Here is a 112,096-nt window from a genome sequence, read left to right on the forward strand (position 1 = left end):
GCCGAGTCGGGGCTCGCCGTGGCGGAACTCCTCTCGCTCCTCGCCCAGCACGACGTCGACCACGGTGAAGGGGCCCGGCAGTTGGAGTCGTCACCGCCGCACGCGCGCCGCCCGGGTTCCGGCGGGTGACCTGCGGCGTCCGCGGAACCGGCTGTGGGCGCCGCCCTGGCGCGCTCCCGGGACCGGCCACCCGGCGGGTCCCCTCGCCGGACGGCCGGTGGCGGGCTCACTGCCGAACCCTCCCGGGAGCGGTTGGGCGGCGGGCCGCCACTTCACAGGTACCGGGATCGATCCGGTCCAAACGACCCCACGGTGGGCCGCACGCCCCCACACCGGACCTGAGCAGCCTGCGACCCCTCTGACCTGCGGCGGATCCGTTCCGTGGGCCGAATCGTCATGCCGGGCGCCGGTTAAGCTGGGGAACATGGCCTACGAGATTCCGGTGACGCAAGCCCGAGCAGAGCTCGCCGACCTGATCAACCGCGTCGTGTACGGCGGCGAGCGGGTGGTCGTCACCCGTCACGGCAAGCCACTCGTGGCCCTTGTCTCCGCCGCCGACCTGGAACGACTCGAGGCGTTGCCGGAGGGCGAAGAGGAGCAGGTGGTCAGCTCCGTCTCGTCGCTGCGCGCCACGTCGTCCCCGGCGCCCGGCGCGGGGGAGCGGCAGCGCTTCGGCATCGCCGCCGAGCACCGCGGCCCCGACACGGCGTAGCCGTACGGCAATTGAGCACGTGAGCATGTGAACACAGGAATGGCCGTACGCCCCCGTCCGCTACAGCAGGGGCGTACGGCTGTCTCCGTGTGCCGCCGGGTCAGGCGGCCGGCGCCGCTTCCCGCGGCTTCGGAGCCTCCTCGCGCGCCCCGGCGGCGGGGCGGCGGCGGAGCGCGCCGAGCAGCACGGCCGTCAGGCCGAGCAGGGCCCAGAGGGCGAGGGTGAGGAGCGGGCCCGCGACGCGCGCACCGTCGAAGAAGGACACCGAGCGCAACAGGGTGCCTCCGGCGCCCGGCGGCAGCAACTGGCCGAGGAATCCGACCGGTTCGGGCAGCAGCTGGGGCGCCGACGTCACGCCGGAGAACGGGTTGCCGAGGAGCACCATCGTCAGCGCGCCGACCCCGATGCCCGCCGGACCGAGGAGCGCGGCGCACCCGGCGACGGTGGCGCCCACCGCGAGCGTCGAGAGCCCCAACACCCCGGCTTCCGCCCACCAGTTGCCGGTCAGGATGCCGAGCCAGCTGTGTGTCAGGGCGGCGGCGACCACGCCGATCATGGCGGCAGCCGAGACGAGTGAGGCCAGCGCGCGTATGCCGCGCAGGCCGAGCATCGACACCAGTGCGCCGGCCGCGACTCCCGCGATGGCCATCGGCAGGATGCTCGCGCCGAGGGCAGCGCCTCGCGGGTCGGCCGCGGGCGCTGCCACCACATCGGTGGTCGGCACCTCGGCTCCCTGCGGGGCCTGAGCGGTCACCGCCTGCTCCAGTAGCTGGGCGACCACGGGGCTCGCCGCCGTCGCGGTCAGCAGCTTCGTTCCCTGTGGCGTGACGACGACCGCTCCGTACACGGCCCGGTCCGCGATGGCGTCGAGGGCCGCGGCCTCGTCGGCGTAGCGATGAACCTCGAACGCGCCCTCGCGCTCCTTCAGTTGCGTCTGGAGGGGAGCCGTCGCCGCGGCGGGTCCCGCGACGCCGAGCGGCAGGTCGCGCGGGGCGGTCCGCGCGGCGGGCCAGGCGAAGGCCCACAGGGCGAGGGCCACGATGGCGGAGACCAGGATGGCCACCGCCACCATGCGGCGGCCCTGCCGGGGCGAGGTGGTGACCGACGTGGACATGATCTGTGCTCCTTGGGGTGGTCGACTGGGTGGCCGGGAGAGCGTTCGACTCGGGGTGGCCGAAGAGCGTTCACTTCAAAAAGAAGGATCGTTCGTTTTACGTGATGTCCTCACTGTGCTGCCGAGTGCCGAGCTTGTCAAGAATGAATGTTCGTTTTAGTTTTGCCCGCATGGCCCGCGTATCCCAGGAGCACCTCGACGCACGCCGCCGCCAGATCCTCGACGGCGCCGCCCTCTGCTTCGCCCGTAATGGCTTCCATGCCACTTCCATGCAGGATGTGCTCAAGGAGGTCGGCCTCTCGGCCGGAGCGGTCTACCGCTACTTCCGGGGCAAGGAAGAGCTGATCGGGGCGATCGTCGGCGAGGTCCTGGAGTGGATTCAGGCCACGTTCGAAGCCGCGGCCAAGGAGACCCCGCCACCTCCGCCGGACGTGTTGGTGGGCCGCGCGCTGACCCAGGTGCTCGGGCGCGGGGCCGGCGCCCAGGAGGGGCAGGCCTCGTACTTCCCGCGCCTGATCGTGCAGGTGTGGGCGGAGACCCTGCGCAACGAGGAGCTCGCGGCGGTGATGCGCGAGGGGTACGCGAAAGTGCGCGTGGCGTGGGTGAAGATCGTCGAGGGCTATCAGGCGGCGGGAATGATGCGGGACGACGTCCAGGCCGACCATGTCGCGCGGGTGATGGTCGCCGCGGCCCAGGGCTTCGCCGCGCAGCTGGCGCTGTTCGACGAGGTTCCGGTCGAGGCGCTGCAGGACGGCCTGCGCGGACTGATGAGTATGGGGCAGCCCAGCTGATGGTCATGGAGCGGTCAAGCGCTGGTTAACCTCGTTGAAACTCCTCCCAACTAGCCTGCCATGCCACGCCACCAGGGGATTTCGTAACAGGGGTGCGCAAGATCAAGCGCACTGTCTGTGTGTTACATCTATATCCGTCGCGGTGGCCGCGGCAGCCGGATCCCGCACGGTCCGGAGCGAGGACTGTGAGGTGGGACGCGTGCAACTGACCCCGCACGAGCAGGAGAGACTGCTCATCCATGTGGCCGCGGACGTGGCCGAGAAGCGAAGGGCGCGGGGACTGCTGCTCAACCACCCCGAGGCGATCGCGCTCATCACGTCCCACATCCTCGAAGGGGCCCGGGACGGCCGCACCGTCTCCGAACTCATGTCGTCGGGGCGCAAGGTGCTCACGCGTGACGACGTCATGAGCGGCATCCCGGAGATGATCCACGACGTCCAGGTCGAGGCCACCTTCCCGGACGGAACCAAGCTCGTCACCGTCCACGACCCGATCGTCTGACGGGGGCCGGCCGCATGAGTCCCACGCATCCCGTGGTCCCCGGCGAGATCCTCTTCGCCGACGAGCCGGTCGCCTACAACGTAGGCCGTGAAGTCACCGCCCTCACCGTCCTCAACGCCGCCGACCGTCCCGTCCAGGTCGGCTCCCACTACCACTTCGCCGAGGCCAACCCCGGTCTCGATTTCGACCGCGGGGCCGCACACGGCAAGCGGCTCAACATCGCCGCCGGCACCGCCGTGCGCTTCGAGCCCGGAATCCCCGTCGACGTCGAACTCGTCCCCCTGGCCGGTCTGCGCATCGTGCCCGGACTGCGCGGCGAGACCGGAGGTCCTCTCGATGCCTGAGCTGTCCCGCGCCGCGTACGCCGACCTGTTCGGTCCCACCACGGGTGACCGGATCCGGCTCGCCGACACCGACCTCCTCGTCGAGATCGAGGAGGACCGCTCCGGCGGCCCCGGGCGCTCCGGCGACGAGTCCGTCTTCGGCGGCGGAAAGGTCATCCGCGAATCGATGGGGCAGTCGCGCACCACGCGCGCGGAAGGAGCCCCCGACACCGTCATCACCGGCGCCGTGATCATCGACCACTGGGGCGTCGTCAAGGCCGACATCGGCATACGCGACGGCCGCGTCACCGGCATCGGCAAGTCCGGCAACCCGGACACGATGGACGGTGTGCACCCCGATCTCGTGATCGGCCCGGAGACCGAGGTCATCTCCGGCAACGGCAAGATCCTCACCGCCGGCGGCATCGACACCCACATCCACTTCATCTCGCCGACCATCGTCGACGAGGCGCTCGCCTCCGGGGTCACCACCCTCATCGGCGGCGGCACCGGACCCGCCGAAGGCAGCAAGGCGACCACGATCACGCCCGGCTCCTGGCACCTGGCCCGGATGTTCGCCGCGATGGACTCCAGCCCCGTCAACATCGGCTTCCTCGGCAAGGGCAACACCGTCTCCACCGAGTCCATGCACGCCCAACTGCGAGCCGGAGCCGTCAGTTTCAAGATCCACGAGGACTGGGGCGCGACCCCCGCCACCATCGACGCCTGCCTGAACGTCTGTGAGGACACCGGCGCCCAGCTCGCCGTCCACACCGACACCCTGAACGAAGCGGGCTTCATCGACGCCACGTTCGCCGCCGTCGCGGGCCGCACCCTGCACGCCTTCCACGTCGAGGGCGCGGGCGGCGGACACGCCCCCGACATGATCACGGCGGTGTCGCTGCCGAACATGCTGCCCAGCTCCACCAACCCGACCCGGCCGCACACCGTCAACACCGTCGAGGAACACCTCGACATGCTGATGGTCTGTCACCACCTCAACCCCGCGGTCCCCGAGGACCTCGCCTTCGCCGAGTCGCGCATCCGGCCCACCACCATCGGGGCCGAGGACATCCTGCACGACCTCGGCGCCATCTCGATCATGTCGTCGGACTCGCAGGCCATGGGGCGCATCGGCGAGGTCGTCATGCGGACCTGGCAGACCGCGCACGTGATGAAGCGGCGGCGCGGTTTCCTGCCGGGGGACACCCGCGCCGACAACAGGCGCGCACGTCGCTATGTCGCCAAGTACACGATCAACGCGGCCGTCGCGCAGGGCGTCGACCACGAGATCGGCTCGGTCGAGAGCGGCAAGCTCGCCGACCTGGTGCTGTGGGATCCGAAGTTCTTCGGCGTCAAACCCCAACTGGTCATCAAGGGCGGCCAGATCGCCTACGCGCAGATGGGCGACGCCAACGCCTCCATCCCCACGCCGCAGCCGGTCCTGCCGCGGCCCATGTTCGGTGCGCACGGCAAGGCTCCGGGGCTCAACTCGCTCAACTTCGTGACCCGGTCGGCGCTGGACGACGGGCTGCCGGAACGGCTCGGCCTGGCCAAGGAGTTCACCGCGATCCGCTCCACCCGCGGGCGCACGAAGGCGGACATGCGGGAGAACGACGCCCTGCCGAGGGTGGAGGTCGCGCCCGACAGTTTCGCCGTCACCATCGACGGTGAGCTCGTCGAGCCATCACCCGCAGCCGAACTGCCGCTCGCCCAGCGGTATTTCCTCTTCTGATGGCGGTCGACCACCATGTCTAGCGCCGCACTTCTCGTCCTGGCCGACGGCCGCTTCCCCGCGGGAGGGCACGCACACTCCGGCGGGGCCGAGGAGGCCGTCAAGGCGGGCCGGATCACCGGCGCCGCGAACCTGGCGGAATTCTGCCGGGGGCGGCTGCACACGACGGGTCTCGTCTCCGCCTCGCTGGCGGCGGCCGCCGCACTCGGGCTCGATCCGCTGGACCTCGACGAGGCCGCCGACGCGCGGACACCGTCGGCCGCGCTGCGGGTCGCGGGACGGCGGCTCGGGCGGCAGATGATGCGGGCCGCGCGAGCCGCGTGGCCCGACCCCGCCCTTGACCAGCTGGCCGCCGCCCGGCCCAAGGGGGCGCACCAGCCCGTCGTGCTCGGTCTCGCCGCGCGGGCGGCGGGACTCGGCCCCGTGGACGCCGCGTACTGCTCCGCGTACGAGTGCGTCAGCGGGCCCGCGACGGCGACCGTGCGGTTGCTGAGCCTGGACCCGTTCGACGCGACCGGGGTTCTCGCGCGTCTTGCGCCCGAGCTCGATCTCGTCGCCCGGGCCGCGGCGGAGGCGGGCCGCGCGGCCCTGGCGGAAGGAGTCGACGCATTGCCCGCGGCATCAGCTCCGCTGCTGGAGGTCGGGGCCGAGGCGCATGCGGCCTGGCCGGCGCGGCTGTTCGCGTCGTAGGGGCGGTTCTTCTCCCCGCACCCACCCCTTCCCGAAGCTGGGGCTCCGCCCCAGACCCCGCTCCTCAAACGCCGGAGGGGCTGTCCATCCGTGAACCACTGGAGTCGCACCATGCACCTCGACCACTCCCACGACGAGTCCACCGCCGTGAGCGCCGACGCCCACCGTCCCGACGGGCGCCGCCGCGCCCTGCGGATCGGGCTCGGCGGGCCCGTCGGGTCCGGCAAGACCGCCACCGTCGCCGCGCTCTGCAAGGAGCTGCGGGCCGAGCTCTCCCTCGCCGTCGTCACGAACGACATCTACACCCGCGAGGACGCCGAGTTCCTGCTGCGCGAGGCCGTGCTCCCGCCCGAGCGGATCACCGCCGTGGAGACCGGCGCGTGCCCGCACACCGCGATCCGCGACGACATCTCCGCCAACCTGGAGGCGGTGGAGGACCTGGAGGACGAAGTCGGGCCGCTCGACCTGATCCTCGTCGAGTCCGGCGGTGACAACCTCACCGCCACCTTCTCCAAGGGCCTCGTCGACGCCCAGATCTTCGTCATCGACGTCGCGGGCGGCGACGACATCCCGCGCAAGGGCGGGCCCGGCGTCAGCACCGCCGACCTCCTGGTCGTCAACAAGACCGACCTCGCCCCGCACGTCGGCTCCGACCTCGCCCGCATGGCCGCCGACGCCAAGGCCCAGCGCGCCGAACTGCCCGTCATCTTCCAGTCGTTGAGGTCGGATGAGGGCGTCGGGCCCGTCGCCGCCTGGGTGCGCGCCCAGTACGCCGCCTGGACCGCGTCCGCATGAGCACGCAGACCGTCCCCGCGTCGGGTGTCCGCGGCACCGCCCGCATCACCGCACGCGGCGACGGGCGGGGCGGCACCGTCCTGCCCGTGCTCGACGGGGAGGGCCAGCTCGCCCCGCGCCGCACCCGGTCGGCGGGCAAGGGCGCCCATGTCACGCTCGTCGGGGCGATGAGCGGCCCCCTCGGGGGCGACCACCTCTCGGTCGAGGCCGCCGCCCACGACGGGGCCAGGCTGCACATCGGCTCGGCCGCCGCCACCCTTGCCCTGCCGGGCCAGTCGAAGGCGCCGGCGCGCTACGACGTGCGGATCACGGTCGGCGACGACGCGGAACTGTCGTGGCTGCCGGAGCAGTTGATCTCCGTACGGGACAGTGATCTGCGGGTGTCCACCCGGGCCGAACTCGCCGGGAGCGCGCGCCTCGTGCTGCGGGAGGAGCAGGTGCTCGGGCGCACCGGTGAAGAAGCGGGACGGCTCACCAGCCGCCTCACCGTGCGCCGGGCGGGGCGGCTCCTCCTCGATCAGGAGCTCTCCTGCGGGCCCGGCGCGCCCGGCGGGTGGGACGGTCCCGCTGTCGTGGCGGGGCATCGCGCGATCGGGCAACTCGTCGTCGTACGGCCGGAGTCCGAGCAGGAACGGCCAGAGCCCGCGCTTCTCGGTGACGGGGTCGCGCTCACTCCGCTCGCAGGACCCGCCGTGCTCGTCACCGCCGTCGCCCCCGACGCGCTGCGGGTCCGCCGCGCTCTCGACGGGGCGTTGCGCACACTCACGTGAACAGGGGCATAACCGCTCAGCGGAGTTCCCAGCACCGTCTATCGGATTGGTAAAGAAACCCCTGCCCGGTCTGTCGCACTGAACCCGATGACCGACAGGATCCTCCTACTGTTCGAAAATCGACAGGTAAATCGACAGGGGGAGGAACCAGTTGAGACGCACCACAGCATTCGGCGCCGCGGGCACGCTCATCACGGGCTCGCTCATAGCGGGCGCGATCATGGCGCCCGTCGCCAATGCCGACGCTCGCGGAGGCAGCGGCAGCGCTGACGCCCGCCAGCGCACCAGCGCGGAGGCACGCGGTGTCGCGCTCGCGGCGCAGCGTGCGGCCAAGGCGGGCATCGACTGGCAGGCGTGCCCCGCGGACTGGGGTCTGGAGAAGGCCGTCACGTGCGGCTGGGTGACCGTTCCGGTCGATTACGCCAAGCCCAACGGCAAGAAGATCAAGCTCGCCGTGGACCACATCGGCAACACCGGGACGAAGAAGGAGCGCCAGGGCGCGCTCGTCTACAACCCCGGCGGCCCCGGCGGTTCCGGGCTCCGCTTCCCCAACCGCGTGGCCACCAAGGCCAAGCTGTGGGAGAAGACGGCCAAGGCCTACGACTTCGTGGGCTTCGACCCGCGCGGCGTCGGCCACTCGGCGCCCATCTCCTGCGTGGACCCGCAGGAGTTCGTCAAGGCCCCCAAGCTCGACCCGGTCCCGGACTCCGAGGCGGACAAGCGCGCCCAGCGCAAGCTCGCCGCCGAGTACGCGGACGGCTGCGCCGAGCGCAGCGGCGACATGCTGCCGCACATGACGACGCCGAACACCGCGCGTGACCTGGACGTCATCCGGGCCGCGCTCGGCGAGAAGAAGCTGAACTTCCTCGGCGTCTCGTACGGCACCTACCTCGGCGCGGTCTACGGGACGCTGTTCCCGTCGCACGTGCGCCGCATGGTCGTCGACTCGGTGGTCAACCCCTCGAAGAAGAAGATCTGGTACGAGGCCAACCTCGACCAGGACGTCGCCTTCGAGATCCGCCTCAAGGACTGGATGAAGTGGGTCGCCAAGCACGACGCCACCTTCCACCTCGGGGACACCGCGGGGAAGGTCGCCAAGAACTGGGACAAGCTCCGTGCCGCCGCGAAGAAGGAGCCCCTGGGCGGAGTGGTCGGCCCCGCCGAGCTCATCGCCTACTTCCAGAGTGCTCCGTACTACGACTCCGCCTGGGTGGAGATCGCGACGAACTTCGGCAAGTACGTCGCCGGTGACGCCAAGCCGCTGATCGAGGCCGCGAGCCCCGACCTGTCGGACACCGCGGGCAACATCGCGTCGGAGAACGGCAACGCCGTCTACACGGCCGTCGAGTGCGCGGACGCCAAGTGGCCCACCAGCTGGAAGAAGTGGGACCGCGACAACACCCGCATCCACCGTGACAACCCGTTCATGACGTGGTCCAACGCCTGGATGAACCTGCCCTGCGCCACCTGGTCGAGCAAGCAGCACGAGCCGGTCGAGGTCAAGACCGGCAAGGGCCTGCCGCCCGTCCTCATCGCGCAGTCGACCCGCGACGCGGCCACCCCCTACGAGGGCGCCGTCGAGCTGCACAAGCGGTTCAAGGGCTCGCGTCTGATCACGGAGAAGGACGCCGGCTCGCACGGCATCACGAACCTGGTCAACCCGTGCCTCAACGACCGTGTCGACACCTACCTGCTGACCGGCAAGGTGGGCGGCAAGGACGTGACGTGCGCCCCGCACGCCACCCCCAAGCCGTGACGGCCCGCCACTAGGCAGCCGCCGGGCAACTGAGCAAGGGGCGGCCGGTAACCCCGGCCGCCCCTTCGCCATGCCGCCTCCCGCGCCGCGAAGTGCCCCTCAACTCAGCGGCAGCCGGGGGAACTTCCGCCTGCTCGCCGCGGCGGCGCGTTCGGCCTCCTCCGCCTTCACGACCGCGGCGTACTTGTCCACGTACTCCTGGCCCGAGAGTCCGAGGATCGCGTACATGATCTCGTCCGTGACCGCGCGCAGGACCGCCTTCTCGTTCTCCATGCCCGCGTAGCGCGAGAAGTCCAGCGGTGTGCCGAAGCGGATGGACACACGGCGGAAGTTCGGTACCTTCTGGCCCGGCGGCTGGGCCTCGAAGGTGCCGATCATCGCGCACGGAATGACCGGTACCTGTCCCTTGAGCGCCATCGCGGCGACGCCGACCTTCCCCTTGTAGAGGCGCCCGTCGTGCGAGCGTGTGCCCTCCGGGTAGATGCCGAGCAACTCACCCTTGCTCAGCACCCCGAGGCCCTCGCGGATCGCCGCACGGCCCGCCTCCTTGCCCGAACGGTCCACCGGGATCTGCCCGGCGCTGCGGAAGAAGCCGGCGGTCAGGCGGCCCTTGATGCCGGGTCCCGTGAAGTACTCGGCCTTCGCCAGGAAAGTGATCCGCCGCTTGATGATGGCGGGCATCAGAAAGTGGTCCGAGAACGAGAGGTGGTTGCCCGCCACGATCGCCGCACCCGATTCCGGTACATGTTCAAGACCCTCGATGCGCGGCCGGAACATGAGCCGCAGCAGCGGCCCCAGGACGACGTACTTGAGCAGGTAGTAGAACACCCGTTGCTCCTTGACGTAGGTGGACCGGCCTGGGTGCTGCGTCGTCGCAGGTCACGGGTCCTCGCGCAGCGGTCAGTTTAGGTGCGCCGCCCCGACGGGAGAAGGGACCGAGGCCGGGCGGCCTGGATCACTTCGGGGACCGGCGCGCCCGGCCGGTGGGACGCCCATCCGGGTGCCGCGCCGGACTCGTCCGGGTGACCGCCCGGCGTGTCGCCCGCGCGGGCGGCGGGTGCGGGGGTGGCCTGGCCTCGCTCCGACGCAGTACGTCACCGTCACAGGAGGTCCCCATGAGGTCTCGTCCCCCGTCCTGCCTGCGCCCGGCCGTGGCCACCGCCGCCGCGCTGATCTCCCTCGCCGTGGCCGCGCCCGCCCACGCGGCCGGTGAAGCGGTCCCCGAGCGGTCGAGCGGCGTCTTCCTCACCGTCACCGGGCAGGACAACGCCTGGGTCCGCGGCGTGCTGCTCGACTGCGTGACCCAGCGGCCCGCGCACCATCCGCACGCGGCGGAGGCCTGCGCGGCGATCGACAAGGCGGACGGCGACTTCGAGGCGCTGCCCGCGAAGTCGGGCATCTGCACCAAGCAGTACGCCCCGGTCACCGTGAGCGCGACGGGGCTCCACCGCGGCAAGCCCATCAGCTGGCAGAAGAAGTACGGCAACGCCTGCGAGATGGAGTACTCGACGGGCGTGGTCTTCCGCTTCTGACGGGCGCCTGCGACACTCCCCGAGGCGGCCGCCCCCGCACCTTTCCTCAAGCTCGCGCGGCCCCTCAGGGGGTGCTGCGCGAGAGCACCATCGCCAGCGTGAGCATCCCGACGACGACCCAGCCGAACCACAGCCAGCCGTTGCTCCCGAGCGCGACCGTGTACGCGGTCACCGCGACCAAGCCTCCGATGGTGAATACACCCATCGTCTTCGTAGAATCAGGCATCGCCCTGCCTCCTCCCGGCAGCCCCGACGCCTCGACGCCGGAACCGCGGCCTGAGACCATCCTCACCCGCGAAGACCCTTTGCCGCTAGCGCCCGCGCGCGGCCAGTGATGCCAGATAGGCGTTGTACGCCTCCAGCTCCTTGTCACCGTCGCGGTCGGCGGCCCGGTCCGTACGCCGTGCCTGGCGCTGGTCGGAGCGGTACCACTGGAAGAGCAGCGCGAGCAGCACGAGGACCGATGGCACCTCACTGAAGGCCCACGCGATGCCGCCCGCGGCGGTCTGATCAGCGAGTGCGTCGATGCCCAGGGAGGAGGGCGGGTTCTTGTACGTACCGACCATCGGCTCAGAAGCCATCATCAGCGCGATGCCGAAGAACGCGTGGAAGGGCATGCCCGCGAAGAGCTCCAGCATCCGCATGATGTAGCCGGGGCGGTGCGGGCCCGGGTCCACGCCCATGATCGGCCAGAAGAAGACCAGGCCGACGGCGAGGAAGTGCACCATCATCCCGATGTGGCCCGGCTTGGACCCCATCAGGGTGTCGAAGAGCGGGGTGAAGTACAGCGCGTACAGGCTCGCGATGAACAGCGGGATCGTGAACGCGGGATGCGTGATGATCCGCATGTAGCGGCTCTGCAGGACCCACAGCAGCCACTCGCGGGGCCCCTTGCTGCCGCGGGCCGCGACCGGCAGCGCGCGCAGGGCGAGGGTGATCGGCGCGCCCATCAGGATCAGGATCGGCGACAGCATGCTGATGATCATGTGCTGGACCATGTGCACGCTGAACATGACCATGCCGTAGTCGTTCAGCTTGGTGCACATCACGAGCAGGATGGTCAGCACGCCCGCCACGAAGGAGATCGTGCGGCCCACCTGCCACTTGTCACCGCGTCGCACGAGCCGGACCACGCCCCAGCCGTAGAGCGCGAGGGCCACCAGGCAGCTGATGAGGAAGAAGGGGTCGGCCGAGAGTTCGAGCCCGCGCCCCAGCGTGAACGGCGGCAGATCCATGTTCATGCCGTGCCCGCTGTGATCCATCCACTGGCTCCTGATTCGTGCGGTTGTGCGCTGTGTGTCCGCACCAGACTAGAACGGCCCCCGGACGCCGAAGCGTCCGGGGGCCGTTCCGTCACCGCCGGGCTCTACAACACGCACTCCGCCTCGGCGTACCGCTCGTCCGGCACCGTCTTCAGCGTCTCGACGGCCTCGGCGAGCGGGACCATCGTGATGTCCGTGCCGCGCAGCGCCGTCATCTTGCCGAACTCGCCGCGGTGCACGGCCTCCACGGCGTGCCAGCCGAAGCGGGTGGCGAGGACACGGTCGTACGCGGTGGGGGTGCCGCCGCGCTGGACGTGCCCGAGGATCACCGGGCGCGCCTCCTTGCCCAGGCGCTGCTCCAGTTCGATGGAGAGCTGGCGGGCGATGCCGGCGAACCGCTCGTGGCCGTACATGTCCTTGATGCCCTCGTCGAAGTCCATCGAGCCCTCACGGGGCTTGGCGCCCTCCGCGGCCACGACGATCGCGAACTTCTTGCCCGCGGAGAACCGTTCGCCGACCTTCCGCGTCAGTTCCTCGATGTCGAAGGGGCGCTCCGGCACGACGATCGCGTGCGCGCCCGCGGCCATGCCCGAGTGCAGCGCGATCCAGCCGGTGTGCCGGCCCATGACCTCGACGATCAGGACCCGCTGGTGCGACTCGGCGGTCGTCTTGAGCCGGTCCAGGGCTTCGGTCGCCACGCCGACGGCGGTGTCGAAGCCGAACGTCACGTCGGTGACCGCGATGTCGTTGTCGATCGTCTTGGGCACCCCGACGATCGGCAGACCGGCGTCCGAAAGGAGCCGGGCCGCCTTCAGCGTGCCTTCGCCGCCGATCGGGATGACCGCGTCCAGGCCCAGGTCGGCGAGGTGGCCCTTGGCCCGCTCGACGCCGCCGCGCAGCTGCGCGGGCTGGACACGCGAGGAGCCGAGAATCGTTCCGCCACGCGCCAGGATGCCGCCCACCGCGTCCAGGTCGAGCTTGCGGTAGTCGCATTCCAGCAGACCGCGCCAGCCGTCGTGGAAGCCGATGACCTCGTCGCCGTGGTCGACGACGGCACGGTGCACGACCGAGCGGATGACGGCGTTGAGACCGGGGCAGTCGCCGCCGGACGTGAGGACACCAATGCGCATAGCCCGCCAACGTCTTTCATAAAGAGGGGCCCTGTGTGCTGCGTGGGCCGGAGTCCGGACCACGTCGTCCGGCGGGAACCCCGCCACCCTATAGGCGACAGGGGGCGGGGCCGCACCGGGCGTCCGACTGCTGGACTGTGCCGCTCACCTGTGCGGCGGGAGCCTCAGGCGGGCTGCTGAGCCGCGTTCATGCGCTCGGCGCGCAGCGCCTCGTACCACCGGTCGTCCGTCGGCGGCAGCGCGTTCACGTCGAGGGCCAGCTTCAGGAGCAGGTCCGCGATCAGCGGGTTGCGGGCCAGGACGGGACCGTGCATGTACGTGCCGAAGACGGTGCCGTTGTACGCGCCCTCGGTGCCGTCGCCCGTGCCGTTGCCCCGGCCGAGCGAGACGCGGGCGAACGGCCGCGCGGACGGGCCGATGTGCGTGATGCCCTGGTGGTTCTCGAAGCCCGTCAGCGGGGGCAGGCCCAGCTGCGGGTCGATGTCGCCGAGGACGTCGCCGACGCAGCGGTCGCCCTCGCCGCGGGTGGAGATCACGTCGAGCAGGCCGAGGCCCGGCTCGCGCTGGCCGAGGTCGTTGATGAACTCCTGGCCCAGGATCTGGTAGCCCGCGCAGACCGAGAAGACGATCGCGCCGTTGCCCACGGCGCGCTGCAGTCCGCCGTCGCGGCGAAGGCGCTCGGCCGCCAGGCGCTGCGGGCGGTCCTCACCGCCGCCGATCAGGTAGATGTCGCCGGAGGTGGGCACCGGCTGGTCGCTGCGCACGTCGTAACGCTCGACCTGGAGGCCGCGCTGGTGGGCGCGGCGCTCCACGACCAGGGCGTTGCCCTGGTCTCCGTACGTGCTGAGCAGGTCGGGGTAGACCCACACCAGCCGCAGGCTGTTGTCGCTCATGCTCATTCGTCCCTACGAGGGTCTAGAGGGTCCGGTGGGGTCAGTTGCCGACGCGGCGGCGCAGATCCTGGAACGCGGTGTAGTTCGCGATCGTCTCGATCCGTCCGGGCGGCGCCAGCTGCACGGCCTCGTCGAGGGACTCGCAGACCCGGAAGTCCAGGCCCGCGACCTCAAGACGCACGGCGAGGTCCAGCTTGCGGTCGCCGAGCACGAAGATCGGGTGGCCCGCGAGACGGGTGTAGTCGACGTCCCACAGCCAGGAGGTGTCGGTGCCGTCGGCGCCACGGGCGTTGACGGAGAGCACCACCGGGGTGGGCGGCGGGTCGATCAGCGAGAACGTCTCGAGCCAGCCCGCGGGGTTCTTCGCGAGCAGCAGGCGCAGATCGCGGCCCTGGAACTGCACGACGTCATAGCGTCCGGCGACGGCCTGCACCTGGTACATCCGCTCCAGGGCGACCTGCGGCGGCACGCCGAAGACGGCGGCGACGGCGGCCGACGTGGTGGCGTTGGCCTTGTTCGCGCGGCCCGGCAGCTGGAGGTGGATCGGCCAGGCCGAGCCGTGCGGGTCGAGGACGTGGTCGCCGGAGAGCACCCAGCTGGGCGCGGGACGGCGGAAACCGCACTCGCCGCAGAACCAGTCGTCGCCGGGGCGCTGCATCACACCGCCGCAGGAGGGGCACGACCAGGCGTCGTCCTTCCACTCCTGTCCTGCGGCCACCCACACGACGTTCGGAGAGGAGGACGCGGCCCAGACGACCAGCGGGTCGTCCGCGTTCGCGATCACGACCGCCTTGGAGCCGGCCAGACCCTCGCGCCAGTTCTCCGCCATCATGCGGGTCTCGGCGGCGCGGTCCAGCTGGTCGCGCGAGAGGTTCAGGAGCGCGATCGCCTTCGGCTCCACGTCACGGGCGACACCGGCGAGGTACTTCTCGTCGACCTCGATCACGCCGAACCTGGCGTCCGAGCCGCCCGCGAGGGCCGATGTGATGCCCGCCGGCATGTTCGCGCCCAGGGCGTTCGACACCACGGGCCCGCTGGCGCGCAGCGCCTCCGCGAGCAGCCGGGTCGTGGTCGTCTTGCCGTTCGTGGCGGAGACGAGCACCACGTCCAGGTGCGTGGCGAGACGCCCGAGCAGGTCGGGGTCGAGCTTGAGTGAGACGCGGCCGCCGATCACCGATCCGCTGCCGCGGCCCGCCGCGCGCGACACCGCCGCGGCCGCCTTGCCCGCCGTCACGGCCAGCTTGGCCCGCGGCGACAGCGGGTCCGTGTTGCCTGCCATCAGTTCTGGATCCTCCTTGCGTACGGCGCCGCGCCTGCCCCCGGCAACGCGATGAACCTCAGCCTATCGAGATCCATTGTCAAGGCCGAACCGCGGCACCACCCCGACCCCGGGGCTCTGCAAGGACCGTACCCTTGCGGCCATGCGAAGCGGCTCGATCCCGGGCGCCTCAGGGCGCGTACGACCCCTGACCCTGCTCGGTGACCCCGTGCTGCACACGGCCTGCGAGGAGGTCACCGACTTCGGCCCCGAACTGGCCCGGCTCATCGAGGACATGTACGCCACGATGTACGCCGCCCAGGGGGTGGGCCTCGCCGCCAACCAGATCGGCGTGAACCGGCGGGCGTTCGTGTACGACTGCCCCGACGACGACGATGTGCGCCATCTGGGGCACGTGGTGAATCCGCGCCTCGTGGTGGCGGACGGGGTCAGTGTGCGCGGCCCCGAGGGCTGTCTGTCGCTGCCGGGCCTCGAAGCGGGCACCCCGCGCTTCGACCACGCCGTGGTGGAGGGCGTCACCATGCTCGGCGAGCCGGTGCGGGTCCGCGGGACGGGCTGGTTCGCGCGCTGCCTGCAGCACGAGTGCGACCACGTGGAGGGCGGCGTCTACACCGATCACCTCGCGGGCTGGCGGCGGCGCAGGGTTCTGCGGGCCGCCGCCAGGGCGTCCTGGAGCAGCTGACTTCCGGCGGTCGGCCGGTTCTGAGCGGGTTTCAGAACCCGGGGCCGCCGACGCGGTCGCCCGCCGCGGCGAGCCGCCCCCACAGCAGGTCGGCCAGGCTGCTGACCAACTCCGCGCGCGGGCACGGCCGTTCGCCGAGCCACCAGTCGCCTGCCGCGTGCATCATGCCGACGATGCCGTGCCCCCACACGCGCGCGAGCTGCGCGCTGCCGGGACCGAGGTCGACCCGCTCCTCTATGACCTGGGCGAGCTCCTCGCCCATGCGGCGAAGGACGGGTGCGGAGTGCAGGCCCACGTCGAAGCCCTGGTCGCCGGGGGCCGCGGCGTCCGAGGGGTGCATGAGGAAGCGGTAGACCTGCGGGCGGGCCTCGATCGCCGCGAGGTAGGTGTCCAGGGTCTGTTCGACCCGCTCCCGGCGCTCGGCCGGGGCGTCCAGGGCGGCGCGCAGCGCTTCGAGGAGCGCGTCGGTGTGCCGCTTGGCGAGCGCGGCGTACAGTCCGCCCTTGTCGCCGAAGTGCCGGTACAGGATGGGCTTGGTGATGCCGGCCTCCGCGGCGATGGCGTTCATCGAGGCTCCGGGGCCGTCGCGCAGCACCACCCGGTCGGCGGCCTCCAGCAACTCGCGCCGCCGGCGCTCGGCAGACCGCTGCTGATCGGTCTGCTGTGTGGTGGTCTCCATAGCGTTTCTCTCCCCGCCCGTGCGATTGCGTGACGCACGCGCAACGTAACACCCCGGGCGTGGCGCCGATCGAACGGGCGGCCGGGAGTTGACATCGGCTACCGGCCGGTAACAGACTCCAGTTACCGCAAGTAACGTACGTCTTCACCGCAGGTCCTGGAGGGGTCATGGCCGAGTTCACCATGGAGCTCAACGACGAACAGAAGGAGGTCAGGGACTGGCTCCACGGGTTCGCCGCTGACGTGATCCGTCCCGCGGCCGCCGAGTGGGACGAGCGCGAGGAGACGCCGTGGCCGATCATCCAGGAGGCCTCGAAGCTCGGGATCTACTCCCTCGACTTCTACGCCCAGCAGTTCTTCGACCCCTCCGGCCTCGGCATTCCGATGGCCACCGAGGAGCTCTTCTGGGGTGACGCGGGCATCGGCCTGTCCATCATGGGCACGGGCCTCGCCGCGGTCGGCGTTCTCGCCAACGGCACCGAGGAGCAGATCGGCACCTGGATCCCGCAGATGTACGGCGACGTGAACGACGTCAAGGTCGCCGCCTTCTGCTCCTCCGAGCCCGACGCGGGCTCCGACGTGGCGGCGATGCGCACCCGCGCCGTCTACGACGAGGCCAAGGACGAGTGGGTCCTCAACGGCACCAAGACCTGGGCGACCAACGGCGGCATAGCCAACGTCCACGTCGTCGTCGCGGTCGTCGACGCCGAGCTCGGCTCCAAGGGCCACGCCTCCTTCATCGTCCCGCCGAGCACCCCCGGCCTCTCCCAGGGCCAGAAGTTCAAGAAGCACGGCATCCGCGCCTCGCACACCGCCGAGGTCGTCCTGGAGGACGTCCGCGTCCCCGGCCACTGCCTGCTCGGCGGCAAGGAGAAGCTCGACGAGCGCCTCGCCCGCGCCCGTGAGCGCGCCAAGGCCGGCGGTGAGCGCGTGAAGAACGCCGCGATGGCCACCTTCGAGGCGTCCCGCCCGGCGGTCGGCGCCATGGCCGTGGGCACGGCGCGCGCCGCGTACGAAGAGGCCCTCGAGTACGCCAAGACGCGTACGCAGTTCGGTCGCCCGATCATCGACAACCAGGGCATCGCCTTCCAGCTCGCCGACATGCGTACGCAGATCGACGCGGCGCGTCTGCTCGTCTGGCGTGCCTCGTGGATGGCGAGCACGGGCAAGAAGTTCGAGTCGGCCGAGGGCTCCATGTCCAAGCTGTACGCGAGCGAGGTCGCCAAGAAGGTCACCGCGCAGGCGCTGCAGATCCTCGGCGGCAACGGCTTCACGCGGGAGTACCCGGTGGAGCGCATGCACCGCGACGCGGCGATCTACACGATCTTCGAGGGGACGAGCGAGATCCAGCGCCTGGTGATCGCGCGCACGCTGTCGGGGATGCCGATCCGGTAGGCATCGAGTCGCCGTCGGCGACCGAAGAGTGGTTCGGGAGATGGACAGGCAAGTTTGCAAGTTTGCCTGTCTGTCTCCTACGGTCGTTTCATGACCGGTAAGCCTGAGGACGCGACCCCCGAGCAGGTCGCCGCAGATCTCACGGCCGTCATCGGACGCGTCGTGCGACGGCTGCGGACGGCGTCACCCGGGGTCGGGCTCAGCGCGTCGCAGCGCACCGTCCTCGCCCTCCTGGACCGGGAGGGTCCCGCCACCACGGCCGCTCTGGCCCGTGCGGAGCTCGTGCGGCCGCAGTCGATGCGGATGACGGTGGGCGCCCTGGAGAGCATGGAGCTGATCGAGCGCGCCCCCGATCCGAACGACGGGCGGCAGTCCGTCGTCTCCGTGACGGACAAGGGCCGCCGCACCCTCGCGGACGCGCGCGCCGCCAAGCACGGATGGCTTTCGGGTGCCATCGCCGACGGCCTCGACGCCGACGAGCGGCGCCAACTGGCCGACGCGGCTCAGCTGTTGGAGCGGCTGGTGCAGCAGTGAGCGCGCGGTCCACCGCACGTACCGGGCCGAGGCCCGACGCCGCCGCCGACGGTCAACTCCCCGGTCACACCCACGCATAGAGAGATCCGAGCCATGACTGCCACCACACTCGACCCCACCACGGCCCTCGTCCTGGTCGACCTCCAGAAGGGCATCACCGCCCTGCCCACGGCGCACCCGTCCGCGGAGATCGTCGAGCGGTCCGCCCGCCTCGCCGACGCCTTCCGCGAGCGTGGCCTGCCCGTCGTCCTGGTCCGGGTCACCGGCGGCGCCCCCGGGCGCACCGAAGGCCCGGTCCGCGGCGGTGAAGCGCCCGCCGACTGGGCCGACCTGGTCCCCGAACTCGGCCGCCGGGACAGCGACATCGTCGTCACCAAGCAGCAGTGGGGCGCCTTCTACGGCACCGACCTCGACCTCCAGCTGCGCCGCCGCGGTGTCACGCAGGTCGTCGTCGCCGGTATCGCGACGAGTATCGGCGTCGAGTCGACGGCCCGCGCGGCGCACGAGCACGGTTACCACGTCACGGTCGCCGTCGACGCCGTGACCGACATGGACGCCGACGCGCACCGCAACAGCGTCGAGAAGATTTTCCCGAGGCTCGGCGAGACGGACACGGCGGAGGCGATCGCGAAGCTGCTGTGAGCGGCGCTACGGCCTGTACTACGGCTTGTACACATACGGCGTCGTGACGCTCAGCGGCACGAAGCCGAGGCGTCGCAGGATCGGGCGGCTGTCGTCGGTGGCGTCCACCTGGAGGTAGCGGTATCCGCGCTCGGCGGCGATGCGGGCACGGTGGGCGACCAGGGCGCGGTAGATGCCCTTGCCCCGCCACCGCGGGGCGGTGCCGCCGCCCCAGAGTCCTGCGAAGTCCGTGCCGGCGCAGAACTCCGTCCGGGCCGAGCTGACCGGCTCGTCGCCCGCCATCGCGACCACCGCCGCGACGGCCTCCGGGGTCTCGGTCAGCTGGGTGAGGACGCGCCTGGCGAGGCGTTCGCCGAGTCCCGAGCTGCCCTCGCCGAACGCCACGTCGTGGGCGTCCGCCATGAGCCGTACGCCGCGCGCGTCGGTCACCGGCAACAGACGTACCCCTTCGGGCAGTTCGGGCTCCGAGGGCAGGTCGGCGACCTCGGCCACCATCACGGTCTCCGGCGGCTCGGGAACGAAGCCGGCCGCCCGCAGCCGGTCGGCGAGGTCGGCGGGGCGGTCGTGGGAGTGCAGCTTCCACTCGAACTCGCGGCCCAGAGACGTGAAGTGCCGCACCTGCTCGGCGATGACGGCGTCCGCCGTTGCGGCGTCGACGTCCGCCCAGTGGACGCCGTTCCAGTCGTGCGCGGCGCCGGTCTGCCGGACGACGGCCCCGTCACGTTCGACGCGAGCGCCGGGGCTGTCCGGCTGCGCGCCGCGCCGGAGCTGCTCGTCGTAGGCGGCCAGTACCGCTTGATGATCCATGCGGGTACTCCAGCAGCGGCGATGAGGGGCGGCAACCGAATTAGGGGCGGGTCACTCCTGCCATCGACAGCGCAGGGCTGCGGTGGCGAAGCCGGGGCCGAAGGCGACCATGACGCCGCGGGCGCCGTCGGCGGGGGGAGCGGCGTGGGTACGCTCGAGCACCCTCAGGACGCTGACGCCACCGAGGTTGCCCTCGTCGGCGAGGGTGTCGGTGGAGTGGCGGGAATCGTGCGGGGTCAGCCCGAGGGCGGTGGCGGTGTCGGAGATGATGCGGGGGCTGCCGGGGTGGATGACGGCGAAGTCAGGCGTCTCTGTCGGGCCGTACCACTGTGTGAAGTGGGGCAAGACCTCTGCGGCCGCGCTGAGAGCCTTCTTGCTGGAGTCGAAGTGGATTCCGTCCACGTCGATGCGACCGCGCTGCCGATCGAGGCTGTCGGCCAGGACGTACTCGAAGGTGTCGTCGATCACGAGTCCCGGCCCGAGTGGGCTGTCCGTGACCACGGCCGCAGCCGCCGAGTCCCCGAACAGGGCCTTGTAGATCATCGATTCGATGCTGGTGTCGGAGTGCTGGTAGATGGCGGACAGTACCTCCGCGCCCACCACGAGGATCTTGCTTCCGGGGCGTGCGGCGACCAGTTCCGCGGCACGGATGAGGGCGTGGGTCCCCCCGGGGCAGGCCACAGTTGTCAGCGCTATGCGGCGCACCGTAGGGCGCAGGCCGAGACGTTCGATGAGGTTGACGTCGAGATTCGGAATCGCCCAACTCGTGGTGTGCGTGGTGACGATCGCGTCGATGTCCGTGGCGGTCGTTCCGGCCGCGTCGAGGGCCGCGATGGCGGCGCGCTCGGCCATGGCGAGAGCATCGTTGAACGCCACGCGAGCACGTTCTCCCATGTCGGCCGAGCCGGAGACCGTGGGCGAGTCCAGAGGCCGGGTGAAGTGACGGGTGCGCACTCCGCAGTTGCCGATGACACGGAGGATCGCCCGGAGCCGGGGGTGGCCACCGTGATGGGCGATTATGTCGTCGGCTATCTCGGAGGTAGTGACTTTGTGTTCACCCAGAACTGTCGTGGGTCTGGAGACATGGACGGGCACGAGGCGACTCCCACGGGGGCTTGGTCGGATGTGGGGAATGGGCCACAACGTACTTCATGGTACTTCCGGCGTCCCCCCTCCGAACCGCGGAGGCAACAGACTTGATCTGCCGTCAGTGCGCGCGCAGCATGGGCGCGCGCGTGTGGCCACGCTGTGCACCTGCATGGAACACGAGGATCATGAGGCGAGCTCCGGGCGCGGTCAAGGGCTGCGCAGCGCACATGGTGACCCAGCCCGGGCCCTGTTCGGCGTGGAGCAGCGGACGCTCGTCGCCGTCCGGGTGAGGATAGGGATTCCCGGCATCGTAGGGAGCGGCGGTCTCTGGATCGGCGAGGACTTCCTTTTCTATCTGGCGCAGAGTGCCGTCCTCCGGACGCGACGCGAGGGCGCCCCGCAGCTGCGGCAGAACCATGGGCGCCCAGGCGTTGTGCCAGTCCAGCAGAGTCCGGCGGCCGACGGGGTCGAGAACCATCCATCGCATGATGTTGCCGGGAACATCACGGCCGGGGAACATGGCAGTGAGTGCGTCGTTATAGGCGAGCATGTCCCACGAGGCATCTGTGACGTACGCCATGTGCCGGACACCGTCAACCGCCTCCTGCCACACTCCGGGCACTTCCTTCCCGGAGGACGGATGAAGGGGCCCCGGCGGCTCCTGCAGCAGCGCGTACCGACACAGCGACACCCACTCCTGCTCATTGAGCCCGAACAGCTGCGCCACATCCCGCAACAGCGAGGCGGGCGGGTTGGGGTAACTGCCTGACTCCAGGCGGTGGTACGTCCCGATGGCCCGGTGCAGGAGCTGGTCCACCTGGTGCTGGGAGAGGCCCCGGGCGCGGCGGCCCTGGCCTGTGGGGCGGCTGAAGCCGTGCGACTCGGGGGCGATGAGGGCGCGTCGTTCGCGGAGCAGAGCGCGGAGCGCCGTCTTGTTCATGGTGGGTAATCCCTCTTGGTGCACGCCGAGTTGAGCATCAGCAGTCTAAATATTCCCACCAGATTTGGTAGTAAAGATTGCCCGAAGAAAAACGATCAGTCGATGTTGCATCATGGTCGCAGCGGGACCGCCGACCTGCTAGTTCCATCGTCGGCGGGCACGCGGACACAACTGTGGGGCATCTTGACCGAGGAGCTCGAAATTGGCTGAAATTCCTCGGTGTTGGATACCCCCTAGGCCCATTGGGCCGCTGCGGGACGAGTATGGATCGGTTGTTCGTATTCCGATGTGTGTGGTCGGAAACGTCGCACTCGGGACGTACGGCGCATGACTTCCCGAATCGGTTCCTGGGTCCACTGGCTGCGGCCGGTGCCGTCACTCGCCATTACGTAGCGGCCACGGTACCGGCCGCCCGCGGTTGCCCCCGGGCGGTTCCCCCGGTGAGAGCGTCAGCCGGCGGGAAGCTGCTCCTCGGCGCGCGCCAGAATCTCCGTCACGCGCAGCCCGAACCGCACGTCGCAGGCGTGCGGCCGGCCGGATCGCGCCGACTCGACAAGCGCGTCGACCGCCGCGCGGAACGCGTCGAGCGCGCCGCCTCCCGACGGCATCAGCGCGATCCCCGCCTCGCCGCGCAGCTCCACCGTCGACCCCGAAGCCTTCGCGGGTGTGCTCAGGCTCAGCGTCGCGGTGCTCGAAGCGCCGCCGCTGTGCCGCAGGATCAGATGGACCAGGTCCGCGAGGCCGGCCGCCGCCTTCACTTCGGTCACATCGCCGAGCACCGGCAGCAGGACGGAGAGGGCGTGCGGGCCGACGTCCCACAGGCCGCCCCGCTGCGCCCGCCACGGCGAGGAGAACGGGCTGGAGCCGTCCGCCGCGTAGAACGAGCTGTACCAGTCCGCGCGTCCGGCGAACCAGCCCTCCGTCGCCGCCTGCTCCGTCACCCACGTCGCCGTCGGCTCGGCGAAGCGCAGCGTGCAGAAGACCACGGACGCCACCTGGGCCGCCTCGGCGGCCGCCGCGAGGTCGCGCGCGGCGGTCACCGTCGTGGCCACCGGCTTGTCCAGGAGCAGATGGCAGCCCGCCGCCGCGGCCCGTGCGGCGAGCGGCGCCTGCACGTCCGGCGGTACGGCGAACGCCACGGCGTCGCTCGCGGCGAACAGTTCGTCCACGTCCGCGTAGGCGGTGGTCGCGTGCGCGGATGCCAGCGAGGCTGCCGCGTCGGGCCGCCGGCCCCATACACCGGTCAGCTCCACGTCGGGGTGCGCCGCGAGCGCCGGGGCGTGCGTGGACGAAGCCCAGGGGCCCGTGCCGACCAGCCCCATTCGCAGTCTCTTCATGGTCGGCATTATGGCTGACTCCATACCGCCGGCGATGACGACGCCCAGTTCCCGCAGGGCAGTTGGCCGTTCTTCGCCCGTGTGCCCACGCCGCACATGGCTTGATCTCGGGATCGAACTCGTCGGTAAGGAAAGCCCATTCACCCGCTATGGCGAATTCCGCTTCACTTCGCTTTGTCTCCGTTCGCTTCTCCGGACTTTCGTGCCCGCGCTGGAGTGATCAGCAAGTTCGCCCCGATATCTTCTGTAGCCTCCGCAGAGAGCGTGGGCATATGCGCCCGCCGTGCAGGCTTTCCTCACGCCCCCAGGGGCGCCGTCCGGCGCCCCGCCGACCCGCGAAACGGAAGAGCTCGTATGAACGACGCGACGGAACGTCCTGTACTGGCACGCGAGTTGGGAATGGAGCCGCACCCGGAAGGCGGCTGGTTCGTCGAGACCTGGGCCTCGGGCCACTCCTTCACGCCCACCGGTTACCCCGGCACGCGTACGGCGGCCACCGCCATCTACTTCCTGCTCTGCCCGGGCGAGGAGTCACGCTGGCACGTGGTGCGCTCCGACGAGATCTGGCTGTGGCACCGCGGCGGCCCCCTGGACCTGCGCCTCGGGGGCGACGGCGCGCTCCCGAAGGAGGGCGCTGCCCCCATGCGCCTCGGGCCGGGCATCGAGCACGGTGAGCGCCCGCAGATCCTGGTGCCCGGGGGTGTGTGGCAGGCGGCGCGCCCCACCGGCGGTGAGCCGGTCCTGGTCAGCTGCGTCGTCGCGCCCGGTTTCGACTACGCGGACTTCCGGCTCGCGGACTGAAGCGGCGGCGTCGCGGACATCTCCCGCCGGGCGTGCACGGTCGTGGCCGTCGAGCGCTTCCCCCGGTGTACGACCGCGACCGCCGCGAGCCCGACCGCGAGACCCGACGCCGTCTGTATGCCGAAGGGTTCGCCGAACATCAGCGCTCCCCACAGGGCCGTCACCGGCGCCATCAGGAACATCAGGGTGTTGACCTGAGTGACCCCCGAGCGCCGCAGGATCAGCCAGTAGAGTCCGTACCAGCCGAAGGTGGAGAGCGTCACCAGCCAGCTGATCGCCACCCAGAACGACGCCTCCATCGGCGGCGTCGCGGCTCCCGCGCCCACGGCGAGCGCCGTGAAGATGACCGCGCTGGTCACGCAGTGGGCCAGGATCCTCGCCGTGTTCGACGCCTCGCGCGACTGGGCCGAAGCGCACAGCGGCAAGGGCTGCAGCATGGTCAACGCGCACGCCGAGATCAGTGACCCCGCGCACCCCGCGTACCGGGTCATCACCGGCCAGAAGGCCTGGATGCTCGCCCTGTTCACCGGCCTCGCCCGCGAGATCGCGCCCCGGCGGGCGGCGAAGCTGGGGCGGACGCTCATGCTGCTGCACGAGGGCGCCCTGGTCGCACACGGCCTGCGCATCTTTCCGGACGCGATCGAACACGCCCGTGACGAGGCGGCGACGCTCCTGCGTGCCGCTCGCGATGCCGCCGCTGCCGCTGATGAAAAGCGCAGGTGACAGGCCCTTTGGGGAAGTCTTTGCCGTTGGCCGGAATGTGTCGTTCCGTGTTGGCGGCTCATTGACCGCGCGCAGTTACGGGGAGCACGCTGACCATATAGCTGCCCTTTACACCTAGTGGGATCTACACCTAGATCCGCACCTAGTTCCTCGGGTGGTGGCGCACAGGCAGCGTGAAGCAGGAGGTAGCGCATGTGTGGCATTACTGGCTGGGTCTCTTTCGACCGTGACCTGCGATCCGCGTCCGGCACGCTGGACGCGATGACCGAGACGATGTCCTGCCGCGGCCCCGACGACCGCGGCACCTGGATCGAGGGCCCGGCCGGACTCGGGCACCGCAGGCTCGCGATCATCGACCTGCCGGGCGGGCGCCAGCCCATGACCGTGCGGACACCGCACGGCACCGTCGCCCTCGTCTACTCGGGAGAGACGTACAACTACACCGAACTGCGTCGCGAACTGGCCGGGCGCGGACATGAGTTCACCACCGAATCCGACACCGAGGTCGTCCTGCGCGGCTACCTGGAGTGGGGCGAGGCGGTCGCCGAACGGCTCAACGGCATGTACGCCTTCGCGGTGTGGGACGGCAGGCACGACAAGCTCGTCATGATCCGCGACCGCATGGGCATCAAGCCCTTCTACTACTACGAGACCCCGGACGGCGTCCTGTTCGGCTCCGAACCCAAGGCGATCCTCGCCAACCCGCTGGCCCGCGCCCGGGTGACCACCGACGGACTGCGGGAGCTGTTCACCTTCGTCAAGACGCCCGGACACGCCGTGTGGGACGGCATGAACGAGGTCGAGCCCGGCACTGTCGTGACGGTCGACCGCTCCGGCCTGCGCCGCCACGTCTACTGGCAGCTGCAGACCCGGCCGCACCCCGACGGCCGCGACGAGTCCGTCGCCAAGGTGCGCGAACTCCTCGACGACATCGTGCGCCGCCAGCTCGTCTCCGACGTGCCGCGCTGCACCCTGCTCTCCGGCGGTCTCGACTCCTCGGCGATGACCGCGCTCGCCGCACGTCAACTCGGCGAGGTGGGCGAGACCGTACGCAGCTTCGCCGTGGACTTCGTCGGCCAGAGCGAGAACTTCGTCGCCGACGCGCTGCGCTCCACCCCCGACACGCCCTACGTGCACGACGTGGCCAAGGCCGCGGGCACCGATCACCGCGACATCGTCCTGGACTCGCACGCCCTGGCCGACCCCGAGGTCCGGGCCAGGATGATCCGCGCCCGCGACCTGCCCATGGGCTTCGGCGACATGGACGCCTCCCTCTACCTCCTCTTCCGGGCCATCCGCGAGCACTCGACGGTCGCGCTGTCGGGGGAGTCCGCGGACGAGGTCTTCGGCGGCTACCTCCAGTTCTTCGACGAGGAGGCACGCTCGGCCGACACCTTCCCCTGGCTGGTGAAGTTCGCCGAGCAGTTCGGCGACGACGCCGACGTCCTGCGCCCTGACCTGACCGCCGCCCTCGACCTGCCCGCGTACATCCAGGGCAGCTACGACACGGCCGTCGCCGGAATCCAACGCCTCGCCGGCGAGAGTGACTTCGAGTTCCGGATGCGGAAGATCTGCCACCTTCATCTGACCCGCTTCGTACGCGTCCTGCTCGATCGCAAGGACCGCGCGAGCATGGCGGTCGGCCTCGAGGTGCGGGTGCCGTTCTGTGATCACCGTCTTGTCGAGTACGTCTACAACGCCCCCTGGTCCCTGAAATCCTTCGACGGCAGGGAGAAGAGCCTGCTGCGGGAGGCGACCGCGGACGTCCTGCCGCGCTCCGTGTACGACCGCGTGAAGAGCCCCTATCCCTCCACGCAGGACCCCAAGTACGCCATCGCGCTCCAGGGGCACGTCAAGGATCTGCTCGCCGAGTCCGCCCACCCGGTCTTCGACCTCGTCGACCGGGACCGGGTGACGCGGGCGGCGGAGCGCGACGTACCCCAGATCACGCAGGCGTCCCGGCGTGGCCTCGAACGCACGCTGGACCTGGCGCTCTGGCTCGAGATGTACAAGCCGGAGATCTCCCTGGACTGATCCGGGGAGGACCCGGCTCTCACTGCCCCGAGCAGCTGCGGACCGTCGGCTGAGGTGGCACCCGTTCCTCGGGGGCGGGCTCCACCGCGGCCGCCGTGGTCGCGAGGGTGTCGAGGAAGCGCTGGAGCGCGGGCGCGCCGTCCGGGCCGACGCTGCGGCGGATCGGCGGCACGGTCACCGGAGCGTCGGAGCCGCGCCGGGCCCCGGCGTTCGGGCAGGGGAGATCCGTGGCGTCGACGGTCGCGGCCCGGCGTATGAACTCATCGACCGTAAGGCCGAGTTGGTCCGCGTTCCGCTGGACCGCTGCGTACTCGTCGGGTGTGAACAAGACCTGCACAGGCTTGGCACCGTCCATGAACGCATGATGCCGTCCTGGGGGTGTGCCGCGCGGTGCGGTTGGCATATTCACGCTCGAAGGCGTGAAACGGACCGGACTCGACATGAACGGTCGGAAAGAGAGGTAGGCCCCGACCGGACGGGGGAATCGCGATCGGGACCTACGTACTGTTCAACGGTGAACCAACCACCGATGTTCCCAGGTGGCAGCCCCACGGCTGTGAGCTGCGTTACGTGCCGGGAGGGTACTCACGTCGACGAAAGGCGGGCCGCGCGCATCTGCAGGTAGCGCGTCTCGGGGACGCTCAGGGTGCGCTTGGCCGCCAGCTGGTAGGCGGCGCGGGCCGCGTCCGTCTCGCCCGCCCGTTCCAGGAGATGGGCGCGCACGGCATCGAGCCGGTGGTGGCCCGCCAGCCGGTCCTCGAGCGTCGCGACCTCGTCGAGCCCGGCGCGTGGCCCGTGGACCATCGCGAAGGCCACGGCCCGGCTGAGTTCGGCCATGGGTTCGGGAGCACGCCGTACGAGGATGTCGTACAGGGCCAGGATCTGCGGCCAGTCGGTGTCGTCGGCGCGCGTGGCCTCGTCGTGCAGCGCGGCGATCGCCGCCTGCAACTGGTAGACGCCCGCCGGGCCTTGGGACAGGGCCTTCTCGACCAGCGCGGAGCCTTCCTCGATCGCGCGGCGGTCCCAGCGTGAGCGGTCCTGCTCGTCGAGCGGGATCAGTTCCCCGTGCGGTCCGGTCCGGGCCGCGCTGCGGGCCTCGGTGAGCAGCATGAGCGCGAGCAGTCCGGTCACCGCGCCGTCACCGGGCAGCAGCGTACGCACGGAACGGGTGAGCCGGATCGCTTCGCGCGCCAGGTCAGAGCGGTGCAGGGCGCTGCCGGACGTCGCCGTGTATCCCTCGTTGAAGATGAGGTAGAGCACCTGGAGCACCACCGCGAGCCGCTGATCGCGGTCCTCCGGGCCCGGCTGCCGGAACGGCACCCCCTTGACCTTCGCCTTCGCCCTGCTGATGCGCTGCGCCATCGTCGCCTCGGGAACGAGATGCGCACGCGCGATCTCGGCCGTGGTCAGGCCGCCGACCGCGCGCAGCGTGAGCGCGACCTGCGCGGCCGGGCTCAGCGCCGGATGACAGCACAGGAAGAGCAGGGTCAGGGTGTCGTCGTCGGAGGGCGCGCGGCTCTCGCCCGGCGCGGGCGCCGTGAGGGCGTCCCGGGGCGACAGCTGGGCGGCCTCCTCCTCACGTCTGCGCCGCGCCTCGTCACTGCGCAGCTGATCCATCAGCCGCCGCGACGCGACCCTGATCAGCCAGCCGCGCGGATTCTCCGGAACACCCTGCTCGGGCCATTGCCGGGCCGCGGCGAGCAGAGCCTCCTGCACGGCGTCCTCGGCCTCGCCGAAGTGCCCGTACCTGCGTACGAGCGCGCCGAGGACCTGCGGCGCGTGGAGGCGCAGCAGGTCCTCGACCACGGCGGTGCCGTTCAGCACGCCTCGTCGGGGCCGCTCATGATGGGGCGGATCACGACGGGGTAGTTCGGCGCGCCCTCGGGAACGGGGCACTGCTGGATGCGGTTGGCGATCTCCGTGACGCGGTCCAGGCTCGCGCAGTCGAGAACCCAGTACCCGGCGAGGACCTCCTTCGTCTCGCCGTAGGGGCCGTCCGTGATGACCGGCCGGCCGTCCTTGTCCACGTCGACAAGACGGGTCTGCGCGGGCTCGGCGAGGCCCTGCCCGTCGACGATCTCGCCGGACTCGGCCAGGTCGTCGTTGAGCGCGCCCATGAAGGCGAACATCGCCTGCAGGTCCTTCTCGCTCCACGCCGGGCTGGTCGAGTTGCCCTTGCCGCTCTGCGCCTCGTAGTCCGCCTGCGTTCCCTGAACCATCACCAGGTACTTCATGATGTCGCTCCTCGGCTGTGCGGTGTGGTCACCCCTTGTGGGCAACTCTCACAGGGGACGTCGGAGCGGACGACCCGTTCTCGACATTACGCCGGAACAATTTTCACGCCCTGTCGAAGCGACGTACGGTCCGACCATGACGACGTACGGTCCGACCATGACGACGTACGCACAGCGAGCCGACCAGTTCCGCGCCCTGCACCGCACCGGCGAGCCCCTGCTGCTGCCCAACGCCTGGGACCACGCCTCGGCGGCGGCGCTCGCCCACGGCGGCTTCCCGGCGATCGGCACCACCAGCCTGGGGGTGGCGGCAGCCGTCGGCAAGGCGGACGCCACGGGCGGCACACGGGAGGAGACCCTGCGTCTCGCCCACGGCCTGGCCCGGCTGCCCGCGCTCATCACCGTGGACATCGAGGGCGGCTTCAGCGACCGGCCCGGGGAGGTGGCGGCGCTCGCGGCGGAGCTCGTCGGGGCGGGAGTGGTGGGCGTGAACATCGAGGACGGCCGCCCGGACGGGACGCTGACCGACACGGCCCTGCAGTGCGAGCTGATCCGGGCCGTCAAGGAGAGCGCCCCCGACCTGTTCGTCAACGCGCGCACCGACACGTACTGGCTGCGCGCCGGGGGAGCGGGCGAGACCGAGCGCCGGGCCGCTGACTACCAGCTGGCGGGCGCCGACGGTGTGTTCGTGCCCGGCCTCCAGGACGAGAAGGTCATCGGGGGGCTGGTCGACGGGCTGGCCGACGCCCCGCTGAACATCCTCTTCGCGCCGGGCGCCCTGACGTACAGGCGCCTCGCGGAGCTCGGCGTGCGCCGGGTGAGCAGCGGCTCGCTGCTGTTCCGCGCCGCGCTGCACGGAGCCGTCGAGGCGGCGCGCTCGATCGCCCGCGGGGGCGCGGTGCCGGAGGACCTGCCCTCGTACGCGGACGCCCAGGCGCTCTCGGCGGCTTACGGCGATGGCGTGTAGGGCGGCGTCGGGGGCGGGTCGTCCTTGTCGCGCTTCTTCTCGTCCCCGTGCCCCGGCCACCACGCCGCGTGCCCGATGAGGGCCGTCAGCGCGGGCGTGAAGATCATCGCCATGACGAAGGCGGCGATGAGGATGCCGAAGGAGAGGGAGAAGCCCATCTGGGAGAGCGTCGAGTTGCCCGCGAGCATCAGCGTCGCGAACGTGCCCGCGAGGATCACGCCCGCCGAGCCGATCGTCGGGCCCGAGTGCCGCACCGCCGTGCCCGCCGCGTCGTGCGGGCCGCGGCCCGCGCGGGCCTCCTCGCGCAGCCGCGACACCATCAGGATGTTGTAGTCCGTGCCGAGGGCGACCACGAACAGATACATGATCACGGGCAGCATGAACATCAACCCGGGCTGACTGCCGACCTGTTGGAACAGCAGCGAGGTCGCGCCCAGGGTCGCGCCGAAGCCGAGCGCGACCGACAGCATCAGGTACCAGGGAGCCACCAGGCTCCGCAGGAGCAGGCCGAGGATGACCATGATGGCGAGCGCGGCCACCGGGAAGACCACCGAGTAGTCGCGGTCCACGGCCTTGTTGATGTCCACGTACACCGCCGTCGTCCCGCCGACGAGCGCCTCGGTGCCGGCCGGCGCGTCCTCGTGGGCGATCGGCCGCAGGCGGTCCTTGACGGTCTCCAGGGCCGTGTCGGACGCGGGCGGGACCGAGAGCACCACGGAGTACGACGCCGTCGCGCCGTCCGGGCTCAGACGGGGAGCGGTGACTTCGCCCACGCCGCTTACCTCGTCCAACTGGCCTCGGAATGCGGCCGTCTGGGCTTTCGGGAGCGGCCCGTCGTCCGTCGAGGTGAGGTAGACGAAGGTCGGGTCGGTGGTGCCCGCGGGGAAGCCCTTCTGGAGGTTCTTCAGGGCGACCATCGACTCCTTGTCCTTGGGCAGCGAGGAGCCCGCCAGGTCGAAGTTGGCCTTGTAGCCGAGCGCGCCGAGGGTGAGCGCGCCCATGAACAGCGCCGACACCAGGGCCCAGACGGCGGGCTTACGGGCGATGGACGCGCCGAGGCGCGCGAAGCCGGTGCCCTGCGGCTCCCGCTGCCACGACTTCGAGGGCCAGAACACCTTCGTGCCGAGCAGCGAGACGACGGCGGGGACCAGCGTGAGCCCGGCGAGCAGCGTCACGAAGACCGCGATGGCCAGAGCGGGGCCCATGGACCGCAGCATGCCGAGCGAGGAGAGCGTGAGGGCGGCGAACGCCACGATGACGGCGCCCGCGGCCGAGGTGATCGCCTCACCGACCCGCTCGACGGCATGCACCATGCCGCCCTTGGGATCCTCGCCGGCCCGCAGGGCCTCTCGGTAGCGGAAGAGCAGGAACAGGATGTAGTCCGTGCCGACGCCGAACAGGACGACGGTGAGCAGTTCCTGGATGGAGGAGTCGGCCTTCATGTCGAAGGCCTTGTTGGCGGAGGCGATCAGGCCCGTCGCCATCGGCGAGATGAGGCCGATCAGGACCACGGGGAGCAGCGCGATGATCGGGCTCCGGAAGATCACCAGAAGCAGCACGATGATGATCACGATGGTGCCGACCCCGACGAGGATCCCGGCCCGCTCCGACGCGTCGCTCTCGTCGAGCGCCTGGGCGGCGGAGCCGGTGATCCCGGCCGAGAGGTCCGTGCCCTTCAGCTCGGGCTTGAGGTCCGAGCGCAGATCCTCGACCGCGTCCTGCTGAGCGGTGTCCTCGGGGTTGGTGATCTTCGGCATCGCGACGACCGACGTCTGCACGAGCTTGTTGGGGGAGACCGCGCCGGGCACGACCGCCTGCACCTGGGGGATCTTCTTGGCCTGCAGATCCTTGGAGACGCGGGTGACGTCCGCGGAGTCGGCCGCCGTCAGCTTTCCGCCGTCGGAGCGCTGGAAGACGATGATCGCGCCGACGTTCTGCTGTTTGGGGAACTCCGCTTCCTGCACGTCCGCCGCGCGAATGGACTCGTAGTGGTCCGGGAGGAAGCTCGCCTCGTCGCTGCTGGAGGTGAGTTTGGGCGCCAGGGAGATCACGGCACCGGCCACCACGACCCACGCCAGGATGATCCACCACGGGCGACGGACCACGAATCGGCCCAGGCCAGAGAACATCGGCTGCTGCCTCTCGTCGCCCCCGAGGCGTAACGATGCGTCCTGACCAAGGATCTTCCGGACCGGGCGGCCCCGCCACCTGAGCCGTTCGGCGCAAGGGCGGGAGCGCGCCCGGAGCCCGCGAGGGCCGCGCGCGACGTCAGAAGTTGATCATGTGCCCGGCCAGGCCGTGCACCGCTTCCTTGACCGCCTCGCCGAGCGTCGGGTGCGCGTGCACGTTGCGGGAGACCTCGTGCACGGTCAGGTCCCACTGCTGGGCCAGGGTCAGCTCGGGCAGGAGCTCGGTGACGTCCGGGCCGATCAGATGGGCGCCGATGATCTCGCCGTACCGCGCATCGCTGATGATCTTCACGAAGCCGACGGTGTCGCCGAGGCCGTGCGCCTTGCCGTTCGCCATGAACGGGAACTTGGCGACCTTGACGTCGAAGCCCTTCTCCTTGGCCTGCGCCTCGGTCCAGCCGAAGCTGGCGATCTGCGGCTGGGAGTAGGTGGCGCGCGGGATCATCGGGTAGTCGAGCTCCATCGTCTCGGCGCCCGCGAGGGTCTCGGCGGCCACGACGCCCATCGCCTCGGCGGTGTGCGCGAGCATCAGCTTCGCGGTGACATCACCGATGGCGTAGATGTGCGGCACGTTCGTCCGCCCGCGCCCGTCGATGTCGATGGCGCCGCGCTCGGTCAGCGCCACGCCCGCCGCCTCCAGACCGAAGCCCGTCACGTTCGGCGCGAAGCCGATGGCCTGGAGGACCTTGTCCGCCTCCAGGACCTCCTGCTTGCCGTCCTTGCCCGTCACCGTGACCTTGACCTTGGCGCCGGACTCGTCGATCGACTCGACGCGGGTCGAGGTCTTCACGTCGATGCCGAGCTTGCGGTACTGCTTGGCAAGCTCCGTGGAGACGTCCGCGTCCTCCAGGGGCGCGACACGGTCCAGGAACTCGACGATCGTGACCTTCACGCCGTAGTTGTGCAGGACGTAGGCGAACTCGATGCCGATGGCGCCCGCGCCCGCGATCACGATGGACTCCGGCACGGAGTCGGCGAGGATCTGCTCCTCGTACGTCACGACCCGCTCGGAACGCCGCGTGCCGGGCAGCAGCTTCGGCGTCGCGCCCGTGGCGATGATGCAGTTCTCGAACGTGATCGTGTCCGTGGAGCCGTCCGACTTGGCGACCTGGAGCGTGTTCGCGTCGAGGAAGGTGCCCCGGCCGTCGAACTCGGTGATCTTGTTCTTCTTCATCAGGAAGTGGACGCCCTTGACGCGGCCGTCCGCGACCGTGCGGCTGCGGTTGAACGCCTCGCCGTAGTCGAAGGACACGTTCCCGTCGACCTTGATGCCGTACGTCTTCTGCTCGTGCGTGAACAGATGGGCCAGCTCCGCGTTGCGCAGCAGCGCCTTGGTCGGGATGCAGCCGACGTTCAGGCAGACACCTCCCCAGTACTTCTCCTCGACGACCGCGACCCGCTTGCCCAGCTGGGCGGCGCGGATGGCGGCCACATAGCCGCCGGGTCCTGCTCCGAGCACGACGACGTCGAAGCGGTCTTCCATGGGGAGGTCCTCTCTGGTGGTACGTGTCCGGTGACACGTATCCGGTGGTGGGTGACTCGCGCACGTCCGATCATGCGTCATCCGGCCGTCTCGCGGGCGGTGGGGTGTCCGATGTCATGCCGCCCGCCCTGCCCCGTTTCCCCAACCACCCCTGAGGGTGTGCCCGTTGGTGATCCGTCCCAGGTTCACCCGGTCGTGAGTCACGGGATGGTGCGCGTACGAGGGTTTGCTCCGCGAGGCATAGCCATACACAATGGCCGCATGATCCAGCACCTGACCGCCGCCGCGAGGACCTTCCAGGTTCCGTGGCGCTGTGGGTGCGAGCGATCGGGTCGCTAGCTGCCCGGGGATTCGTCTCCAGCCGTCCGGAGTTTCCTCTCCGTGACGCCGCCCGCTCACTCACAACTGAAGGATCACCATGGCCGTGGTTTCCCCTGCCGTCTCTCCTGCCGCCCCCGCCTCTCCCACGCTGCGTGACGCCCGCGTACCCGCCGACGGCATGTACGAAGGCCGCCGCACCCTGCGCCGCGTCCCCGAGGGCTGGGAAGAGCGCCCGTACGAACTGATCGACGTCGTCCCCCAGGGGCGCCTCATCGGCGCCGAGATCCGTGGTGTCGACCTCGCTCGGCCGCTCACGCCCGCCCTGCGCGAGGAACTCAACCGCGCCCTCCTGGAGTGGAAGGTGCTCTTCTTCCGGGGCGCCGGAATCACCTCCGAGCAGCAGCGCGCCTTCGCCCTCAACTGGGGCGAGTTGGAGACCAACCCGCTGCTGGCGCGCGGCTCGGCCGAGGACGTCGTGCGGTTCGACAAGGGCGGCAGCGCGACACCCACGTACGAGAACGTCTGGCACGCCGACGTCACCTTCCGCGAACGCCCCGCGCTCGGCGCCGTCCTGCAGCTGCGCGAGGTGCCGCCGGTGGGCGGCGACACGATGTGGGCGGACATGGCGGCCGCGTACGACAACCTCCCCGACGAGGTGAAGGCCCGCATCGAGGACGCCCACGCGGTGCACGACTTCATACCCGGCTTCGTCCGTTTCTACGGACCCGAGAAGCTGATCCCGCTCCAGGAGCAGTTCCCTCCCGTCACGCACCCCGTCGTGCGCAGGCACCCGGAGACCGGGCGGAAGATGCTCTTCGTGAACACGTCCTTCACCACGCACATCGTGGGCATGGAGCGGGCCGAGAGCGACCGGCTCCTGAGCTACCTGGTGCGGCAGGCGCAGGTCCCGGAGTACCAGGTGCGGTTCCACTGGCAGGCGGGTGACGTCGCCTTCTGGGACAACCGCTCCACCCAGCACTACGCGGTCGACGACTACGCCCCGCACCGCCGCGTGGCCGAACGCGTCGCGATCGCGGGCGACCGCCCGTACTGACCCACTTCCTCGGAAGGAACCCGATTCCTGATGTCAGCCGCAGCGCGCTTCCCGTTGACGCCCGAGCCCATCCACGTCCCCGACGCGGTGCTCGACGACCTCAGGGCGCGGCTGCGGCTGACGAGGTGGCCCGACGACGTCGGCAACGACGACGGGTACTACGGCGTCCGCCGCGGCTACCTCCAGGAGTTGGCCGAGTACTGGCTCCACCACTACGACTGGCGCAAGGCCGAAGCGGCGATCAACTCCTACGAGCACTACCGGGTGCGGGTCGACGGCGTGCCCGTGCATTTCATGCGCAGGCCCGGCGTCGGCCCCGCCCCCACCCCGCTGATCCTCACGCACGGCTGGCCCTGGACCTTCTGGCACTGGTCCAAGGTCGTGGACCCGCTCGCCGACCCCGCCGCGTACGGCGGCGATCCGGCCGACGCGTTCGACGTCATCGTCCCTTCCCTGCCGGGCTTCGGCTTCTCCACACCGCTGCCGGACCACCCCGACATGAACTTCTGGAAGGTCGCCGACCTCTGGCACACCCTGATGACCGAGACGCTCGGCCACCGGAAGTACGCCGCAGGGGGGTGTGACATCGGCGCTCTCATCGCGGGTCAGCTCGGTCACAAGTACGCGGCCGAACTGCACGGCATCCACATCGGTTCCGGTCAAAAGCTCACCATGTTCAACGGCGACCGGGGCTGGGACCTCAGCGGCGGACAGCCGATCCCCGAGGGCCTGCCCGAACCCGCGCACCGCCAACTCCTCTCCCTGGAACGGCGTTTCGCCGCCCACCTGGCCGTACACGTCCTCGGACCCAGCACCCTGTCCTACGGTCTCAGCGACTCACCGGTCGGCCTGCTCGCCTGGATCCTGGAGCGCTGGGAGAAATGGAGCGACAGCCACGGCGACGTGGAGAGCGTCTTCTCGAAGGACGACCTGCTCACCCACGCCATGATCTTCTGGGTGAACAACACCATCGGCACGTCCGTGCGCTATTACGCCAACGCCAACCGCTACCCCTGGACGCCCTCGCACGACCGGCAGCCGGTCATCGAGGCGCCCACCGGCATCACCTTCGTCGCCCATGAGAACCCGCCCGGTGTCACCACCACCGAGCAGCGCGTCGAGAGCTGGCTCGCCGGTGACCGGGCCGAGTGGTACCGGCACGTGAACCTCACCGCGCACGCGAGCGGCGGTCACTTCATCCCGTGGGAGATTCCCGAGGCCTGGGTGGACGACCTGCGCCGCACGTTCCGCGGCCGACGCTGAGGCGTCCCGCGCGCGTCACCGCCGCCTCGCGTCAATCAATCCCCCAGTGAGCGCAGCCACTTGACCTCGCCGTCCCGCCACTCGTCCGTGGGGGCGAGCCCCGCGGCGGTGGCCACGGCCGCCGATGCCCGGTGGTCCGGATGGACGTGGGCGGTGATGCCTCGCACCGCCGGTCGCCCGGCCAGCCAGCCAGCCGACCAGGCCGCGGGCCGCCTCCACGGCAATGCCCCGCCCCTGCCAAGGAGTTCCCACGACCCAGGCGATCTCCGCGACCAGCGCACCGCTGCCGTCGTCGGCGGGCGCCACCGTCGCCTGCACGGTCCCGACGAGGCACTCCTCGTCGCGCAGCCGCAGCACCCAATTGCACCAGGAGACCGCGGGATCGGGGGACCCGGCGGTCATCCGCCGGTAGCGCGCACGCAGGGCTTCCGGCTCGTCGGGAGAGCCGCCGATGAACGTGTGCAGAGCGGGATCGGAGAGCACAGTCGCCATCTCGTCGGCGTGCTCGACCCGGAGAGGTACGAGGACGAGGCGGGCGGTGTCGATCTCCTCGGCGTGGACCATGGGCATGGGTCAGGTTAGCCGAGGGGGTGGCCCCTCCTGCCGGCGGCCGAGCAGGAAGGACCGCTCGGCCGCGTTGTCGGTGTGCGCCAGTGCGGCGTCGTACGCGCGCGCCGCCTCGTCGGGGCGGTTCAGGCGGCGGAGCAGGTCGGCGCGGATGGCGTGGAAGACGTGGTAGGTGTCGAGGGCCAGGTCGTCCACGAGGGTCAGCGCTTCGGCGGGGCCCTTGACCTCGGCCACCGCGACGGCGCGGTTGAGGGCCGCCACCGGACTCGGGGCCACGGCGAGGAGCTGGTCGTACAGCTGGAGGATCTGGCCCCAGTCGGTCTCGGCCGCGGTCGGCGCGTCGCTGTGCACCGCGTTGATCGCGGCCTGGATCTGGTACGGCCCCGGCAGGCCCCGGCGCAGGCAGCGCCGCACGAGCTCCTGGCCCTCGGCGATGAGTGCGCGGTCCCAGCGGCCACGGTCCTGGTCGGTGAGGAGGACGAGCCCGCCGTCCGCGGTGGTCCTCGCCTCCCGCCGCGACTCGGAGAGCAGCATGAGCGCGAGCAGACCAAGGGCCTCCGGCTCGTCGGGCATCAGCTCGGTCAGGAGCCGTCCCAGGCGGATCGCCTCCGCGCAGAGGTCGTCGCGGACGAGCGCGTCCCCCGCACTGGCCGTGTGCCCCTCGTTGAAGACGAGATAGACGACGGCGAGTACGGCCCGAAGCCGCTCGGGCAGATCAGCTTCCCTCGGGACCCGGTACGGGATGTGCGCGTCGCGGATCTTCCCCTTGGCCCGCACGATCCGCTGGGCCATCGTCGGTTCGGGCACCAGGAAGGCGCGGGCGATCTCCGTGGTGGTCAGGCCGCCAAGGAGGCGCAGTGTGAGGGCCACGCGCGCCGCGGGGGCGAGCGCCGGGTGGCAGCAGGTGAAGATCAGACGCAGTCGGTCGTCGCGCACGGGTCCCTCCCAGGCCGGTGCCTCGTGGACGTGCAGCAGGGCGGCCTGCGCGTGCCGGTCCTCGCGGGACGCCTCCCTGCGGAGGCGGTCGATCGCGCGGTTGCGGGCGGTGGTGATGATCCAGCCGGCCGGGCTCGGCGGCAGGCCGGCGGACGGCCACCGCTGCGCCGCCGTGGCGAACGCCTCCTGGACCGCCTCCTCGGCGATGTCGATGTCGCCGAAGACGCGGACCAGGACGGCCACCGCGCGCCCGTACTCCTTACGGAACACCCGCTCGATCACGTCCGAGGTGACCTCCGGGGGAGGGCCCGACGTGGCCTGCGGGGGGCGTCGACCGGACTCCGGGGGATCCGGCGTCACTAGCAGGATCCGTGCTGCAGCGGCCTGACCTCGACGGGCAGGGTGATGGCACGGGCCACCTTCTCGCCCCACGCGAGCGCCTCGTCCAGATCGGCCGCCCTGATGACGGTGAAACCGCCCAGATGCTCCTTGCCCTCGACGTACGGTCCGTCGGTCGTGAGCACCTCGTTGTCCTTGAGGCGCAGTACGGTCGCCGTGCTCGGCGGGAAGAGGCCCCCGGCGAACACCCAGGCGCCCGCCTCCCTGAGCTCGGCGTTCACCGCTTCGACGTCACGCATGATCGGTTCGAGGACCTCCGGCTCCGGTACGCCGCCGTCGGGCTGGTAGATGCTGATCAGGTACTGGTTCATGACTGACTCTCCTTGGCGGATCGCCCCGTGACCGGCACGGTGCCGGTCTCTTCACTGTCTACACGAACGGCGATCGGCCGGATCGACATGCCGGATCGAGACGTGAAGAGAAGAATCCGCCCGGTGTTCTCGCCGGGCGGATTTCTCGGGGACGTCAGCGTTCGGATCGCGGCGTAGGAGGGGTCAGAACGCGAGAGCCGCGCCTCCCGCGATGCTCGCGCGCATCTCGCAGCTGTTGCCGAAGGTCTTGTTCCACGCGACACGCTTGCCCTGCCACACGCCGTCCACGGTGACCACGATGGGCTTCCACTCCTTCGTGCACATCATGCCGGGTGACTTGCCCACCAACTGCGTGAACTCCCCGTTCACCGCGCGCAGTTCGGCGCAGGCCGCGGAAGCCGAGGGGTGGCTGCCCGAGGCCTTGGGCGTACAGGTCAGGGTCACGGCGCGCTGCATGATCGCGGTGTCCGCCTCTTCGCCCTGGCCGACCGCGAGGACCAGCGACGAGGGCGCGTACAGGCTGGCGGCGGCCTGGGGCTGAGCCTGCGCCGTGCCAGCGGTTCCGGACATCACGCAGGCGGCCACGACAGCGGTGGCGCCCACCGTCTTGAGGAAGAAACGCACGTCAAGTCTCCTTTGATGCGGGTGTGTTGGGTGGTTGCGGACTGGAGTCTTGCCGGTGCGGAGAGTGAGTTCCAAATGTATGGTCGATTTCCGGATGCATGTGTCCGCTCAGCGGGCGCCGGATGACTGTTCGGGCAGCTCAGGGCGGGCGCCGGAGGCGCGGGAAGGCGCGCGAGGGGTGTCCAACATGTGGACCGGAAGCGATGGTGCAAGGCAGAACGACCGCCTGACCTGCGACGACAGTTGTTTCGGTTTTCTACCGGAATCGATGGTCGACCGGAAAGCATCGGTGGTAAGGCCCCGGGACAGCCCGATCGGGCATCAGCCCAGCCTCACCGTGATCCGCTGGGTGGCGCCCTTCGTCCCGCTGAGATCCCCGAAGGTCAGCTTCAGGGACGCACCCGTGACCGCCGAGGTGACCGTGGCGGGCTTGGCCGTCACCGCGGAGACGGCGCGGTTCCAGGTGAGGGCCAGGGAGGCCTGCGCGCGCATCGGGTCGCTGACGCAGATGACCGCGGTGCCGTCGCTCCTCTCGCTGATCTGCACGGAGCAGGGTGCGCTCGCGTTCACCGTGCCGACCGTGCCGCCGAACCAGAAGTTGACCCCGGTGAAGCCGAGGGACGGCACGGAAACACCCTGCTGGCGGTCGGAGTTGGCGAGTATCCGCACCCATCCGGTGTCCGCCGACCGGGCCGCCGTCTGTGCCGCGCTCGCACCCGGCAGCAGGGCGTAGGCGTACGTCCCGTTCGTCGGTGCGGTGCCGTGGTCGACGTACATCGTGAGGTACTTGCGGGCGATCGCGGTCGTGGCACCGCCCTTGTTGATGTCGCTCCACCTGCCGCTGCGTTCCTCGCGCAGGGCCTTGACCGTCGCGCCGCCGGGGAAGACGTAGCCGCCGTGGCCCCCTATGTGCGCCCACTTGGCGCCGGTGAGCGTCGCCGACCAAGGAGTGCCGGTCGGCTTGGCCGCGCCGTCCACCTGGAAGGAAGTGGTGCCCGTCGGGCCGAGGTTGCGGTTCTCGACCGTCGTCTCGACCGCCGCGCCGTCCGTGCAGACGATGCCCGCGCCCAGGCAGACGACCGAGTCGTCCAGGCAGAACCACGACTTCTTCGCGCGCAGCGTGCTCTGCAGCCCTTTCAAGTACTGGCCGATGGAGGCACGTTGGCCGTCGCTCGCTCCGCCCACCCACTTGACGTCCGGCAAGGACGCACCCCAGTCGCCGCCCGCCGCGTCCGCGAGCACCTTGCGCGACGCCGTGATGCCGGGCAGTCGGTACGGGTCGACCGTGGGCCAGAAGGCGTCGCTGTACTGCCCGTTGGCGTAGCTGTCGCCCCACCAGTAGAGCATTCCCGAGCCGGTGTGCCAGCCGCGCAGATTCTCGCCGTTGCCCGTCTCGTAGTACGTGATGCGGGGATCGGCCATGCTGATCGACGCCGCCCAGCCGGGGCGTCGGTGCGTGGCGCGGGCCATGTTCGGGAAGAGGCGGTGACCGATGGGCTCGGCGATGGCGGTCACCGACGCGTCGTCCGCAACTCCCTGCAGTCTGGCCAGGCTTGTCAGGCCGAGTGAGGAGTCGCTCAGGGGTGGGCTGTAGTAGTCGCGCCGCATCCAGCCCTTGACCAGGCCGCGCCAGCGCGCGTTCTCGGCCGCGCTCGCGCCCTGCCCCAGGAGCACCACGGCCGACATGATGGGGTGGCCGCGCCGGTGATCGTCCGCCTGGATCTTCTTGGCGTCAGCCGCGGCGAGGCCGCGGCTGATGGCCCGCCCCGCGACGCCGTCCATGACGAGCCCGTTGTAGATGAAGGGGGCCCACGCCTTCTCCACGGCGTCGAAGATGATCTGCTTCTTGGCGTCCGTGACCTCCCAAGTGGAGCCGCGCAGCAGGGAGAAGAGCATCCCGAGGCCGCCCAGCATGACCGATCCGTACGACCCGGTGTAGGGCACGGTGGTGTGCTGGATGAACGACCCGTCGGTGTAGAGGCCGTCGCCGGTCGTCACGTACGGGAAGACGGGGGAGAGCGCGTCCCTGGCGAGCGCGATCTTCGCGGAGGAGCCGCCGACGACCCCGCGCAGCGCGAGCACGCGGCACAGGTCGACGCGGTTGGCTCCGGTGCTCGTCCCGGTGTAGCTGCCCACCGCCGAGTCGGGCACGAAGTGGTCCACGGCCTTGCAGTAGTTGGCCACTTGGGTCGTGGACAGGTGGTCGTACATCAGCACGCAGATGTCGAGGAGGTGCTGCGGAGCGCCTATCTGCCAGCTGTACCAGTTGCCGAACCGTGCCTGGTTCTCGTTGTAGACCTGCGTGTACAGATGATCGAGGCCGGTGAGGATGTCGGCCTTGAGGCCCGCGTCGCCGGTCACGCCCGTGCCGTCCTGCCGGTAGGCCTGAGCCATGGTGCTCAGCCTGAGGTAGCCGGTCACCACGTTCGCGGAGTAGCCGTACGACTCCTGGTCGGTGTCCGGATCAGGGTCGGCGTACGAGGCGTCCGGCCACAGGGAGCCCGTGGCGGGGGTCATGGTGGCGCGCAACTCCCGTGCGGTGGCGCCGAGTTCCGCCAAGCGGCTCTTGAACGGCTCGGCCGTGGGGGAGAAGCCCTCGCCGAGTACGAGGGTGCGCCACTTGGCCCGCAGTGTCGCGTACGCATCCGCATTCGCACCTCCCGCCGCTGCCGCCTCGTCGGCGGGCAGCAGTTCCGAGGCCGGCAGGGCGATCACGGAGCCGCCGGTGCCGAGCAGGAAGGCGCGGCGGGACCAGGGAGAGTGCATGGGGTCTCCGATGGTGGGGGTGGGGTGGGGGTGGAGAGGGGTGGAGAGGGGTGGAGGGCGCACGGGGGCCGGGCGGGGAGCAAGCGCTTTCTAGCATGGGTCCGGGCCGCTGCTCAATGGGTTGCGCAGGGCGCTGTAGCGTCAGGGGCATGAACGATCACGCAGTGGTGGATGTGGGCGACGTACGCCTGGCCTATCGGACCTGGGGCGACTCGTACGGAGCACCTGTCGTGCTGCTGCACGGGCTCGGCGGCTCCTCGGCGACCTGGGAGCAGGTCGGGCAGACCCTCGGCCAGGAGTGGCGGGTCTACGCGCTCGATCTGCGCGGGCACGGCGAGAGCGACTGGCCGGACGAGTACTCGGTCGAGCTGATGCGGGACGACGTGCTCGGCTTCCTCGACGAGCTCGGCCTCGACCGGGTGGGCGTCGTGGGCCACTCCATGGGCGGCGTCGTGGCCTATCTGCTCGCCCAGGAGCATCCGGACCGTGTCGAGCGACTCGTCCTGGAGGAGACTCCGCCGCCCTACCCGCGCGACATGGTCGACGCTCCGCGCCCCGACGGGGCCATCGACTTCGACTGGCCCGTGTCCCCGGCGGTCCGCGCCCAGATCTTCGACCCCGACCCCGAGTGGGCCGAACGGCTCGGCGAGATCGTCGCACCGACCCTGATCGTGGCGGGCGGCCCCGACAGCAGCATGCCGCAGGGGCGCATCCCCGACATGGCCACGGCGATCCCCGACTCCCGGCTGATCACGATCCCGGTCGGCCACTCGGTGCACGAGGCGAGCCCGCAGCAGTTCGCGGAGCAGGTCAGCGAGTTCTTCACCAGCTGAGCGGACGGGACGGCCGACGGCTGTCAGCCGTCGGCCGTCGCGGTGCGGACAGTGGTGCGGACAGAGGTGCGGGCCGCAGTGCGGGGCGTGGTGCGTCCACGCCCCGCGTCACGCCCAGCACCGCCGTCTGCCGGACGCCGGGCGAGCCTACGCAGGCCGGGGGCGTGCCTGGTGGAGGCGGGTGTAGTAGCGCCCCTCGGCCTCAAGGCCCGTGGGATCGTCACCGGCCTCCAGCACGTGCTCCACCGCACTGCGCTGCTCGGTGAGATCGGTGAACAGCCGCTGTGGATAGGTCCGTTCGGGATCGGTGTCGGTGGCGAGACCGTGGGCGTCCAGAGTCGCCAGGATCTGCTGGAACGGCACCGTGCGCAGGACGAACGCGCTCACCCAGACCGGGACGCGCGTCGCGTCGAGGAGCGCGTCGAAGGTGCGGTGGGTGATGTAGCCGATGCCTCCGGTGACCGTGATCAGGCCGACGCGCGCCACGGCGCGGCGCAGCCCGTCGCTGGGCGGGTGACGCTCGAGGTTCTCGGCATAGGCCTCGTCGAGCAACCCCGCCTCGAGGGCGTAGCGCGTCGCGTTGTCGGCGGTGTCGAGACCGATGACCGGGACCGCGTCCGCACGCCGCCGCGACGCGTAGAACTCCTTGTCGGCCTCGATGAGCTCACCTCGGGTGAGCTCGCCCGTCTCGGCGCTCGTGTAGTGCGCGTAGAGGTCCGCGAGCGTGAGGTCGTGGTTGAGCAGCGCCGCGTTGATCCCGTAGGAACAGCAGAGGTCGAGGACCGTGACGGGCAGATCGGTGCCGCGCACCGCTGAGCGCTGGGCGAGCGTGCGCCGGAAGACGCCTTGAGCCTGCTGCGGTATCTCGTACCGCAAGGGGGCGAGCGTGCGGAAGTACGCGCGGGGGTCAGGCTCGTTGTAGATGTCGTCGAACCGGGTCTTGCCGGTCGCGGTGGTGGTCCGGGCACCGGTCATGAGGCATGCCTCCTCGTGCTGAGTGGCGGGTCTACGGCCGCGATACGTCTATCCGACCCGTGGCTCGACCCGGTAGACCTCCTGGCGGTAACCGGCCATCACGGAACTCAGGAGTCCCGCGAACCACACCGGCCCGTTTGGTTTGCACGCTGGTCGAAGCCCGGTGATGCGCTGCTGACCAAGAACGCCTCCGAAGCTGGTTCAGGCCCGAACGGCCGGGACCATGCCTATGCCGCCGTCGGCCGTGTCGGTTTCGGTTCCGCCCCGGTGTCCGGCGGTGCCGGCGACAGCGCCTGCGTCTGCTGTGCCTTCTCCAGGAAGCGCAGGAGCTCCACGGGGAAGGGCAGTACGAGGGTGGAGTTCTTCTCGGCGGCGACGGCCACCACGGTCTGGAGCAGGCGCAGTTGGAGCGCCGCCGGTTCGTCCGCCATCTCGTGTGCCGCCTGGGCCAGCTTCTTGGAGGCCTGCAGCTCGGCGTCCGCGTTGATCACGCGGGCCCGCCGCTCTCGGTCGGCCTCGGCCTGCCGGGCCATCGAACGTTTCATGGTCTCCGGGAGCGACACGTCCTTGATCTCGACCCGGTCGATCTGCACGCCCCAGCCGACGGCCGGGGAGTCGATCATCAACTCCAGGCCCTGGTTGAGCTTTTCCCGGTTGGAGAGCAGATCGTCCAGGTCGCTCTTGCCGATGATCGAGCGCAATGACGTCTGCGCCATCTGTGAGACCGCGAAGCGGTAGTCCTCGACCTTGATCACCGCGTCCGCGGCGTCGATCACCTTGAAGTAGATGACGGCGTCGACGCGCACCGTGACATTGTCCCGGGTGATGCCGTCCTGCGCGGGCACCGGCATCGTCACGATCTGCATGTTCACCTTGTGCAGCCGGTCCACCCCGGGGACGATCATGGTGAATCCCGGCGGCCGGACGCTCTCCCGCAGCCGGCCCAGGCGGAACACCACGCCCCGCTCGTACTGCTTGACCACGCGGGCCGCCGTCACCACGTACACAAAACCGGCGGCCGCCACCGCGGCCCCCGCTGTGAGCAGCTCTTCGACCATGACGACCCCCTTCTGCCGAGCCGCCGTCTCCTACCAAAGATATGCCCAGGTTTGTCCATGGTCGAGCCCCCGGCCGTCCGCCGCTGACTAGGGTGGGCACGGTGTTCACCTCCCAGGGACCCACACTCCGCGAACTGGCCGTGCAGGCTCTCTCCTCCATCGAGGACGGCTATGACCTGCTGGCCCCGAAGTTCGACCACACCCCTTTCCGCACGCCGGACCGGATCCTCGACGCGGTCGCGGACACGCTGGAGGGCCTCGGGCCGTTCGACGCGGGTCTCGATGTCTGCTGCGGTACCGGCGCGGGCGTCGAGACCCTGCTGCCGCTGTGCGGGGAGCGGGTCACGGGCGTCGACTTCAGCGCCGGGATGCTGACCGAGGCGCGGGCCGCCGTGGCGCCGCGCGACGGTGGGCCCGTGGTGGAGTGGGTGCGGGCCGATGCCCGCGCCCTGCCCTTCGCCGAGGTCTTCGACCTGGCGGTGAGCTTCGGGGCTTTCGGGCATTTCCTGCCTGCCGAGCGGGCCCGGCTGTTCGCCGAGGTGTGCGGGGCGCTGCGGCCGGGCGGGGTCTTCGCCTTCCCCATCGGCGCGCCGCCGCCCCCGACGTCGCCGCTCTACTGGGCGCTCCTCGGCTTCGACGGCATGATGCGGGTGCGGAACCGCCTGTGGCGTCCGCCGTTCGTCATGTACTACAGGACCTTCCCGCTGGGGGGTGTGCGCGAGGACCTGCTGCGGGCCGGGTTCACGATGAGGTTGCACGCGCTGGAGGAGTTCGGGCGCCGCGCCGACGGCAGCCCGCGCTGGTGCATGGTCGAGGCGCGGAAGGCCTGAGCGTCACCCGACCCGCGGTCCCTGGAAGGCCTTGCGTCACTGAACAGCCTTCCGTCACTGGAAGGCCTTCCGGTAGGCCTGCGGGCTGACTCCGGCGACGCGCTTGAAACGGTCACGGAAGGCGGTGGGCGAGCCGAAGCCGACCTGGACGGCGATGCGCTCGACGGAGTGCCCGGTCGTTTCGAGCAGGTGCTGGGCCTGCCGGATCCGGGTGCGGTGCAGCCACTGCAGCGGGGTGCTGCCCGTCTGATCCCGGAAGCGGCGCAACAGGGTGCGGGTGCTCATGCCGGCCCGGTCCGCGATGTCCTCCAGGGTGAGCTCACGCCGCGCGTTCTCCTCCAGCCAGCGCAGGAGCGGTTCGAGTGCGGACCCCTGCGGGGCGGGCGGAGCCTCGGAGACGATGAACTGGGCCTGCCCGCCCTCGCGTTCCAGGGGCATCACCGAGAGGCGGGCTGCGTCGGCGGCCACGGCGGAGCCGTAGTCGCGGCGGATCAGATGCAGACACAGGTCGAGCCCGGCGGCGGCCCCGGCGGACGTCAGGAGCTGCCCGTTGTCGACGTAGAGCACGTCCGGGTCCACGTCGATGTCGGTGTGGCGTTCGGCCAGCGTGGCCGCGGCCGCCCAGTGCGTGGTGGCGCGGAGCCCGGACAGGAGTCCTGCCGCGGCCAGCGTGAACGTGCCTGCGCAGATCGAGGCGATCCGTGTGCCGTTCGCCGCCGCTTCCCGCAGCGCGTCGAGCACCGCGTCGGGGACCGGCCCCGTCACGTCGGCGGTGCCCGGCACGATGATCGTGTCCGCGTCCGCGAGCCCCTCCAGACCCCAGGGCGCCTGGAGGGTGAACAGGCCGGCGTCGATCCGGGGCGCGGTGGCGCAGATACGCACCCGGTAGCCGGGCCGACCGCCCGGCAGCCGGGTGCGGCCGAAGACCTCGATGGGGGTGGACAGGTCGAACGGGATGACGGTGTCCAGCGCCAGGACGGCCACGGTGTGCATGGCGGCAACGTACGGCAGAGCCGTGATCCCGCCAAGCGCGTACGCGGGCGAAAAGCCCCGGCCGTACCGGTGAACGGACCTCGCACCCGATGGCGGTATCTGTGCGAAGCCTGTCACTAATGCCACTGTTCCGGGGGGCGGGCCGCTGGCTAATGTCGGCGAGCGGGCCCCGGTCGGGAGCCCTCTGTGACCTCCGCCGTCTCTCGCGCCCGCCGCTTCTCGCGCCCGCTTCTCGCACCTGCCGTTCTTCGAATCCCGAGGGCCCAGTGACCAAGTTCTTCCTGACGCTGCACGTGCTGGCCGCGATCCTCGCCGTCGGCCCGGTCACCGTCGCCGCCAGCATGTTCCCCGCGGCCCTGCGCCGCGCGCAGGCCGACCCGGGGGACGCTTCGGCCGTCGCCTCGCTGCGCCTGTTGCAGCGCATCTGCTCGGTGTACGCGTTCGTCGGCGTCGCCGTCCCCGTCACCGGATTCGCCACCGCGAGCAGCCTGAACGTGCTCGGCAGCGCCTGGCTGATCGCCTCGATCATCCTCACGGTCGCGGCGGCCGCGGTGCTCATCGTCCTCGTCCTGCCGCGTCAGGAGGCGGCCCTCGACGCGGTGACCGGGGAAGGCGGCGACGGTACGGCTGGTCAACAGGCCGCGGGAGCGGGCGTGTTGGCGGAGGGGGCCGTGGGCGTGCGCGTCAGTTCTCAACTCGCCATGTACACAGGTGTGTTCAACCTCCTGTGGGCCACCGTCACCGTTCTCATGATCATCAGGCCCGGCTCCACGACAGGTGCCTGACCTCCGCGCGACCGCCTGTCCTGGATCACTGTTGACCCCCGTGGAGCGGAAGCCCTAAGTTCGGTGAACGTGCGTTCACCAGCGCTTTCCTTACCACGGGGGTATCAGGAATGGTCCGTGCACCACAACTGCCACCTGCTCGACAAGCCTCTGAACCGACCACCCTGCCACCGGACGCCGCCCTGTACGTGGAGCTGGCGCTCGACGACGCCGAGCAGGAGCGCCTGCGCGCCGTCGCGCCGGGACCGGTCCATTTCGCCGAACCGGACACCGAATCCGCCGACGACGCGCGTGTACTCGCCGCCTCCCACATCGCGCTCGGCAACCCGAGGGCCGACCGCATCGAGCAGGCGCCGCACCTGCGCTGGCTGCAGCTCGCGTCCGTCGGCATCGACCCCTACGTGGGCCTCGACTGGACGGTCATCGGACAGCGGCTCACCGTCACCAACCTCGGCGGTCTCTTCGCCGACCCGGTCGCGGAGACCTGCCTCGCGGGCATCCTCGCGCTCTACCGCGGTGTCGACGTGCTGGCCGGGCTCCGCGTGGGAGAGTCCTGGTCGAAGCTCGACGTACGGCCTGGCCTGCGGCTCCTGTCCGACGCGAACGTCCTCATCCTCGGCAGGGGGTCCATCGCCCTGCGCCTCGCCGAGCTCCTCGTACCCTTCGGCTGCTCCGTCGCGCACTTCGCGCGGGGCGACGGTGACCTCCGCAGCCAGCGTGAACTCGACGCCAGGCTGCCCGAGTTCGACGTCGTCGTGGGGCTGCTGCCGGGCACGGACGAGACCGCGGACCTCTTCGACCGGCGGCGCATCGAACGGCTGCGCCCCGGCGCGGTCTTCGTGAACGCCGGACGCGGCACCCTGGCGGACGAGGACGCCCTGGTCACCGCCCTTGCCGCCGGCCGGCTCGGCGGCGCGGTACTCGACGTGACCCGCGAGGAGCCGCTGCCCGCACGACACCCACTGTGGAGCTGCCCGAACGTGATTCTCACCCAGCACACGGCGGGCGGTTCACGCGACGAGATGAAGCGGATCGTCGACCTGTTCGTGGACAACTGGCAGCGGCTCGCCGGTGGTGAGCCGCTGCGCAATGTGGTGCGGTGGTCTCAGGGGTACTAGGCGCCTGGGGCGCACAGTTGGTGTCGCTGATGCGGAGCCGGAGCCGGAGCCGGCTCCGGCCGACGCCGACGATGAGCCGGTGGGCAGGTGAGCCGGGTGGTCAGAGGAAGTGGAAGCCGGGCCGCGGATGCATGAGGAAGTCGTGGTGCGAGATGTTCCACGCGTACGCACCCGCCATCGCGAACACCACACGGTCGCCGGCCCGCAGCCCTGCCACCGGAACCCCCCGGGCCAGCACGTCCTTCGGGGTGCACAGCTGACCCGCGAACGTCACCCTGTCCTGCCGTGCCTCGGACCGGGGCCAGGGGTGCGGCCACGGCTCGCCGGCCGGGAGCACGGTGCAGGGCTGGTCGTGCCCCTTGGCCGCGGGGGTGCGCAGATGGTGGGTGCCGCCGCGCACCACCGCGAACTCCTCGCCATGGCTGCGCTTCACGTCCAGGACCTCCGTGGCGTACCAGCCGCAGTACGCGGTCAGCGCCCGCCCCGGCTCGATACGGAGCGTCAGGCCTGGGTGAGCCGCGCGGAGTCGGGCCAGTCCTTCCCCGTACGCGGTCCAGTCGAAGCGCGCGGCGGGGTCGGCGTAGTCCACGCTCATCCCGCCGCCGACGTTCACCTCCGCCAGGCGGATGCCGTGCCGCCGGGCCAGCTTCTGCGACCAGGTCACGATGGACTCGGCGACCGCCAGCTGCTGGGGTGCGGCGAGCCCGCTGGCCAAATGAGCATGGACGCCGAGCAGTTGCAGTGGGGGCAGGCTGCCGTCGGTGAACAAGGAGACCGCGGAGTCCGCGTCGGCGGGGTCGAGACCGAAGGGAGTGGGGCGCCCGCCCATCGCGAGTGAACTGCCCGCAAGCGACTCGGCATCGAGGTCGAGATTGAACCGGAGCAGGACACCGACGCGGCTGTGCGGCACGACACGGGAGGCGAGGGCGGCCAGCATCCGCAGCTCGTAGGCGCTCTCCACATGGAAGCGTTCCACGCCGAGCTCAAGGGCCGCCGTGAGCTCGTCCGGGGTCTTGCCGGGGCCACCGAAGGCCAGCGGTCGCCCTGCCACCGCCTTGACCACATGGGCGAGTTCGCCTCCCGACGAGACCTCGTAGCCGTCCACGTGCGCATCGAGCGCGGCGAGGATCTCGGGCTCCGGATTGGCCTTGGCGGCGTAATAGAGCTCGACCTGCCTGGGGAGTGCGGCGCGCACCGCCGCGGCATGTGTCTCCAGCGCCGTCAGGTCGTACAGATAGGCGGGAAGTTCCTCCGTGGACAGACCGAGGGCACGGTCACGTACGGCGGGAGTCGGGGCGGTCATTGGACGGTGCTCCAAGGTGCGTAGGTGCGGCCACCCAGGTTCCGTACGTGCTCGGAGAGCGGAAAGGGTGAGGTGAGGCGGACATAGCCCGCGTCCCGGTCGGCCCTGCGTTCCCAGCGGGTGAGCAGATTGGCCTTGGCGGGCAGCGGTGCCCCGGCGAGCAGGGCGCCGAGCCGGGGCGGGCAGCCGTGCGCGTCGGCGAACTCCCGTATGACGGCCCGGACATGGGACCAGAGCGCGGCTTCGGTGTGCGGGTGCAGGTCGGCGAGGGCGGCGAGCAGCTCGGCGACGTGGTTGACCAGGAGGCAGTAGACGACACGGTCCCAGCCGCGCTGCGCGTCGTACGTCATCGGCCCCGCCACCTCGGGCGGGAGGGCGGCCAGGGTCTCCGCGTGGCGTTCCGGGACCAGCTTGGTGCCCTCCAGGTCGCGGAAGAGCACCTGAGCGGGCATGCCGTCGGCGTGGACGCAGATCAGGACGTTCTGCAGATGCGGTTCGAGCACTAGGCCGTGGTCGAAGTACGCGGCGAGCACCGGCGGCAGCAGCAGTCGCAGATACGCCTGCCACCAGTCGAGCGTGCGCTGCGGTCCCGCGCCCCCGACGAGCCGCGAGATGTGACCCGGCCCGGTCGGGTACTCGTCCGCGACGGCCGCGGCGAGCAGCGGTGTCGTGCCGGGTAGGAGCCGTGCGGCCAGGCCTTCGCGGACGATGACGCCGAAGCCCTCCAACAGGGAGAGGTCAGGGCGCCCGTCGGGTCCCGGGAGCGCGAGGCTGCGGTAGGCGGGCTCGCGGAGCACGGCGTGGCCCGGGAAGCGGGCGGTCAGGTCGTCCAGGGCGCCTTCGAGTACGCGGGTGAGCGCGACGGCGCCCGACAGCTCGTAACTGGCGTTCTTGCGCACGCAGTTGGTGATGCGGACGTTCAGACTGAACTTCAGGAAGGTGTCACCGCCGTACAGCGTGCGCACGGATGCGGTGGCCGCGAAGGGGTGGCCGCCCGGGCCCAGGTCGATGACATCCCCGCGGTCCAGGGCCGCGCGCAGCCCCCGGTGTCCGCGGAGCAGGTCGAACTGCCAGGGGTGCACCGGGAGCAGCCGGTAGCCGTCCGGCGCTGTCCCGAGGCGGTCGAGCGGGGCCGCGGCGCCGGGCCGCGTGGACTCCTCGGCGATGAGGTGGTCCCGTACGGCGAGGTGGCGCAGCGGGAAGACGGACGCCGTCTCGGGAGCGTACGCGGACCAGTCGGCGAGGTCGCCGCCGCGGGCCTTGGGGGTGGGATGGAAGCGGTGGCCGAACAGCAGCGACTGCTCGGACGCGAGATAGTCCGCGAGCCACTTAGGGGCGGGATGTGCGGCGACGGCCGTCACCATGGCGGGCGCCGGACGGTCGGCGGCGAGCGCGGCGCTGACGCCTTCGTGGCTGGAGGCGATCTGCTGCAGGAACTCCTCGTTGCTGACGCCCGTACGCAGGGAGAGTTCGGCGTGTGTGTACTCGGCGAGGCGCGGCCAGTCCACCTCGACCCACGTGCCGTCCCGCTGCTCGGTCACCGGGCCGGTGAAACGGTGGGCGCCGAGGAGGGACGCGCGGCGCAGCGCGACACGCAGGAGGACCCCGCGGCGCGGCAGCCGGAGCAGGAGGTCGCCGTCGACGACGGCGGTCTGGCGCTCGGGGCCCGAGACCTCGCGCAGCAGGCAGTTGAGGAGGGTGTGCGTCACCGCTTGGTCGGCGCTGGGCAGACAGGTCGGGGCGGCCCCGGCGACGGGGACGGCGCCCTGGGCGGGCGCCCAGGGCGGTGCGGTGAAGGTGCCGGTCGGCAAGGACATCAACGGCTCCAGCGGAAGCGGGGCGAGCGGCGGAACGGGGCGGGAAGAGTGACGGAGGCCGTGGCGAGCAAGGTGGTCGCGGTACCGGTCAGGGGGCGCGCGAGACGCCCGGTATTCGTTCCTCGACCAGTGTCATCACGAAGTTCCCGTAGGCCGCGCGTAGTTCTGCCGCGGGTGGTCGAGCCGCAGGTAGTTGGGTCCCGTCGTGTAGTGCTTGTTGATGTCGGCGGCTCCGGAGCGCTCCTTGGAGAGCAGGGTGCCCGCGGTGACCATCGCCTTGACGGGCAGCTCCGGCGCGTCAAGGACGTGCGCGCGCAGGAGCCCGCCCGGCTCACCGGGCGCCGAACCGAGCCGCTCGACGGCCTCGGCGAGCCGCTCGCGCACGAGCCGGAGAAGTCGCTCCAGCGGGGCGCGGCCGTGTCGCGCGAGCCCGAAGGCGTAGGAACCCGCGCAGAGGTGGAGGGTGATGGTGGTGAACACATCGAGCACGGGCCTGTCCCCGTCGACGAAGATCCTCTGGTCATCGAACTCAGCGCGCCCGGGGGCCTGTTGGCCCATGGCGTCACGGAGTCGCGCGAGGTTCACGCGGGGCCCGTCGTTGTCCTTGAACAGCAGTCGTAGCCGGGTGCGGCGGGGCCCGCCCCCGCTCCCACCCGCGGGGTGGTCCAGCACCAGAGAGATGTTCTGCTGATGCGACTCCAAGGCGATCCCGTGGGCGAAGAGCGTGGTCTGCCAGTCGAAGAGGAGGGCGAGCGTGGCGTCGAGGAGGGCCAGGGGGTCGCCGTCGTGGAACCGGTCGGCGAGGTGGTCGATCAGCAGCCGGTCGCCGCCGGGTGCCGGGCACATGAGGGCAGCCATCGGCACGACGACGGCGTCTTCGAGGCCGGCGGGGTAGCGGCGCAGGAGCACGGCGACGAGTTCATGCCCGGCGTGGGCGAAGAGGGTCTCGTCCGCGTGCAGGATGACCCCCTTGAACCGGGGTTCGCGGTCGATGACGGCTTCGACCAGGCGCTGGCCCGCGGCGCCGTCGGTGAGGGTGCCCGGCTTGATGGTGCGCCGGTTGCGCAGCCCCAGTGTGGCGGTGGCGAGCGGCAGTTTGAGGTGCCGCGTGGGGTCGGCTGCGAGCGCGACGGTACGCATCGACAGGGTCGGTACGACGTCGGGCCCGGGTCGGTCGACGAGCTGGGCCCGGCCTTCGAGCCCCGCCGTCCGCAGCGCGTCCCGCAGGGGGCCGTCCGCGGTCAGAGGGTGCACGGGGAGCACGAGGTGGCTCCCTTCGAGCTCGGGCGCTCCCACCGCACGGGGCGAGAGCCAGGAGTCGTTGCTCCCGCTGACGGTGACGGCCTCGCGGGGCAGGGCGAGCTGCCGCAGGGCGAAGGTGGGGTGGAATTCGGGCGCGTAGGAGCGAAGGTGAGCGCTGCCCAACCCGGCGCGGCCCCGCGAGGTCGGATACACGGGGTGATCGCCCCGAGCGGCGAGCGTGTCATAACCGAGCCCGCCCGCGAGCCCGGTCCAGGAACCGGCGTCCCCGCCGTACCGCTCGGAGAGCTGGCTCTCCACCTCGCACCTGGTCCGTGCGTGCAGCCGCTGGGCGTCGAGCGCCTGCCGGCACTCCATGGCGAACGCATCGAACCCACCCCGGTCGACGGGGTCGGCGAGGTCACGCAGGGCGGCGAGAACGCTGCCCGTGTCGATGAGTTCGGCCCCGTCGGGTTCCCGCCGGAGCAGGGGAAGCCGGGCGGCGTACGTGGATTGGTAGCCGTCATCGAGGACAGGCATCAGCAGGGCGGCCGCACGGCAGTGCTGCCGCGTTGCCACCGGCAGCCTCAGCCACAAGCCGTCCTCCTGCCGCACCGGCGTGCTACGGGTGCGCCATCCCGTCACGTCCTCGCGCAGGAGCGCGCTCAGGACGCGTAACAGGAGCTCGCCCTCGGTGTCGGTGTCGGTGTCCGTGGTGGCAGAAGGCTTCCCGTCCGTCAGGCGCGTCATGGTGTGATCTCCCAGTGGTGCGCGGCGAGGAAGTCCGCCACGGCTCGGTCGACCGCGGACTGGTCCGTGCCCGTGGCGCGTACGACCCCGAGGAAGTCGCGGTTCGTGCCGTGGAGTTCGTGGTACTCGCCGACTTCGCGCAGTGGCCGGTACGTCAAGTGCACTCCGCCCGCCGTTGCTTCGGTCCGGCCCGGCGCGGCCGTCAGCGTTCCGGTACTCCGCGCGCACGGGTAGTCGAGCCGTGCCCGGCCGTCCGACCGTGCGCCCAGGTCCGACGGGAGCGGCTCGCCCAGATGCGTACGGAGGATGTGCTCGAAGAGCGGTATGCCCAGGAGCTGGGCGAGGAGCAGATCACACTGGTCGCCGATGGCACGGTAGTTGACCTCGATGAGCCGGGCTCGCCCCGCCGCCACCACGAACTCCGTGTGGCAGGCCCCGAATCCCACGCCCAGCGCGTCCAGTTGGGCAAGGACCTGAGCCACCACCGCATCCGGGTGCGCGGGGACGAACGTCATCCGCTCTTCAATGAAGTACGGCGGCGGTGACACCTCCGTACGGAAGCCCCCGAGTACATGCCTGACGCGGCCGTCGCCGAGCGTCTCCAAGGTGCACAACTCCCCGGCGAGGTACTCCTCGATCACCAGCGCAGCCCCCGGCCGACGCGCCTGGATCTCCGCGCATCGCCGCACCAGCTGCTCCGGTCCTTCGACCAGCACCACGTCTTCGCTCGCCACACCCTCCCGCGGCTTGACCACGCAGGGGAACGGGACGTCGAGGGTCGTGAGTCCGGCCGGGTCCCGGCCCGCGGGGAGTTCGGCCGACCAGACCGCGTCGGCGCCCGCAGCCGCGAGATGGCGCCGCATCTGCGCCTTGTCCTTGGTGCGCAGCGCGGTCCGCCAGTCCTTCCCGGGCAGCCCGAAGTACTCGGCGGCGAGGGCCGCTTGAGTCTGCAGGTGGTCGCTGTTGGTGAAGATCGCACCGGGGGAGTGATGGGCGGCTATGCGGCTGATGACGGCTCGGAAATCGCGTACGTCGCACTCCAGGATCTCCAGGGATCCGAGGATCTCCCCGGGGAGGCCGCCCTGATGTGCCTCCGGGTGATCGGTGAGAAGCGTGACGTCGAGGCCCAGCTCGCGTGCGGCGGGCAGAAAGCCTTCGGTTACCGAGTCGGTGGGGTTGCGGGCTAGGACGTACAGCCGCAGGTGCGGGGGGAATCGTCGCGCGGAGGGGCTGCCTGGCGGGACGGCCCGAACGATCTTGGACACGGGGTGAGAGTTTAGGTTAGGTATGCCTAAGGATGTCAACTCACCGTGAGGGGCAGATCACTCGCGACGGCGCGGTCCGCGACGCGCCGGGGACGATGCGGCAAGTTGAAGAGAAATAAGGTAAGCCTTACCTAGTCGGTGGCGGACGAGTCCGCCGCCGAACGACCGTCGGACCTGCCCTCCAAGGAGTACGAGTGCCGCTGCCCGTGGCCCCGGACCTGGCGCCGAACGCCACCGCCCTGAGCCCCGCCGCCCTGCTCGCCGCGACCTATCGGCGGCTGGCCGCGCACTGCGAGACGCTCGCTGTCACGGTGGCGAAATCTGGCTCGCCCGCGGGTCAAGGGTGGGTCACCGGACGGGAACTGACGTCGAATCAGGAAACTCTGGCAGCCTTCGTCGCGGCTGAGGCCGCACGCATCCAGTCCGGCCACGACCACACCCCGCGCCCCGACGTCGCCGCGTCCCGCGCCCTGCACGGCTACCTCTGGTCCGTCTGCCTGCTGATGAGCGGCGCCTGGTACCTGGAGCGGCGCGTGCCGCGGATCCACCCCGATGACGTACGTGTCCATCTGGAGTCCGGCGCCTTCGAGATCGCCCCCGGCCCGTTCGCCTGCTTCCCGGACGACCCGGCGGCCGGGCTCCCCGGAACGCGGGTCCTGGCCGACGAGGAGTCACTGCGCGCCGAGCTCCGCTCCGCGGTCGTCGCACACATGCGGCCGCTGCTCGCGGCCATGGGGCCACTACTGCGGCGCGGACAGCGGGCGCTCTGGGGCATGGCGGGCGACGATCTCATCTCCGGGATCTGGTACCTGGGGCGCATGCTCGGCCAGGAGGACGAGGCGCTGCGAGCGGTGGACGCCCTGCTCCCCGGACCCGTGGCACCCTTTCCCGGCGGCGCCGCCTTCCGCCATCTGACGACCCGTGACGGCGAGCGCCACCCGACCCGCACCCGTCTCGGCTGCTGCCTCTACTACACGATCCGTGCCGCCGATGCGTGCGGCACCTGCCCGCGCGTCTGCGACGCGGAACGGCTGCGGAGGATCGAGGCCGACAACACCTCGGCCGACGTGCCCCCGGAAGCCGGGCGGTGAAACCGCGTCAGCTCACGGGGCTCCGGCAGGACGAGGCGAACATCGCGGCCGTCCGGGAGGCGGCACGGGTGCGCGCGGCCGCGGGGCGGGCAACCGGGAAGCGCAGCCGCGCGGCCGGGTCCGACTCGGTCACTCCTGGTTGAGGGAGGCGCGGCGGATCGCCTCCACGGCCTCGGTGAGGTTCGCCTCGGCGACGGCTTTGTCGACGCCGAGCCCGGTGAGCGCGCCCGTGCCGCCCTCCGCCTCCAGGAGCGAGAGCAGGATGTGCTCGGTGCCGATGTAGTTGTGCCCGAGTCGCAGTGCCTCGCGGTAGGTGAGCTCCAGGACCTTCTTCGCCCCGGCGTCGTACGGGATGAGGTCGGGCACCTCGCCGACCGCGGGCGGCAGCGCTTCGGTGACACTCTCGCGGATCGCGTCCGGCGAAGTCCCCTGTGCGAGCAGGGCTTTCACGGCGAGGGAGTCCGGGTCGGTCAGGAGGGCGAGCGTCAGATGACCGGGGCCGATCTCGTCGTTCCCTGCGGCGCGGGCCTCCTCCTGCGAGGCCATGACCACGTTCTTGGCGCGGGGGGTGAACCGGCTGAAGCCCTGCCGGGGATCGAGATCGGACATCTCCCCGGGGTCCTTGGCCACGAACCGCTTCTGGGCCGCCTGCCGGGTGACCCCCATGCTCTTGCCGATCTCCGTCCACGAGGCGCCCGAGCGGCGCGCCTGGTCCACGAAGTGGCCGATGAGGTGGTCGGCGATGTCACCGAGATGGTCGGCGGCGATCACGGCGTCGGAGAGCTGCTCCAGGGCCGCTTCCGGGTGGGCCTTCTTGATGGCCTGGATCAGGTCGTCCAGGCGGATCGACTGGGTGGGCTGCTTGGGTTGCGTCATGTGTCAACGGTAGGTTGACAGCAGAACGGGTGTCAACCATGAGTTGACACGAAGAGGTGTCCGACGGTGTCCTCGCAGCTCGGCGCCACCCCGGCCGCGTGCGCTGCGCGCTTCCGTACGACAAGGGCCGAGGCGCGTATGCCCGGAGTCACCTCATCGGCGTGAACTCGGGCAGAGTGAGGGCCGAGTGGGCCGGGCGCCCCTGCGCGGGGGGCGTGGCGGAGAGATTGCGCAGCATGTCGTTGCGCCGCTCCAGGGCCCGGGCCGTGATGGGGAAGAGCGTGGCGTCACCCTCGCCGATCTGGTCCTGATTCGCCGTCACGAACGCACGGGTGTCCTGCTCGTAGGCGGCGAAGCCCGCGGCGGCGTCCCGGCCGGCCAGCGAACCGGCGAGCATGTACGCACCCACGAGCGCGAGGCTCGAGCCCTGGCCGGTGAGGAACGACGGTGCATACGCGGCGTCGCCCACCAACGCGACCCTGCCGCTCGACCAGCGAGGCATCCGGATCTGGCTGACGACGTCGATGAACAGGTCATCCGCGTCGCGCAGGGCGGCCACCATGCCCGGGACCTCCCACCCCGCGTCGGCGAAGACATCCGCGACCAGGTCCCGTTGGGCCTCCGGGTCGCGGAACGCGTCGACGGCGAAAGGCGGGTGTGGCCGGGCGAAGTTCAGGAAGGCGTGCACGTCGTCACCGTCCCCCACGGCGTAGAGAGCCGCGGCTCTGCCCGGGGTGTTCCACATCGTGACCTCGTGGGAGAGGCCGAGGGTGTTGGGCATGGTGAACACGGCGAAGCAGTAACCGAGATAGCGGTGGAACTGTTCTTCGGGACCGAACACCGACTCCCGGGTACGTGAGTGTAGTCCGTCCGCGCCGAACACCATGTCGAACGTACGCGTGCTGCCCCCGCCGAAGGTGACGTCGACCCCGTGACCGGTCTGGTCGAGGGTGTCGATGGAGTCGTCGAACAGGAACTCCACGTCGTCACGGACCGCCGCGTACAGGGTGTCGGTCAGATCCCCGCGCCGCACTTCCAGGTCCCGCCCCGCGACACTGCCGACGACGTCATGCGGGTTGATGGAGGCCACCTCGGAGCCGTCCCCGTCGAGGAAGGTCATCCGCCGCGAGTCGATGTGCGCCTCCCGCAGCCGGGGCAGGATCCCCATCCGCCGTACGACCTCAAGGGCGGTGCCGCGCACGTCGACGGGGTAGCCGCCGCTGCGCGGCGCGCCCGCCTTCTCCACCACCGTGACCGCGTATCCGTGGCGGTTGAGCCAGAACGCGAGGGCGGGGCCCGCGATACTGGCCCCCGATATCAGGACCTTGCGTTGTGCCGCGGTGTGGCCGCGCGTCGACTTGCGGCTGTGCGTCGGCTGGTGACCGTGTGTCAACTGGTCGATGGGGCTCATGCCTTGACTCCTTTGCGCATCGTGCGGACGGCGAACAGGGACAGCGCCGTGACGGCGCCCGCGATGAGGAAGCCGATGACGAAGGCCGACTCGGCAGGGACGTTCGTTCCGGGGCGGGTGCCCGCGGCCAGGAAGGCGCCGCTGACCTGTGCGCCCGCGGCGAAGCCGATCACGCGCGTCACGAGGACCAGGCCGGTGGCGGCGCCGGTGTTGCCGTGCTCGACGGACGTGGCGGTCTTGACGACCATCGCCGTGACACAGACGCCACTGGCCAGGGCGATCAGGGCCTTGCCGACGACGAGGTGCCAGACCTCGCTGTGCACGAACGCCATGGCCACCAGCGTGGCCGTCATGATGCCGATTCCGGCGGTGACCACGGCACTTGAGCCGAAACGCCGCGCCGCGAGGCCGCCGAGCGGGCCGCTGACCGCCCCCGCGACGGCCCCGGGCAGGAGGTAGCGCCCGATGTCGGTGGGGTCGGCCCCGAAGCCGTACCCCTCGGCGGACAGATCGAACAGCTGCGGGACGAGAAACATCGACGCCGATGTGCCTACGCAGACGGCGAAGGTGATCGCGTAGGAGGTCCATACCGCGGGCCGCGCCACCATGCGCAGATCGACCATCGGCGACGGTGACCGGCGTTCGACGCGGAGCCATCCGGTCACGAGGAGGGCCAGGAGCACGACCAGGGCGCCGAGCACGAGCGGCTGACCGCCGAGTTCGGGCGCCATCGAGAGTCCGAGCATGAGCGTCAGCAGGATGCCGCTCAGGAGAACCAGACCGGGCCAGTCGATCCTGGCGTCCGTTCGGGCCGGTGGATCGTCCGGCATCAGCCGGTGGACCAGCAGGGTCGCGCCGACGATCGCGATCGTCGGTATCGCGAACATCCAGTGCCGGGAGAGGTTTTCCGCGATGGGCCCGGCCATCAGGGTGCCCAGCATGCCGCCGCCCACGAACAACCCGCTGACCACCCCGATGGCCACCTGGGACTCTCCGCTGGCGAGGTGCTTGCGTACGAGGATGAACGAGAGTGGCATCGCGCCGACCATCGCGCCCTCAAGTACCTGCCCGAGCAGCAGTACCGGCAGGTTCGGCGCCAACGAGGACACCAGACCACCGGCCGAGACCACCGCCATCAGCCGGAGCATGACCCGTTTCCCGCCGTAGCGGTCACCGAGGATGCCCGCGACGGGGGTGACGAGAGCGCCGGTGATGAGCAACGTGATGCTGAGTAACGCCCCTTGGGCGCGGCTCATCGAGAGTTCGCGTTGTAGGAGCGGGAGCGCCGGTGTCACCACCGACTCCAGGGACCCGGTGGCCGCCGCCAGCATGCCGAGAGCCGCGACGGCGGCCTTTCCGACGCGGACCGGGGGAGCCAGGGTTGTGGTCATGAACGTCCTTTCCCTCGTTGCCTGGTCGAGCGAGGGATCGGCGGTTCACGCCCCCTCACCATGACTACACTACACCGTGCAGTGTAGTTACGTTAAGGTGAAGCCATGCCGACCACGAAGACACTGCGCGAGGGGTCCACGCAGAAGCGGACCGCCATCCTCACCGCGGCCCGCGAGTTGTTCCTCACCGACGGTTTCGACCGGACCAGCGTCGACGCGGTCGCCGCAAGGGCCGGGGTGTCCAAGCGGACGGTCTACGACTACTTCGGCGACAAGCAGACGCTGCTGCGCACGGTGGTCGACGTCGTCGGCCAGTCACTGATCACCACGGTCCGGCGCATCGTCGACGAGACCCTCACCGACGGCATCCGGGCCGCCGACCTCGAGGACGTCCTGGTCGCCTTCTCGATGCGCATCGCGACCGACATGCTCGACTCGGCGGAGTACGCGACGCTGCGACGCCTGGTCCGTGCGCGATCCGGCCGCCCGCCGGGCCAGGGCGAGAACCCCATGGCCGACACCCCCGACGAGGCACTTGCCGAGCGGTTCGCCGCCCTCGCCGCGGACGGGCTGCTCGACGTGCCCGACGCCCGGCTCGCGGCCGACCAGTTCATCGCGCTGACCTTCGGAGTCGCGCTCGACAGGTTCGGCTCCGCGAACCCGGCGGAGGACAGCCGGGTCCGGCCGCTCATCGTCGAGGGAGTGCGGACCTTTCTCCGGGCGTACCGGGCCAAGTAGGTCTGGAACGGCGGGAGGTGGCGCGGCGCGTGGTCAGCCGCGCGCCCGCCGGGCGCCGGGTGTGTGGCCGAAGGCCCGGCGGAAGACGTCGATGAAGGCGCTGCTCGACGCCCAGCCGCAGCGGTGCGCGACCACGGTGACCGGAGTTCCGTCGGCCAGGAGGCACAGGGCGTGGTGCAGGCGCAGCTGGGTGCGCCACTGCGGAAAGCTCATGCCGAGTTCGGCCCGGCAGAGCCTGGTCAGTGTGCGCTCGCCGACGCCGGTCGCGGCGCCGAGCTGCGCCAGTGTCCGCGGATCGGCCGGGTCGTCGCGGAGGAGGGCGCACACCGCGGCGAGCCGGGGGTCGCGGGCGGCCGGTACGTGGACGGGCTGCTCGGTCGAGTGGCGGAGCTGGTCGAGGAGCACCGCCCGCAGGCGGCGGTGTTCGGCGGTGCGGCCGACGGGCGGCTCGGGCTGCCGGGTGTACGCGATGATCAACTCGCGCAGCAGTGGGGCGACTTCGAGGACGGCGGGCCGGTCGAGGCCAAGGGGATTGTCCGTCACCGGAAGACCCACCAGACAGAGATCCGTGTCGCCGTACGCGCGATGCTCGTGGACGGTTCCCGCCGGGATCCAGATGGCCCGAGTCGCGGGCGCGACCCAGCTGCCCGCGTCGGTGGTGACCGACAGGACGCCTCGGCCCGCGTACACGATCTGGTGCCCGTCGTGCCGATGCGCGTCGACCTCCGCGCCCGCACGGAGGGGGAGAAGGCCGGTGGTCGCGTGCGGAGCGTGGCGGATTCTCGACACAAGCGGATACTTTAGCGGGCTCCCGCACGCCGCCGCCCACTCACCTGTTCCAAGTGCTCAGCCCCTTCCTCGCCCGCTGCCCGAGCCCGTTCCGCCCGGCGCACCGCGGGCCCCATCGCGAGGCTCGCCCCGAGGAGGATCCCCCCGAGGAGGAGCCAGCCCGGTACACCCCACACCACGAGGAGCGAGGTGAGCAGGAGTGGGCCGAGCGTACGGGCGACAGGTACCCCGGAGCCGAAGAAGCCCTGGTACTGGCCCACTTGATGCGCCGGAGCCAGGTCGAAGCTGAGCTGCCAGGAGCCGGCGGACTGCTGCATCTCCGCGACGACCTGGAGCACCGCCCCCGCCACCAGGACCGCCACCGTCACCCACACGGGGAGCCCCGCGGCGGAGAAGGCGAAGACCGCACACGAAGCGAGCATGATCAGACCGGAGTGCCGCACCGTGCGCGTGGCCGAGCGGGGGCCGTCGACGCCACGGGCCATGCGGACCTGGAAGGCCGTCACCGCAAGGGCGTTGAGGACGAAGAGGGCCGAGACCACCCAGCTGGGCGCGTGCGTACGCTCCACCACCCACAGCGGAACGGCGAGGCTCAGCAGCGGCATCCGCAGCAGCAGGACCGCGTTGAGCGCGGTGATGACGGCGTACGGCCGGTCGCGGAGCACGGCCAGGCGCGGCTCACCCTTCCCGCGCCCCACGGACCGCGGCACTGTCGGCAACCGGAGCAGCACCAGGCCACAGAGCAGGAAGCTGACCGAGTCCAGCGCGAAGACCGCGAGGTACGCCCCCTGCGTGTCGTATTGCAGGGCGAGGCCGCCGAGGGCCGCACCGACGGCGAGACCGGCGTTCAGCGTCGACTGGAGATGAGCCAGGACGCCCGTGCGCGCCGCGGGGGTCACGAGTCCCGCGAGCAGCGCCTGCCGGGCGGCGGCGAGTCCGCACTGGGCGACGGCGTACAGGCAGGCGGCGACGAGGAACGGAACGAAGGAGCGGATGAACAGGAACGAGGCGACCGACGCGCCGGTGGTCAGGGCGAGCAGCACCGCTGTGCCGCGTGGCCCTCTGCGGTCGGCGAGCGCCCCCAGCGGAACACCCGCCACGGAACCGATGGCCCACGCGACAGTGAGCGCGAGTCCGATCTGCGTGGGGGAGAGGCCGACGACGCGGCTGAAGTACAGGGCCGACGTCACGTAGTAGGCACCGTCGCCGAGCGAGTTGCTGAGCTGGGCGGCGGCGAGCACGCGTGGCGCTCCGGCAGGAGGCAGGATCTGAGGCGGCACAACGCTCCCTGGGAAAGCGGCCGTTGGGCCGTCTCTTCGCTGGTGAGAAGAGGCTAGCCAGCCAAATGGTCGGGCCTGTGGACCATTCGTGGTGCGTGAGCGTGGGCCAATTCGGTGCCTGGGGCGGTGGTCGGTTCAGGCCGGCCGCCGCACCATGTAGACGTCGATCGGGTCCTCGTCCTCGACGCTGAAGCCGTGGCGCTCGTACAGGTGCTGCGCCGCGCTGCCCCGCAGGACGTTCAGGCGTACGGGAGTGTGGTCGGCGTCGGTTCGGGCGAGCAGTCTGCTCAGCACGGCCGACCCCAGGCCCCGGCCCTGGAGGGCGGGGTCGAGGTAGAAGTGTTCGAGCCACTGGCCGTCCTCGGCGGGCCGCAGGGTGACGCATCCCGCGAAGACGCCGTGGGCTCCCGGGAAGACGCCGTCGGCTCCCGCGAAGACGCCGTCGGCGACGACGATGACCGAGGTGTGCGAGGGGGAGAAGGAGTCCCGCAGCCGCTGGCGCACCCGATGCTCGTCGAACCGGCCGAGCCGCTCCAGGTCCGGCCGCATCACCTGGGCGCGCAGCTCGGCTATCGGCTCGACGTCGTCGGGCTCGGCGGCCCGCAGTGTCCAGCCGGGGGCGGCCGCCCCCGGCTCCCGCCGCTGATCGGCATGCGCAGTCATGGCCGAAGTATCGCTGGTCACCGTGTGACGGTACGCCGCGGGCCGTGCCGCCCGCGGCGAGCGCCTCTTTCGGTCAGCGCGCTGTCGGCGCGCTGTCAGCGGGCTGTCAGCGGGTGACCTGCCAGCTGAGCGAGCCGGTCATCAGCTTGCGCGGCTTCGGGGCGCGGACGGCATCGGTCGGGTCGGTGGCACGCGCCGTGACGGTGTGCGCGCGGCCGTCGGCGGGTACCCCGAGCGCCTTGGCGGTCACGCTGTCCGCGCCCCGGGCCTCGCGCGCCTCGCGCCCGTCGACGTACCAGCGCAGCCCGGCGTGGGAGGACGCGGCGACACGGATCCGCTCGGTGCCGCGCACCTCGCGGTCGGTGGTGGTGGCGGAGGTGAGGACGGGCGCGTGCCGGTGGAAGCCCGCGATCATCGCCTCGCGTCCCGGCAGGTTGAACTCGCGGCCCAGGGTGCGCATGATCGAGTCCTCGGTGGGGCGGTTGAGCCCGTGCCCGTGATAGCCGCCGCCCTCGTACGCGCCGACGGTGCCGCCGTCGGGCGATGCCTGGCCGAGCCAGCGGTGCCACTTCACCTTCTGCGCGGCCATGTCGGCGGCACTGAGCTTGGTGAGGTTCGCATCGCCGGGCTCGGGGCCGGTGTAGGTGCTCTCGTCGTACCAGTACTCGTCGGCGAGCTTGCCGAAGGAGTGGCCGGTCTCATGGACGGCGACCTGGTCCGAGTCGGGGTGGTCGGAGGAGGCGGTACCTATGCCGTCGTACCCGGACGGCGAGGTGATGGCGTTGTAGCCGGCGCCACCGTACTTGGTGGAGTTGCTGAGCACGATCACGAGATCGGGGTCGGCGGCCTTGCTCGCGTACGCCTCGACCTTGTTGGTGTCGACGCAGAGCAGTCGCTCGATCCCGTCGCAGAAGAACGCCGAGTTCAGGGCGGTGTTCTTGCGGACGTCGCTCGTCGGGTCGCCGGAGACGCCGGAGTCCTGCGAGTGCGCGTCGACGGCCCAGACGTTGAACAGGTCCTCGTACTCGGCGTACGGCTCGACGGCGGCCATCTGCTGCCACTTGCCGCGCACGTCGGCGTGGAAGTCCTCCTGCTGGGCGGCGGTGTAGCCGTCGCCGATGAAGACGACGTCGACCTTGGCGTCGCTGGCTCCGGCCTCCACGATCGGCAGGACGTCACCGTCGTCCTGGACCGTGGCCCGCTCCTTCCTGGTGAGCGGAGCGGAGGCGGGGACCTCCGTGTGGCGGGGGTGGCCGTCCGGACCGGTGAAGTATTCGACCTCGACGTCGGCGGCGGCAGCGGCACGAGCGGTGGCGGCACGAGCGGCCGGGGCGCCGTCGTCAGGGCCCTGGTCCGCGGCGACCGGCGCGGTGACGGCGAGCGCCGCGGCCAGCGCGACACCGGTGGCCACGGCGAGACGCCTGCGGGGTATGTGGGGTATGTGGGGTATGCGGGATGTGCGGGATGTGCGGGATGAGTGTCTACGCATGGGGGGTCTCCCGGGTCTGCGCGGACCAGGGTCGGTCAAGTCCGCGATATAAGTGGGGGGTTAAGGGAGCTTAAGGCGCGGTTCAATGTAGGGGCTGTGGGGGAGCCAGGCAATGCCTGAGGCGCAAGGGGGTTGAAGGGGCGCGGAGTTGGCGTGTGGACGCCCAAGTACGCCTGCGTCAGGCCGAGATGATTGCAGAGCTGACCCGGAGAGGAAGAGATGACGGAGAGCGGACCGGTGGGTGTACGGCTGGACGAACCCGTGGCGATCGGGCGCCGCGTCCTGCGGCTGCGTACGGAACTCGGACTCACGCAAAGGCAGTTGGCCGAGCCCGCGTACACGCCTGCCTACGTCTCCACGCTGGAGTCCGGCAGGGTGAAGCCCTCCGAGGCCGCCCTCCGGCACCTGGCCCAGCGGCTCGGCGTCACTCCCGAGGAGCTCGCGACGGGGCGCCCGGCCCGCCTCGCCACGGAACTGCGCCTGCGTCTCACCGACGCACGGCGCGCCCTGGCCATCGGGTCCCCCGAGGACGCCGCCACCCTCTTCCGTGCGCTGTGCGCCGAAGCCGTAGCCCACGGCCTTCCGGGGGAGCAGGCCACCGCGCTCCTCGGTCTCGGCGACTGCCTCCTGGAATCCGGCGACCTCGACGACGCGCACGAGTGCTTCGCCGCGGTGGAGCGGCTGCTCGCCGACGAGCCGCTGCCGCACCGCGTCCCCGCCATCCGCGGGCGGGCCAACGCCCACCGTCTCACCGGTGAACTCCGCTACGCATGCCACCTGTTGGAGACGGCGCTCGACCAGCTCAACGCCGCGGGCCTGCACGACCCCGAAGCCCTGCTGCTCCTCTATTCGGCGTCCATCGCCCCGTACATGGACATGGGAGCCCACGAGCGCGCCGCACACGCCGCCGAACTGGCCCTCGCGCTCGCTCCGCGTGTGGACGACCCGGCCCTGCTCGCCGGGATGCACCGCGGGGTGGCCCGTACGCTCATCGCGCAGGGCCGGATCGCCGAGGCCGACACCTCGCTGGCCAAGGCCCAGGATCTCTACCAGCAGCTGCACATTCGCACCGAGCTGGCCCACTGCCACTGGATGCGCGGTTACGTGCACGCCCAGGACGGCGACCTGGAGCGGGCCGAGAAGGAACTGCGCACCGCGCACGACATGCTCAGCAGCAAGCGGGCCGCGCTCTACGCCGAACAGGTCGAGGTGGAACTCGCGGACGTGCTGCGCCGGCGCGGCAGGATCCGGGAGGCCGAGGCGTTGCTGAAGCCGCTCCTGTCCGCCGGACCCCGGACCACGGAGGCCCCGGCTCTGCGGGCCGGGCGCGGCGCGGTGCACCGGGGCGCCGCACACCGGCTGCTCGGCGTCATCGCGGAGGAGTGCGGTGACACGGACGCCGCCGAGGAGCACTACCGCGCGGCCCTGCCGCTGCTCGAACGCGCGGGCGCGGCAGGTGACGTGGCCGGCCTGTGCTGCCTCCTGGGCGACCTGCTCCGCCGCACGGGCCGGACGGAGGCCGCTATGGACGCCTACCGCACCGGCCTCGCCCACCGGGCCACGCCGGGCACGACGACGCTGGGCCCCGCGCCTGCGCCACCGCCGATGTAGAGGCGGCGACGGCGCCCCGGCCTCGCTAACCTCGGGGGATGGTGCGAAGCGAAGCGGAAGACGTGGCCGGGTATCTGGCCGAGGTGCCCGAGGAGCGCAGGGACGCCCTGAGCCGGCTGCGGGAACTGTGCCGCGCGGAACTGAAGGGCTTCGACGAGGTCATGGCGTACGGGATGCCTGCCTACGAACGGGAGGGCGCCGCCGAGATCGCCTTCGCGAGCCAGAAGCAGTACATCTCCTTCTACCTGATGCGCACCGACGTCCGGGAGGCCTTCGCGGACCGCCTGGCCCACCAGGACATGGGCAAGGGCTGCCTGCGTTTTCGCAAGCCGGAAGAGATCGACTTCGACCTGCTGCGCGACCTGCTCAGGGCCACCGCGACCCGGCCCGGCACGGTCTGCTGACACCGCGGAGCGCCGGGCCTCCTGTCGGCGCTGAACGGTTCACGAGTACCATCCGCACAGTCGATGGTATGAACGTGAGTCAACAAGAGGTCGGGAGCGGTCAAGTGGACGAGGCAGCGCGGGCGGGGCTCGGCGCCGGGAAGTACCTGCTCGTCACCAGTTACCGCAAGAACGGCACCCCGGTGCCGAGCCCCGTCTGGGTCGTCGAGGACGGTGCCGCGCTCGGTGTCTGGACGGTGGCCGACTCCTGGAAGGTCAAGCGGATCCGCAACCGCGCCGATGTCCTGATCGGCCCCTGCGACCTGCGTGGCCACCCCACCGGCAAGCAGCTCCCCGCCACCGCCGAGATCTGCGACCCGCAGGTCACGGCGCGCTACCGCACCCTCATCGCGCGCAAGTACGGTCTCGTCGGCCGCCTCACCCTGCTCGGCAGCAGGCTCCGCCGCGGCACGAGCGGGACGGTGGGCATCCGCATCACCCCGACCCGGTGACCCCCTGAAGCCCACACTTCCCACGACGTCCGCACCCCAAGCCGCACCCGCGCCTCCCCGGCGCCCGCACCCCAAGCGGCACCCGCGCCTCTCCGGCGCCCGCACCCCAAGCGGCACCCGCGCCTCTCCGGCGCCCGCGCGTCACGCCGCGCCCGCGCCTCTCCGGCGCCCGCGCTTCATGCCGCGTCTGCGCCTCTCCGGCGCCCGCGCTTCATGCCGCGTCTGCGCCTCTCCGGCGCCCGCGCTTCAAGCGGCGTCTGCACCTCTCCGGCGTGCGCGCCCTAAGCCGCGTCCAGCCTCACGCAGACGCCCGCACCTGACCCCTCGCCCGCGCTTCACGCCGCGTCCGCGCCTCTCCCGCGTCGGCGCCTGACCCCGCGCCAGCGCGTCACACAGACGCCCACGCGTCACGCCGCGCCCGCGCCTCTCCGCCGCCCGTACCTCCCCCCGCGCCCGCGCCCCACCCCGCCCGCACTTCACCCCGCCCGCACCTCATTCCGACGCCCGCGCCCTACGCCGCGCTCAGTTCCCCGGTCAGCTCGGCACGGAAGTCGGATGCCGCCTCCCGTGCCTGCCGCAGGCCTATGCGTGCGAAGTCGGCTTCGAGCTCGGTGAGTTCGGCCAGCGTCTGCGTGCGGTCGTGGCCGAGCCTGGCCCGCGACTTGACCAGGCCGAGCCGGGACAGTGCCATGCCGCGTGGCTCCCGCATGGCGTCGAACTCCGCCAGGGCGATGGCGTACATCTCGCGCGCCGCCTCGTAACTCCCGTGCCGGAAAAGGACGTTGCCGCGCATCTTGTGGTTGTAGGCGAGCGCGCTCGCCAGATCCATGGCGCGGCAGACGACCTCCGCCTCCGAGAGCAGCGCGAGCGCCTTCTCCGTGTCGCCCCGCAGCGAGAGGACGTCGGCGACCCCACGCAGGGACCAGGCGCGCCCCCGTGCGTCCTGGGCGTCCGTCGCGATCCGCACACACTCCTCGAACAGCTCCAGCGCCTCGGTGTAGTCACCGGTGTTCCGCCGCATCTGGGCGATGCCGGACATCGCCCACACCATGTGCCGCGCCTCGCCGTGCGCCCGGCCCTGTTCCAGGAGCTGCTCGTGCAGGGTGGCCACCGCGGCGTAGTCACCCTGGATGCGGCCCGTCTCGGCGAGTCCGGCGAGTGCGTAGCCATGCGCGAGCCGCTCGCCGCTGTCGGCGGCAAGCGCGACTCCCCAGGCCAACAGTCTGCGGGCGAGCCGTAGTTGGCCGCACTGGCGGGCGAGCGTGCCGCCGCTCCACAGCGCCCAGGCCATGGCGCCCGCGTCCCCCGCGACGCGTGCGCTGCGGTAGCTCTGCCGCCAGGCGCGACCCGCGTCGTCGACCTGGCCGAGCCGCCGGTTCGCCTCGGCGAGCGCGAGGGCGGCGCGCGCCCTCTCCAGTGCGGTGTCCGCCCGCGTGAGGGCGCGGTCCGCCTCTGTCAGCACCTCCTCGTAAGAGGAGTTCACCCCCAGTGCCGCGCCCAACTCGCCCTGGTACTCGGGCGCGAATGCCTTGCTGTGCATAGATCCATGACCTCTCGATCAACTCCGTACGCCGGTCTCCGTACGTTGATCAAGAAGCTACGAGCGGGGCGGGGTGCCGCGAATCCCTCCGCGTATGGGTCATTCCGTACGACTCCAGGGCTACGGGCGAGGCCATGGTCATCATCGGGATGTACGGGGAGGGAGGGGCCGCCGCGAAAAAGCCGGGCCGTCAGCTGCCGTCCGCCGCGGGCGCGGAGCCCTCAGGCGCGGAGCCCTCAGGCGCGGAGCCCCCGGGCGCCGAGCCCCCCGCGGGAGCAGTCGCCGCCTGCAGCGCCGTGATGCACGCGGCGATCGACTGCTGCAGCTCCTCCAGCCGCCGCAGCATGTCGTCCTCGTAGACGTCCTCGACCTCGGCGTCGTCGAAGGTCAGCTCCTCGAAGACCTTCGTCGCCTTCTGCAGGCTGCTGTAGAACTTCGCCCGCCGTTCCTGCACCCGCAGTTGCGGGTCGCTCTGGACGGTCTGGGCGACCAGGTCCTTCACGGTGTCGTACGCCTCGCGGGCCCACTCGCCGGAGTCCTCGCCGTCGTCGAGCTCGTCGATGAGGGACAGATGCCGCTCGGCCTCCTCCTTCAGCTCGGCGGGCGCGTCGATCAGCTGGCCCGCCGGCGTCTTGACCTGCCCCTTGTCGACGATCTGGCGTACGTAGTCGACGCGGTCACCCGCCTTCGACTCGGCGGCGACCGCCTTCTTGAGGTCGTCGGCCTGCACGATGTCGCGGACGAGCTCGGTGCGCAGCGCCGGGTCCTCGTCGAGCCGGTCCATCAGCGCGCGCCGCGCCGCTTCGGCGGTCCCGGGGTCGGCGAGGATCGCGGCCCGCAGCGCGGTGGGGTTCTCCGCGACCTCCAGGGCCTTGGTGGGGCGGATCCCCTCGGCCTCGGCGGCCTCCGTGATCGCGGTGCCGCGCTGGGACAGGGCGCTGGAGCGCGCCGAGTAGTACGTCAACCAGACGTCGGAGTCGGGAAGTTCGATGTCCTCGCCGGGCGTGAGTGCTTCGAAGTGGGGTACGAGGCCGTCGTCAGCGGCCTTGTCCCAGGCCTTGTAGTAGCGCATGACGCGCTCGGCCGAGCAGCCGGCGAGATCGCTGAACTCCTTCGCCGAGATCTTGGGCGTCTCGTCGGCGCCCTGTCCGCCGGGGCGCACACTGCGCGCCACCTTCAGGGCGAAGGCCCAGCCGCCCGTCCGCGCATAGGCACCGAACTCGCGGGCGTCCCGGGCCACCGGCTCGGGCACCTCCGGCGACGGGGCGGCTTCAGACGGCGCGGTGGCGAGAGTCACGAAGGTTCTCCTGGATGGTGATGACAAGTATCTGAGAGCTGACTCGACACCTTATCTCTCCTATTGGGGTGTTATAAGGGCGAGTTGTTCCGCGGTGAGCGGATGCCCCACGGTACGGAAGCGAAGCCTCCGGCGATCCGGCGCTCGGTGTGGGTCCTACACATCCTGATCACATCTCCTCCCCGAGGATGACTGAGCGTGTGCGGCACTACAGCGTCCGTGGGCGCAGAGTCCGGCTCTCAGTCTGACTTTTGGGCCGACGCGTGCCGGGACTATGGAAAGGAACCTGCAGACCGCCCTGACGTGCGCTGATCGTGCTCCCGGGGGGTCCTACTCCGCCTGCCGAAACCGACGGGAGCCCCTTCGCCGTGGCTACGTTCCTGTACAAACTGGGCCGCCTCGCCTTCAGGCGACGCCGCTATGTAGCACTGATGTGGGTGGTGCTGCTCGCCGGTGTCGGCTTCTCCGCCTCCGCCGCGCCCGCTCCGCCCGAGGACTCCTTCTCCATGCCGGGGACGGAGTCGCAGAAGGCCTTCGACCTCCTCGACGAGAAGTTCCCCGCGGCCAGCGCCGAGGGCGCCACCGCGCGTGTCGTCATCCGCGCCCCCGAGGGCGAGAAGCTGACCCAGTCCGGCCCCAAGAACGACGTCGAGAAACTCGTCAAGACCCTGGGCGAGGGCCCGCAGGTCGCCGAGGTCGCCGACCCGTTCAAGGCGAAGGCCGTCAGCAAGGACGCCACCACCGCGTACGCGTCCGTCACGTACAAGGTCGCCGCCCCCGAGCTGACCGACAAGTCGCGTGACGCGCTCACCAAGGCCACCGACGACTCCCGCAAGACGGGCCTCACCGTCGAGACGGGCGGTGACGCCGTCATGGCCGAGCAGGAGATGGGCGGCACCGCCGAACTCATCGGCATCGCGGTCTCCGCGGTCGTCCTGCTCATCACCTTCGGCTCGATGATCGCCGCGGGCATGCCGCTCCTCACCGCCATCATCGGCGTGGGCATCGGCGTCTCGGGCATCGCGGCCCTCGGCAGCGTCTTCGACCTCTCCGCCATGACCGGGACGCTCGCGATGATGATCGGCCTCGCCGTCGGCATCGACTACGCGCTCTTCATCGTCTCCCGCTACCGGGCGGAGATCGCCGAGGGCCGCGAGCCGGAGGAGGCCGCGGGCCGTGCCACCGGGACCGCCGGTTCCGCCGTGGTGTTCGCCGGACTCACCGTCATCGTCGCGCTCTCGGGCCTCGCCATCGTCAACATCCCGATCCTCACGAAGATGGGCCTGACCGCGGCCGGCACGGTCGCGATAGCCGTCCTCATCGCACTCACCATGATCCCCGCGCTGCTCGGCTTCGCGGGCAAGAAGGTGCTGCGCCGCAAGGACCGCAAGAAGCCCGTGAGCGAACTGCAGGACCCGAACGCCAAGCCGAAGCTCGGCACGCGCTGGGCCCGCTTCGTGCTGCGCCGCCCGATCCCGGTGCTCCTGCTCGCCGTGGTGGGCCTCGGTGTGGTCGCCGTACCGGCCACCAGCCTGGAGCTCGGCCTCCCCGACGAGGGCACGTCGGCACCGGACACCACACAGCGCAAGGCCTACGACATGCTGTCAGAGTCCTTCGGCGCCGGCTTCAACGGCCCGCTGATGGTCACCGTCGACACCGACAAGGACAAGGGCGCGGCCGCAGCGGCCGGCACCGTCGGCAAGGAGATCGCCAAGATCGACGGCGTCGCCGCCGTCACGCCGGCGAACGGCAACAAGTCCGACGACACCGCGATCTTCAACGTCGTACCGAAGACCGGCCCGAGCGACCACAAGACCGAGGGCGTCGTCAAGGAGATCCGCTCCACGGTCGACGGGCTCGGGGACAAGACGAACTCCGAGGTCCTGGTCACCGGCGCGACCGCCATGACCATCGACTTCTCGCAGACCCTGGACGACGCGCTCCTTCCCTACCTGGGACTCGTCGTCGGCCTGGCCTTCCTGCTCCTGATGCTGGTCTTCCGCTCGGTCCTCGTACCGCTCAAGGCGGCGCTCGGCTTCCTCCTGTCGGTGGCCGCCGCGCTCGGCGCCGTCGTCGCGGTCTTCCAGTGGGGCTGGCTCGCGGACATCGTCGGAGTGGACCAGCCTGGCCCGATCATGAGCATGATGCCGATCTTCATGATCGGCGTGGTCTTCGGTCTCGCGATGGACTACGAGGTCTTCCTCGTGACCCGCATGCGTGAGGCGTACGTCCACGGAGCGCGCCCCGGTGAGGCCGTCGTCACCGGCTTCACGCACGGCGGGCGGGTCGTCGCCGCCGCGGCGGTCATCATGATCAGCGTCTTCTCCGGCTTCATCATGGAGAACGACGACATGATCAAGATGATGGGCTTCGGCCTGGCCGTCGCTGTCCTCTTCGACGCCTTCGTCGTCCGCATGGCGATCGTCCCGGCCGTCCTCGCCCTCCTGGGCAACAAGGCCTGGTGGCTGCCGAAGTGGCTCGACCGCGCGCTGCCGAACGTCGACGTGGAGGGCGAGAAGCTGCACAAGCAGCTCGGCGACTTCCCCACGGCGCGCCAGGACGACCAGGACCGGGAGCTCGAGTCCGTACGCGGCTGAGCAGCTGAGTAACTGACGCTCCGCGAGGAGCACGCAGTCAGCCCGGTGACCGATCACGGTCACCGGGCTGACGCCTGTCCGAAGCGGCCGGTCGGGCCGGCCTGGTCAGCGGTCCGCGTAGACCATCCAGACCTGCCCGGGAGCGAACGGCATCCGCTGTCCGTTGGAGAGCGTGAAGGACGTGCCGCTCTCGGGGCTCGCCCGCTTCCAGCGGGTCTCGTAGGCCTTGCCGCCCCGCAGGACGGTCGCCCTGCCGCTGCCCACCGTCTTGATGTAGGGGGTCGCGGCGCCGTTGACGTCCTTGAAGCGCGACGGGGGCATGTCCACGTGCTGGATGACGATCGTCTTCGCGCCCAGCCGCGCCCCCGACGTGCTGCGGGCCGGCGCCCCGTCGAACGACGCGAGCCAGCGGCCCTCCCGCGCCGACCAGTTGAAGGTGTGGCTCGCCGAGGAGTAGCGGACCGTCCGCGCCGATGTGGGGGCGCCGCCGGCCGGAGCAGGGCCGAAGCGGAAGCCGATGTCGGTGGGGCGGTCGGCCTTCGGGGCCGAGCGCAGCAGGGACTCGGGGCGCACGAACAGGTTGTGCGGGGCGGTGCGGCCGGCGTCGCGGAAGTAGGCACCGGGCACGCTGCCGAACGGGCGGGCGTACAGCGGAGAATCCCTGAGCGTCTTGTTGAGCGCGCTGCGCACCCCCGAATAGGCGAGGGCCGGGCGGCCGAACTGCCGCAGCAGCTCGATGTCGGACTCCCTGGCGCTGCGCACCGGGCCGACGGCCTGCGGCAGACGGCTCGAGTACACACCCATCAGGCGGCTCATGCCGCCCTCGACCTTCTCCACGTAGACGATGTCCGCCTGGGCGAGACCGGTGTGCGGCCGGGCCGCGCGCGCGTTGTCGAACTTCACCGCGAGGACCGGTCCCTGAGCCGCCGTCTGCCCGGTGAAGGGCGACCGTTCGGGCGGCGGGGCCCCGGTGTCCCCCCGCGTGCTCTCGTACGCGGCGCCCATGGTGAGCGCGCCCACGGCGAGCGTGGCGAGGAGTCTGGTGCCGATGCGGGCGCGGCGGCGGGCCCCGGCCGTTGCAGTCATCGCGGTTCTCCGTTCGCCCCCGGACGCGCGGTTCCGGGAGCAGTTCGTTCCTGGCAGTGGCAGCCGCAGTCCTTCCTCCGGGGCGGGGGCGGTGAACCCCGTTAGGGCCATCCAGCCGCCAGGACTCACCGCAGCGGCGTACGCGCCGGGCCCTCCCGCGGGCCCGGCGCGGTCCGCGCCGTCAGGCGGTGTGCAGGGTCAGGCCGTAGCGCCCGAGGATCTCGTTGATGGGCTGGTGCCAGGTCTCGCCGCCGCCGCTGCAGTTGCCCCAGCCGCCGGATGTGACGCCCTGCGCCTGGTCGCCGCTGATGAACGAGCCGCCGGAGTCGCCCGGTTCGGCGCAGACGCTCGTCTTGGTCATCTGGTGGACGGCGCCCTGGCTGTAGTTGACGGTCTCGTTCTTGGCGAGGACGGTCCCGCAGTGCCAGTGCGTGGTGGAGCCGGAGCGGCAGATCGACGCTCCCACGGGCGCCTCCGCCGAGCCGCGGACGAGCTGGTCGGAGACGGTGCCCCAGCCGAGCACCACCGGCACGGTCCACCAGCCGTTGCCGACGCTGACGTACGCGTAGTCGTCGCCGGGGAACGAAGAGCCCTGGAAGTTGCCGATGGTCGAGTTGTCCCAGCCGCGCACCGCGGCTCCCGTCTGCCCGCAGTGGCCCGCGGTGACGAACCCTCCGTGCACCGAGAAGCCGATGGAGCAGCGGACGTTGCCGGTGTAGTAGGGATCGCCGCCTACGGTGCCGGCGGCGAAGGTGCTCGGCGCCTTGGCGACGGTCTCGACCTGGACGGGGCCGGCCTTCCGGGCGCGGTCGACGAACCGTCGGACATCGTTGTCGTCCTTCTGAGCAGCGACGACGTTCACCACGATGTTGTTGCTGCGCGGCGCCACGTGCCAGCTGCTCACGCCCTTGGGCGCGGTCAGGGAGTCGATGCGTGCCTTGGCGGCGTCGAGTTCCTTCACGCTGTGGCTGACGACGCGGACGGTGGCGCCGGTCTCGCGCAGGGCGTCGGCCTTGCGCGCACTGGTGGTGGCGACGGTCAGCTTCTCGGTTCCCGCGTCGTACCAGGAGCCGGCGTACGTGGCTCCGGCCGCCTTCCGCGCCGCGCGGTCGACGCGGGTCGCGGTCTTCTCGGCGGCGAGGCGTTCGCGGGCCTGGCCGGCGGTGAGCCCGAGGTCGTCCTGGAGGGCGGTGAGCATGCCCGCGGACGCCGGGGGAGCGGCGGGCGCGGGGGCGGCCCCGGCGGTGGAGGTGAGCGATGCGCTCGCCCACGTGCCCACCAGGAGCAAGGAGGAGAAGGCGATGCGGACTCCGGTTCTGCGTCTCACGGCAGTGCCCTTTCTGTCGTTCCATCGGGGTGGGGAGGAACAGGGGTGATGAGAGCGCTCTCACGATGAGTTCAGGCGGAGCATAGGAGCGGCCTGAGGTCATGTCCATACCAACTGGGCGTCCTGGGGCGGCAATTGCCCACCGACCTGCCGACCGCGGTGGGACGGTGACGGCGCGGCATCTGCGGGAGTGCGCCGGCGGCCGAGGCCGGCCGGGCCGTACAAGCCGATCGTGCTCGGGCGGCGTGTCCGCGTAGGGTGCCTGAATGAGCATGCTGGATGACGCCCGCGCGGGCATGAACCCCGAGATCCGGCCGCAGGACGACCTGTTCGGCCACGTCAACGGTCACTGGCTGGAGAACGAGCCGATCCCCGAGGATCGCTCCAGCTGGGGCCCCTTTGTGCAGCTGGTCGACACGGCCGAGGAACAAGTCAAGGTGATCATCCAGGACCTGGCGTCGGCCTCGACGACCGGCGCCGCCCCGGATGACGCGCGCAAGATCGCCACGCTGTACGCCTCCTTCATGGACGAGGAGACGATCGACGCCCGCGGGCTCGCCCCGGCGCAGCCCCTGATCGACGAGGTCGCGGGCCTGCGGGACACCCGGGAGCTCGCGGCGTTCCTCGGCCGCTTCGAGCGGACCGGCGGCTCCGGCCTCTTCGGCTCGTACATCGACACGGACGACCGCGACTCCGACCGCTACCTCTTCAACCTCCTCCAGGGCGGCCTCGGCCTGCCCGACGAGTCGTACTACCGCGAAGAGAAGTTCGCCGAGATCCGCGAGAAGTACGTCGCCCACCTCACCGAACTGCTCACGCTGGGACAGCACGCGTCGCCCGCCGAGGCCGCGCAGTCGGTCCTCGCCCTGGAGACCCGGCTCGCCGCGGGACACTGGGAGCGGGCCGAGACGCGTGACGTGCAAAAGACGTACAACCTCCTCACCCTGCACGAACTGATCACCCTGGCACCGCACTTCGACTGGCGCGCCTTCGTCGAAGGGCTCGGCGGCTCGGACGCCACCATCGCCGAGACGTGCGTCCGCCAGCCGTCCTACTTCCGTCACCTGTCCGCCGTCCTGGACGAGGTGCCGATCGAGCAGTGGCGCGACTGGACGCTGGTCCGGGTCCTGCGCTCCTGCGCGCCGTACCTCACGGACGCGTTCGTCCGGAACAACTTCGAGTTCTACGGCCGCACCCTGAACGGCACGCCGGAGCTGCGCGCCCGGTGGAAGCGGGCGGTCGCCTTCGTCGAGGGCTCCATCGGCGAGGCCGTCGGCAAGGAGTACGTGGCGCGGCACTTCCCGCCGAGCTCCAAGGCGCTGATGGACGACCTCGTCGCCAACCTTCTGGAGGCCTACCGCCAGTCGATCGCCCGTCTGGACTGGATGACGGACGAGACGAAGGAGCGCGCGTACGAGAAGCTCGCCACCTTCCGTCCCAAGATCGGCTACCCCGACACCTTCCGCGACTACTCGGCCCTCGAGGTCTCCGCCGACGACCTGCTCGGCAACGCGCACGCGGCGGCTGCCTTCGAGTCCGACCGGCAGCTCGCCAAGATCGGCGCGCCGGTCGACCGCGACGAGTGGTTCATGCTGCCGCAGACGGTCAACGCCTACTACAACCCGGGCACCAATGAGATCTGCTTCCCCGCGGGCATCCTGCAGAAGCCGTTCTTCTCGCCCGACGCGGACTCCGCCGAGAACTACGGCGGCATCGGCTCGGTCATCGGTCACGAGATCGGCCACGGCTTCGACGACCAGGGCGCGCAGTACGACGGCGCGGGCAACCTCAACGACTGGTGGACGGCGGCCGACAAGACCGCCTTCGAGGCGAAGTCGAAGGCGCTGGTCAAGCAGTACGCCGCCTTCTCGCCCCGCAATCTCCCCGGCGAGTTCGTCAACGGCTCGCTGACGGTGGGCGAGAACATCGGCGACCTGGGCGGCCTGACCATCGGGCACACGGCGTACAAGATCGCGCTCGACGGCGACCCGATGCCCACGAGCGACGGCCTGACCGGCTCCCAGCGGCTCTTCATGAACTGGGCCTACTGCTGGCGCACCAAGCGCCGCAAGGAGCAGGAGCAGCAGTACCTCACCATCGACCCGCACTCGCCGCCGGAGTTCCGGGCCAACATCGTCCGCAACCTCGACGAGTTCCACGAGGCGTTCGGCACGAAGGCCGGCGACGGCCTCTGGCTGGACCGGGCGGAGCGGGTCAGGATCTGGTGATCTGACCCCGGGGGGCCACGGCGTCGCGGCCGTGGCCCCCCTTTCCCTCCGTCGCAGGGTGCTGGTCCCCTCGAAAAAGGCGCGTACGGCCATGGACGGGGCTTGTCACGGTGGCAAGGATCGTCAGGCGGGCAGTGCTTTCTCTCGCACAGCCCCACGGCGACATCACAGCCCCACGCAGTCTCAAGGCCACCGGACGGGACCCACCACATGACGACGCCGAACTGGGCGGACTTCCAGTACGAGATCTACCTCAACGGCATGACCGGCGCCGTGCCGCGCCTGCCCACCGACCTGACCCGCCTGGAAGAGCTGACCGAGCAGCGGCTCGGCCCCGGCCCGGTCGGCTATGTCGCGGGAAGCGCCGGCAACGGCAGCACCGCCCGCGCCAACCGCGAGGCCCTCGAACGGCGTCGCATCGTGCCCCGCATGCTGCGTGACGTACACGACCGTGACCTGTCCGTGGAGGTGCTCGGCCAGCGGCTGCCCGCGCCGCTCGCCCTCGCACCGATCGGCGTCCTGTCGATCATGCACCCGGAGGGTGAGTCGGCCGCCGCCCGCGCGGCAGCGGCCCGTGGCGTTCCGTACATCCTGTCCTCGGCCTCCAGCACTCCCATGGAGCAGGTCGCCGAGGAGATGGGGGACGCGCAGCGGTGGTTCCAGCTGTACTGGGCCAAGGACCGTGACGTGACCAGGAGTTTCCTGGACCGGGCGAAGGCATCGGGTTTCACGGCGCTCGTCGTCACGCTCGACACCCCGCTCCTCGCCTGGCGTCCGCGCGACCTCGACCAGGCGTATCTGCCCTTCCTGCACGGCGTGGGCACCGCCAACTACTTCAGTGACCCCGCGTTCCGGGCCGGCCTCGCCAAGCCGGTGCACGAGGACCCGAACGCCGCCGTGATGCACTTCGTCGGCATGTTCGCCGACCCCGCGAAAACCTGGCCGGACCTGGCCTTCCTGCGTGAGAACTGGGAAGGACCGATCGTGCTCAAGGGAGTCCTGCACCCGGACGACGCACGACGCGCCGCCGACGCGGGCATGGACGGGGTGGTGGTCTCCAACCACGGTGGCCGCCAGGTCGCGGGCTCCGTCGCGGCGGCCGACGCGTTGCCCCGGGTCGTGGCGGCGGCCGGTGACCGGCTCTCCGTCCTGTTCGACAGCGGGATCCGCACCGGCGACGACATCTTCAAGGCGCTCGCGCTCGGCGCCGAGGCCGTCCTGGTGGGGCGGCCGTACGCCTATGGGCTCGGCCTGGACGGCCAGGCGGGCGTCGATCACGTGATCCGGTGCCTGCTCGCCGAACTCGACCTGACCCTCGCCCTTTCCGGCCACGCCGGGCCCGCCTCCCTCACCCCCGACGACCTGATCGAGGAGACCGCATGACCGCCGTGAAGAACGTCCTCGCCATCGTCTCGCCCCACGTGGGCGGCCGTGCCGCGGGAGGCGCACTCGCCGGGCTGCTCCCTGGGACGGCGCATGTGACGGTCGTCGAGTCGGCCGACGAGAATCCCGCCGCCCTGCGCGACGCACACGTCATCGTCACCGGCCTCGCCCCCATCACCGCCGAACACATGGCGGCGGCACCGGAGTTGGAGGTCGTCCAGTGCGCGAGCCACGGCTTCGACTACGTCGACGTGGCCGCCGCCCGCGCACGCGGAATCCTCGTCTGCTCGATCGGCTCCAGCGGGGCCGAGAAGCAGAACGTGGCCGAGCAGACCTTCGCCCTGATGCTCGCCCTCGCCAAGCAGCTGATCCCGGCGCACACCGCTCTCACCGAGGCCGACTGGGCGCTGCCGCGCCTCCAGCAGTCGATCACGGAGCTCTCGGGAAAGACGCTCGGCATCGTGGGACTCGGCCACATCGGCGAGGAAGTCGCCCGCCGTGCGGTCGTGTTCGACATGAGCGTCGTCTACGCGGGGCCGAGGCCGGTGACAGCGGAGAAGGAGGCTGCCCTCGGCGGCGCGCGCCACGTCGAACTCGACGAACTGCTCCGCACGTCCGACTACGTCACCCTGCACGCACCGCTCACGGAGGACACCCGCCACCTCCTGGACGCCGGGCGCCTCGCCCTCCTGAAGCCGACGGCTTTCGTCATCAACACCTCGCGAGGCGCGCTCATCGACCAGGACGCCCTCGCCGACGCCCTGACGGCCGGCACGCTGGCCGGGGCGGGCATCGACGTCTTCGACCCCGAACCGCCCACGGCCGCGCTGCGCCTCCTGAAGGCCCCGAACGTGGTGCTGTCCCCGCATGTCGCGGGCGTCACCCGCGAGACGCTCGTCCGCATCGGCCTCGCCGCGATCCAGAACGTCGTCGGCCATCTGGAGGGCAAGCCGCTGGGCGACGTGGTTTCCTGACGGTCTGTCAGGTGCCGGTGGTGGTGCGTGCGGCACTTCGTAGGCCGTTGCCGCCAACGCAGCCACCACCGGCGACCGTGATCTACCAGATCGCCCCGACCCACTCGGGGTGGTCGACGAACGGATTGCGGTTGTGCTGGAACTGGTCGTAGATGGCCTGGTTGCGGTTCTTCTCGAACGTGTCCGGCGGGTCCTCGTCGCTCCACTGCTTCAGCACGGAAAGACGCCCGATGGCGGGGGCGCTGCCGTTGTCGACCTTGTCGTTGGGCTCCAGGTCGGCGAAGCCGTCCTCGCCGTCGTAGCGCACGGCCATGTAGAGGATCATGCGGGCCACGTCGCCCTTGACGGCGTCGCGCGGCTCGAAGGAGTCGGAGTCGGTGTAGTTGCCCGGTGCTTCGCCGACCTCGCTGCCGCCGTTGTCGAAGTCCTTGTTGCCGCGGGTGCTGTTGACCGAGACGTCCGTCGGCCGCAGGTGGTGGATGTCGGTGCCCGGGCCGGTCGCGGTGCCGAAGTCGCCGTGGGACTTGGCCCACACGTGCTCGCGGTTCCACTGGTCGGGGTCGCCGCCGTTGCTGTCCTTGCTCTGCGAGCGGCCGGTGTAGAGCAGGATCACGTTGCCGCTGTCGGCCGGGTCCTGGTCGGTGGCCTTCAACGCGTCCCAGACCTGGTCGTACGAGAGCTTGGTCTGGTCGCTGATGATGGTGTGCAGGGCGCTCTTGAGCTCCGGACCGGTCTTGCCGACCGCGTCCTTGTAGTACGTGTCGTCATAGGCGCCGGCGGCCGCCGCGGGCGGAGTGGGGTCCGTGGTCGCGGCGTCGGCGGCGGCCGGGACGGTGATCCCGACGAGGACCGCGGCGGCCGTCATGGCCAGCGGTTTCCAGCGACGTATGTGAGGGACGGGCATGTGGGGGGTGTCCTCTCCCGGAAGACCCGCGCGCACCGCGCAGCCCCTCAACAGGGCGTGCGGTCTACGCGAGTTGACAAGTGGGCCAACGGGAGAGTGGCACGGGTGGGCGCATCACTGTATGAACGTTGTGGGTTGAACTTGTGACGATGTCATGGACGCAACACGCGTCGTCACAGCGGACGAACCGTGAGGATCTGCTGCGCGTGTCCGACGGGGCCGCGGACGTCGTGCAGGACGGTGCTCGTGACGCCCTGGCCGGTCGGGCCGAAGGTCACCGTGGTGTCGAGTCCCGTCCAGCCGCCTTCCGGCCGGCGGTGGAGGTGGACGGTGAGGTCGACGTTGGGGAACATCCAGGCCGTGGGCGGCTGCCGTACGGCGATGCCGTTGGCCGTGTCCACGAGCGCGATGTAGGACGCGAGGGGGCTCGCGGTCTGCCCGGCGACCAGGTCGAGGGCGGTGGAGATCCACGCGGTCGTACGGCCCGGCTGCGGGGGTGACACGGGGCGGACGTCCAAGGAGGCGATGTACCCGCCCGGCCACACGGACGCCATAGGCCAAGTCGCCAGCTCTTCGGGAGGGGTGAGCTTGTCGGCGCCCCCACCTGCCACGGCACTGGTGTCGCCGGAAGCGAGGAGCCAGGCCCGGGCCCGTACCACCGGCCGGTCGGCCATGAGCACCACGGCTTCGACCAGTTCGATGGTGCGGCCGGGCCTGAGGGTCTCCACGCGGATCTCGCACTCGTCGAGAGCGAGGCGCCCGAGGATGTCGAAGCTGATCCGGGACAGGACGAGGCCGTTGTCGGGCCGGGCGGCCAGCTGCCGGTCGATGGCGTGGACGATGAGCCCGCCGAGCGGGCTGAAGTGCTGCTCGTCGGTGTCCCAGGCGCCACCGGCGTGGGCGGTGGGCTTGTAACGGTGCTCGTCGATGGGCTCGTAATAACTGCCGGTGTTCAACGGGTGCTTCCCTCTCGGCCTTGCGGGTGCGGGACGTCGTGCTCGGTCGAGGTCTACCCGAAGGCCGAGGCGGACGTCTACCGGAACCCGTTGAGGTAGTGCTCCCCGATGTCGCGCAGGCGGTGGGCCGTGGAGCTGTGGGCGGTCAGGGCGCGGGCGTTGCGCCAGAACCTGTCCAGCCCGGGGTCGGCCGAGGGGGAGGGAGCGTCGGCGGTGAGTTCGAGGACACGGGTGGTGATGTGCAGGGCGGACCGGGTGGTGACCGCTTCGGCCGCGCCCACGAGGAACGCGATGTCGGCACGCTCGTCCGCGCCGAGCGCGGGCCCCGTCTCCAGGCCCTGGGCCAACGCCTCCGTCGCACGCTCCACCACCGCGGTCGCGCTGTGCGCAGCCGTCGCCAACTCCCCGTAGGCGAGCAGTAGGTAGGGGTCCATGGGGGGCGGTCCGCAGTCCCCGCGGGTGTCGAGAGCCCCCGTCGAGGCGGGGCGCGGCAGGGCGCGGCTGATGTCCCGCGCTTCGGCGAGTGCGCCCTGCGCGTTGCCGAGGCCGACCTGGACGAGCAGGAGTCGGCGGGCCAGCGGGGCGAGCGCGGCGAACGGTGAGATCTCGTGTTCGTCCACGGACACCGTGCCGAGCACCTGGTGCGTGGCCACCGGCACATCGTCGTACGTGACGGCGCCCGCACCGTTCAGCCGCTGCCCGAGCAGATCGTGCGCCGGCTCGGCGGAGACGCCGGGGTGGGCCGGGTCCACGTGGACGACCACCCACTCGCCGCTGTCCGTGCGCCGCGCCGTGTGGACGAGCCGGTCGGCCACGGCTGCCCCGGCGGTCAAGGGGCGTCTGCCGTGCAGGACGTACCCGTCGGCGGCCGGGGTGAGGGCGAGTCCTGCGCTCGTCCGCGCGTCCGGCAGTTCGATGTCACCGCCCCAGAGCCACTGCTCGTGTACGGCGCGCAGTTCGAGCGCCGCGGCCTCCTCGGGCGCGCCGAAGAGGCGCGGGCTCCACGACAGGGCGTGGTGGTGCGCGAGGAGTTCGGCGATGGAACTGTCCGCCGCCGCGATCTCCCTGACCGCTGTACAGGCCGTGCGCCAGTCGCTGCCCCGCTCGTGCCGGCCGTCCTGGCCGGGCGTCCCGTCCTGGCTCTCCTGGCGCGGTGGCGTCAGGAGTGCGGGCAGCCCCGCCTCGCGCAGCCGCGCCACCTCGTCGAGTGGAGGCTTGCCCGCACGGTCGCGCAGGTCCGCGTCGACGGCGAGGTCGTCGGCGAGTTCCCGGACGACGCGCGGCGAGGCGGCGGGGATCAGCGTTGTCACGGAGACGCCTCACAGATTCCTAGTTTTCCTACCTGATTGATAGGAATAGTGGGTGTGAACTCCCGCTGCGACAAGGGGGTGTTCAAGGGGCGGACCACTCCGTCTCGCGAGCTGGAACCGGAGTACGGACCCTGACGTCGACCTCTGCGGCCGACCGAAGCCGATCGGAGCCGATCACCCCAAGGCGCCCACCCGAAATTCGGTTACGGAACGACCGCCGTCACGCCTAGCATCCGACCATGCCAAGACCTTCCGGCTTCACCTATGAGCAGCACTCCGACGCCAGCGTGACGATCACTCACCACGGACGCGCGGCGGGCACGCTGCGCGGTGCGCGCGCCGAGAAGTTCCTCGCCGAGGTCGAGTCGGGCGATGCCCAACTGGTGATGGCGCGCTGGACCGGCGCGTACAAGCACGGCAACGAGCGCACGGCTCGCAACCACCCGCGCAACCGGCGCCAGGCGCCCCGCGTCTAAGGATTCGTCCAGGCCGCGGGATCCTCGGCCAGCACCGTGACCGGCGTGGGAAGTCGGGCGCCCGCGACATCGGCGAGGGACACGCCCTCCAGGATCTGGCGGACGTTCGCCCGCAGCGCGATCCACAGCGGCAGCAGTGATTCCGCGGGCCCGCTGTAGGCGAGCTCCGGAGGGCGTACTCCGCGTACCGACACCAAGGGGCCCTCCACGACGCGGATGACGTCCGCGATGCTGATGTCGCCCGAGGGCCGGGCCAGGCGGTAGCCGCCGTTGCCGCCGCGCTGACTGAGGACGAGACCGCCGCGCCGCATGTCGTTGAGGATGCCCTCGAGGAACTTGTGCGGGATCTCCTGTGCGTCGGCGATGGCCTCGGCCTTCAGTGGCCCGTCGTCCTGGCACGCGGCGAGTTGCAGCGCGGCACGTACCGCGTAGTCCGCCCTGGCTGAGATCCGCATGGCCGCAATTATGACGCCCCGTGCGGTCCCGGCGGCTACCGGGCGGCCGACGCCCGCGTCCCGGCCCCGGTGTCCCCTTCGGCCATGATTCGGCACGCCTTCAATAAATCTGCACATCGAATGCGCAGCCCAGTCACGCCATTCGGCGAATACTCCACGCGAAGCGCTTGTGTATTGACCACAGAACTTTCGCTTTGGTGCGAGAGTGTCCGCTTTGGTGGAGGGAGTCCTTCCGCGTACGGGATTTCCGTCTGTGAAGCTTGTGAAGGAGCTGCTCCTGCGCGGTGAACATGCCTGCACGCAGCGGTGATTCGATGCCGCGAGCACCGTCGGACGTCACGTCGTCGATTGGATGTACGAGCTGCGAACGTGCTTTGATCCTGGCCACCGCGGAATTCGCACAGCAGGTTCCGCAGTGTTGGAAACACCTTTGCGACATTCATGAGAAGGGCAGCTCACACCATGAACTACACCCCCCAGGTCGAGACCCTCGAGATTTCCGACGCCGACCTCGACAACGTCTCCGGTGGCCTCGTCGCCGGTGTCGCGGGCAACGTCACCAGCACCGTTGACTCCATCGCCCCCGTCTCGGGCGTCGTCGGCGGCGTCGTCGGCACCGTCGAGGGCGTGACCGGTCTCAACACCGGCGCCGTCACGGGCCTGGCCTCCGGCCTGACCGCTGGTCTCTGAGCTGAAGCTCACTGAGACGCCATGATTCGTGAGCCCCGGAACCATCGGTTCCGGGGCTCACGGACGCCCCAGGCAAAGTAAGGGAAACGTTCCGTGCAGTTCCGCCAACAGGCCCTGTCCAAGCTGCAGTCGCCCGAGGAACTCGACCTGCCGGTGCGTTACGCCCGACCCCAGGGCCTGCTCGTGCTCGCCGTCACCGTCGTCGTCATGGCCGCCGCGAGCGTCTGGGCCGTGACCGGCTCGGTCTCCTCCACGCTCCGCGCACCCGGCATCCTCACCCACGGCCAGGGCAGTTACGTCCTGCAGAGCCCCGTCACCGGGCAGGTGACGCGTGTCCTCGCCGAAGAGGGAAAGCGGGTCGCCGCCGGCGCCCCCGTGCTCAAGGTCCGTACGGACCAGGGCGACAAGGTCGTGCGCTCCATCGCCGCCGGCCGCGTCAGCACACTGGTCGCCCGGATCGGCACCGTCGTCACCACCGGCGCGGACGTCGCGACCGTCGAGCGCGTGTCGGGCAGCGACGACCCCCTCCTCGCGATGCTCTACGTCCCGGCCGACAGCGCGGCCACCGTCCCCGTCGGCGCCTCGGTGGACCTCACGGTCCAGTCCGTGCCCACGCAGGAGTACGGCATGCTGCGCGGCCGTGTGAAGGCGATCGGCCGCACCGCGCAGAGCGAACAGAAGATCAGCGGCTTCCTCGGCGACAAGGAACTGGCCGGGCAGTTCACCAAGGACGGGCCACCGGTCGGCGTCCTCGTCTCGCTCGAACGCTCGTCGGCCACCAAGTCCGGCTACGCCTGGTCGAACGCGGGCGGCCCGCCCTTCGCGCTCGACTCCATGACCCTGGCCACCGGCGCCTTCCACCTCGCCGAGCAGCGCCCGATCGATTGGCTGCTTCCGTGACCGCACCGCACCCCTCCCCGGCACACCAGCAGCCACTGCCGCCCCCGGGCGGCCGCCGCCGACACCGCCCCGAGCCCCAGCGGGGCCGCCGCCGCGCCGCAGCCCCCCGCCCCGCGTCGAAGGGCAAGCGGCAGAAGACCGTCCGTACGCCCACCGTCCTGCAGATGGAAGCCGTGGAGTGCGGCGCCGCCGCGCTCGCCATGGTCCTCGCGCACTACGGACGGCATGTCCCGCTGGAGGAGCTGCGCATCGCGTGCGGCGTGTCCCGCGACGGCTCGCGGGCCAGCAACCTCCTGAAAGCGGCGCGCAGTTACGGCCTGACGGCCAAGGGCATGCAGATGGAACCGGCCGCGCTCGCCGAGGTCAAGGCGCCCGCGATCCTCTTCTGGGAGTTCAACCACTACGTCGTGTACGACGGCATGGGCCGCCGCTTCGGCCGCCGCGGCGTGTACATCAACGACCCGGACAAGGGCCGCCGGTTCGTCCCCTCCGAGGACTTCGACACCAGCTTCACCGGCGTCGTCCTGGTCCTCGAACCGGGCGAGAACTTCCGCCCCGGAGGCCGCAAGCCCGGCGTCATGCGGGCGATGCCGGCGCGCCTGCGCGGCACTACGGGCACCATGCTCGCCGCGCTCTTCGCCAGCCTGCTGCTCGTCGCGGTCGGCGCCGCGCTGCCCGCGCTCAGCCGCACGTACATCGACCTGTTCCTGATCGGTGACCAGACGTCCCTGCTCGGCGCGCTGTTCGCCTCGATGGGCGCGATGGTGGCGCTCACCGTCGTCCTCACCTGGCTGCAACAGGCGAACCTGCTGCGCGGCCGCATCATCTCCTCGACCCTGAGCAGCGCCCGCTTCCTGCGCCATCTGCTGCGCCTGCCCGTCACCTTCTACGCCCAGCGCAGCCCCGCCGACCTCGTCCAGCGCCTCGCGTCCAACGACGCGGTCGCCGAAACGCTGGCCCGCGACCTCACGGCCGCCGGCGTCGACGGCATCGTCGTACTCCTCTACGCGGCCTTGCTGTGGACGTACGACCCCCAGCTCACCCTCGTCGGCGTCGGCATCGCCCTCCTGAACATCGTCGCGATGCGGATCGTCATCCGGCTGCGGGCCACCGGCACCCAGAAGCTGCGCGCCGACAGCGCCAAGCTCACCAACACCTCGTACACCGGCCTGCAGTTGATCGAGACGATGAAGGCCACCGGAGGCGAGAACGGCTTCTTCCGGCGTTGGGCGGGCCAGCACGCCACCACCCTGGAGGAGCAGCAGCGCCTCGGTGTGCCGAGCGCCTGGCTCGGCATCGTCGCGCCGACCCTCGCGACACTCAACAGCGCGCTGATCCTGTGGATCGGCGGCCTGCGCGCGGTCGAGGGGCATCTGTCGATCGGCCTGCTCGTGGCGTTCCAGGCACTCGTCACCCGCTTCACCGCGCCGATCACCCGCCTCAACGGTGTCGCGGGCCGCATCCAGGACTTCGGCGCCGACGTCGCCCGCCTCAAGGACGTCGAGAACTTCCCCGTCGACACCCTCTACTCCCGCCCGGAACCGGCCGCGAGCACCCGCCGCCTCAAGGGCCACGTCACCCTCGACGACATCACCTTCGGCTACAGCCCTCTCGACAAGCCCCTCCTGACAGGCTTCTCGCTGTCGGTCGGCCCCGGCCAACAGGTGGCTCTGGTCGGCGGCTCCGGCAGCGGCAAGTCGACCGTCTCCCGGCTGATCTCGGGGCTCTACAGCCCTTGGGAGGGCACCATCCGCATCGACGGACAGCGTCTTGAGGACATCCCGCGCGGCGCGCTCGCCGCCTCCGTCTCCTTCGTCGACCAGGACGTCTTCCTCTTCGAGGGCACCATCCGCGACAACGTCGCGCTGTGGGACCCCTCCATCCCGGACGCCGCCGTCGTCGCCGCCCTCAAGGACGCCTGCCTGTACGAGATCGTCGCCCGCAGGCCCGGCGGCATCCACGGCCGCGTCGAACAGGACGGCCGCAACTTCTCCGGCGGCCAGCGCCAGCGCCTGGAGATCGCGCGGGCCCTGGTCCGCCGCCCCAGCATCCTCGTCCTCGACGAGGTGACCAGCGCCCTGGACGCGGAGACCGAGCAGGTCATCATCGACAACCTCCGCCGCCGCGGCTGCGCCTGCGTCGTCATCGCCCACCGCCTGAGCACCGTGCGCGACAGCGACGAGATCGTCGTCCTCGACCACGGCTCGGTCGTCGAACGCGGGCGCCACGAACACCTCGTCGCCGCGGGCGGACCCTACGCCGACCTGGTCAAGGAGCACTGAGGTGACCTCGGTTCCAGAGCAGTACTCCTCCTATACGGGTGACTCGGTCGCCGCCGCCTTCGGCGCGCTCGGCACCCCGGCCGACTGCACGGGTCTGCGCAGCGTGCACCTCGAAGGCCCGCAGGTCCTCTGGCTCGTCGTGGCCGGGGCCCTCGACCTCTTCGCGGTCGACGCCGTGCAGCAGGGCCACTGGCACTTCCTCGGCCGCCTGGAACCGGGCACCCTGCTCCTCGGCCCCGTCGAAGGCCCCCAGCACACCCTCGTCGGACGCCCGCTCCAGGGCTGCGAGCTGCGCCGCATACCGCTGCGTGAGCTGTACCGCCCCGACTACGGCGACACCTGGGCCTACGAACAGCAGTACCCCAGTCAGTACGACACGCAGGACCAGGCCCTGAGCCTCCTGGAGCACGCCTTCGCGCTCGGCATCGGACGCAGCCACCGGGTCCTGTTCGAGGCGCCGCTCGACGGCCGCACCATGGCCGACGACGTGGTGACGGACGACGACATCCTCTGGATGCCGGTGGCGCCGGGCAGCGTGCAGTACGGCTCCGCCTACAGCTCGGAGGCCACCGGCGATCTGCTCGTCGACGCCGCCATGTGGCAGCGCATGGTCAACCAGCAGTACCGGCTGCTCTCCACGCTCGACCGCTGGATCGAACGCCTGGAGCGGGCCCACGAGGACCGCACCGCCGCCGGCATCAAGGCGGGCGAGACGGTCCGCGAGCAGGCCGACAGGACCCTCATCGCCTCCATCGGCCGCTCCGGCAGGGGCGGCGCGCGCCGCACCGAGTCGCGCGGCGGTGACGACGCGACGTACGCGGCCTGCCGTCTGGTCGCCGACGCGGCGGGCATCACACTGTCCGGCCTTGCGGACGGCGGCGCCGTCAGCGACCGGATCGACCCGGTGGAACAGATCGCGGTGGCCTCGCGCGTCCGCACCCGCGCCGTGCGGCTCGACGGGCGCTGGTGGCGCGAGAACACCGGCCCCCTCGTGGGACACCGCGCGGCGAGCGGGGCGCCGGTCGCGCTGCTGTGGCGGCGCGGCGGCTACGAGTCCGTGCACCCCACCTCCGGGCGGCGCACGCGCGTCGACAAGACCAACGCGGAGGAGTTCGAACCACAGGCGGTCATGTTCTACCGCCCGCTGCCGGAGCGGTCGTTGACGCCGTGGCGGCTGTTCCGCTTCAGCCTGCGGGGCACCGGCGGTGACGTACGCAATCTGGCGATCGCCGGTCTGGTGACGGTCGCGATCGGGGCGCTGGTGCCGATCGCGACGGGGCAGGTGCTCGGCGTGTTCGTCCCGAACGGCGAGAAGAGCCTCATCGTCCAGGTGTCCCTGGCGGTGATGATCACGAGCATCGTCTCCGCGGCCTTCATGCTCCTCCAGAACCTCACCATCCTCCGGATGGAGGGCCGTATGGAGAGCACCCTCCAACCAGCGGTCTGGGACCGCCTGTTGAACCTCCCCACCCGCTTCTTCGCCTCGCGCTCGACGGGTGAGCTGGCGAGCGCCGCGATGGGTGTCAGCGCGATCCGCCGCGTGCTTTCGGGCATCGGCCCGGTCGCGCTGCAGGCGGGCACGATCGGCGCGATGAACCTGGTCCTGCTGCTGCTCTACAGCGTCCCGCTGGCGCTTGCCGCCCTGGGGATGCTGGTGGTGATCGCGGCGGTGTTCCTGACCCTGGGCCTGTGGGAACTGCGCTGGCAGCGCCGCCTGGTCGAGCTCTCCAACAAGCTCAACAACCAGGCGTTCCAGACGCTGCGCGGCCTGCCCAAACTCCGCGTCGCCGGGGCGGAGAGCTTCGCGTACGCGGCGTGGGCGGGGGAGTTCGCACGCAGCCGGGAGCTGCAACAACGCGCGGGCCGCATCAAGAACGTCACGACGGTCCTCAACTCGGTCTACCTCCCCCTCTGCACGCTCATCATGTTCATCCTCCTCGCGGGCCCGGCCCGCGGCAGCCTCACGGCGGGGGAGTTCCTCACCTTCAGCACGGCGGTGACGATGCTCCTGACGTCCGTCACGCAGCTGACCGGCGCGCTGATCTCGGCGGCCGCCGTCCTTCCGATGTTCGAGCAGATCAAGCCGGTGCTCGACGCAGCCCCGGAGGTAAAGGGAGCGAGCACGCAGCCGGGCGAGCTGCAGGGCGAGATCGAGGCCCGCGGGGTGTCCTTCCGCTACACGGACGACGGTCCGCTGGTCCTGGACGACGTGACCCTGTCCATCCACCCCGGCGAGTTCGTCGCGGTCGTCGGCCCCAGCGGCTGCGGCAAGTCGACGCTGCTCCGCCTCCTCATCGGCTTCGACAAGCCCGTCGCGGGCAGCGTCCTCTACGACGGCCAGGACCTCTCCGCCCTCGACCAGGCGGCCGTCCGCCGTCAGTGCGGCGTCGTCCTGCAGAACGCGCAGCCGCTCACGGGATCGATCCTGGACTGCATCTGCGGCGCCGAGACGTTCACGCAGGAGGAGGCCTGGGAGGCCGCGGAGATGGCTGGCCTCGCCGAGGACATCAAGCGCATGCCGATGGGCCTGCACACGATGATCTCCGGCGGCGGAGCGGTCTCCGGAGGCCAGCGCCAGCGCCTGATGATCGCCCAGGCCCTGATCCGCCGCCCCCGCGTCCTGTTCTTCGACGAGGCGACCAGCGCCCTGGACAACGAGACGCAACGCACGGTCATCGACAGCACCCGGGCCCTGAACGCCACCCGCGTCGTCATCGCCCACCGCCTCTCGACGGTCATGGACGCGGACCGCGTCATCGTCATGTCGGACGGACGAATCGTCCAACAGGGGCCGCCCGCACACTTGTTGGCGGACACTGGCGGGCGGCTGCATGAGTTGGTGCGGCGGCAGATGCAGTGAGACGCGCGGGACGCGCGCCGTCCTCAGTCGCCGGGGCCCGCCGCGTACCGCCAGAAGTCCCGCATCAGTTCGGGGAAGCTGGGCCCGCCCATCTGCAACTGGCTGAACATGATCGTGACCGCGCCGGTGGACGGTGTGATGTGCGCCGTCGTGCCCGTGCCGCCCACCCAGCCGTAGCGTCCCGGCACGGTCCAGGGCTCGACGGCCTCGACGTCCACCGAGCCGCCGAAGCCCCAGCCCATGCCTTCGAGGAACAGACCGGCGGACTTCCGCTCGGGTTCGGTGAGTTGATTGGTCGTCATCCGCCGCACGGAGTCCGGTGTGAGAAGCCGGCGTCCACCCGCCGCGCCCTCGGCGAGCAGCATCCGTCCGAAGGCCAGCCAGTCGTCGACCGTCGACACGAGACCGCCGGCGCCGGAGGGGAACGGAGGCAGCGTGCTCCACTGACCGTCGGGTGTGTCGAGCAGTTCGAGGCCGCTGCCGGGATCGCGCTCGGGTCCGGCCTCCGGACCGGCCGCGTAGTAGCTGGTGAACCGGTCGAGTTTGCCCGGCGGCACCGAGAACGCGGTGTCGGTCATCCCCAGCGGCTCGAACAGCCGCTCAGCGAGGAACTCGGGCAGCGGCGCCCCCGTGACCCGGGAGATCAGTACGCCCTGGAGGTCGGAACTGAGGTTGTACAGCCAGCCGTCGCCGGGCTGGTGCAGGAGCGGGATCCGGGACAGCGCCGCCATCCACGCGTCCGGCGCGGGAACGGCCTGCGGCTGCGGCGGCCCCTGCTTCAGCTCGCTGAAGAGCGGTGCGAGCGCGGGCAGTGAGAAGTCGGACGGGAAGCCGTATCCGGTACGGGATGCGAGCAGATGGAAGACGGTGATGGGCCGGACCGCCGGGACGACGTCGTCCACCGGCGAGGTCGGTGTGCGGACGACGCTCGGCGAGGCCAGCTCCGGGAGCCACTCGCCGACCGGGTCGTCCAGCGCGATGCGGCCCTCCTCGACCAGCATCATGACGGCCGCGGCGACGATGGGTTTGGTCAGCGACGCGATACGGAAGATCGAGTCCCTAGCCATCGGGGCGGTGCCCTCGACGTCGACGGACCCGACGGCCGCGACCTCCTCGGTCCCGTCACCGCGGGCCACCAGGCCCACCGCTCCCGCCACGGAGCTGTTGCTGATGTGCGTCTCCAGAGTTTTTCGCAGATCGGCCATGTGTCCACCATCTCAGGCCGGACCCGATCCGCGGAGTCCATCACGCGGGAGGCGCCTGCGGAGGCGTCCATCACGCGGGAGGCGCCTGCGGAAGGCGCGTAACGAAAACCCGGTCTGCCGGGCCTTCGGCGTGATGAGGCCGCGGCCCGGCAGACCGGGTGGGGTGGTGTGGGGGAACCACCCGCCAGGGGGGTCTCAGCCCCCGATGTTCACATCGATACAGGCGTAGAAGGCGTTGGCGGTGTCGGCGATGTTCCACACCGCGAGCACCTTCTGCTTGCCGCTCAGCCCGCCGAAGTCGACGTTGTGCGTGACGGTCTCGCCCGGCTGGGCGCCTCCGTCGTCGACCTCGGCGATCTTGTTGCCACCGACGAAGTACTGCCAGGTGCTGGTGCTGTGACGTGCCGTCAGCTTCCAGCTGAACTCGTGAGACGAGCCGACGTCGGTGACCTTCCAGCCCTTGCTGTCGTCGTCGAGATCGGCGAACCGTGCGTTGCCGCCGCTGCACGTCGTCTGCCCCTTGGGGCCTTCGACGCTCTGCGGTTCATTGGTGATCTCTCCGCAGGACACGGTGCCGGCCGCGCACTGTGCCTGACGGCTCGGGGGCGAGTTGACGTAGCCGTGCGCGCTGGCCGGGGTGACGGAGGCCAGGACGAGCACGGGCGCGAATGCCGCGCCCAGAGCGGCTGCCAGCTTCTGCTTCTTGTTCATCTCTGTTCCCTCTGAGTGGGGGGAGGAGGGGCGAGAGACAACCGGGCGCCTCGGTCGACTCATTGGCCTAGACCATACTGGTTGTCAGGGCTCAGTCAACCCTTCAAGTACTTCCAGTGGTACGGAAGTTGTGACGGAGGCTATGCGGCGAAGCCCAGAGCCAGGGCGCCGACCACCGGAGCCGCGTACATCAGGGGGAAGGGGATGTGCGCGTACCAGCGGGCCCGGACCACGGTGACGACGGCGCCGGCGAAGTACAGCGCCAGGCCGACTCCGGCCGCGACGCCGACGGGCGGCACGAGCAGCCCGACCAGCAGGCCCGCGGCCCCCGCGGCCTTGGCCGCGCCGAGCCAGGGCAGCCACGTGAAGGGGACGCCGTAGTCGGCCATGGGCTCCACGACCCACTTGGCGCGGAGGAAGACCGAGACGGCCGAGAAACCCACCATGACGGCGGCAAGGACGGTGACGACAACGAAGGCGGTGGACATCAGAAGTGCTCCCATCGGGCGGGTGGCCAACCGGACTTGCTCCGGCGGGTCGGGCGTCTTGAGTGCTTCACTGCTCTGACGGGCCGCGAGGCGGGAATGTGACCGATGGGCGCCGCGTCTTGTGTGACCTGGGGCACATATGACTGAGGGCGTCGTCCGGCAAGACGTTGGGACATGTAGGCGAGACAGAAGGCCATTCTGCGGCTCATTCGATCTCCCTAGGGTTGAGACATCAACCGGACGAACCACGGCCGGACGAACCCAGGAGAGTCACCGTGCGCGCAGTGATCCAGAAGTCCTTCGGCGGTCCCGAGGTCCTCGAGGTCGTGGAGGCCGAACGCCCCAAGCCGCTGGCCGGCGAGGTCCTCGTCAAGGTCCACGCCAGCGCCGTCAACCCGGCCGACGCAGCCGTCAGGTCCGGCGCCTTCCCGCTGCTCGGCGAACCGCCGTTCGGAGTCGGCTGGGACATCTCCGGCGTCGTCGAAGAAGCGGGCCTCGGCGCCACCTTCGCGGTGGGCGACGAGGTCTACGGAATGCCGCTCTTCCCCCGGGCCGCCACCGGATACGCCGAGTACGTCACCGCCCCGTCCCGCCAGCTGGCCCGCAAGCCCGCCTCGCTCGACCACGTGCAGGCCGCGGCCGTCCCGCTCGCGGCGCTCACCGCCTGGCAGGGCCTGGTGCGGGCGGCGGACATCCAGGAGGGCGACCGGGTACTGATCCAGCGGGCGGCCGGTGGCGTCGGCCACTTCGCCGTGCAGATCGCCAAGACGCGGGGCGCCCACGTGATCGCCATAGCGAGCGCGGGCCGACACGAGTTCGTACGCGGCCTCGGCGCCGACGAGATCATCGACTACCGGACCACCGACTTCACCGAGGCCGTCAAGGACGTGGACGTGTTCCTCGACTCCACGGCCCAGGGTGATCTGTCGCTCGGCGTGGTGCGCCCCGGCGGCGTACTCGTCAGCATCCTGGAACACGGCGACCGGGAGCTCGCCACACGGGTCGAGGCTGCCGGACGGCGCTTCGCCGGTGTCCTGGTCGAACCGGACTCCGAGGGGCTCGAAGCGCTCGCCGAGCTGGTCGACGCGGGCCGGATCCGTCCCCACGTCGAGGCGACGTTCCCGCTGGCGGAGGCAGGCAAGGCACACGAGCTGATCGCCGCGGGACACGTACAGGGCAAGATTGTCCTGACGGTCTGAACAGGCCGCCCGCACGACGGGCGGCAGGCGGCACCAGGAAGGCGGGTCCGGATGGACATCCTCACCGAGGCGCTCGCCTCGATGCGCACCGGGCACCCGGCGTCCGTTCGCACCAACGGCCGCGCCCCGTGGGGCCTGCGGCTGCCGCCCGTCGAGGGCGCGGGATTCCATGTGGTGCTGCACGGGACCTGCTGGCTGGTCCCCCTGCCCGGCGTGCCGCCGCACCTGGAGCCGATTCCACTGAACCCCGGTGACGTGATCTTCCTGCACGGCGGGCGGAGCCACATCCTCGCCGACCATCCCTCCACCCCTGCCGAGGACTGCAGTACCGAGCAGTTCCAGGGGAGTTCACCGATCGGCTCGATCACCCTCGGCGGCGAGGGCGCCGAGACCAGCCTGCTGTGCGGCAGCTACCACCTGGACCAGGGGAGACCGCACCCCTTGATGCGCCAGCTCCCCGAGGTGATCCATCTGCCGACGCGGCACGGCCGCCACCCGGAGCTGAGCGCCGCCGTCCAACTCCTCGGCTCCGAGCTGGAGAACCCGCGGATCGGCTCCGACGGCATCGTGCCCACCCTGATCGATTCGCTGCTCCTCTACATTCTGAGGGCCTGGCTCGACGATCAGCCCCCGGGCGCCGCGCACGGCTGGGCCGCGGCCCTGGGCGACGCGGCGGTCGCGCCCGCCCTGACGGCCATGCACGACGATCCCGCGGCCTCGTGGACGGTCGAGTCCCTCGCGGCACGCGCAGGTCTGTCCCGTGCCGCCTTCGCCCGGCGGTTCGCCGCGCTGGTCGGCGAGCCGCCGATGGCCTATCTGACCCGCTGGCGCATGACGACCGCGGCCCGCATGCTGCGGGAGTCCGACGCGCCCCTGACGACGGTCGCCGCCCACACCGGATACGGCTCGGAGTTCGCCTTCGCCAAGGCCTTCAAACGTGAGTACGGCCTGGCGCCGGGGGCCTACCGGCGCCAGAGCAGGGCGGCGGCCTAGGCGGTCGGCTGGTAGTCACCCGCCGGCTGCCGGGTGATGACGCTGAGGCGGTTGGCCGCGTTGATCAGGGCGATCAGCGACACCAGGGCGGCGAGCTGCTCGTCGTCGTAGTGCTTGGCGGCGGCCGCCCAGACGTCGTCAGGGACCCCGCCCGCCGCGTCGGCGATACGGGTGCCCTGCTCCGCCAGCGCCAGAGCAGCACGCTCGGCCTCGGTGAAGACCTTGGCCTCGCGCCAGGCGGCGACGAGATTCAGGCGCACCGGACTCTCCCCGGCACGGGCGGCGTCCTTGGTGTGCATGTCGGTGCAGAAACCGCAGCCGTTGATCTGGCTCGCCCGCAGCATCACCAACTCCTGGGTCGTGGACGGCAACGCCGACTCCGAGAAGATCGCCTTGCTCGCCGACGCGAGGTGCTTCAGGGCCTTGGCCGCGATCGGGCTGCCGAAGAGGTTCAAGCGGGCTTCCATCGTGAACTCCTTGCTGTTCGTGGGCGGTTACACCTCCTACACGCGGCAGCCCGGCGCGATTCGACAGGGAAGAATGTGACACGCGTCTCCTTGCCGTACGGAGGCGCCTGCGCGGATGCCGCGAGGCCCGCGCTCACACCGCCACAGCAACGGCCGCCGTCACGCCGACGACGACAATGACCCCGCGCAGCACGGCAGGTGAGAGGCGGCGGCCCACCCGCGCGCCGACGAGACCGCCCACGGTCGCGCCGAGGGCGATCACGCCGGCCACCGTCCAGTCGACGCTCGTGACGGCGATGAAGATGACCGCGGCGACGCCGTTCACGAGGGACGCGAGGACGTTCTTCACGGCGTTCAGGCGCTGCAGGTCATCACGGAGGAACGACCCGAACAGGCCCATCAGCAGCACCCCTTGGGCCGCTCCGAAGTAGCCGCCGTAGACCCCGGTGACCATGACGCCGGCCCACAGTGGAACACCGCCGTCCGCACGGCCGCTTCCGTCGCGCCCCGCGAGCCACTTCTGGAGGCGTGGCTGGAGCAGCACCAGCGCACAGGCCAGCAGGATCAACACCGGCACCGCGGCGCGGAAGGTGTCGGCGGACAGCTTCAGGAGAAGGACAGCTCCCACCACACCGCCCAGGAGCGCGGCGAGCCCGAGCCTGACCAGGCGGCGCCGCTGGCCCTTGAGCTCGGCGCGATATCCGTACGCCGCGCTGAGCACCCCGGGGACGAGGCCGACGGTGTTGGAGACGTTGGCGAGGACGGGCGGGTATCCGAAGGCGAGCAGCGTGGGGAAGGTGATCAGAGTGCCTGAGCCGACCACGGCGTTGATGCCGCCCGCCGCGACGGCCGCCGCCGCTATGGCCACTGCCTCGAGTGCTTGCATGGATCGCCCTTCCCGGGACGGTCGGCGTACCCGGAGTGCGGGCAGCCCGGGACGGAGAATTCTGGTGCGGAGCCGGCGGGTCGGCACCCGGACCGGTCCGCACGTCCTCCGGATGACGCACGGGCCGGGCCAGGTTGCCGCCCTGGGCCCGGAAAGATCGTCCCGCTCGCCCAACACCCAAGTCAATCCTCGGATTTCCTTGCAGACCCCCAAGCTGTAGCTTCACTCTCCATGACTCTCGACGACCTGCGCGTCTTCGTCGCCGTATGCCGGACGGGCAGCCTCAGCGCCGTCGCCCGCGACCTCGCCTGTACGCAGCCCGCGGTCAGCCAGCACATCAGACGCCTGGAACGGGAGCTGGGGCTCAGCCTGCTCGAACGCCATCCGCGCGGCGTCGTCCCCACACCGGCCGGCCGGCTCCTGCACCACGCGGCGGCAGGTGGTCTGGGCGACATCGACCACGCCCTGCGCCGGCTGAGCGACCTGGTGCACGGCGAGGGCGGCTCCGTGCGGATCACCACCGGGGCCACCTCGGTGCGCCACTTCATGTCCGACGCGATCGTGGCCTTCCGTCGGCGCCATCCGCAGGTGAGCCTCGAATTCGAGACCGCGCACTCCAGCCGCAGCTGTTTCGAGGCCCTCATCGCGGGCGGCCTCGACCTGGCCTGGATCACCCTCGGCACTCCGGTGAAGGGCATCGAGCAGCGTCCCGTCGTGGAACTTCCCTGGGTGCTCGCCGTTCACCGCGACGATCCCCTCGCCGCCAAGTCGCTGATCACCACCGCCGACCTGGCCGGCATCCAGCTCATCGGCCTCCCGGAGAGCACGACTTCCCGCGCGCGCCTGGACGCCTGGTTCACCGAGCGTGGCATCAGCCCGGCCTCCGACACCAGCGTCGCCGACTGGGACACCGCCCTGCTGCTCGCCGAACTCGGCCTCGGCCACGCGATCGTCCCGGACCTGCCGGGCTGGCGCGGTCCCGGCCACCCCGACCTGCGCCTGATCCCCGTCCCGGACCTGCCCACGCTGTGGACCGGCTGGGCGGTACGCCGCTGGGACGCGCTCTCCCCCTTGGCCAAGGCCTTCGCCTATACGGTCGGCGACAACTGCCCGGGTGCGTGCATTCCCCGGCAGATGTCGGGGGAGTCGGAGGAGTCGAGGGAGTCGGAGAAGCCGGACGGGATTGTCAGTGGTCGTGAGTAGCGTTCAGTAAGTGACCGATGACGACACGATCAGATGCTGCGGTCACCACGAGGGGGGAGTGTCATGTCTGTTGTCGCGGGCGACGGCTGGGCGGGTCTGGGCTGGGACGGCTGGCGGGACCACGCGCTGGTTCGTGAACGGCTGGAGTGCGGAGCCGACCCGAATGTGTGGGGCGGGGGACGGCCTCTGCACCGGGCGGCCGTGTCCGGCTCACCCGAGGTGGTCGCCGAGCTGGCCCGCCGTGTCGATGACGTCGACGCGGAGGAAGCGGGCGGCACCGCTCTGTGGGCCGCGGTCCTTTCCGACCGCGCGGACAACGCCCGGGTGCTGGCCGCGGCCGGGGCCGACCCGTGGCGGACCGCGCTGGCCGGCTGGTCCCCCGGCCGGCTCAGCCTGGCGGGGCCGACCCCCGACCTCTTCATGGTTCCGTCCGGCGAGCGCGGCCTGACCCCGGCGGAGTCCGCCGCCGCGACGGAGGCCAGACGGCTGACCGCGGCCCTGGGCGACCTCGACCATGACGGCACCGGCCTGGCGTGCGTGGCCGGGATCGACGCGGCCGAAGCCGCACGCCGACTGGGGGCCGGGCCGTACGAGGATCCGGAGCTCGACCTGCTCCTTGAGGACCCCGTGTCGTACGACGCGGACGATTCCCTGCAGATCATCGGCGCCACCGACGTACCGGGCGGCTGTGTCATCACCCAGCCCTGGGGCTACGCACCGCAGATGCCCGGGGTGCTGACCCTGCTCTCCGCGGGCACCGTCTGCTACGGCCTCTATGCCAACCCCAAGAGCGGCAACCAAGGCAGCATCGCCCGCGACGGCGTCATGGAAGGCACGGACCTGCACCCGGGAGGCGGCCCCGACGAGGGCGACTCACCGCAGGGGGTCCTCGCCGCCTACCTCTACCACCACAACGCCGTCGCCTACTCCTGTGCCTACGTCGGCCTGCGACCGACCGACGCCCGCGCCGTCACGGGCCCGCCCGACCTCTGGCTCAAGCTGCCCCGGCGCGGCTACTGGCACTGAGCGGCCGACCGGCCGACCGGTCGCACATCGGGCTAGCTCTTGAGGCCGACCGTCGCGCACGCCGCCTTGAACTCGGCCGTGCAGATCTCCTTGGTCTTGTAGATGCCGTCCTCGATGACCGTGGACTTGATGGTGTCCCGCGTCAGGGGGCGGACCGAGACCAGAAGGGTGGGGATGTTCTTCGTGGTGGCGTTCTCCGACCGGTCCCCGGCCAGGGCGTCGTACTCGACCATGCGGCCCTGGGCGATCCGGACCGCCATCTGCGCGGCACCGACGGCCTCTTCGGGGTATGGCTTGTAGACGCTCATGTACTGCTCGCCCGTGACGATGCGCTGCACGGCCGACAGCTCCGCGTCCTGGCCGGTGACCGGCGGCAGGTCGGTCATGCCCGCGGCCTTGAGGGCCTTGATGGCACCGCCCGCCATGCCGTCGTTGGCGGAGTAGACAGCGGCGATGTCGTCCTTGCCGATGGCGGTGATCGCCTCGGTCATATGGGCGCCGGCCACCTGCGGTTTCCAGCCATCGGTGTCGTACGACTTGGCGATGTCCACCTGGTTCTGGAGCTGCGAGAGCGCGCCTTCCTTGAAGACGGCGGCGTTCGGGTCGGTGGGCGCGCCGTTGATCATGACGATCTTGCTGTTCTGGCGGTCGCCACTGCCGAGCGCCTTCAGGATCGCCTGACCCTGGACCTGGCCGACCAGCTCGTTGTCGAAGGCCACGTAGCCGGATACGGGTCCCTCGGCGAGACGGTCGTAGGCGATGACGGGAATGTCGGCTTCCTTCGCCTTCTTGACCGCCGGGGCGAGCTTCTTCGCGTCCACCGCGCTCACCAGGATCGTGTCGACCTTGTCGGCGACCATCTGGCCGAGCTGGGCGTTCTGCTTGGCGGCGTCTCCCTTGGCGTTGGCGTAGACGAGCTTGCCCTTGCCGTTGGTGAGCTTCTCGACCTGCTTCTTGATGATGGGGTGGTCGAACTTCTCGTAGCGGGCCGTCTCCGCCTCGGGCAGGAGCAGGCCGACGGTGACCGCGTCACCCTTCCTCTCGGTCTGCGCCTTGTCGTCGTCCGATCCCAGCAGACTGCCGCATGCGGCGAGCGAGAGTGCCAGGGCGCTCACAGAGACGGCGACGGTGGCTTCACGCATACGGGTTCTCATTCGCCCACTTCCTCGATCGGACCGCTTCGTTGTGATCCGAGTGGCTGAAAGCCAACCTTGGAGCGTTCCCGGCGTCAAGGAGTCAATGCATAACGAGATTGCAATGGAATGTGTGTTTCAGTTTTGAACTGTCCCGTATTTACACGTGACAACGGAGGAGCCCGATATCTACGGTGAGGGACGCCGCGCAGGGCGTACGCGCCACGGAGGGGCTGACGCATGACCGAACCGACGCTGATCCGCACCGGACCGATCCGCTACGCCACCGCGCAGCGCTTCGCCCGCCCGAGCCCCGCGCCGGACCCGGACCCGGATCAGACCCCGGACCGGACCCGCTCCCAGACCCCGGGCCGCCGCACGTCCAGCGGTGAGATCTGCCCGCAACTGCCCTCCAGGCTGGACGCGGTGATGGGCCCGCCCCTCGACCGCCACCCGCACGGCGAGGACTGCCTGAACCTGTCGATCACGACACCTGCACGCGACGCCGGGGCCCGCCCGGTGCTCGTTTGGCTGCACGGCGGCGGGTTCAGCAGCGGGGCCGGGCTGCTGGACTGGTACGACGGCGGCGCTCTCGCCGCCCAGGGCGATGTAGTGGTCGTCGGCGTCAACTACCGCCTCGGCGCGCTCGGATACCTCTGCCTCGACGGGATCAGCGAAGGCAACCTCGGCCTGTACGACCAGCTGGCGGCCCTGCGCTGGGTCGCCGCGCACATCGCCGCGTACGGGGGAGACCCCGGCAACGTCACGGTGGCGGGCCAGTCGGCCGGCGCACTGTCCATCCGCCTCCTCCTCGACATGCCGGAGGCCACGGGACTCTTCCGCCGCGCGATCCTGCAGAGCGCCCCGCTCGCGCTCGCGGCACGCCCTCGTGAAGACGCCCAGGCGCTGGGCCGTATGTTCGCGGAGTTCCTCGCCACGGACCCGCGCACCGCTGACGTATCCGCGATCCTGGCGGCCCAGCGCGAGACCGCCCTGGCCAACCTGAGCCGCTCCGGCAGCACGATGGAACCCGCGTTCACCCCGGTCGAGTTCCTCGGCTCCGACCCGTCTTCCGGGTCCTTCGAGGAGAACGTACGGGGGCTCGACATCCTGTACGGCTGGAATCTGGACGACATGTCCGCGTTCCCCGGCGAGGGCGACGAAACGGCGGCCCTGACCCGCCGCGTCTACGAGGAACCCCTGGGCCGCTTCGGGTTGCGCGCGGCACGGGCGGGCGCTCGGGTTCACACGTACCGCCTGGACTGGCGTCCCGCCGGATCGGCGTTCGGCGCGACCCACTGCCTCGAACTCCCACTCCTCTTCGGGTCGCGCGAGGCATGGCGGGCGTCACCGATGCTCGGGGCGGTGCCCTGGGAGGACGTGGACTCGCTCGGCTCGAAGCTGCGGGCCGCCTGGATCACGTTCGCCCGCACCGGAACGCCGGGTCCGATGTCCGCCCCGCTGCACCAGGGGAAGGTGCCCGGATAGCCGAGGGCCGCACGTAAAAGGAGACCAGGACCCCAGAGGCAAAGGAGACCAGGACCCCAGGGGACCGAAAATCTCCGCATTGTGGGGTGGGCTGAGGGCCGGTCGGGCGAAATAAGTAGTGCTTGCCCGTGCCGCGGGGCCCGTCCCGTGCTACTGTGATCGTAGTTGCAGTTGTGGTTCCCATAAGACTTCAAGTGCCTTTGGTGGATCTATTCCGCCGGGCACTTTTGTATTTCCGGGAGAAGTTTTCCCGGACGGGGCAATCAACGTGGCGACGCCGGGGTTCGCACAGTGCGGGTCCCGGAGCTTGCCCCGAAGGAGATATTTAGTATGGCTACTGGCACCGTGAAGTGGTTCAACTCGGAAAAGGGCTTCGGCTTCATCGAGCAGGAGGGTGGCGGCCCGGACGTCTTCGCCCACTACTCGAACATCGCCACCCAGGGCTTCCGTGAGCTTCAGGAAGGCCAGAAGGTGAGCTTCGATGTCACTCAGGGCCAGAAGGGCCCGCAGGCGGAGAACATCGTTCCCGCCTGACGCTGAAGCGTAAGACGACGCTGGTGCCCGCGCCTCAAGGCGCGGGCACCAGCTCGTTGCTGTTTACAGAAGTTTGTCTTGAAGTTTGTCTTTTATTCGGCTCGTGCTTGCAATTCGTTCGGTTGAAATCCGCCGAGAATTCCTCGATGCGTGCCATATCGAGGAAGGTTCTCCATGAACCGTTCAGCTCGCACGAACGACCGCTATTCCAGTCCCCGCAACAGCGGCGGCTCCCGCGGCGCCAACCCCCGCAAGGGCGGTGGCGCCCGCCCCGGCAACCGCCCCGGCGGCCAGGGACGCCGACCCGCGGCGCCCCAGGGAGAGTTCGCCCTGCCGGTCACCATCACCCCGGGCCTGCCCGCGGCGGAGACCTTCGCCGAACTCGACATGCCGGCCCCGCTGTTGAAGACGCTCACCGGCCTCGACGTGACCGAGCCGTTCCCGATCCAGGCGGCCACGCTGCCGAACGCCCTCGCGGGACGTGACGTACTGGGCCGTGGCCGTACCGGTTCCGGCAAGACCCTCGCCTTCGGGCTCCCGCTCCTCGTGCGCACCGCCGGTCAGCGCGCCGAGTCGAAGCGGCCCCTGGCCCTGGTCCTCGTTCCCACCCGGGAACTCGCCCAGCAGGTCACCGAGGCACTCACTCCGTACGCCCGGTCGCTGAAGCTGCGTATCGCCACGGTGGTCGGTGGCATGTCGATCGGCAGGCAGGCCGGTGCGCTGCGCACCGGTGCCGAGGTCGTCGTCGCCACCCCGGGGCGCCTCAAGGACCTCATCGAGCGCAAGGACTGCCGCCTGGACCGGGTGAGCATCACCGTCCTCGACGAGGCCGACCAGATGGCCGACATGGGCTTCATGCCGCAGGTCACCGAACTGCTCGACCAGGTGCGCCCCGACGGCCAGCGGATGCTGTTCTCGGCCACCCTCGACCGCAATGTCGACCTTCTGGTGCGCAGCTACCTCCATGACCCGGTCGTCCACTCGGTCGACCCCTCCAAGGGCGCGGTCACGACGATGGAGCACCACGAGCTGCACGTGCACGGCGCCGACAAGATGGCGACCGCCACCGAGATCGCGGCCCGTGACGGCCGGGTGATCATGTTCCTGGACACCAAGCACGCCGTCGACCAGTTCACCAAGCACCTGATGGGCAGCGGCGTACGAGCCGCCGCGCTGCACGGCGGCAAGTCGCAGCCCCAGCGCACCCGCACCCTCGCCCAGTTCAAGACCGGCGCGGTGACGGTCCTGGTGGCCACCAACGTCGCGGCCCGCGGCATCCATGTCGACAACCTCGACCTGGTGGTCAACGTCGACCCTCCCATCGACCACAAGGACTACCTCCACCGCGGCGGCCGCACGGCACGCGCCGGTGAGTCCGGCAGTGTCGTCACCCTGGTGACGCCGAACCAGCGCCGCGACATGAGCCGCCTGATGTCCGCCGCCGGGATCAGGCCCAAGGTCACCCAAGTGCGGTCCGGGGAAGCCGAGTTGAGCCGCATCACCGGTGCGCAGAAGCCCTCCGGTGTGCCGATCGCCGGCAGCGCGCCCAGCACTGAGCGCCCCAAGCGCGGTGGCGCCCCCTTCCGCGGGATGGGCACGCGGCCGGGCCAGCCCGGCCGTTCCGGGGGAGGCTCCCGACGGACCGCCGAATCCCGCGAGATGGCTGAGGCCCGCAAGGCCGCCCGCGTGCGTCGCGCTGCCTGAGCGGAGTTCTTGACCTCCGGGTCAAGAACGGCCTAGGCTCCTGTTCATGGGGAGGCCGAAGCAGTTCGATCCAGATGCCGCCGTCGAGCGGGCCATGGACGTGTTCTGGCGCAAGGGGTATGCCGCCACCACGCCTCAGGATCTCGTGGACGCGCTCGGCATCGGCAAAGGTAGTCTCTACAACACCTTCGGCAGCAAACACGCCCTGTTCGAGCGGGCGTTGCGTCGCTACCGCGACAGTCAGGCCGCTGCTCTGGTCGAGATGCTCGAGGGGTCGGGGCCCGTGAAGGAGCGGGTGCGCGAGGCTCTGTTGCTGCTCGTCGAGATGGACCTCGCCGACCCGGACCGGCGCGGCTGCATGGCGGTGAACACCGCCGCGGAGCTGGCCGGGACGGACGAGGTGGCGGCCGACCTTGTCCGGCGCATGCTGGACCGCACCGAGGAGGCTTTCTCCGCGCTGCTGGAGAAGGGGCAGCGGGCGGGGGAGATCTCCTCCACCCGTGACGCACGCGCTATCGGGAGTCAGCTGCTCGCCACGGTCGTCGGCCTACGGCTGATGGCGCGGGTCGCGGAAGGGCCGGAGCGTCTCGGCCGGGTGATCGACGCGACGGTCGACTCCCTCTGATCTTTTCCCTCTAGGCGGTACTGGTCCCCGGCGTGTACCCATGTTTTGTACCTGTAGGTCAATAAGAGGCCAGTCAACAGGCGTAGGTCAACAACTGTGTGTGAAGGAGCTGGAAAAGCATGAAGCTCGACCTCAACGGCAAGACCGCCGTCGTCACCGGTGCCAGCCGCGGGATCGGCCTGGCCACTGTCCGGGTGCTGATCGACGAGGGGGTGCGCGTGGTGGGCGCGGCCCGCACCATCACCCCCGAGCTCAAGGAGTCGGGAGCCTTTGCCGTGTCGGCGGACCTCAGCAGCCCGGAGGGGGTGGCCGAGCTCATGGACGGTGCCTTCGGCGAACTGGGCGGCGTCGACCTGCTGGTGAACAACGTCGGCGCGGGTGACGCCGTGGAGCCGGTCGGCTTTCTCGACACCGATGACGCGCAGTGGCAGGGCGTCTTCGACCTCAACCTGCTCAGCGCCGTCCGCGTCAGTCGCGCCGCGCTGCCGAGCCTGATCGAGCGCCGCGGCGCGATCGTCAACGTATCCTCCATCAACTCCCGCCTCCCCGCGGCCGGTCCCGTCGCCTACAGTGCGGCCAAGGCTGCGCTCACCTCGCTGGGCAAGTCGCTGGCCGAGGAGTTCGGGCCGCGGGGTGTCCGCGTCAACACCGTCTCGCCCGGCGTGGTGCGCACCGCCATCTGGGAGGACCCGGACGGTTTCGGCGGCAAGGTCGCGGCCGGAGCCGGGGCCGAGCACGGGGAGTTCCTCGCGCAGATCCCGACGGCGTTCAACATCACCAGTGGACGGATCACCGAGCCCGGGGAAGTGGCATCGCTGATCACGTTCCTGCTCTCGGACGTGGCGGGCAACATCACCGGTGCGGATCACGTGATCGACGGGGGCACGGTCAAGACGGTCTGACTGGTGTCCGCTGCTTCCGTGTTCGCCGCCTGAGTCCGCCTGCCCCGCGTCCGCCTGCCTGCGTCCACTACCTATATGGCCAGCTGGTTTGCCTAAAGGTATTAGGCAGTTGCATAATCGGTTAGGCCGAGGGAGAGGAAGGGCATGGTTCGTGCAGGACTGACCGTGGAGCGCCTGGCCAGGGCCGGGGCGGAGCTGGCCGACGAGGTCGGCTTCGAGCAGGTGACCGTCTCGGCGCTCGCCAGGCGCTTCGACGTCAAGGCCGCGAGTCTGTACTCGCACCTGAAGAACTCACAGGACCTCAAGACGCGCATCGCTCTCCTCTCCCTGGAGGAACTCGCCGACCGGGGCGCGGCCGCCCTCGCGGGACGGGCCGGGAAGGACGCGCTGACCGCGCTCGCGGACGTCTACCGCGACTACGCCAGGGAGCACCCCGGGCGCTATGCCGCGGCCCAGCTGCGGCTCGACCCGGAGACGGCGGCCGCCAGCGCGGGTGTCAGGCACGCGCAGATGACGCGGGCGATCCTGCGCGGCTACGACCTGACGGAGCCGGACCAGACCCACGCGGTCCGGATGCTGGGCAGCGTCTTCCACGGCTACGTCAGCCTGGAGATGACGGGGGGCTTCAGCCACAGCGCCCCCGACTCGCAGGAGACATGGGAACGCATCCTGGACGCACTCGACGCCCTGCTGCGGAACTGGCCCGCGTCCTGACCTTTGCCCATACGGCGGATGCCCCTGGCCCCCGCGGTAGCGGCGGCGTTTCGACATGTCGGCGGCCCTCGACAACTCAGACACCCTGATCGGCAGGCGGAGACCATGCACACCGAGCACGACTGGATCATCACACCCATCACCGCGGACATCCTGCGCGGCGCCCTCGACCTGGAGCACACCGCGCACGGCGTCCTGCCGCACCGGCTGCCCGCCCGGGCCCGTGCCCAGTGCGCCGACGGACAGCTGGCCATGGCGGAGTCCCAGCCCTCCGGCGTACGACTCGTCTTCCGCTCCCGGGCCACCGCCATCGAGCTGGACGCGCTGCCCACCAAGCGCGACTACGTGGGCGCCCCGCCCCGCCCGGAGGGCCTGTACGACCTGCTCGTCGACGGCCGCCTGGCCGGTCAGGCCTCCGTGAGCGGCGGCAACACCCTGACCATCGACCTGACCACCGGGTCGACCGAGAGCCGGACGGGACCGGTCGGCACCCTCCGTTTCACCGAACTGCCCGACGGCGTCAAGGACATCGAGATCTGGCTGCCGCACAACGAGACCACCGAACTCGTCGAGCTGCGCACCGACGCGCCCATCGAGCCCGCGCCGGACCGGGACCGCAAGGTGTGGCTGCACCACGGCAGTTCGATCAGTCATGGCTCCGACGCGGCGAGTCCCACCAGTATTTGGCCCGCGCTCGCCGCGTCCCTCGGCGGGGTGGAGCTGATCAACCTGGGCCTGGGCGGCAGCGCGCTGCTCGACCCCTTCACCGCCCGCACCCTGCGGGACACCCCCGCCGACCTGATCAGCATCAAGATCGGCATCAATCTGGTCAACGCCGACCTGATGCGGTTGCGCGCCTTCGGTCCCGCCGTCCACGGCTTCCTCGACACGATCCGTGAAGGCCACCCGAGGGTGCCGCTGCTGGTCCTCTCGCCCATCCTGTGCCCCATGCACGAGGACACGCCCGGCCCCAGCGCGCCGGACTTCGGCGACCTCGGCTCCGGGCGGCTGCTGTTCCGCGCCATGGGGGATCCGGCGGAGCGCGCGAGCGGGAAGCTGACGCTGAGTGTCATCCGCGAGGAGCTGGCCCGGATCGTGGAGCAGCGGGCGGCCGAGGACCCCCACCTGCACTACCTCGACGGCCGTGAGCTGTACGGGGATGCGGACACCGCCGAGCTTCCGCTGCCGGACCAGATCCACCCGGACGCAGCCACCCACCGTCGTATGGGCGAACGCTTCGCCAAGCTGGCCTTTGCCGCCGACGGGGCGTTCGGCGCGACTGCGGGCGGCCGAGGGGCGTGAAGCCGCCGATCGCGGTGAGGCCGGTCCCGCGCCGCAGCGCAGGGGCTCACCCCAAGTCGGCGCGCCCCTTGGCCCCTTGGGTCATCAACCACTGGACGACGTCGTCGGCGCCTTGCGTGCGGGCGATGTCGAGGGCTGTCATGTCGTCGTAGCCGATCCAGTTCACCTCGGCGCCCTGCTGCAACAGAAGCCTGGCGGTGGGAAGTTGGCCGCCGTGGCAAGCGCCCCAGAAGGCGCTGGTGATCGCGGAACCGGTGGGGGACTCCGGCGCGGCGAGGAAGGCCTCCACCTGGACGAGCAGGCCAAGGGTCGCGGCATCCTGCAGGTCCGCTCGGGCACCGTGCTCCAGAAGGCGCCGCGCCGCCCGCCACTGGCCGAAGCCCCGCGCGTCCGCGAGCGGGGTGCCGCCGCCGATGACGGCTCCGTGCGCCTCGATGTCGGCGCCCGCGGCGATGAGCGCGTCCAGCGCGGTGACGTCGTCGCTGCTGGCGGCCCAGTGCAGCGGAGTCTCGTCGTGGGCGCCGACGAAACGGGCGTTGGGGTCGGCGCCCGCGGCGACGAGGGTGGCGATGACCTCGTCGGCGCGTGGGTGGTGGCCGGGCCAGTCGGTGGCAATGTGAAGGAGGCTGCGCCGGCCGGCGGCGGGACCGTCCTGGCTGATCAGGCTGGTGGCCAGCGCGGGCTGGTCGGCCAGGAGTTGACGCAGCGCACGGACGTCGCCCTTCCGGATCACCTCGGTCACCGAAACTGCCAGGGGATCCAGGGAGTTGAGAATGTCCACGAGGGGGCGGCCTCCTGCTCGTTCGGTTTGGTCCGGACCTGTTGACGGCAGGTCTGGATCACTTTACGGGCACCCCGCACCGTGCACGTCTTTCCGGAGGCATCCGGTGGCATCGTGCGATCCGGTGGCTGTCAGGTGGGCTTGGGTGAGCCGAGGATCGACGTGTCCAGTGGTCCCAGGGTGACGACCGACTCTGAGATGCCGGAGGTCCAGACGGTGTCACATATGGTGCAGGTGAAGCGGTTGGAGAGGCCGTCCGTGTGGCGGCCGCAGCTCGGGCACTGCTCCGTGGTGAAATACGCGTCTGCCATGGCTGGGCACCTGTCACTAGGCTTTCCAGGGCGAGTTCGCCGGATGCCCGAAATGAAACCTGCCGGCCGATGCCGGTGCCGTGTGTGGAGACGTCTAACCTCTCTGGGGAGACGTCAGATGCCCTGTGCATCCACACTGAGGAGGCGATGGTGCTCGGAAGGAGCACGCGGTTGCTCGCGGGCGCCATGACCGTGGCCTGCATGGTGTTCGTCGGCCCCAGCGCGCCGAGCGACGCCCTCTTCGACAGGTCGCAGCCCGTCGATGCCGTCAAGGACGTCGTACCGAACCGGGTCCTGACGTGGAACATCTGCAACCCCTGCGAAGAGAGCGACGTCGACCGGGCCGCGGAGATCGCCAGGTACGCGCCCCAGGTCATCGGCCTGCAAGAAGCGTGTGTGGGGGACGTCGAGAGGATCCGGGAGTACCTGGAGTACCTGCACGGGCTTGTCTACCACGTCGAGTACGGCTCGGTGCTGACCAGTTGGGGCCGTTGCGGGGGAGTGCCCTGGAGCCCTGGCGGCTTCGGGCAGGCGATCCTGTCGGCGGCGCCGATGACAGACCGCGTGAACGTGGAGTATCCCGACGGCGGATCCGAGGACCGTGGGTACATGGCGGTCACCACGAAGGTGGGCGGCCGGTCCGTCCGGGTCTTCAACACGCACCTCGCCCAGCGACAGCAAGAAGCGGTTCGAGCGAAACAGGCCCGTGTACTCGCCACGGCGGTCGCCCGGCACGACCGCGCGATCGTCCTCGGCGACTTCAACGCCGTGCCCGAGGCTCCCGAACTCACCCCGGTATGGGAACTGGCCACGGACACGGACCCGCAGTGCCGGCCCTCGCTCGCAGGCACCTGCGAGACGACCACCGACTGGCACGCCAAGTTCGACTACGTCTTCCTGCGAGGCATCGCCGCGCGCGGACACCGCGTGGAACCCACCTCGTACTCGGACCACGACCTGCTGTACACCGACCTCGACCTGTCTTGATCGCTCTTGGTCCTTGGTCGGTTCGTCAACGCGGGTGGGTCGAACCGCGCTTGGCCGTCCGAGTCTCGGTGGGCATCGTGCTGCTGGAAGCCACGACCCGGCCCGTCCGGGTACCCGAGAGCGCCGCGAGCGCCACTGCCGCCAGGGCGAGAGCGGCGCCCGCGACGGTGGCCGTCGTCACCTGCGTATCACCGTGCGGGAGCAGGAGGTCGAGGGTGAGCGAGCCGACCAACTGGCCGGTGATCGTGCACAGTCCGAGCAGCAGGACGCCGAGCTTCTGCACCGCGGCGACCGCGATGGTGATGAAGGAGATGCCGACCAGGCCGCCGAGATAGAGGTACGGCTCGGTCGGCAGACCCGCGGGAACGCCGACGGCCACGGCATGCACCAGGAAGATCACGCTCAACGCGCCCGTACCGGCGACGAAGTTGAAGAACGTCCCCGTGTACGCCGATCCGGCGGCGTTCTTCACGTGCCCGTTCACCGCTTGCTGCCAACTCACGCACACGCCCGCGACCAGCGGCAGCAACAGCATCAAGTACGGGAACCCGCCGCCCAGTTTGTCCGCCATCGACAGGCCTACGGCGGCGAGCACGAGCACCGCGCCGACGACCCTGCGCCGGGTGGGCCGCTGCGGTCCGGCAGGGCCGAGTCCCATCCGGTCGAAGAGCATGCCCCCGGTGACCTGGCCCGCGACGATCGCGACCGTGAACAGCGCGACTCCGAGCGCTCCGACGGTCAGCCCCTGCGCGAGCAGGAAGGCCGCTCCTCCGAAGCCGCCGAGGACCTGCCACCACTTGAGCCGCTTGTTGCGTACGTCCGCCAGCACCAGGCCGACTCCGCGGCGCGGCGCGCGGAGCACGAGGAGCCCGAGGCTCAGCACCACGAACCCCGAGCCGAACGAGATCACCGCGGCTGCGAACCCGTCGCCCGCGAGCCCGGCGGCGAGCTCGCCGGTGATACGGGCCTGGAGGGATATCAGGGTGCCGGAGAAGACGGCGAGGAGCAGCCAAGGGGCTGCGGCGGCGGGCATGTGCGTACTACCTCGGGGCGTGGGCGTGGGCGTGGGCGTGGGCCTGGGCGGGAGCGGGGGAGAGAGTGCCCCGGAGGCGCCTGGTAAATCGCGGCCGGGCCCGTACCTCTCCAGCTGATCAGTTCCTTTCTAACTGATCAGCCCGTCGTCGGACAGGTCGGGCCGGATGGCGAGACAGCCCGGGAGCGGGTGCCCGTCCGATCAGATCAGGACTTCACGATGCGGCGGACGTTCTCGATGCTTCCGCAGTCCGCCTTGAGGTGCTTGTCGCGCTCCCTCGTGAAAGCGGTGCCCAGTTCCTCGCGGCGGTCCATGGCCACGTTCTCGCGTGCGCCGTTCAAGATCGTCCGCTCCTCCTCGTCGGTGTGGTGGGTCACCGCCTCGACGAGTTTCTCCAGCTTCTCGTCCCAGTCGTCGGAGCCGACGTCCTCCACTTCGAGGAGGGCGAGCAGCGCCTCGTTGCCTTCCTCATGTTCCTCGACGCCGTGTTCGACCTCTTCGTTGTCGATGTCCCGGTAGCGCCTGAGGGCGGGGTAGACCTCGGCCTCTTCCGCGAGTGCGTGCGCGATGAGCAGGTCGGCGAACTTTTTCAGGGCATCGGCGCGTTCGGCCTCCACGCTGCGCATGTCGCGGAACAGGTCCTCCATCCGCCGGTGATCATCGAGGATCAGCTCGACGACGTCCGTTGCGGTTGCCTTGTCCGGCATGTCGGGGCTCCTTCTCAGCAGGGGCAGAGGGGTCACCGCATGTGAGCGGCTTCATGGCGAGCGACTTCGTACTGATACCTAGCGCGCTCACTCGCTCACGAGGTGCCTCGTGTACCCGGCCGCCGCGTGTGTCACTCCTGCGGCGCAGTGGGGCGTACGGGGGGCTGAGGAAAGATCACCGAGAGCTGCGGGGGGAGCCGGCTCCCTGGACGCCGGAGGCCGGTTCGCCGGCCAGGGCGATGTGGGCCGTGACGCGTTTACCTGCCGGTTCGAGGTGGACGTGGAAGTTCTGGGCGACGGCCTTGACGATCTCCAGACCGTGCCCACCGATCCTGTGCGGGTCCTCGGGGCGGGCGACGGGGCTGGCGCGGGCGCTGTCGTGGACGGTCACCGCCACCGTCGAGTCCACGATGCGGAGCTCCATCAGCATCGGGCCGGGAGCGTACTTGCGGGCGTTCGTGACCAGCTCGCTGACCACCAGCTGCGTCAGGTCCATCGCACGGGCGGAGACGGGGACGTCCTGGTCCGCCTGGGCGCGGGTGAGGAAGTCGAGGGCGAGGTGACGTGCTTCCGCGATGGAGGAATCCCCGTCGTTCAAGGGGACGGCGACAGCCATGGGATGAGCTGCCGACGACCCCTCGCTGCCCCTACCGGCTGACTCCATTCCCTCTCCACCTTCGTCCCCGCGTCCCCGTTTCTGCCCACCTACCCTGCTGGACGCGACACATTCTGCTCCGGCCCGGATCGATAATCCGTTCGAGCGTGGCGGTCTGTCCGAGGCGTCGGGCAGACCGTCGGCGCATGCTCGGGGCCCGCGCCGCACCAGCGAGTGCAGTCGAGAACATGGTGACAGACGCGCGGCAAGGAAACCTGGCTCTTGAAACCGAACCCGTCGCAAGGGACACGTGACCGCTGGTACGGCGGCCTGCCTGGCGTGGTCGGGCGACCTGGCCCCAGAGGGCCGGGCGCCCCTGCCCCGGTGGACCAGATCTTCCCCCCCACCCCACGGCTCAGGGTCGAAAGAACTCCGTCATCACGCCGGCCCGCCGACAGTGGGATCGTCCTGCCCGGTGCTCCGGCCGGCGCCGGCGGATCGCAGCGCCGCCAGCGCCCTGTCCGCGTGCGTGCTCATCCGGAATTCGCTGCGGACCACTTCGAGCACGCGCCGGTCC

At 70.7% G+C, this 112,096-nt stretch carries 105 protein-coding genes and 3 pseudogenes (2 of these 108 running past the window's edge); 51 read left to right on the plus strand and 57 right to left on the minus strand.

The features are described 5' to 3' along the window. Positions 1-129: the 3' end of a helix-turn-helix domain-containing protein gene (locus ABXJ52_RS33790; protein WP_367047450.1), read on the plus strand. 243 nt of this gene lie to the left of the window's left edge; only the last 129 of its 372 coding nucleotides appear in the window; the start codon falls outside the window, past its left edge; its stop codon occupies positions 127-129. A gap of 295 nt (positions 130-424) precedes the next feature. Continuing rightward, a complete protein-coding gene (locus ABXJ52_RS33795) occupies positions 425-712 on the plus strand; it encodes a type II toxin-antitoxin system Phd/YefM family antitoxin (protein ID WP_367047452.1) in 288 nt (95 codons plus the stop codon). Between the two features lie 100 nt (positions 713-812). Here the strand turns inward: ABXJ52_RS33795 and ABXJ52_RS33800 are convergent, their stop codons facing one another. Beyond that, positions 813-1,826, minus strand: coding sequence for an ABC transporter permease (locus ABXJ52_RS33800; protein ID WP_367047453.1), 1,014 nt, complete (start codon positions 1,824-1,826; stop codon positions 813-815). 170 nt (positions 1,827-1,996) lie between these two features. Here ABXJ52_RS33800 and ABXJ52_RS33805 point away from each other — a divergent pair, with 170 nt between their 5' ends. The 8 genes from ABXJ52_RS33805 to ABXJ52_RS33840 all read left to right on the plus strand — a co-directional run bounded on the left by ABXJ52_RS33805 (position 1,997) and on the right by ABXJ52_RS33840 (position 9,188). Next, on the plus strand, positions 1,997-2,617 hold the full coding sequence (locus ABXJ52_RS33805) for a TetR/AcrR family transcriptional regulator (RefSeq protein WP_367047455.1): 621 nt from the start codon (positions 1,997-1,999) through the stop codon (positions 2,615-2,617). A 199-nt stretch (positions 2,618-2,816) separates the two neighbouring features. Next, complete coding sequence (locus ABXJ52_RS33810) at positions 2,817-3,119, plus strand: urease subunit gamma (RefSeq protein WP_361831764.1); 303 nt, start codon at positions 2,817-2,819, stop codon at positions 3,117-3,119. 32 nt (positions 3,120-3,151) lie between these two features. Then, the gene (locus tag ABXJ52_RS33815; RefSeq protein WP_367049456.1) at positions 3,152-3,463 is read left to right on the plus strand and encodes an urease subunit beta; all 312 of its coding nucleotides are present in this window, start codon (positions 3,152-3,154) and stop codon (positions 3,461-3,463) included. Then, a complete protein-coding gene (locus ABXJ52_RS33820) occupies positions 3,456-5,177 on the plus strand; it encodes an urease subunit alpha (protein WP_367047457.1) in 1,722 nt (573 codons plus the stop codon). The genes ABXJ52_RS33815 and ABXJ52_RS33820 overlap by 8 nt, the downstream gene beginning before the upstream one ends. Positions 5,178-5,192: 15 nt before the next feature. Next, on the plus strand, positions 5,193-5,867 hold the full coding sequence (locus ABXJ52_RS33825) for an urease accessory UreF family protein (protein WP_367047459.1): 675 nt from the start codon (positions 5,193-5,195) through the stop codon (positions 5,865-5,867). 111 nt (positions 5,868-5,978) lie between these two features. Beyond that, positions 5,979-6,662, plus strand: a complete 684-nt coding sequence (gene ureG, locus ABXJ52_RS33830) for an urease accessory protein UreG (protein WP_367049457.1) — start codon at positions 5,979-5,981, stop codon at positions 6,660-6,662. Beyond that, positions 6,659-7,432, plus strand: a complete 774-nt coding sequence (locus ABXJ52_RS33835; protein ID WP_367047461.1) for an urease accessory protein UreD — start codon at positions 6,659-6,661, stop codon at positions 7,430-7,432. Before ureG ends, ABXJ52_RS33835 begins: the two co-directional genes overlap by 4 nt. A 151-nt stretch (positions 7,433-7,583) precedes the next feature. Continuing rightward, positions 7,584-9,188: an alpha/beta hydrolase gene (locus tag ABXJ52_RS33840; protein ID WP_367047463.1), complete on the plus strand. Its 1,605-nt coding sequence runs from the start codon at positions 7,584-7,586 to the stop codon at positions 9,186-9,188. Between the two features lie 99 nt (positions 9,189-9,287). Here ABXJ52_RS33840 and ABXJ52_RS33845 read toward each other — a convergent pair whose 3' ends face one another. After that, positions 9,288-10,016 (minus strand): lysophospholipid acyltransferase family protein, encoded by a 729-nt coding sequence (locus ABXJ52_RS33845; protein WP_367047464.1) that lies wholly within the window; start codon positions 10,014-10,016, stop codon positions 9,288-9,290. Between the two features lie 287 nt (positions 10,017-10,303). Here ABXJ52_RS33845 and ABXJ52_RS33850 point away from each other — a divergent pair, with 287 nt between their 5' ends. Continuing rightward, positions 10,304-10,720 carry an SSI family serine proteinase inhibitor gene (locus tag ABXJ52_RS33850; protein WP_367047465.1) on the plus strand — a complete coding sequence of 139 codons (417 nt, stop codon included), beginning with the start codon at positions 10,304-10,306 and terminating at the stop codon, positions 10,718-10,720. 64 nt (positions 10,721-10,784) lie between these two features. Here the strand turns inward: ABXJ52_RS33850 and ABXJ52_RS33855 are convergent, their stop codons facing one another. The 5 genes from ABXJ52_RS33855 to ABXJ52_RS33875 form a co-directional block, all read right to left on the minus strand. Then, positions 10,785-10,946: a hypothetical protein gene (locus tag ABXJ52_RS33855; protein WP_344519316.1), complete on the minus strand. Its 162-nt coding sequence runs from the start codon at positions 10,944-10,946 to the stop codon at positions 10,785-10,787. Between the two features lie 85 nt (positions 10,947-11,031). Next, positions 11,032-11,982, minus strand: coding sequence for a cytochrome c oxidase assembly protein (locus ABXJ52_RS33860; RefSeq protein ID WP_367047467.1), 951 nt, complete (start codon positions 11,980-11,982; stop codon positions 11,032-11,034). 104 nt (positions 11,983-12,086) lie between these two features. Further along, complete coding sequence (locus ABXJ52_RS33865; RefSeq protein WP_367047469.1) at positions 12,087-13,112, minus strand: 6-phosphofructokinase; 1,026 nt, start codon at positions 13,110-13,112, stop codon at positions 12,087-12,089. A 164-nt stretch (positions 13,113-13,276) separates the two neighbouring features. Continuing rightward, the gene (locus ABXJ52_RS33870; RefSeq protein WP_249585951.1) at positions 13,277-14,005 is read right to left on the minus strand and encodes a type 1 glutamine amidotransferase; all 729 of its coding nucleotides are present in this window, start codon (positions 14,003-14,005) and stop codon (positions 13,277-13,279) included. A gap of 40 nt (positions 14,006-14,045) precedes the next feature. After that, on the minus strand, positions 14,046-15,284 hold the full coding sequence (locus tag ABXJ52_RS33875) for a MurT ligase domain-containing protein (RefSeq protein ID WP_344519320.1): 1,239 nt from the start codon (positions 15,282-15,284) through the stop codon (positions 14,046-14,048). Positions 15,285-15,426: 142 nt separating this feature from the next. Between ABXJ52_RS33875 and def the strand changes: the two genes are divergently transcribed. Then, positions 15,427-15,966: a peptide deformylase gene (gene def / locus ABXJ52_RS33880; RefSeq protein WP_367047471.1), complete on the plus strand. Its 540-nt coding sequence runs from the start codon at positions 15,427-15,429 to the stop codon at positions 15,964-15,966. Between the two features lie 31 nt (positions 15,967-15,997). Here the strand turns inward: def and ABXJ52_RS33885 are convergent, their stop codons facing one another. Then, entirely contained in the window at positions 15,998-16,645 is a 648-nt protein-coding gene (locus tag ABXJ52_RS33885; protein ID WP_363207121.1) for a TetR family transcriptional regulator, read from the minus strand. Positions 16,646-16,812: 167 nt separating this feature from the next. Between ABXJ52_RS33885 and ABXJ52_RS33890 the strand changes: the two genes are divergently transcribed. The 3 genes from ABXJ52_RS33890 (at position 16,813) to ABXJ52_RS33900 (ending at position 19,215) form a co-directional block, all read left to right on the plus strand. Then, positions 16,813-18,039, plus strand: coding sequence for an acyl-CoA dehydrogenase family protein (locus ABXJ52_RS33890; protein ID WP_367047473.1), 1,227 nt, complete (start codon positions 16,813-16,815; stop codon positions 18,037-18,039). A 90-nt stretch (positions 18,040-18,129) separates the two neighbouring features. Next, positions 18,130-18,573, plus strand: a complete 444-nt coding sequence (locus ABXJ52_RS33895; RefSeq protein ID WP_367047475.1) for a MarR family transcriptional regulator — start codon at positions 18,130-18,132, stop codon at positions 18,571-18,573. Between the two features lie 93 nt (positions 18,574-18,666). Then, positions 18,667-19,215 carry an isochorismatase family protein gene (locus ABXJ52_RS33900; protein ID WP_367047477.1) on the plus strand — a complete coding sequence of 183 codons (549 nt, stop codon included), beginning with the start codon at positions 18,667-18,669 and terminating at the stop codon, positions 19,213-19,215. A gap of 18 nt (positions 19,216-19,233) precedes the next feature. Here ABXJ52_RS33900 and ABXJ52_RS33905 read toward each other — a convergent pair whose 3' ends face one another. The 4 genes from ABXJ52_RS33905 to ABXJ52_RS33920 form a co-directional block, all read right to left on the minus strand. Then, the gene (locus tag ABXJ52_RS33905) at positions 19,234-20,022 is read right to left on the minus strand and encodes a GNAT family N-acetyltransferase (protein WP_367047479.1); all 789 of its coding nucleotides are present in this window, start codon (positions 20,020-20,022) and stop codon (positions 19,234-19,236) included. 51 nt (positions 20,023-20,073) lie between these two features. Beyond that, positions 20,074-21,117 carry a PhlD gene (locus ABXJ52_RS33910; protein WP_367047481.1) on the minus strand — a complete coding sequence of 348 codons (1,044 nt, stop codon included), beginning with the start codon at positions 21,115-21,117 and terminating at the stop codon, positions 20,074-20,076. A 112-nt stretch (positions 21,118-21,229) separates the two neighbouring features. Continuing rightward, positions 21,230-22,051: a helix-turn-helix domain-containing protein gene (locus ABXJ52_RS33915; protein ID WP_367047483.1), complete on the minus strand. Its 822-nt coding sequence runs from the start codon at positions 22,049-22,051 to the stop codon at positions 21,230-21,232. A 449-nt stretch (positions 22,052-22,500) separates the two neighbouring features. Continuing rightward, positions 22,501-23,397 (minus strand): Gfo/Idh/MocA family oxidoreductase, encoded by an 897-nt coding sequence (locus ABXJ52_RS33920; protein ID WP_367047485.1) that lies wholly within the window; start codon positions 23,395-23,397, stop codon positions 22,501-22,503. A gap of 345 nt (positions 23,398-23,742) precedes the next feature. On the opposite strand from ABXJ52_RS33920, the gene ABXJ52_RS33925 reads away from it, so the two are divergent. Next, positions 23,743-24,189, plus strand: a complete 447-nt coding sequence (locus tag ABXJ52_RS33925) for a cupin domain-containing protein (protein WP_367047487.1) — start codon at positions 23,743-23,745, stop codon at positions 24,187-24,189. Here the strand turns inward: ABXJ52_RS33925 and ABXJ52_RS33930 are convergent. After that, positions 24,162-24,554, minus strand: a pseudogene (locus ABXJ52_RS33930) (EamA family transporter); the annotation flags it as partial. The gene ABXJ52_RS33925 and the pseudogene ABXJ52_RS33930 sit on opposite strands and share 28 nt — an antisense overlap. A gap of 4 nt (positions 24,555-24,558) precedes the next feature. Between ABXJ52_RS33930 and ABXJ52_RS33935 the strand changes: the two are divergent. Together ABXJ52_RS33935 and asnB are read left to right on the plus strand one after the other, a co-directional pair. Further along, positions 24,559-24,912, plus strand: a pseudogene (locus ABXJ52_RS33935) (TetR/AcrR family transcriptional regulator); the annotation flags it as partial. A 192-nt stretch (positions 24,913-25,104) separates the two neighbouring features. Next, entirely contained in the window at positions 25,105-26,946 is a 1,842-nt protein-coding gene (asnB, locus tag ABXJ52_RS33940) for an asparagine synthase (glutamine-hydrolyzing) (RefSeq protein WP_367047489.1), read from the plus strand. 19 nt (positions 26,947-26,965) lie between these two features. Here asnB and ABXJ52_RS33945 read toward each other — a convergent pair whose 3' ends face one another. The 3 genes from ABXJ52_RS33945 to ABXJ52_RS33955 all read right to left on the minus strand — a co-directional run bounded on the left by ABXJ52_RS33945 (position 26,966) and on the right by ABXJ52_RS33955 (position 29,180). Continuing rightward, a complete protein-coding gene (locus tag ABXJ52_RS33945; protein ID WP_367047491.1) occupies positions 26,966-27,301 on the minus strand; it encodes a hypothetical protein in 336 nt (111 codons plus the stop codon). A gap of 230 nt (positions 27,302-27,531) precedes the next feature. Continuing rightward, the gene (locus ABXJ52_RS33950) at positions 27,532-28,767 is read right to left on the minus strand and encodes a sigma-70 family RNA polymerase sigma factor (RefSeq protein WP_367049458.1); all 1,236 of its coding nucleotides are present in this window, start codon (positions 28,765-28,767) and stop codon (positions 27,532-27,534) included. After that, the gene (locus ABXJ52_RS33955; RefSeq protein ID WP_367047492.1) at positions 28,764-29,180 is read right to left on the minus strand and encodes a YciI family protein; all 417 of its coding nucleotides are present in this window, start codon (positions 29,178-29,180) and stop codon (positions 28,764-28,766) included. Before ABXJ52_RS33955 ends, ABXJ52_RS33950 begins: the two co-directional genes overlap by 4 nt. Positions 29,181-29,316: 136 nt before the next feature. On the opposite strand from ABXJ52_RS33955, the gene ABXJ52_RS33960 reads away from it, so the two are divergent. Then, positions 29,317-30,147: an isocitrate lyase/phosphoenolpyruvate mutase family protein gene (locus ABXJ52_RS33960; protein ID WP_367047493.1), complete on the plus strand. Its 831-nt coding sequence runs from the start codon at positions 29,317-29,319 to the stop codon at positions 30,145-30,147. Here the strand turns inward: ABXJ52_RS33960 and ABXJ52_RS33965 are convergent. Both ABXJ52_RS33965 and lpdA read right to left on the minus strand, forming a co-directional pair. Continuing rightward, positions 30,129-32,276 carry an MMPL family transporter gene (locus tag ABXJ52_RS33965; RefSeq protein ID WP_367047495.1) on the minus strand — a complete coding sequence of 716 codons (2,148 nt, stop codon included), beginning with the start codon at positions 32,274-32,276 and terminating at the stop codon, positions 30,129-30,131. The two genes, ABXJ52_RS33960 and ABXJ52_RS33965, sit on opposite strands and share 19 nt — an antisense overlap. Before the next feature lie 139 nt (positions 32,277-32,415). Then, complete coding sequence (gene lpdA, locus ABXJ52_RS33970) at positions 32,416-33,819, minus strand: dihydrolipoyl dehydrogenase (RefSeq protein WP_367047497.1); 1,404 nt, start codon at positions 33,817-33,819, stop codon at positions 32,416-32,418. Positions 33,820-34,237: 418 nt separating this feature from the next. Between lpdA and ABXJ52_RS33975 the strand changes: the two genes are divergently transcribed. Together ABXJ52_RS33975 and ABXJ52_RS33980 are read left to right on the plus strand one after the other, a co-directional pair. After that, positions 34,238-35,194, plus strand: coding sequence for a TauD/TfdA family dioxygenase (locus ABXJ52_RS33975; RefSeq protein WP_367047499.1), 957 nt, complete (start codon positions 34,238-34,240; stop codon positions 35,192-35,194). Between the two features lie 30 nt (positions 35,195-35,224). Then, the gene (locus tag ABXJ52_RS33980; protein WP_367047501.1) at positions 35,225-36,457 is read left to right on the plus strand and encodes an epoxide hydrolase; all 1,233 of its coding nucleotides are present in this window, start codon (positions 35,225-35,227) and stop codon (positions 36,455-36,457) included. 35 nt (positions 36,458-36,492) lie between these two features. On the opposite strand, the pseudogene ABXJ52_RS33985 reads toward ABXJ52_RS33980, so the two are convergent. From ABXJ52_RS33985 to ABXJ52_RS34005, 5 genes and pseudogenes are all read right to left on the minus strand, one after another. Then, positions 36,493-37,027: pseudogene (locus ABXJ52_RS33985) on the minus strand (GNAT family N-acetyltransferase). 3 nt (positions 37,028-37,030) lie between these two features. Further along, complete coding sequence (locus ABXJ52_RS33990; protein WP_367049459.1) at positions 37,031-38,242, minus strand: sigma-70 family RNA polymerase sigma factor; 1,212 nt, start codon at positions 38,240-38,242, stop codon at positions 37,031-37,033. A 77-nt stretch (positions 38,243-38,319) separates the two neighbouring features. Continuing rightward, positions 38,320-38,670 carry a YciI family protein gene (locus tag ABXJ52_RS33995; RefSeq protein WP_367047503.1) on the minus strand — a complete coding sequence of 117 codons (351 nt, stop codon included), beginning with the start codon at positions 38,668-38,670 and terminating at the stop codon, positions 38,320-38,322. Between the two features lie 183 nt (positions 38,671-38,853). After that, on the minus strand, positions 38,854-39,240 hold the full coding sequence (locus ABXJ52_RS34000; RefSeq protein WP_367049460.1) for a subtilase-type protease inhibitor: 387 nt from the start codon (positions 39,238-39,240) through the stop codon (positions 38,854-38,856). A 375-nt stretch (positions 39,241-39,615) separates the two neighbouring features. Further along, entirely contained in the window at positions 39,616-42,060 is a 2,445-nt protein-coding gene (locus ABXJ52_RS34005) for a polysaccharide lyase 8 family protein (RefSeq protein ID WP_367047505.1), read from the minus strand. Positions 42,061-42,209: 149 nt separating this feature from the next. On the opposite strand from ABXJ52_RS34005, the gene ABXJ52_RS34010 reads away from it, so the two are divergent. After that, entirely contained in the window at positions 42,210-42,893 is a 684-nt protein-coding gene (locus ABXJ52_RS34010) for an alpha/beta hydrolase (RefSeq protein WP_367047507.1), read from the plus strand. 147 nt (positions 42,894-43,040) lie between these two features. Here the strand turns inward: ABXJ52_RS34010 and ABXJ52_RS34015 are convergent, their stop codons facing one another. Next, the gene (locus ABXJ52_RS34015) at positions 43,041-43,868 is read right to left on the minus strand and encodes a hypothetical protein (RefSeq protein WP_367047508.1); all 828 of its coding nucleotides are present in this window, start codon (positions 43,866-43,868) and stop codon (positions 43,041-43,043) included. A gap of 227 nt (positions 43,869-44,095) precedes the next feature. Further along, positions 44,096-44,926, minus strand: coding sequence for a slipin family protein (locus ABXJ52_RS34020; protein WP_367047509.1), 831 nt, complete (start codon positions 44,924-44,926; stop codon positions 44,096-44,098). 101 nt (positions 44,927-45,027) lie between these two features. Between ABXJ52_RS34020 and ABXJ52_RS34025 the strand changes: the two genes are divergently transcribed. Further along, complete coding sequence (locus ABXJ52_RS34025) at positions 45,028-45,756, plus strand: class I SAM-dependent methyltransferase (RefSeq protein WP_367047511.1); 729 nt, start codon at positions 45,028-45,030, stop codon at positions 45,754-45,756. Positions 45,757-45,810: 54 nt separating this feature from the next. Here the strand turns inward: ABXJ52_RS34025 and ABXJ52_RS34030 are convergent, their stop codons facing one another. Further along, complete coding sequence (locus ABXJ52_RS34030; RefSeq protein ID WP_367047513.1) at positions 45,811-46,749, minus strand: helix-turn-helix domain-containing protein; 939 nt, start codon at positions 46,747-46,749, stop codon at positions 45,811-45,813. Between the two features lie 266 nt (positions 46,750-47,015). Between ABXJ52_RS34030 and ABXJ52_RS34035 the strand changes: the two genes are divergently transcribed. Beyond that, on the plus strand, positions 47,016-47,534 hold the full coding sequence (locus ABXJ52_RS34035; protein WP_367047514.1) for a hypothetical protein: 519 nt from the start codon (positions 47,016-47,018) through the stop codon (positions 47,532-47,534). A gap of 110 nt (positions 47,535-47,644) precedes the next feature. Further along, positions 47,645-48,652, plus strand: a complete 1,008-nt coding sequence (locus ABXJ52_RS34040) for a D-2-hydroxyacid dehydrogenase (protein ID WP_367047516.1) — start codon at positions 47,645-47,647, stop codon at positions 48,650-48,652. Positions 48,653-48,752: 100 nt separating this feature from the next. Here ABXJ52_RS34040 and ABXJ52_RS34045 read toward each other — a convergent pair whose 3' ends face one another. The 4 genes from ABXJ52_RS34045 to ABXJ52_RS34060 all read right to left on the minus strand — a co-directional run bounded on the left by ABXJ52_RS34045 (position 48,753) and on the right by ABXJ52_RS34060 (position 54,963). Then, a complete protein-coding gene (locus tag ABXJ52_RS34045; RefSeq protein ID WP_367047517.1) occupies positions 48,753-49,955 on the minus strand; it encodes a type III PLP-dependent enzyme in 1,203 nt (400 codons plus the stop codon). Continuing rightward, positions 49,952-51,772 carry an IucA/IucC family protein gene (locus tag ABXJ52_RS34050; RefSeq protein WP_367047519.1) on the minus strand — a complete coding sequence of 607 codons (1,821 nt, stop codon included), beginning with the start codon at positions 51,770-51,772 and terminating at the stop codon, positions 49,952-49,954. Before ABXJ52_RS34050 ends, ABXJ52_RS34045 begins: the two co-directional genes overlap by 4 nt. A gap of 135 nt (positions 51,773-51,907) precedes the next feature. Then, a complete protein-coding gene (locus tag ABXJ52_RS34055) occupies positions 51,908-53,761 on the minus strand; it encodes an IucA/IucC family siderophore biosynthesis protein (protein ID WP_367047521.1) in 1,854 nt (617 codons plus the stop codon). After that, a complete protein-coding gene (locus ABXJ52_RS34060; protein WP_367049461.1) occupies positions 53,758-54,963 on the minus strand; it encodes an ATP-grasp domain-containing protein in 1,206 nt (401 codons plus the stop codon). The genes ABXJ52_RS34055 and ABXJ52_RS34060 overlap by 4 nt, the downstream gene beginning before the upstream one ends. A 263-nt stretch (positions 54,964-55,226) precedes the next feature. Between ABXJ52_RS34060 and ABXJ52_RS34065 the strand changes: the two genes are divergently transcribed. Beyond that, positions 55,227-56,117, plus strand: a complete 891-nt coding sequence (locus ABXJ52_RS34065) for a (2Fe-2S)-binding protein (protein WP_367049462.1) — start codon at positions 55,227-55,229, stop codon at positions 56,115-56,117. A 129-nt stretch (positions 56,118-56,246) separates the two neighbouring features. Here ABXJ52_RS34065 and ABXJ52_RS34070 read toward each other — a convergent pair whose 3' ends face one another. The 3 genes from ABXJ52_RS34070 to ABXJ52_RS34080 all read right to left on the minus strand — a co-directional run bounded on the left by ABXJ52_RS34070 (position 56,247) and on the right by ABXJ52_RS34080 (position 59,795). Next, the gene (locus ABXJ52_RS34070; RefSeq protein WP_367047522.1) at positions 56,247-56,993 is read right to left on the minus strand and encodes a Clp protease N-terminal domain-containing protein; all 747 of its coding nucleotides are present in this window, start codon (positions 56,991-56,993) and stop codon (positions 56,247-56,249) included. A 148-nt stretch (positions 56,994-57,141) separates the two neighbouring features. Then, a complete protein-coding gene (locus tag ABXJ52_RS34075; RefSeq protein ID WP_367047524.1) occupies positions 57,142-58,404 on the minus strand; it encodes an FAD-dependent monooxygenase in 1,263 nt (420 codons plus the stop codon). Next, positions 58,401-59,795, minus strand: a complete 1,395-nt coding sequence (locus ABXJ52_RS34080) for an MFS transporter (protein WP_367047526.1) — start codon at positions 59,793-59,795, stop codon at positions 58,401-58,403. Before ABXJ52_RS34080 ends, ABXJ52_RS34075 begins: the two co-directional genes overlap by 4 nt. 105 nt (positions 59,796-59,900) lie before the next feature. Here ABXJ52_RS34080 and ABXJ52_RS34085 point away from each other — a divergent pair, with 105 nt between their 5' ends. Continuing rightward, positions 59,901-60,533 (plus strand): TetR/AcrR family transcriptional regulator, encoded by a 633-nt coding sequence (locus ABXJ52_RS34085; protein ID WP_367047527.1) that lies wholly within the window; start codon positions 59,901-59,903, stop codon positions 60,531-60,533. 33 nt (positions 60,534-60,566) lie between these two features. Here ABXJ52_RS34085 and ABXJ52_RS34090 read toward each other — a convergent pair whose 3' ends face one another. From ABXJ52_RS34090 to ABXJ52_RS34105, 4 genes are all read right to left on the minus strand, one after another. Further along, on the minus strand, positions 60,567-61,322 hold the full coding sequence (locus tag ABXJ52_RS34090) for a helix-turn-helix transcriptional regulator (RefSeq protein ID WP_367047529.1): 756 nt from the start codon (positions 61,320-61,322) through the stop codon (positions 60,567-60,569). 11 nt (positions 61,323-61,333) lie between these two features. After that, entirely contained in the window at positions 61,334-62,602 is a 1,269-nt protein-coding gene (locus tag ABXJ52_RS34095; protein WP_367047530.1) for an MFS transporter, read from the minus strand. 135 nt (positions 62,603-62,737) lie between these two features. Continuing rightward, positions 62,738-63,265 (minus strand): GNAT family N-acetyltransferase, encoded by a 528-nt coding sequence (locus ABXJ52_RS34100; RefSeq protein WP_367047532.1) that lies wholly within the window; start codon positions 63,263-63,265, stop codon positions 62,738-62,740. A 106-nt stretch (positions 63,266-63,371) separates the two neighbouring features. Further along, positions 63,372-64,676 (minus strand): M64 family metallopeptidase, encoded by a 1,305-nt coding sequence (locus ABXJ52_RS34105; protein WP_367047534.1) that lies wholly within the window; start codon positions 64,674-64,676, stop codon positions 63,372-63,374. Between the two features lie 297 nt (positions 64,677-64,973). Here ABXJ52_RS34105 and ABXJ52_RS34110 point away from each other — a divergent pair, with 297 nt between their 5' ends. The 3 genes from ABXJ52_RS34110 (at position 64,974) to ABXJ52_RS34120 (ending at position 67,260) form a co-directional block, all read left to right on the plus strand. Next, positions 64,974-66,365 (plus strand): tetratricopeptide repeat protein, encoded by a 1,392-nt coding sequence (locus ABXJ52_RS34110; protein WP_367047536.1) that lies wholly within the window; start codon positions 64,974-64,976, stop codon positions 66,363-66,365. A 38-nt stretch (positions 66,366-66,403) separates the two neighbouring features. Next, positions 66,404-66,769 (plus strand): DUF1801 domain-containing protein, encoded by a 366-nt coding sequence (locus ABXJ52_RS34115; protein WP_367047538.1) that lies wholly within the window; start codon positions 66,404-66,406, stop codon positions 66,767-66,769. Between the two features lie 68 nt (positions 66,770-66,837). After that, entirely contained in the window at positions 66,838-67,260 is a 423-nt protein-coding gene (locus ABXJ52_RS34120; RefSeq protein ID WP_367047540.1) for a PPOX class F420-dependent oxidoreductase, read from the plus strand. A 511-nt stretch (positions 67,261-67,771) separates the two neighbouring features. On the opposite strand, the gene ABXJ52_RS34125 is transcribed toward ABXJ52_RS34120, so the two are convergent. Further along, positions 67,772-68,800, minus strand: coding sequence for a tetratricopeptide repeat protein (locus ABXJ52_RS34125; protein ID WP_367047542.1), 1,029 nt, complete (start codon positions 68,798-68,800; stop codon positions 67,772-67,774). Positions 68,801-68,990: 190 nt separating this feature from the next. Beyond that, a complete protein-coding gene (locus ABXJ52_RS34130) occupies positions 68,991-70,097 on the minus strand; it encodes a hypothetical protein (protein WP_367047544.1) in 1,107 nt (368 codons plus the stop codon). A gap of 368 nt (positions 70,098-70,465) precedes the next feature. Here ABXJ52_RS34130 and ABXJ52_RS34135 point away from each other — a divergent pair, with 368 nt between their 5' ends. Further along, entirely contained in the window at positions 70,466-72,694 is a 2,229-nt protein-coding gene (locus tag ABXJ52_RS34135; RefSeq protein WP_367047546.1) for an MMPL family transporter, read from the plus strand. 105 nt (positions 72,695-72,799) lie between these two features. On the opposite strand, the gene ABXJ52_RS34140 is transcribed toward ABXJ52_RS34135, so the two are convergent. Together ABXJ52_RS34140 and ABXJ52_RS34145 are read right to left on the minus strand one after the other, a co-directional pair. Next, a complete protein-coding gene (locus ABXJ52_RS34140; RefSeq protein WP_367047548.1) occupies positions 72,800-73,780 on the minus strand; it encodes a DUF3048 domain-containing protein in 981 nt (326 codons plus the stop codon). A gap of 181 nt (positions 73,781-73,961) precedes the next feature. Beyond that, positions 73,962-75,107, minus strand: coding sequence for a S1 family peptidase (locus tag ABXJ52_RS34145; RefSeq protein WP_367047550.1), 1,146 nt, complete (start codon positions 75,105-75,107; stop codon positions 73,962-73,964). Between the two features lie 266 nt (positions 75,108-75,373). Here ABXJ52_RS34145 and ABXJ52_RS34150 point away from each other — a divergent pair, with 266 nt between their 5' ends. The 3 genes from ABXJ52_RS34150 to ABXJ52_RS34160 all read left to right on the plus strand — a co-directional run bounded on the left by ABXJ52_RS34150 (position 75,374) and on the right by ABXJ52_RS34160 (position 79,692). Beyond that, on the plus strand, positions 75,374-77,335 hold the full coding sequence (locus ABXJ52_RS34150; RefSeq protein WP_367047553.1) for a M13-type metalloendopeptidase: 1,962 nt from the start codon (positions 75,374-75,376) through the stop codon (positions 77,333-77,335). A gap of 210 nt (positions 77,336-77,545) precedes the next feature. Then, positions 77,546-78,718, plus strand: coding sequence for a lactate 2-monooxygenase (locus ABXJ52_RS34155; RefSeq protein ID WP_367047555.1), 1,173 nt, complete (start codon positions 77,546-77,548; stop codon positions 78,716-78,718). Further along, complete coding sequence (locus tag ABXJ52_RS34160) at positions 78,715-79,692, plus strand: NAD(P)-dependent oxidoreductase (protein ID WP_367047557.1); 978 nt, start codon at positions 78,715-78,717, stop codon at positions 79,690-79,692. Before ABXJ52_RS34155 ends, ABXJ52_RS34160 begins: the two co-directional genes overlap by 4 nt. A gap of 82 nt (positions 79,693-79,774) precedes the next feature. Here the strand turns inward: ABXJ52_RS34160 and ABXJ52_RS34165 are convergent, their stop codons facing one another. The 3 genes from ABXJ52_RS34165 to ABXJ52_RS34175 all read right to left on the minus strand — a co-directional run bounded on the left by ABXJ52_RS34165 (position 79,775) and on the right by ABXJ52_RS34175 (position 82,862). After that, positions 79,775-80,596, minus strand: coding sequence for an endonuclease (locus ABXJ52_RS34165; protein WP_367047558.1), 822 nt, complete (start codon positions 80,594-80,596; stop codon positions 79,775-79,777). Between the two features lie 173 nt (positions 80,597-80,769). Next, positions 80,770-81,552 (minus strand): thioesterase family protein, encoded by a 783-nt coding sequence (locus ABXJ52_RS34170; RefSeq protein ID WP_367047560.1) that lies wholly within the window; start codon positions 81,550-81,552, stop codon positions 80,770-80,772. A gap of 77 nt (positions 81,553-81,629) precedes the next feature. Then, a complete protein-coding gene (locus tag ABXJ52_RS34175) occupies positions 81,630-82,862 on the minus strand; it encodes an acyl-CoA dehydrogenase (RefSeq protein ID WP_367047562.1) in 1,233 nt (410 codons plus the stop codon). 239 nt (positions 82,863-83,101) lie between these two features. Between ABXJ52_RS34175 and ABXJ52_RS34180 the strand changes: the two genes are divergently transcribed. After that, positions 83,102-83,338 (plus strand): hypothetical protein, encoded by a 237-nt coding sequence (locus tag ABXJ52_RS34180; protein ID WP_367047564.1) that lies wholly within the window; start codon positions 83,102-83,104, stop codon positions 83,336-83,338. Here the strand turns inward: ABXJ52_RS34180 and ABXJ52_RS34185 are convergent. After that, positions 83,335-83,793 (minus strand): Rrf2 family transcriptional regulator, encoded by a 459-nt coding sequence (locus tag ABXJ52_RS34185; protein ID WP_367047565.1) that lies wholly within the window; start codon positions 83,791-83,793, stop codon positions 83,335-83,337. The two genes, ABXJ52_RS34180 and ABXJ52_RS34185, sit on opposite strands and share 4 nt — an antisense overlap. 462 nt (positions 83,794-84,255) lie before the next feature. Between ABXJ52_RS34185 and ABXJ52_RS34190 the strand changes: the two genes are divergently transcribed. The 4 genes from ABXJ52_RS34190 to ABXJ52_RS34205 all read left to right on the plus strand — a co-directional run bounded on the left by ABXJ52_RS34190 (position 84,256) and on the right by ABXJ52_RS34205 (position 90,525). Beyond that, positions 84,256-84,483: a type A2 lantipeptide gene (locus ABXJ52_RS34190; protein ID WP_249585724.1), complete on the plus strand. Its 228-nt coding sequence runs from the start codon at positions 84,256-84,258 to the stop codon at positions 84,481-84,483. 93 nt (positions 84,484-84,576) lie between these two features. Next, positions 84,577-85,383 (plus strand): HlyD family efflux transporter periplasmic adaptor subunit, encoded by an 807-nt coding sequence (locus ABXJ52_RS34195; RefSeq protein WP_367047567.1) that lies wholly within the window; start codon positions 84,577-84,579, stop codon positions 85,381-85,383. Then, positions 85,380-87,665 carry an NHLP family bacteriocin export ABC transporter peptidase/permease/ATPase subunit gene (locus tag ABXJ52_RS34200; RefSeq protein WP_367047569.1) on the plus strand — a complete coding sequence of 762 codons (2,286 nt, stop codon included), beginning with the start codon at positions 85,380-85,382 and terminating at the stop codon, positions 87,663-87,665. The genes ABXJ52_RS34195 and ABXJ52_RS34200 overlap by 4 nt, the downstream gene beginning before the upstream one ends. A 1-nt stretch (position 87,666) precedes the next feature. Beyond that, positions 87,667-90,525, plus strand: coding sequence for an NHLP bacteriocin export ABC transporter permease/ATPase subunit (locus tag ABXJ52_RS34205; protein ID WP_367047571.1), 2,859 nt, complete (start codon positions 87,667-87,669; stop codon positions 90,523-90,525). Between the two features lie 23 nt (positions 90,526-90,548). On the opposite strand, the gene ABXJ52_RS34210 is transcribed toward ABXJ52_RS34205, so the two are convergent. The 3 genes from ABXJ52_RS34210 to ABXJ52_RS34220 form a co-directional block, all read right to left on the minus strand. After that, positions 90,549-91,730, minus strand: a complete 1,182-nt coding sequence (locus ABXJ52_RS34210) for a serine hydrolase domain-containing protein (protein WP_367047573.1) — start codon at positions 91,728-91,730, stop codon at positions 90,549-90,551. Positions 91,731-91,925: 195 nt separating this feature from the next. Continuing rightward, positions 91,926-92,441 carry a lytic polysaccharide monooxygenase auxiliary activity family 9 protein gene (locus ABXJ52_RS34215; protein ID WP_367047575.1) on the minus strand — a complete coding sequence of 172 codons (516 nt, stop codon included), beginning with the start codon at positions 92,439-92,441 and terminating at the stop codon, positions 91,926-91,928. A gap of 140 nt (positions 92,442-92,581) precedes the next feature. Then, positions 92,582-92,929 carry a DoxX family protein gene (locus tag ABXJ52_RS34220; protein ID WP_367047577.1) on the minus strand — a complete coding sequence of 116 codons (348 nt, stop codon included), beginning with the start codon at positions 92,927-92,929 and terminating at the stop codon, positions 92,582-92,584. 275 nt (positions 92,930-93,204) lie between these two features. Between ABXJ52_RS34220 and ABXJ52_RS34225 the strand changes: the two genes are divergently transcribed. Together ABXJ52_RS34225 and ABXJ52_RS34230 are read left to right on the plus strand one after the other, a co-directional pair. Then, on the plus strand, positions 93,205-94,128 hold the full coding sequence (locus tag ABXJ52_RS34225; RefSeq protein ID WP_367047579.1) for an NADP-dependent oxidoreductase: 924 nt from the start codon (positions 93,205-93,207) through the stop codon (positions 94,126-94,128). 51 nt (positions 94,129-94,179) lie between these two features. Continuing rightward, on the plus strand, positions 94,180-95,121 hold the full coding sequence (locus ABXJ52_RS34230) for an AraC family transcriptional regulator (RefSeq protein ID WP_367047581.1): 942 nt from the start codon (positions 94,180-94,182) through the stop codon (positions 95,119-95,121). Here the strand turns inward: ABXJ52_RS34230 and ABXJ52_RS34235 are convergent. Together ABXJ52_RS34235 and ABXJ52_RS34240 are read right to left on the minus strand one after the other, a co-directional pair. Further along, positions 95,118-95,588, minus strand: coding sequence for a carboxymuconolactone decarboxylase family protein (locus ABXJ52_RS34235; protein WP_367047582.1), 471 nt, complete (start codon positions 95,586-95,588; stop codon positions 95,118-95,120). The two genes, ABXJ52_RS34230 and ABXJ52_RS34235, sit on opposite strands and share 4 nt — an antisense overlap. 133 nt (positions 95,589-95,721) lie before the next feature. Beyond that, entirely contained in the window at positions 95,722-96,474 is a 753-nt protein-coding gene (locus ABXJ52_RS34240) for a sulfite exporter TauE/SafE family protein (RefSeq protein ID WP_367047583.1), read from the minus strand. A 231-nt stretch (positions 96,475-96,705) separates the two neighbouring features. On the opposite strand from ABXJ52_RS34240, the gene ABXJ52_RS34245 reads away from it, so the two are divergent. After that, the gene (locus tag ABXJ52_RS34245; RefSeq protein WP_367047585.1) at positions 96,706-97,677 is read left to right on the plus strand and encodes a LysR family transcriptional regulator; all 972 of its coding nucleotides are present in this window, start codon (positions 96,706-96,708) and stop codon (positions 97,675-97,677) included. Between the two features lie 63 nt (positions 97,678-97,740). Further along, positions 97,741-98,703 (plus strand): ankyrin repeat domain-containing protein, encoded by a 963-nt coding sequence (locus tag ABXJ52_RS34250; RefSeq protein WP_367047587.1) that lies wholly within the window; start codon positions 97,741-97,743, stop codon positions 98,701-98,703. 32 nt (positions 98,704-98,735) lie between these two features. On the opposite strand, the gene ABXJ52_RS34255 is transcribed toward ABXJ52_RS34250, so the two are convergent. Next, positions 98,736-99,845: a substrate-binding domain-containing protein gene (locus ABXJ52_RS34255; RefSeq protein ID WP_367047588.1), complete on the minus strand. Its 1,110-nt coding sequence runs from the start codon at positions 99,843-99,845 to the stop codon at positions 98,736-98,738. A 231-nt stretch (positions 99,846-100,076) separates the two neighbouring features. Here ABXJ52_RS34255 and ABXJ52_RS34260 point away from each other — a divergent pair, with 231 nt between their 5' ends. The 7 genes from ABXJ52_RS34260 (at position 100,077) to ABXJ52_RS34290 (ending at position 107,105) form a co-directional block, all read left to right on the plus strand. Then, positions 100,077-101,324: a carboxylesterase family protein gene (locus tag ABXJ52_RS34260; protein WP_367047589.1), complete on the plus strand. Its 1,248-nt coding sequence runs from the start codon at positions 100,077-100,079 to the stop codon at positions 101,322-101,324. 330 nt (positions 101,325-101,654) lie between these two features. Further along, entirely contained in the window at positions 101,655-101,858 is a 204-nt protein-coding gene (locus tag ABXJ52_RS34265; protein WP_030689787.1) for a cold-shock protein, read from the plus strand. Between the two features lie 174 nt (positions 101,859-102,032). Beyond that, positions 102,033-103,562: a DEAD/DEAH box helicase gene (locus tag ABXJ52_RS34270; RefSeq protein ID WP_367047591.1), complete on the plus strand. Its 1,530-nt coding sequence runs from the start codon at positions 102,033-102,035 to the stop codon at positions 103,560-103,562. Positions 103,563-103,608: 46 nt separating this feature from the next. After that, positions 103,609-104,187, plus strand: a complete 579-nt coding sequence (locus tag ABXJ52_RS34275) for a TetR/AcrR family transcriptional regulator (RefSeq protein ID WP_367047593.1) — start codon at positions 103,609-103,611, stop codon at positions 104,185-104,187. A gap of 119 nt (positions 104,188-104,306) precedes the next feature. Continuing rightward, a complete protein-coding gene (locus ABXJ52_RS34280) occupies positions 104,307-105,089 on the plus strand; it encodes an oxidoreductase (protein WP_367047594.1) in 783 nt (260 codons plus the stop codon). A gap of 144 nt (positions 105,090-105,233) precedes the next feature. After that, a complete protein-coding gene (locus ABXJ52_RS34285) occupies positions 105,234-105,803 on the plus strand; it encodes a WHG domain-containing protein (RefSeq protein ID WP_367047596.1) in 570 nt (189 codons plus the stop codon). 105 nt (positions 105,804-105,908) lie between these two features. Continuing rightward, a complete protein-coding gene (locus ABXJ52_RS34290; RefSeq protein ID WP_367047598.1) occupies positions 105,909-107,105 on the plus strand; it encodes a GDSL-type esterase/lipase family protein in 1,197 nt (398 codons plus the stop codon). A gap of 46 nt (positions 107,106-107,151) precedes the next feature. Here the strand turns inward: ABXJ52_RS34290 and ABXJ52_RS34295 are convergent, their stop codons facing one another. Continuing rightward, positions 107,152-107,886, minus strand: coding sequence for an ankyrin repeat domain-containing protein (locus ABXJ52_RS34295; RefSeq protein WP_367047599.1), 735 nt, complete (start codon positions 107,884-107,886; stop codon positions 107,152-107,154). A gap of 131 nt (positions 107,887-108,017) precedes the next feature. Beyond that, positions 108,018-108,197, minus strand: coding sequence for a hypothetical protein (locus ABXJ52_RS34300; RefSeq protein ID WP_367047601.1), 180 nt, complete (start codon positions 108,195-108,197; stop codon positions 108,018-108,020). A 147-nt stretch (positions 108,198-108,344) separates the two neighbouring features. On the opposite strand from ABXJ52_RS34300, the gene ABXJ52_RS34305 reads away from it, so the two are divergent. Beyond that, positions 108,345-109,184, plus strand: a complete 840-nt coding sequence (locus ABXJ52_RS34305) for an endonuclease/exonuclease/phosphatase family protein (RefSeq protein ID WP_367047603.1) — start codon at positions 108,345-108,347, stop codon at positions 109,182-109,184. Between the two features lie 25 nt (positions 109,185-109,209). Here ABXJ52_RS34305 and ABXJ52_RS34310 read toward each other — a convergent pair whose 3' ends face one another. The 4 genes from ABXJ52_RS34310 to ABXJ52_RS34325 all read right to left on the minus strand — a co-directional run. Then, positions 109,210-110,217: a DMT family transporter gene (locus ABXJ52_RS34310; RefSeq protein ID WP_367047605.1), complete on the minus strand. Its 1,008-nt coding sequence runs from the start codon at positions 110,215-110,217 to the stop codon at positions 109,210-109,212. Positions 110,218-110,423: 206 nt separating this feature from the next. Beyond that, a complete protein-coding gene (locus ABXJ52_RS34315) occupies positions 110,424-110,924 on the minus strand; it encodes a hemerythrin domain-containing protein (protein WP_367047607.1) in 501 nt (166 codons plus the stop codon). Positions 110,925-111,099: 175 nt separating this feature from the next. After that, positions 111,100-111,540, minus strand: a complete 441-nt coding sequence (locus tag ABXJ52_RS34320; RefSeq protein ID WP_367047609.1) for an ATP-binding protein — start codon at positions 111,538-111,540, stop codon at positions 111,100-111,102. A gap of 417 nt (positions 111,541-111,957) precedes the next feature. Next, positions 111,958-112,096, minus strand: partial view of a peroxiredoxin gene (locus ABXJ52_RS34325; protein ID WP_367047610.1) — the end only. Its footprint extends 371 nt past the window's final position; 139 of the gene's 510 nt are visible here — the last part of the coding sequence; its start codon lies beyond the right edge, outside the window; its stop codon occupies positions 111,958-111,960.

This window comes from Streptomyces sp. Je 1-332, assembly GCF_040730185.1.
Lineage (GTDB): Bacteria > Actinomycetota > Actinomycetes > Streptomycetales > Streptomycetaceae > Streptomyces.

Coding starts and splice junctions, on each gene's coding strand:
- ABXJ52_RS34150 (WP_367047553.1), top strand. CDS start 75,374: ATGAGCATGCTGGATGACGCCCGCGCGGGCATGAACCCCGAGATCCGG.
- ABXJ52_RS34100 (WP_367047532.1), bottom strand. CDS start 63,265: ATGACTGCGCATGCCGATCAGCGGCGGGAGCCGGGGGCGGCCGCCCCC.
- ABXJ52_RS34310 (WP_367047605.1), bottom strand. CDS start 110,217: ATGCCCGCCGCCGCAGCCCCTTGGCTGCTCCTCGCCGTCTTCTCCGGC.
- ABXJ52_RS33945 (WP_367047491.1), bottom strand. CDS start 27,301: ATGGACGGTGCCAAGCCTGTGCAGGTCTTGTTCACACCCGACGAGTAC.
- ABXJ52_RS34320 (WP_367047609.1), bottom strand. CDS start 111,540: ATGGCTGTCGCCGTCCCCTTGAACGACGGGGATTCCTCCATCGCGGAA.
- ABXJ52_RS34045 (WP_367047517.1), bottom strand. CDS start 49,955: ATGACCGCCCCGACTCCCGCCGTACGTGACCGTGCCCTCGGTCTGTCC.
- ABXJ52_RS34125 (WP_367047542.1), bottom strand. CDS start 68,800: ATGCACAGCAAGGCATTCGCGCCCGAGTACCAGGGCGAGTTGGGCGCG.
- ABXJ52_RS34040 (WP_367047516.1), top strand. CDS start 47,645: ATGGTCCGTGCACCACAACTGCCACCTGCTCGACAAGCCTCTGAACCG.
- ABXJ52_RS33835 (WP_367047461.1), top strand. CDS start 6,659: ATGAGCACGCAGACCGTCCCCGCGTCGGGTGTCCGCGGCACCGCCCGC.
- ABXJ52_RS34245 (WP_367047585.1), top strand. CDS start 96,706: ATGACTCTCGACGACCTGCGCGTCTTCGTCGCCGTATGCCGGACGGGC.
- ABXJ52_RS33995 (WP_367047503.1), bottom strand. CDS start 38,670: ATGAACCAGTACCTGATCAGCATCTACCAGCCCGACGGCGGCGTACCG.
- ABXJ52_RS33795 (WP_367047452.1), top strand. CDS start 425: ATGGCCTACGAGATTCCGGTGACGCAAGCCCGAGCAGAGCTCGCCGAC.
- ABXJ52_RS33920 (WP_367047485.1), bottom strand. CDS start 23,397: ATGCCGACCATGAAGAGACTGCGAATGGGGCTGGTCGGCACGGGCCCC.
- ABXJ52_RS34165 (WP_367047558.1), bottom strand. CDS start 80,596: ATGCCCGTCCCTCACATACGTCGCTGGAAACCGCTGGCCATGACGGCC.
- ABXJ52_RS34010 (WP_367047507.1), top strand. CDS start 42,210: ATGAACGATCACGCAGTGGTGGATGTGGGCGACGTACGCCTGGCCTAT.
- ABXJ52_RS33820 (WP_367047457.1), top strand. CDS start 3,456: ATGCCTGAGCTGTCCCGCGCCGCGTACGCCGACCTGTTCGGTCCCACC.
- ABXJ52_RS34075 (WP_367047524.1), bottom strand. CDS start 58,404: ATGAGCCCCATCGACCAGTTGACACACGGTCACCAGCCGACGCACAGC.
- ABXJ52_RS33855 (WP_344519316.1), bottom strand. CDS start 10,946: ATGCCTGATTCTACGAAGACGATGGGTGTATTCACCATCGGAGGCTTG.
- def (WP_367047471.1), top strand. CDS start 15,427: ATGCGAAGCGGCTCGATCCCGGGCGCCTCAGGGCGCGTACGACCCCTG.
- ABXJ52_RS34085 (WP_367047527.1), top strand. CDS start 59,901: ATGCCGACCACGAAGACACTGCGCGAGGGGTCCACGCAGAAGCGGACC.
- ureG (WP_367049457.1), top strand. CDS start 5,979: ATGCACCTCGACCACTCCCACGACGAGTCCACCGCCGTGAGCGCCGAC.
- ABXJ52_RS33850 (WP_367047465.1), top strand. CDS start 10,304: ATGAGGTCTCGTCCCCCGTCCTGCCTGCGCCCGGCCGTGGCCACCGCC.
- ABXJ52_RS34180 (WP_367047564.1), top strand. CDS start 83,102: ATGCCAAGACCTTCCGGCTTCACCTATGAGCAGCACTCCGACGCCAGC.
- ABXJ52_RS33805 (WP_367047455.1), top strand. CDS start 1,997: ATGGCCCGCGTATCCCAGGAGCACCTCGACGCACGCCGCCGCCAGATC.
- ABXJ52_RS34190 (WP_249585724.1), top strand. CDS start 84,256: ATGAACTACACCCCCCAGGTCGAGACCCTCGAGATTTCCGACGCCGAC.
- ABXJ52_RS34275 (WP_367047593.1), top strand. CDS start 103,609: ATGGGGAGGCCGAAGCAGTTCGATCCAGATGCCGCCGTCGAGCGGGCC.
- ABXJ52_RS33900 (WP_367047477.1), top strand. CDS start 18,667: ATGACTGCCACCACACTCGACCCCACCACGGCCCTCGTCCTGGTCGAC.
- ABXJ52_RS34030 (WP_367047513.1), bottom strand. CDS start 46,749: ATGCACACCGTGGCCGTCCTGGCGCTGGACACCGTCATCCCGTTCGAC.
- ABXJ52_RS33925 (WP_367047487.1), top strand. CDS start 23,743: ATGAACGACGCGACGGAACGTCCTGTACTGGCACGCGAGTTGGGAATG.
- ABXJ52_RS34155 (WP_367047555.1), top strand. CDS start 77,546: ATGACGACGCCGAACTGGGCGGACTTCCAGTACGAGATCTACCTCAAC.
- ABXJ52_RS33885 (WP_363207121.1), bottom strand. CDS start 16,645: ATGGAGACCACCACACAGCAGACCGATCAGCAGCGGTCTGCCGAGCGC.
- ABXJ52_RS33965 (WP_367047495.1), bottom strand. CDS start 32,276: ATGTTCTCTGGCCTGGGCCGATTCGTGGTCCGTCGCCCGTGGTGGATC.
- ABXJ52_RS34210 (WP_367047573.1), bottom strand. CDS start 91,730: ATGGCCGATCTGCGAAAAACTCTGGAGACGCACATCAGCAACAGCTCC.
- ABXJ52_RS34015 (WP_367047508.1), bottom strand. CDS start 43,868: ATGACCGGTGCCCGGACCACCACCGCGACCGGCAAGACCCGGTTCGAC.
- ABXJ52_RS34110 (WP_367047536.1), top strand. CDS start 64,974: ATGACGGAGAGCGGACCGGTGGGTGTACGGCTGGACGAACCCGTGGCG.
- ABXJ52_RS33875 (WP_344519320.1), bottom strand. CDS start 15,284: ATGGCAGGCAACACGGACCCGCTGTCGCCGCGGGCCAAGCTGGCCGTG.
- ABXJ52_RS33860 (WP_367047467.1), bottom strand. CDS start 11,982: ATGGATCACAGCGGGCACGGCATGAACATGGATCTGCCGCCGTTCACG.
- ABXJ52_RS34255 (WP_367047588.1), bottom strand. CDS start 99,845: ATGCGTGAAGCCACCGTCGCCGTCTCTGTGAGCGCCCTGGCACTCTCG.
- ABXJ52_RS33960 (WP_367047493.1), top strand. CDS start 29,317: ATGACGACGTACGGTCCGACCATGACGACGTACGCACAGCGAGCCGAC.
- ABXJ52_RS33955 (WP_367047492.1), bottom strand. CDS start 29,180: ATGAAGTACCTGGTGATGGTTCAGGGAACGCAGGCGGACTACGAGGCG.
- ABXJ52_RS33890 (WP_367047473.1), top strand. CDS start 16,813: ATGGCCGAGTTCACCATGGAGCTCAACGACGAACAGAAGGAGGTCAGG.
- ABXJ52_RS34315 (WP_367047607.1), bottom strand. CDS start 110,924: ATGCCGGACAAGGCAACCGCAACGGACGTCGTCGAGCTGATCCTCGAT.
- ABXJ52_RS34305 (WP_367047603.1), top strand. CDS start 108,345: ATGGTGCTCGGAAGGAGCACGCGGTTGCTCGCGGGCGCCATGACCGTG.
- ABXJ52_RS33825 (WP_367047459.1), top strand. CDS start 5,193: ATGTCTAGCGCCGCACTTCTCGTCCTGGCCGACGGCCGCTTCCCCGCG.
- ABXJ52_RS33975 (WP_367047499.1), top strand. CDS start 34,238: ATGGCCGTGGTTTCCCCTGCCGTCTCTCCTGCCGCCCCCGCCTCTCCC.
- ABXJ52_RS33895 (WP_367047475.1), top strand. CDS start 18,130: ATGACCGGTAAGCCTGAGGACGCGACCCCCGAGCAGGTCGCCGCAGAT.
- ABXJ52_RS34185 (WP_367047565.1), bottom strand. CDS start 83,793: ATGCGGATCTCAGCCAGGGCGGACTACGCGGTACGTGCCGCGCTGCAA.
- lpdA (WP_367047497.1), bottom strand. CDS start 33,819: ATGGAAGACCGCTTCGACGTCGTCGTGCTCGGAGCAGGACCCGGCGGC.
- ABXJ52_RS34290 (WP_367047598.1), top strand. CDS start 105,909: ATGCACACCGAGCACGACTGGATCATCACACCCATCACCGCGGACATC.
- ABXJ52_RS33800 (WP_367047453.1), bottom strand. CDS start 1,826: ATGTCCACGTCGGTCACCACCTCGCCCCGGCAGGGCCGCCGCATGGTG.
- ABXJ52_RS34260 (WP_367047589.1), top strand. CDS start 100,077: ATGACCGAACCGACGCTGATCCGCACCGGACCGATCCGCTACGCCACC.
- ABXJ52_RS34120 (WP_367047540.1), top strand. CDS start 66,838: ATGAACGTGAGTCAACAAGAGGTCGGGAGCGGTCAAGTGGACGAGGCA.
- ABXJ52_RS34050 (WP_367047519.1), bottom strand. CDS start 51,772: ATGTCCTTGCCGACCGGCACCTTCACCGCACCGCCCTGGGCGCCCGCC.
- ABXJ52_RS33980 (WP_367047501.1), top strand. CDS start 35,225: ATGTCAGCCGCAGCGCGCTTCCCGTTGACGCCCGAGCCCATCCACGTC.
- ABXJ52_RS34080 (WP_367047526.1), bottom strand. CDS start 59,795: ATGACCACAACCCTGGCTCCCCCGGTCCGCGTCGGAAAGGCCGCCGTC.
- ABXJ52_RS33870 (WP_249585951.1), bottom strand. CDS start 14,005: ATGAGCGACAACAGCCTGCGGCTGGTGTGGGTCTACCCCGACCTGCTC.
- ABXJ52_RS34070 (WP_367047522.1), bottom strand. CDS start 56,993: ATGACGCAACCCAAGCAGCCCACCCAGTCGATCCGCCTGGACGACCTG.
- ABXJ52_RS34285 (WP_367047596.1), top strand. CDS start 105,234: ATGGTTCGTGCAGGACTGACCGTGGAGCGCCTGGCCAGGGCCGGGGCG.
- ABXJ52_RS34235 (WP_367047582.1), bottom strand. CDS start 95,588: ATGGAAGCCCGCTTGAACCTCTTCGGCAGCCCGATCGCGGCCAAGGCC.
- ABXJ52_RS33865 (WP_367047469.1), bottom strand. CDS start 13,112: ATGCGCATTGGTGTCCTCACGTCCGGCGGCGACTGCCCCGGTCTCAAC.
- ABXJ52_RS34020 (WP_367047509.1), bottom strand. CDS start 44,926: ATGGTCGAAGAGCTGCTCACAGCGGGGGCCGCGGTGGCGGCCGCCGGT.
- ABXJ52_RS34300 (WP_367047601.1), bottom strand. CDS start 108,197: ATGGCAGACGCGTATTTCACCACGGAGCAGTGCCCGAGCTGCGGCCGC.
- ABXJ52_RS34140 (WP_367047548.1), bottom strand. CDS start 73,780: ATGACTGCAACGGCCGGGGCCCGCCGCCGCGCCCGCATCGGCACCAGA.
- ABXJ52_RS34240 (WP_367047583.1), bottom strand. CDS start 96,474: ATGCAAGCACTCGAGGCAGTGGCCATAGCGGCGGCGGCCGTCGCGGCG.
- ABXJ52_RS33915 (WP_367047483.1), bottom strand. CDS start 22,051: ATGAACAAGACGGCGCTCCGCGCTCTGCTCCGCGAACGACGCGCCCTC.
- ABXJ52_RS34115 (WP_367047538.1), top strand. CDS start 66,404: ATGGTGCGAAGCGAAGCGGAAGACGTGGCCGGGTATCTGGCCGAGGTG.
- ABXJ52_RS34215 (WP_367047575.1), bottom strand. CDS start 92,441: ATGAACAAGAAGCAGAAGCTGGCAGCCGCTCTGGGCGCGGCATTCGCG.
- ABXJ52_RS34265 (WP_030689787.1), top strand. CDS start 101,655: ATGGCTACTGGCACCGTGAAGTGGTTCAACTCGGAAAAGGGCTTCGGC.
- ABXJ52_RS34160 (WP_367047557.1), top strand. CDS start 78,715: ATGACCGCCGTGAAGAACGTCCTCGCCATCGTCTCGCCCCACGTGGGC.
- ABXJ52_RS34000 (WP_367049460.1), bottom strand. CDS start 39,240: ATGTCCGGAACCGCTGGCACGGCGCAGGCTCAGCCCCAGGCCGCCGCC.
- ABXJ52_RS34250 (WP_367047587.1), top strand. CDS start 97,741: ATGTCTGTTGTCGCGGGCGACGGCTGGGCGGGTCTGGGCTGGGACGGC.
- ABXJ52_RS33905 (WP_367047479.1), bottom strand. CDS start 20,022: ATGGATCATCAAGCGGTACTGGCCGCCTACGACGAGCAGCTCCGGCGC.
- ABXJ52_RS34270 (WP_367047591.1), top strand. CDS start 102,033: ATGAACCGTTCAGCTCGCACGAACGACCGCTATTCCAGTCCCCGCAAC.
- ABXJ52_RS34055 (WP_367047521.1), bottom strand. CDS start 53,761: ATGACGCGCCTGACGGACGGGAAGCCTTCTGCCACCACGGACACCGAC.
- asnB (WP_367047489.1), top strand. CDS start 25,105: ATGTGTGGCATTACTGGCTGGGTCTCTTTCGACCGTGACCTGCGATCC.
- ABXJ52_RS34220 (WP_367047577.1), bottom strand. CDS start 92,929: ATGTCCACCGCCTTCGTTGTCGTCACCGTCCTTGCCGCCGTCATGGTG.
- ABXJ52_RS34005 (WP_367047505.1), bottom strand. CDS start 42,060: ATGCACTCTCCCTGGTCCCGCCGCGCCTTCCTGCTCGGCACCGGCGGC.
- ABXJ52_RS34280 (WP_367047594.1), top strand. CDS start 104,307: ATGAAGCTCGACCTCAACGGCAAGACCGCCGTCGTCACCGGTGCCAGC.
- ABXJ52_RS34230 (WP_367047581.1), top strand. CDS start 94,180: ATGGACATCCTCACCGAGGCGCTCGCCTCGATGCGCACCGGGCACCCG.